The sequence below is a fragment of the Lacticaseibacillus sp. 30 genome, assembly GCF_053819265.1.
This window is the reverse complement of the sequence record NZ_JBSOQX010000003.1, coordinates 1-115,343: the sequence shown is the minus strand read 5'-3', so window position 1 is coordinate 115,343 and position 115,343 is coordinate 1. Positions and strand designations below refer to the sequence as shown.

The 115,343-nt window shown below is 46.7% G+C and carries 119 protein-coding genes, 2 tRNA genes and 1 other annotated feature; of the genes, 25 read left to right on the top strand and 96 right to left on the bottom strand.

All coding sequences use genetic code 11. The annotated features are described in order from the left end of the window. Positions 1–3: 3 nt before the first annotated feature. The 7 genes from rsmB to ACWPAB_RS03185 form a co-directional block, all read right to left on the bottom strand. On the bottom strand, positions 4–1,344 hold the full coding sequence (rsmB, locus tag ACWPAB_RS03215) for a 16S rRNA (cytosine(967)-C(5))-methyltransferase RsmB (protein ID WP_003588034.1): 1,341 nt from the start codon (positions 1,342–1,344) through the stop codon (positions 4–6). After that, a complete protein-coding gene (gene fmt, locus ACWPAB_RS03210) occupies positions 1,331–2,287 on the bottom strand; it encodes a methionyl-tRNA formyltransferase (protein ID WP_003564700.1) in 957 nt (318 codons plus the stop codon). The genes rsmB and fmt overlap by 14 nt, the downstream gene beginning before the upstream one ends. 68 nt (positions 2,288–2,355) lie before the next feature. Continuing rightward, positions 2,356–4,773: a primosomal protein N' gene (priA, locus tag ACWPAB_RS03205; RefSeq protein ID WP_076665380.1), complete on the bottom strand. Its 2,418-nt coding sequence runs from the start codon at positions 4,771–4,773 to the stop codon at positions 2,356–2,358. A 4-nt stretch (positions 4,774–4,777) separates the two neighbouring features. Then, complete coding sequence (gene coaBC / locus ACWPAB_RS03200) at positions 4,778–5,977, bottom strand: bifunctional phosphopantothenoylcysteine decarboxylase/phosphopantothenate--cysteine ligase CoaBC (RefSeq protein WP_016382157.1); 1,200 nt, start codon at positions 5,975–5,977, stop codon at positions 4,778–4,780. 146 nt (positions 5,978–6,123) lie between these two features. Continuing rightward, a complete protein-coding gene (gene rpoZ / locus ACWPAB_RS03195; protein WP_003564692.1) occupies positions 6,124–6,372 on the bottom strand; it encodes a DNA-directed RNA polymerase subunit omega in 249 nt (82 codons plus the stop codon). Positions 6,373–6,438: 66 nt separating this feature from the next. Further along, positions 6,439–7,065 (bottom strand): guanylate kinase, encoded by a 627-nt coding sequence (gene gmk / locus ACWPAB_RS03190; protein WP_003564691.1) that lies wholly within the window; start codon positions 7,063–7,065, stop codon positions 6,439–6,441. 66 nt (positions 7,066–7,131) lie between these two features. After that, positions 7,132–7,818, bottom strand: a complete 687-nt coding sequence (locus ACWPAB_RS03185) for a patatin-like phospholipase family protein (RefSeq protein WP_003564689.1) — start codon at positions 7,816–7,818, stop codon at positions 7,132–7,134. A 109-nt stretch (positions 7,819–7,927) separates the two neighbouring features. On the opposite strand from ACWPAB_RS03185, the gene ACWPAB_RS03180 reads away from it, so the two are divergent. Next, complete coding sequence (locus tag ACWPAB_RS03180; protein WP_003575333.1) at positions 7,928–8,230, top strand: hypothetical protein; 303 nt, start codon at positions 7,928–7,930, stop codon at positions 8,228–8,230. A 304-nt stretch (positions 8,231–8,534) separates the two neighbouring features. Here the strand turns inward: ACWPAB_RS03180 and recN are convergent, their stop codons facing one another. The 18 genes from recN to ACWPAB_RS03090 form a co-directional block, all read right to left on the bottom strand. Further along, positions 8,535–10,235, bottom strand: coding sequence for a DNA repair protein RecN (gene recN, locus ACWPAB_RS03175; protein ID WP_003564683.1), 1,701 nt, complete (start codon positions 10,233–10,235; stop codon positions 8,535–8,537). Positions 10,236–10,239: 4 nt separating this feature from the next. Beyond that, positions 10,240–10,692: an arginine repressor gene (locus ACWPAB_RS03170; protein WP_003570467.1), complete on the bottom strand. Its 453-nt coding sequence runs from the start codon at positions 10,690–10,692 to the stop codon at positions 10,240–10,242. A gap of 113 nt (positions 10,693–10,805) precedes the next feature. After that, a complete protein-coding gene (locus ACWPAB_RS03165; RefSeq protein ID WP_003564679.1) occupies positions 10,806–11,636 on the bottom strand; it encodes a TlyA family rRNA (cytidine-2'-O)-methyltransferase in 831 nt (276 codons plus the stop codon). After that, positions 11,633–12,484 carry a polyprenyl synthetase family protein gene (locus ACWPAB_RS03160; protein ID WP_003606834.1) on the bottom strand — a complete coding sequence of 284 codons (852 nt, stop codon included), beginning with the start codon at positions 12,482–12,484 and terminating at the stop codon, positions 11,633–11,635. The genes ACWPAB_RS03165 and ACWPAB_RS03160 overlap by 4 nt, the downstream gene beginning before the upstream one ends. After that, positions 12,481–12,708 carry an exodeoxyribonuclease VII small subunit gene (locus ACWPAB_RS03155; RefSeq protein ID WP_003564675.1) on the bottom strand — a complete coding sequence of 76 codons (228 nt, stop codon included), beginning with the start codon at positions 12,706–12,708 and terminating at the stop codon, positions 12,481–12,483. The genes ACWPAB_RS03160 and ACWPAB_RS03155 overlap by 4 nt, the downstream gene beginning before the upstream one ends. Then, positions 12,701–14,050 carry an exodeoxyribonuclease VII large subunit gene (gene xseA / locus ACWPAB_RS03150; protein WP_003584615.1) on the bottom strand — a complete coding sequence of 450 codons (1,350 nt, stop codon included), beginning with the start codon at positions 14,048–14,050 and terminating at the stop codon, positions 12,701–12,703. Before xseA ends, ACWPAB_RS03155 begins: the two co-directional genes overlap by 8 nt. Further along, on the bottom strand, positions 14,043–14,894 hold the full coding sequence (gene folD / locus ACWPAB_RS03145; RefSeq protein WP_003575343.1) for a bifunctional methylenetetrahydrofolate dehydrogenase/methenyltetrahydrofolate cyclohydrolase FolD: 852 nt from the start codon (positions 14,892–14,894) through the stop codon (positions 14,043–14,045). The genes xseA and folD overlap by 8 nt, the downstream gene beginning before the upstream one ends. A gap of 125 nt (positions 14,895–15,019) precedes the next feature. Further along, on the bottom strand, positions 15,020–15,427 hold the full coding sequence (nusB, locus tag ACWPAB_RS03140) for a transcription antitermination factor NusB (RefSeq protein ID WP_003579493.1): 408 nt from the start codon (positions 15,425–15,427) through the stop codon (positions 15,020–15,022). Position 15,428: 1 nt separating this feature from the next. Then, positions 15,429–15,890: an Asp23/Gls24 family envelope stress response protein gene (locus tag ACWPAB_RS03135; RefSeq protein ID WP_003564665.1), complete on the bottom strand. Its 462-nt coding sequence runs from the start codon at positions 15,888–15,890 to the stop codon at positions 15,429–15,431. Positions 15,891–15,909: 19 nt separating this feature from the next. Continuing rightward, positions 15,910–16,473, bottom strand: a complete 564-nt coding sequence (gene efp, locus ACWPAB_RS03130; protein WP_003564662.1) for an elongation factor P — start codon at positions 16,471–16,473, stop codon at positions 15,910–15,912. A gap of 496 nt (positions 16,474–16,969) precedes the next feature. Further along, complete coding sequence (locus ACWPAB_RS03125; protein ID WP_003588041.1) at positions 16,970–18,037, bottom strand: M24 family metallopeptidase; 1,068 nt, start codon at positions 18,035–18,037, stop codon at positions 16,970–16,972. A gap of 75 nt (positions 18,038–18,112) precedes the next feature. Further along, complete coding sequence (rpmA, locus tag ACWPAB_RS03120) at positions 18,113–18,403, bottom strand: 50S ribosomal protein L27 (protein WP_003564659.1); 291 nt, start codon at positions 18,401–18,403, stop codon at positions 18,113–18,115. 18 nt (positions 18,404–18,421) lie between these two features. Next, entirely contained in the window at positions 18,422–18,772 is a 351-nt protein-coding gene (locus tag ACWPAB_RS03115; protein ID WP_003564644.1) for a ribosomal-processing cysteine protease Prp, read from the bottom strand. Positions 18,773–18,787: 15 nt separating this feature from the next. After that, positions 18,788–19,099, bottom strand: coding sequence for a 50S ribosomal protein L21 (gene rplU / locus ACWPAB_RS03110; protein ID WP_003564642.1), 312 nt, complete (start codon positions 19,097–19,099; stop codon positions 18,788–18,790). Between the two features lie 30 nt (positions 19,100–19,129). Next, positions 19,130–19,199: a sequence feature (ribosomal protein L21 leader region), on the bottom strand. A gap of 232 nt (positions 19,200–19,431) precedes the next feature. Beyond that, complete coding sequence (locus tag ACWPAB_RS03105; protein ID WP_003564640.1) at positions 19,432–19,632, bottom strand: hypothetical protein; 201 nt, start codon at positions 19,630–19,632, stop codon at positions 19,432–19,434. 372 nt (positions 19,633–20,004) lie between these two features. Further along, entirely contained in the window at positions 20,005–20,127 is a 123-nt protein-coding gene (locus ACWPAB_RS03100; RefSeq protein WP_003564638.1) for a hypothetical protein, read from the bottom strand. 163 nt (positions 20,128–20,290) lie between these two features. Further along, on the bottom strand, positions 20,291–20,650 hold the full coding sequence (locus ACWPAB_RS03095) for a hypothetical protein (RefSeq protein ID WP_003575352.1): 360 nt from the start codon (positions 20,648–20,650) through the stop codon (positions 20,291–20,293). A 145-nt stretch (positions 20,651–20,795) separates the two neighbouring features. After that, a tRNA-Arg gene (locus ACWPAB_RS03090) sits at positions 20,796–20,869 on the bottom strand. 157 nt (positions 20,870–21,026) lie between these two features. Between ACWPAB_RS03090 and ACWPAB_RS03085 the strand changes: the two genes are divergently transcribed. Then, entirely contained in the window at positions 21,027–23,420 is a 2,394-nt protein-coding gene (locus ACWPAB_RS03085; protein ID WP_003588045.1) for a Xaa-Pro dipeptidyl-peptidase, read from the top strand. Between the two features lie 152 nt (positions 23,421–23,572). On the opposite strand, the gene glnA is transcribed toward ACWPAB_RS03085, so the two are convergent. Both glnA and ACWPAB_RS03075 read right to left on the bottom strand, forming a co-directional pair. Next, complete coding sequence (gene glnA / locus ACWPAB_RS03080; protein ID WP_003564632.1) at positions 23,573–24,913, bottom strand: type I glutamate--ammonia ligase; 1,341 nt, start codon at positions 24,911–24,913, stop codon at positions 23,573–23,575. Positions 24,914–24,931: 18 nt separating this feature from the next. Continuing rightward, positions 24,932–25,294: a MerR family transcriptional regulator gene (locus tag ACWPAB_RS03075; protein ID WP_003564630.1), complete on the bottom strand. Its 363-nt coding sequence runs from the start codon at positions 25,292–25,294 to the stop codon at positions 24,932–24,934. 350 nt (positions 25,295–25,644) lie between these two features. Here ACWPAB_RS03075 and ACWPAB_RS03070 point away from each other — a divergent pair, with 350 nt between their 5' ends. Next, positions 25,645–27,735 carry an Orn/Lys/Arg family decarboxylase gene (locus tag ACWPAB_RS03070; protein ID WP_003584633.1) on the top strand — a complete coding sequence of 697 codons (2,091 nt, stop codon included), beginning with the start codon at positions 25,645–25,647 and terminating at the stop codon, positions 27,733–27,735. A gap of 53 nt (positions 27,736–27,788) precedes the next feature. On the opposite strand, the gene ACWPAB_RS03065 is transcribed toward ACWPAB_RS03070, so the two are convergent. Together ACWPAB_RS03065 and miaA are read right to left on the bottom strand one after the other, a co-directional pair. Beyond that, entirely contained in the window at positions 27,789–29,045 is a 1,257-nt protein-coding gene (locus ACWPAB_RS03065; RefSeq protein WP_003584635.1) for a methionine gamma-lyase family protein, read from the bottom strand. Positions 29,046–29,188: 143 nt separating this feature from the next. Next, positions 29,189–30,118, bottom strand: a complete 930-nt coding sequence (miaA, locus tag ACWPAB_RS03060) for a tRNA (adenosine(37)-N6)-dimethylallyltransferase MiaA (protein ID WP_003575364.1) — start codon at positions 30,116–30,118, stop codon at positions 29,189–29,191. Positions 30,119–30,186: 68 nt separating this feature from the next. On the opposite strand from miaA, the gene ACWPAB_RS03055 reads away from it, so the two are divergent. After that, positions 30,187–30,366, top strand: coding sequence for a DUF3042 family protein (locus ACWPAB_RS03055; protein WP_003564621.1), 180 nt, complete (start codon positions 30,187–30,189; stop codon positions 30,364–30,366). A 102-nt stretch (positions 30,367–30,468) separates the two neighbouring features. On the opposite strand, the gene ACWPAB_RS03050 is transcribed toward ACWPAB_RS03055, so the two are convergent. The 5 genes from ACWPAB_RS03050 to ACWPAB_RS03030 all read right to left on the bottom strand — a co-directional run bounded on the left by ACWPAB_RS03050 (position 30,469) and on the right by ACWPAB_RS03030 (position 35,108). Beyond that, on the bottom strand, positions 30,469–30,876 hold the full coding sequence (locus ACWPAB_RS03050; RefSeq protein WP_003579508.1) for a rhodanese-like domain-containing protein: 408 nt from the start codon (positions 30,874–30,876) through the stop codon (positions 30,469–30,471). A 21-nt stretch (positions 30,877–30,897) separates the two neighbouring features. Beyond that, positions 30,898–31,860, bottom strand: a complete 963-nt coding sequence (locus ACWPAB_RS03045; protein WP_052916029.1) for an ROK family glucokinase — start codon at positions 31,858–31,860, stop codon at positions 30,898–30,900. Next, a complete protein-coding gene (locus ACWPAB_RS03040; RefSeq protein WP_003579510.1) occupies positions 31,853–32,107 on the bottom strand; it encodes a YqgQ family protein in 255 nt (84 codons plus the stop codon). Before ACWPAB_RS03040 ends, ACWPAB_RS03045 begins: the two co-directional genes overlap by 8 nt. 1 nt (position 32,108) lies before the next feature. Beyond that, the gene (locus ACWPAB_RS03035; RefSeq protein WP_003564613.1) at positions 32,109–32,792 is read right to left on the bottom strand and encodes a rhomboid family intramembrane serine protease; all 684 of its coding nucleotides are present in this window, start codon (positions 32,790–32,792) and stop codon (positions 32,109–32,111) included. A gap of 189 nt (positions 32,793–32,981) precedes the next feature. Continuing rightward, positions 32,982–35,108, bottom strand: a complete 2,127-nt coding sequence (locus ACWPAB_RS03030; protein ID WP_003564611.1) for a peptidoglycan D,D-transpeptidase FtsI family protein — start codon at positions 35,106–35,108, stop codon at positions 32,982–32,984. 151 nt (positions 35,109–35,259) lie between these two features. Here ACWPAB_RS03030 and ACWPAB_RS03025 point away from each other — a divergent pair, with 151 nt between their 5' ends. Continuing rightward, complete coding sequence (locus tag ACWPAB_RS03025; protein ID WP_003588052.1) at positions 35,260–37,866, top strand: YfhO family protein; 2,607 nt, start codon at positions 35,260–35,262, stop codon at positions 37,864–37,866. 209 nt (positions 37,867–38,075) lie between these two features. Here the strand turns inward: ACWPAB_RS03025 and ACWPAB_RS03020 are convergent, their stop codons facing one another. The 12 genes from ACWPAB_RS03020 to ACWPAB_RS02965 all read right to left on the bottom strand — a co-directional run bounded on the left by ACWPAB_RS03020 (position 38,076) and on the right by ACWPAB_RS02965 (position 49,791). Continuing rightward, positions 38,076–38,375, bottom strand: coding sequence for a HesB/YadR/YfhF family protein (locus ACWPAB_RS03020; RefSeq protein ID WP_003564606.1), 300 nt, complete (start codon positions 38,373–38,375; stop codon positions 38,076–38,078). Further along, a complete protein-coding gene (locus tag ACWPAB_RS03015; RefSeq protein WP_003564604.1) occupies positions 38,356–39,021 on the bottom strand; it encodes a response regulator in 666 nt (221 codons plus the stop codon). Before ACWPAB_RS03015 ends, ACWPAB_RS03020 begins: the two co-directional genes overlap by 20 nt. Beyond that, entirely contained in the window at positions 39,014–40,078 is a 1,065-nt protein-coding gene (locus ACWPAB_RS03010; RefSeq protein WP_003584658.1) for a sensor histidine kinase, read from the bottom strand. The genes ACWPAB_RS03015 and ACWPAB_RS03010 overlap by 8 nt, the downstream gene beginning before the upstream one ends. Further along, positions 40,075–40,779, bottom strand: a complete 705-nt coding sequence (gene liaF, locus ACWPAB_RS03005; RefSeq protein ID WP_016381004.1) for a cell wall-active antibiotics response protein LiaF — start codon at positions 40,777–40,779, stop codon at positions 40,075–40,077. The genes ACWPAB_RS03010 and liaF overlap by 4 nt, the downstream gene beginning before the upstream one ends. 249 nt (positions 40,780–41,028) lie before the next feature. Next, a complete protein-coding gene (gene greA, locus ACWPAB_RS03000) occupies positions 41,029–41,499 on the bottom strand; it encodes a transcription elongation factor GreA (RefSeq protein ID WP_003564597.1) in 471 nt (156 codons plus the stop codon). Between the two features lie 66 nt (positions 41,500–41,565). After that, positions 41,566–42,204 (bottom strand): uridine kinase, encoded by a 639-nt coding sequence (gene udk / locus ACWPAB_RS02995; RefSeq protein ID WP_003575382.1) that lies wholly within the window; start codon positions 42,202–42,204, stop codon positions 41,566–41,568. A gap of 101 nt (positions 42,205–42,305) precedes the next feature. Then, entirely contained in the window at positions 42,306–43,457 is a 1,152-nt protein-coding gene (gene mltG, locus ACWPAB_RS02990; RefSeq protein WP_003564593.1) for an endolytic transglycosylase MltG, read from the bottom strand. A gap of 214 nt (positions 43,458–43,671) precedes the next feature. Then, a complete protein-coding gene (gene pheT / locus ACWPAB_RS02985; RefSeq protein ID WP_003584660.1) occupies positions 43,672–46,083 on the bottom strand; it encodes a phenylalanine--tRNA ligase subunit beta in 2,412 nt (803 codons plus the stop codon). A 1-nt stretch (position 46,084) separates the two neighbouring features. Beyond that, on the bottom strand, positions 46,085–47,131 hold the full coding sequence (pheS, locus tag ACWPAB_RS02980; protein WP_016380546.1) for a phenylalanine--tRNA ligase subunit alpha: 1,047 nt from the start codon (positions 47,129–47,131) through the stop codon (positions 46,085–46,087). A gap of 746 nt (positions 47,132–47,877) precedes the next feature. Continuing rightward, positions 47,878–48,252 carry a winged helix-turn-helix transcriptional regulator gene (locus ACWPAB_RS02975; protein ID WP_003564585.1) on the bottom strand — a complete coding sequence of 125 codons (375 nt, stop codon included), beginning with the start codon at positions 48,250–48,252 and terminating at the stop codon, positions 47,878–47,880. A 190-nt stretch (positions 48,253–48,442) separates the two neighbouring features. Then, on the bottom strand, positions 48,443–48,946 hold the full coding sequence (locus ACWPAB_RS02970; protein ID WP_003564583.1) for an HD domain-containing protein: 504 nt from the start codon (positions 48,944–48,946) through the stop codon (positions 48,443–48,445). An 83-nt stretch (positions 48,947–49,029) separates the two neighbouring features. After that, complete coding sequence (locus tag ACWPAB_RS02965; protein WP_003564581.1) at positions 49,030–49,791, bottom strand: TrmH family RNA methyltransferase; 762 nt, start codon at positions 49,789–49,791, stop codon at positions 49,030–49,032. Between the two features lie 199 nt (positions 49,792–49,990). Between ACWPAB_RS02965 and ACWPAB_RS02960 the strand changes: the two genes are divergently transcribed. Both ACWPAB_RS02960 and yidC read left to right on the top strand, forming a co-directional pair. Further along, the gene (locus ACWPAB_RS02960; protein WP_003564577.1) at positions 49,991–50,272 is read left to right on the top strand and encodes an acylphosphatase; all 282 of its coding nucleotides are present in this window, start codon (positions 49,991–49,993) and stop codon (positions 50,270–50,272) included. A 58-nt stretch (positions 50,273–50,330) separates the two neighbouring features. Further along, positions 50,331–51,329, top strand: coding sequence for a membrane protein insertase YidC (yidC, locus tag ACWPAB_RS02955; protein WP_003588061.1), 999 nt, complete (start codon positions 50,331–50,333; stop codon positions 51,327–51,329). Between the two features lie 208 nt (positions 51,330–51,537). On the opposite strand, the gene ACWPAB_RS02950 is transcribed toward yidC, so the two are convergent. From ACWPAB_RS02950 to ACWPAB_RS02890, 13 genes are all read right to left on the bottom strand, one after another. Beyond that, positions 51,538–53,124 carry a HAMP domain-containing sensor histidine kinase gene (locus ACWPAB_RS02950; protein WP_003575392.1) on the bottom strand — a complete coding sequence of 529 codons (1,587 nt, stop codon included), beginning with the start codon at positions 53,122–53,124 and terminating at the stop codon, positions 51,538–51,540. Continuing rightward, positions 53,124–53,810 carry a response regulator transcription factor gene (locus ACWPAB_RS02945; protein ID WP_003565833.1) on the bottom strand — a complete coding sequence of 229 codons (687 nt, stop codon included), beginning with the start codon at positions 53,808–53,810 and terminating at the stop codon, positions 53,124–53,126. The genes ACWPAB_RS02950 and ACWPAB_RS02945 overlap by 1 nt, the downstream gene beginning before the upstream one ends. A 269-nt stretch (positions 53,811–54,079) precedes the next feature. Beyond that, entirely contained in the window at positions 54,080–55,498 is a 1,419-nt protein-coding gene (gene gndA / locus ACWPAB_RS02940) for an NADP-dependent phosphogluconate dehydrogenase (RefSeq protein WP_016381990.1), read from the bottom strand. A 183-nt stretch (positions 55,499–55,681) separates the two neighbouring features. Continuing rightward, a complete protein-coding gene (locus tag ACWPAB_RS02935; protein ID WP_003584668.1) occupies positions 55,682–55,930 on the bottom strand; it encodes a DUF3781 domain-containing protein in 249 nt (82 codons plus the stop codon). 201 nt (positions 55,931–56,131) lie between these two features. Beyond that, positions 56,132–56,680 carry a YceD family protein gene (locus ACWPAB_RS02930; RefSeq protein WP_003588063.1) on the bottom strand — a complete coding sequence of 183 codons (549 nt, stop codon included), beginning with the start codon at positions 56,678–56,680 and terminating at the stop codon, positions 56,132–56,134. Between the two features lie 135 nt (positions 56,681–56,815). After that, a complete protein-coding gene (locus ACWPAB_RS02925; protein ID WP_003584673.1) occupies positions 56,816–57,952 on the bottom strand; it encodes a nucleotidyltransferase in 1,137 nt (378 codons plus the stop codon). A 35-nt stretch (positions 57,953–57,987) separates the two neighbouring features. Then, positions 57,988–58,725: a class I SAM-dependent DNA methyltransferase gene (locus ACWPAB_RS02920; RefSeq protein WP_003584674.1), complete on the bottom strand. Its 738-nt coding sequence runs from the start codon at positions 58,723–58,725 to the stop codon at positions 57,988–57,990. After that, a complete protein-coding gene (gene rsfS, locus ACWPAB_RS02915) occupies positions 58,722–59,081 on the bottom strand; it encodes a ribosome silencing factor (protein WP_003565844.1) in 360 nt (119 codons plus the stop codon). Before rsfS ends, ACWPAB_RS02920 begins: the two co-directional genes overlap by 4 nt. A 3-nt stretch (positions 59,082–59,084) precedes the next feature. Next, positions 59,085–59,684, bottom strand: a complete 600-nt coding sequence (gene yqeK, locus ACWPAB_RS02910) for a bis(5'-nucleosyl)-tetraphosphatase (symmetrical) YqeK (protein WP_003565845.1) — start codon at positions 59,682–59,684, stop codon at positions 59,085–59,087. Further along, entirely contained in the window at positions 59,677–60,327 is a 651-nt protein-coding gene (locus ACWPAB_RS02905; protein ID WP_003565847.1) for a nicotinate-nucleotide adenylyltransferase, read from the bottom strand. The genes yqeK and ACWPAB_RS02905 overlap by 8 nt, the downstream gene beginning before the upstream one ends. 10 nt (positions 60,328–60,337) lie before the next feature. Then, complete coding sequence (gene yhbY / locus ACWPAB_RS02900) at positions 60,338–60,649, bottom strand: ribosome assembly RNA-binding protein YhbY (protein WP_003565850.1); 312 nt, start codon at positions 60,647–60,649, stop codon at positions 60,338–60,340. A 139-nt stretch (positions 60,650–60,788) separates the two neighbouring features. Continuing rightward, the gene (gene yqeH, locus ACWPAB_RS02895) at positions 60,789–61,913 is read right to left on the bottom strand and encodes a ribosome biogenesis GTPase YqeH (RefSeq protein ID WP_003575406.1); all 1,125 of its coding nucleotides are present in this window, start codon (positions 61,911–61,913) and stop codon (positions 60,789–60,791) included. Beyond that, positions 61,894–62,430, bottom strand: a complete 537-nt coding sequence (locus ACWPAB_RS02890) for a YqeG family HAD IIIA-type phosphatase (protein WP_003565854.1) — start codon at positions 62,428–62,430, stop codon at positions 61,894–61,896. The genes yqeH and ACWPAB_RS02890 overlap by 20 nt, the downstream gene beginning before the upstream one ends. A gap of 406 nt (positions 62,431–62,836) precedes the next feature. Between ACWPAB_RS02890 and ACWPAB_RS02885 the strand changes: the two genes are divergently transcribed. The 5 genes from ACWPAB_RS02885 (at position 62,837) to ACWPAB_RS02865 (ending at position 66,969) form a co-directional block, all read left to right on the top strand. Beyond that, on the top strand, positions 62,837–63,736 hold the full coding sequence (locus ACWPAB_RS02885) for a VOC family protein (RefSeq protein WP_003584678.1): 900 nt from the start codon (positions 62,837–62,839) through the stop codon (positions 63,734–63,736). Beyond that, positions 63,729–64,697 (top strand): ring-cleaving dioxygenase, encoded by a 969-nt coding sequence (locus ACWPAB_RS02880; protein WP_003584680.1) that lies wholly within the window; start codon positions 63,729–63,731, stop codon positions 64,695–64,697. The genes ACWPAB_RS02885 and ACWPAB_RS02880 overlap by 8 nt, the downstream gene beginning before the upstream one ends. Positions 64,698–64,712: 15 nt before the next feature. After that, the gene (locus ACWPAB_RS02875; protein ID WP_003584682.1) at positions 64,713–65,354 is read left to right on the top strand and encodes an alpha/beta hydrolase; all 642 of its coding nucleotides are present in this window, start codon (positions 64,713–64,715) and stop codon (positions 65,352–65,354) included. A gap of 6 nt (positions 65,355–65,360) precedes the next feature. After that, positions 65,361–66,329, top strand: coding sequence for an NADP-dependent oxidoreductase (locus ACWPAB_RS02870; protein ID WP_003584684.1), 969 nt, complete (start codon positions 65,361–65,363; stop codon positions 66,327–66,329). 76 nt (positions 66,330–66,405) lie between these two features. Beyond that, complete coding sequence (locus tag ACWPAB_RS02865; protein ID WP_003579557.1) at positions 66,406–66,969, top strand: LOG family protein; 564 nt, start codon at positions 66,406–66,408, stop codon at positions 66,967–66,969. A gap of 117 nt (positions 66,970–67,086) precedes the next feature. On the opposite strand, the gene rplT is transcribed toward ACWPAB_RS02865, so the two are convergent. The 5 genes from rplT to ACWPAB_RS02840 form a co-directional block, all read right to left on the bottom strand. Beyond that, on the bottom strand, positions 67,087–67,443 hold the full coding sequence (gene rplT / locus ACWPAB_RS02860) for a 50S ribosomal protein L20 (RefSeq protein WP_003565866.1): 357 nt from the start codon (positions 67,441–67,443) through the stop codon (positions 67,087–67,089). A gap of 34 nt (positions 67,444–67,477) precedes the next feature. Continuing rightward, positions 67,478–67,678: a 50S ribosomal protein L35 gene (gene rpmI / locus ACWPAB_RS02855; RefSeq protein WP_003565872.1), complete on the bottom strand. Its 201-nt coding sequence runs from the start codon at positions 67,676–67,678 to the stop codon at positions 67,478–67,480. Positions 67,679–67,757: 79 nt separating this feature from the next. Further along, positions 67,758–68,273, bottom strand: coding sequence for a translation initiation factor IF-3 (infC, locus tag ACWPAB_RS02850; protein WP_014952023.1), 516 nt, complete (start codon positions 68,271–68,273; stop codon positions 67,758–67,760). A gap of 198 nt (positions 68,274–68,471) precedes the next feature. Next, on the bottom strand, positions 68,472–69,167 hold the full coding sequence (locus tag ACWPAB_RS02845) for an enhanced serine sensitivity protein SseB C-terminal domain-containing protein (protein WP_003588068.1): 696 nt from the start codon (positions 69,165–69,167) through the stop codon (positions 68,472–68,474). Then, the gene (locus tag ACWPAB_RS02840) at positions 69,160–69,549 is read right to left on the bottom strand and encodes a hypothetical protein (protein ID WP_003588070.1); all 390 of its coding nucleotides are present in this window, start codon (positions 69,547–69,549) and stop codon (positions 69,160–69,162) included. Before ACWPAB_RS02840 ends, ACWPAB_RS02845 begins: the two co-directional genes overlap by 8 nt. 149 nt (positions 69,550–69,698) lie before the next feature. Here ACWPAB_RS02840 and ACWPAB_RS02835 point away from each other — a divergent pair, with 149 nt between their 5' ends. Then, the gene (locus ACWPAB_RS02835) at positions 69,699–70,268 is read left to right on the top strand and encodes a histidine phosphatase family protein (protein WP_003584688.1); all 570 of its coding nucleotides are present in this window, start codon (positions 69,699–69,701) and stop codon (positions 70,266–70,268) included. 120 nt (positions 70,269–70,388) lie between these two features. On the opposite strand, the gene thrS is transcribed toward ACWPAB_RS02835, so the two are convergent. From thrS to ACWPAB_RS02770, 13 genes are all read right to left on the bottom strand, one after another. Then, a complete protein-coding gene (gene thrS, locus ACWPAB_RS02830) occupies positions 70,389–72,362 on the bottom strand; it encodes a threonine--tRNA ligase (protein ID WP_003584690.1) in 1,974 nt (657 codons plus the stop codon). Positions 72,363–72,416: 54 nt separating this feature from the next. After that, the gene (locus ACWPAB_RS02825; RefSeq protein WP_014952027.1) at positions 72,417–72,848 is read right to left on the bottom strand and encodes a hypothetical protein; all 432 of its coding nucleotides are present in this window, start codon (positions 72,846–72,848) and stop codon (positions 72,417–72,419) included. 42 nt (positions 72,849–72,890) lie between these two features. Further along, positions 72,891–73,826 carry a primosomal protein DnaI gene (gene dnaI, locus ACWPAB_RS02820; RefSeq protein ID WP_003584692.1) on the bottom strand — a complete coding sequence of 312 codons (936 nt, stop codon included), beginning with the start codon at positions 73,824–73,826 and terminating at the stop codon, positions 72,891–72,893. Further along, on the bottom strand, positions 73,810–75,171 hold the full coding sequence (locus ACWPAB_RS02815; RefSeq protein WP_003584694.1) for a replication initiation and membrane attachment family protein: 1,362 nt from the start codon (positions 75,169–75,171) through the stop codon (positions 73,810–73,812). Before ACWPAB_RS02815 ends, dnaI begins: the two co-directional genes overlap by 17 nt. A 79-nt stretch (positions 75,172–75,250) precedes the next feature. Next, entirely contained in the window at positions 75,251–75,718 is a 468-nt protein-coding gene (nrdR, locus tag ACWPAB_RS02810; protein WP_003565887.1) for a transcriptional regulator NrdR, read from the bottom strand. A gap of 54 nt (positions 75,719–75,772) precedes the next feature. Beyond that, positions 75,773–76,375: a dephospho-CoA kinase gene (gene coaE / locus ACWPAB_RS02805; RefSeq protein ID WP_003588073.1), complete on the bottom strand. Its 603-nt coding sequence runs from the start codon at positions 76,373–76,375 to the stop codon at positions 75,773–75,775. Then, positions 76,372–77,220 carry a DNA-formamidopyrimidine glycosylase gene (gene mutM / locus ACWPAB_RS02800; protein WP_003565891.1) on the bottom strand — a complete coding sequence of 283 codons (849 nt, stop codon included), beginning with the start codon at positions 77,218–77,220 and terminating at the stop codon, positions 76,372–76,374. The genes coaE and mutM overlap by 4 nt, the downstream gene beginning before the upstream one ends. Positions 77,221–77,230: 10 nt before the next feature. Beyond that, entirely contained in the window at positions 77,231–79,876 is a 2,646-nt protein-coding gene (polA, locus tag ACWPAB_RS02795; protein ID WP_016382065.1) for a DNA polymerase I, read from the bottom strand. 162 nt (positions 79,877–80,038) lie between these two features. Continuing rightward, on the bottom strand, positions 80,039–80,749 hold the full coding sequence (locus tag ACWPAB_RS02790) for a Bax inhibitor-1/YccA family protein (RefSeq protein ID WP_003584703.1): 711 nt from the start codon (positions 80,747–80,749) through the stop codon (positions 80,039–80,041). Between the two features lie 160 nt (positions 80,750–80,909). After that, positions 80,910–82,220: a UDP-N-acetylmuramate--L-alanine ligase gene (gene murC / locus ACWPAB_RS02785; RefSeq protein WP_003575428.1), complete on the bottom strand. Its 1,311-nt coding sequence runs from the start codon at positions 82,218–82,220 to the stop codon at positions 80,910–80,912. After that, on the bottom strand, positions 82,217–84,727 hold the full coding sequence (locus ACWPAB_RS02780; protein WP_003588077.1) for a DNA translocase FtsK: 2,511 nt from the start codon (positions 84,725–84,727) through the stop codon (positions 82,217–82,219). The genes murC and ACWPAB_RS02780 overlap by 4 nt, the downstream gene beginning before the upstream one ends. A 234-nt stretch (positions 84,728–84,961) precedes the next feature. After that, positions 84,962–85,603: a YtpR family tRNA-binding protein gene (gene ytpR, locus ACWPAB_RS02775; RefSeq protein WP_003565901.1), complete on the bottom strand. Its 642-nt coding sequence runs from the start codon at positions 85,601–85,603 to the stop codon at positions 84,962–84,964. A gap of 15 nt (positions 85,604–85,618) precedes the next feature. Further along, positions 85,619–85,936 (bottom strand): thioredoxin family protein, encoded by a 318-nt coding sequence (locus tag ACWPAB_RS02770; protein ID WP_003565903.1) that lies wholly within the window; start codon positions 85,934–85,936, stop codon positions 85,619–85,621. A 257-nt stretch (positions 85,937–86,193) separates the two neighbouring features. On the opposite strand from ACWPAB_RS02770, the gene ACWPAB_RS02765 reads away from it, so the two are divergent. Then, positions 86,194–86,535 (top strand): hypothetical protein, encoded by a 342-nt coding sequence (locus ACWPAB_RS02765; protein ID WP_003584710.1) that lies wholly within the window; start codon positions 86,194–86,196, stop codon positions 86,533–86,535. Here ACWPAB_RS02765 and trmB read toward each other — a convergent pair. The 4 genes from trmB to ACWPAB_RS02745 form a co-directional block, all read right to left on the bottom strand. Further along, complete coding sequence (gene trmB / locus ACWPAB_RS02760) at positions 86,525–87,169, bottom strand: tRNA (guanosine(46)-N7)-methyltransferase TrmB (protein ID WP_003584712.1); 645 nt, start codon at positions 87,167–87,169, stop codon at positions 86,525–86,527. The two genes, ACWPAB_RS02765 and trmB, sit on opposite strands and share 11 nt — an antisense overlap. A gap of 128 nt (positions 87,170–87,297) precedes the next feature. Next, positions 87,298–88,071, bottom strand: a complete 774-nt coding sequence (locus ACWPAB_RS02755; protein WP_003575439.1) for a phosphotransferase family protein — start codon at positions 88,069–88,071, stop codon at positions 87,298–87,300. A gap of 264 nt (positions 88,072–88,335) precedes the next feature. Next, positions 88,336–89,550: an ABC transporter permease gene (locus ACWPAB_RS02750; protein ID WP_003584714.1), complete on the bottom strand. Its 1,215-nt coding sequence runs from the start codon at positions 89,548–89,550 to the stop codon at positions 88,336–88,338. Beyond that, positions 89,550–90,278: an ABC transporter ATP-binding protein gene (locus tag ACWPAB_RS02745; protein ID WP_003565914.1), complete on the bottom strand. Its 729-nt coding sequence runs from the start codon at positions 90,276–90,278 to the stop codon at positions 89,550–89,552. Before ACWPAB_RS02745 ends, ACWPAB_RS02750 begins: the two co-directional genes overlap by 1 nt. A 96-nt stretch (positions 90,279–90,374) precedes the next feature. Between ACWPAB_RS02745 and ACWPAB_RS02740 the strand changes: the two genes are divergently transcribed. From ACWPAB_RS02740 to ACWPAB_RS02730, 3 genes are all read left to right on the top strand, one after another. Further along, a complete protein-coding gene (locus ACWPAB_RS02740) occupies positions 90,375–90,809 on the top strand; it encodes an HIT family protein (protein WP_003575448.1) in 435 nt (144 codons plus the stop codon). Then, the gene (locus ACWPAB_RS02735; RefSeq protein WP_003565918.1) at positions 90,806–91,177 is read left to right on the top strand and encodes a YtxH domain-containing protein; all 372 of its coding nucleotides are present in this window, start codon (positions 90,806–90,808) and stop codon (positions 91,175–91,177) included. The genes ACWPAB_RS02740 and ACWPAB_RS02735 overlap by 4 nt, the downstream gene beginning before the upstream one ends. A gap of 136 nt (positions 91,178–91,313) precedes the next feature. Further along, complete coding sequence (locus ACWPAB_RS02730; protein WP_003565921.1) at positions 91,314–92,216, top strand: peptidylprolyl isomerase; 903 nt, start codon at positions 91,314–91,316, stop codon at positions 92,214–92,216. Between the two features lie 195 nt (positions 92,217–92,411). Here the strand turns inward: ACWPAB_RS02730 and ACWPAB_RS02725 are convergent, their stop codons facing one another. The 3 genes from ACWPAB_RS02725 to ACWPAB_RS02715 form a co-directional block, all read right to left on the bottom strand. Next, positions 92,412–93,380 carry a 3'-5' exoribonuclease YhaM family protein gene (locus ACWPAB_RS02725; RefSeq protein WP_003606851.1) on the bottom strand — a complete coding sequence of 323 codons (969 nt, stop codon included), beginning with the start codon at positions 93,378–93,380 and terminating at the stop codon, positions 92,412–92,414. Between the two features lie 345 nt (positions 93,381–93,725). After that, on the bottom strand, positions 93,726–94,070 hold the full coding sequence (locus ACWPAB_RS02720) for a YlbF family regulator (RefSeq protein ID WP_003565926.1): 345 nt from the start codon (positions 94,068–94,070) through the stop codon (positions 93,726–93,728). A 21-nt stretch (positions 94,071–94,091) separates the two neighbouring features. Next, a complete protein-coding gene (locus ACWPAB_RS02715) occupies positions 94,092–96,134 on the bottom strand; it encodes a PBP1A family penicillin-binding protein (RefSeq protein ID WP_003565928.1) in 2,043 nt (680 codons plus the stop codon). Positions 96,135–96,245: 111 nt separating this feature from the next. Here ACWPAB_RS02715 and ACWPAB_RS02710 point away from each other — a divergent pair, with 111 nt between their 5' ends. Next, entirely contained in the window at positions 96,246–97,079 is an 834-nt protein-coding gene (locus tag ACWPAB_RS02710) for an RluA family pseudouridine synthase (RefSeq protein ID WP_003570539.1), read from the top strand. A 133-nt stretch (positions 97,080–97,212) separates the two neighbouring features. Here the strand turns inward: ACWPAB_RS02710 and ACWPAB_RS02705 are convergent, their stop codons facing one another. From ACWPAB_RS02705 to ACWPAB_RS02695, 3 genes are all read right to left on the bottom strand, one after another. Continuing rightward, on the bottom strand, positions 97,213–97,668 hold the full coding sequence (locus ACWPAB_RS02705; protein ID WP_003565933.1) for an arginine repressor: 456 nt from the start codon (positions 97,666–97,668) through the stop codon (positions 97,213–97,215). Positions 97,669–97,838: 170 nt separating this feature from the next. After that, complete coding sequence (gene argS, locus ACWPAB_RS02700) at positions 97,839–99,521, bottom strand: arginine--tRNA ligase (protein ID WP_003565935.1); 1,683 nt, start codon at positions 99,519–99,521, stop codon at positions 97,839–97,841. Positions 99,522–99,741: 220 nt separating this feature from the next. Next, positions 99,742–99,812, bottom strand: a tRNA-Gly gene (locus ACWPAB_RS02695). A 166-nt stretch (positions 99,813–99,978) separates the two neighbouring features. On the opposite strand from ACWPAB_RS02695, the gene ACWPAB_RS02690 reads away from it, so the two are divergent. From ACWPAB_RS02690 to ACWPAB_RS02675, 4 genes are all read left to right on the top strand, one after another. Beyond that, complete coding sequence (locus tag ACWPAB_RS02690) at positions 99,979–100,365, top strand: hypothetical protein (RefSeq protein WP_003565937.1); 387 nt, start codon at positions 99,979–99,981, stop codon at positions 100,363–100,365. A 13-nt stretch (positions 100,366–100,378) separates the two neighbouring features. Then, positions 100,379–100,561, top strand: coding sequence for a hypothetical protein (locus ACWPAB_RS02685; protein ID WP_003565939.1), 183 nt, complete (start codon positions 100,379–100,381; stop codon positions 100,559–100,561). Positions 100,562–100,890: 329 nt separating this feature from the next. Continuing rightward, positions 100,891–101,829 (top strand): dihydroorotate oxidase, encoded by a 939-nt coding sequence (locus ACWPAB_RS02680; protein WP_003579616.1) that lies wholly within the window; start codon positions 100,891–100,893, stop codon positions 101,827–101,829. Next, positions 101,826–103,640 (top strand): glycerophosphoryl diester phosphodiesterase membrane domain-containing protein, encoded by a 1,815-nt coding sequence (locus ACWPAB_RS02675; RefSeq protein ID WP_003584725.1) that lies wholly within the window; start codon positions 101,826–101,828, stop codon positions 103,638–103,640. Before ACWPAB_RS02680 ends, ACWPAB_RS02675 begins: the two co-directional genes overlap by 4 nt. A 66-nt stretch (positions 103,641–103,706) precedes the next feature. Here the strand turns inward: ACWPAB_RS02675 and ACWPAB_RS02670 are convergent, their stop codons facing one another. The 4 genes from ACWPAB_RS02670 to ACWPAB_RS02655 form a co-directional block, all read right to left on the bottom strand. After that, the gene (locus ACWPAB_RS02670; protein ID WP_003579619.1) at positions 103,707–104,393 is read right to left on the bottom strand and encodes an adaptor protein MecA; all 687 of its coding nucleotides are present in this window, start codon (positions 104,391–104,393) and stop codon (positions 103,707–103,709) included. 118 nt (positions 104,394–104,511) lie between these two features. Next, positions 104,512–104,658 carry a hypothetical protein gene (locus ACWPAB_RS02665; protein ID WP_016381540.1) on the bottom strand — a complete coding sequence of 49 codons (147 nt, stop codon included), beginning with the start codon at positions 104,656–104,658 and terminating at the stop codon, positions 104,512–104,514. Positions 104,659–104,672: 14 nt separating this feature from the next. Beyond that, positions 104,673–105,071: a transcriptional regulator SpxA gene (spxA, locus tag ACWPAB_RS02660; RefSeq protein WP_003565949.1), complete on the bottom strand. Its 399-nt coding sequence runs from the start codon at positions 105,069–105,071 to the stop codon at positions 104,673–104,675. A gap of 250 nt (positions 105,072–105,321) precedes the next feature. Further along, positions 105,322–106,059, bottom strand: coding sequence for an MBL fold metallo-hydrolase (locus tag ACWPAB_RS02655; protein WP_003575467.1), 738 nt, complete (start codon positions 106,057–106,059; stop codon positions 105,322–105,324). A 67-nt stretch (positions 106,060–106,126) separates the two neighbouring features. Here ACWPAB_RS02655 and ACWPAB_RS02650 point away from each other — a divergent pair, with 67 nt between their 5' ends. Next, positions 106,127–106,633, top strand: a complete 507-nt coding sequence (locus ACWPAB_RS02650; RefSeq protein ID WP_003575469.1) for a monooxygenase — start codon at positions 106,127–106,129, stop codon at positions 106,631–106,633. 140 nt (positions 106,634–106,773) lie between these two features. Here ACWPAB_RS02650 and ACWPAB_RS02645 read toward each other — a convergent pair whose 3' ends face one another. Further along, complete coding sequence (locus ACWPAB_RS02645; RefSeq protein WP_003606853.1) at positions 106,774–108,849, bottom strand: ABC transporter permease; 2,076 nt, start codon at positions 108,847–108,849, stop codon at positions 106,774–106,776. Further along, the gene (locus ACWPAB_RS02640) at positions 108,833–109,603 is read right to left on the bottom strand and encodes an ABC transporter ATP-binding protein (protein ID WP_003565956.1); all 771 of its coding nucleotides are present in this window, start codon (positions 109,601–109,603) and stop codon (positions 108,833–108,835) included. Before ACWPAB_RS02640 ends, ACWPAB_RS02645 begins: the two co-directional genes overlap by 17 nt. Before the next feature lie 253 nt (positions 109,604–109,856). On the opposite strand from ACWPAB_RS02640, the gene ACWPAB_RS02635 reads away from it, so the two are divergent. After that, positions 109,857–110,531: a response regulator transcription factor gene (locus tag ACWPAB_RS02635; RefSeq protein ID WP_003565958.1), complete on the top strand. Its 675-nt coding sequence runs from the start codon at positions 109,857–109,859 to the stop codon at positions 110,529–110,531. Between the two features lie 11 nt (positions 110,532–110,542). Beyond that, complete coding sequence (locus ACWPAB_RS02630) at positions 110,543–111,643, top strand: sensor histidine kinase (RefSeq protein ID WP_052916034.1); 1,101 nt, start codon at positions 110,543–110,545, stop codon at positions 111,641–111,643. A 148-nt stretch (positions 111,644–111,791) separates the two neighbouring features. On the opposite strand, the gene nrdG is transcribed toward ACWPAB_RS02630, so the two are convergent. The 3 genes from nrdG to ACWPAB_RS02615 form a co-directional block, all read right to left on the bottom strand. Further along, a complete protein-coding gene (nrdG, locus tag ACWPAB_RS02625) occupies positions 111,792–112,370 on the bottom strand; it encodes an anaerobic ribonucleoside-triphosphate reductase activating protein (RefSeq protein ID WP_016382323.1) in 579 nt (192 codons plus the stop codon). 199 nt (positions 112,371–112,569) lie between these two features. Next, positions 112,570–114,816: a heavy metal translocating P-type ATPase gene (locus ACWPAB_RS02620; RefSeq protein WP_003588092.1), complete on the bottom strand. Its 2,247-nt coding sequence runs from the start codon at positions 114,814–114,816 to the stop codon at positions 112,570–112,572. Next, on the bottom strand, positions 114,809–115,249 hold the full coding sequence (locus ACWPAB_RS02615; protein WP_003565966.1) for a CopY/TcrY family copper transport repressor: 441 nt from the start codon (positions 115,247–115,249) through the stop codon (positions 114,809–114,811). The genes ACWPAB_RS02620 and ACWPAB_RS02615 overlap by 8 nt, the downstream gene beginning before the upstream one ends. Positions 115,250–115,343 lie beyond the last annotated feature (94 nt).

The window sequence follows — 115,343 nt, the reverse complement described above, 5'->3', positions numbered from 1 at the left end:
CCCTCATTTGCGACGAATCAAACTGGCAATGAAAAATCCGTCCGTATCATAATCATCTGGAAACAGTTGCAACGCTGGTGCGTTATGCGCCTTGTGCAATGGCTTCAAGGTTGGTACTGAAACTTGCTCGAACTCAGGATGAGCCGCCAAAAATTGTGCAACCACATCTTGATTCTCTTCTTTCACCATTGTACATGTACTATACGTCAGGCGGCCACCGATTTTTAAGGTTGGTGCCACACTATTTAAGATTGCTAGCTGAATTTGTTGCAAATGCGCCGGATCTTCAGGCGTTTTTGTGTACTTGATTTCCGGTTTACGTCGAATTAAACCTAATCCGGAACAAGGGGCATCCACCAAAATTTTGTCAAAAGAATTGGCAGAAAATGTTGTCGCAACCTTACGTGCATCCAGCACCTGTGCATGGATGCGATCCGTCAAGCCCAGGCGTTTAGCATTTTTATTGATCAAACGCACTTTGTTGGCGTGCAGATCAAGCGCCGTCACTTGTCCGCCTTGTTTTGGATCAAGATACTGAGCAATGTGGGTGGTTTTACCGCCAGGAGCGGCACAAGCATCCAAAACAACATCCCCAGGCTGGATGTCTAGACTTGGGGCCACCAGCATCGAACTTTCATCTTGCATCGTATACTCACCTTTGACAAATGCGGATGTCCCTGCTAAGTGGCCACTAGGTGCAATGAGGCCAATTGGGGTCAAAGGACTTTCCTTCAAATCGGGGAATTCCGGCTTTAAAGAAGCAAGCAAGGCAGCTGGGGTGATTTTCGTCGTGTTGACGCGCAGTGAAGCATGCGCTGGGACATTGATGACATTCAAAATGGCACGGGTTTTCGGTTCACCCAGTTGTGCCGTCAATTTTTCAACAAGCCACACCGGCGTACTGCTTTCGATTGACAATCGCTTCACAGGATCAGCGATTGCGGCTGGGTCAGGAAAGCCTGTTCGCTGAGCATTTCGCAAAACCCCAGTCACAAATTTGGCGATTCCTTGATGTCCAAGCTTCTTGGCAATTTCTGTACTATCAAAAAAAACCGCGCGTGCTGGTACTTTATCAAGATACTGCAGTTGATAAACGGCTGTATCAAGCAAACACCGAATCCAATTGTCGAGTTTCCGGCCTTTGATGAAAGGTGCCAGATAAAAATCCAACGTCAGCTGATGCTGGATCACACCATAGACGATGTTTGTCAGCAAGCCAGCATCACGCGGCGTCAACTTGTGACTATTAATCACGTGATCCAATGTCAGATTTGAATAGCCACCTTGCCCAGTGACTCGCGACAGGGTTTCAACAGCTAATAAACGCGGATTATTCGGGGTCATCAGTAATCACCTGCTGTCCTGAGACCAATTGTTGGCCCGGTCCATTCAAAAAGTCGGCAATTGATTGTTTAGCCTTGCCAGCCGGCTGTAGTTCATCCACTTGGAAAGTGGTTTGTTGGCCGGCAACCATCACCAAACGATGCTTATCCCGTTCAACAATACTGCCAGCAGGAAGCGTTGATCCTGCTGATAGCGGCGTAATCGCCCACAACTTCGTCCGTTGACCATTTAAATAAACATACCCGCCGACATCGGGACGCAACGCCCGAATCCATTGATCAAGGGCCTTGGCTGGCAGATGAATATTAAGATGCTCTTGCTCTTTGGTAATGGTCGGCGAAAAGGTCACTTTATCTGGATCTTGAGGGGTCCGGGTGGCCGTGCCAGCAATGATCTTCGGCAACGTTTCTAGTAACAAATCGCGACCGAGCAATGACAATTTGGCAAAAACGGTTCCCGTATCATCAGCACGCGTCAATGGCAGTTTTGCCTGCGCAAACATATCACCAGCATCCATTTTCTTCACCATTTCGATAATCGTGACGCCAGTTTCTGAATCGCCATTCATAATGCTGTACTGAATCGGCGCGCCACCGCGATATTTTGGCAGCAGCGAACCGTGCACATTCACAGCGATAATTTTGGCTGCTTCTAAAAATTTTGTTGGTAAAAATTGGCCATATGCCGCCGTGACAATCAAGTCTGGTGCCATGGCGATGGCTTGCGTCAACTCTGGGCTGCCGCTCAATTTTTCCGGTTGCAAAACCGGGATATCATGTTTCTGCGCCGCCTGTTTAACTGGGCTAGCCGCCAGCCGCTGCTTGCGGCCAACTTTGCGATCGGGCTGCGTCATCACGGCAAGAATGTCGTAATGCTGGGCAATCAGTCCTTCAAGAATCGGGACAGCAAATTCGGGTGTACCTAAAAAAATTACTGAAGTCATTTTTTCCTCCAAACAATGAGTTGCTGGTATGTTGGTGCCTAGTTTGCCATGGAACATGGTTAAGACGTTTAAACGAATGCCAACGGTTCTGGATCAATCGCGACTAAAAAGCCGTGACGACTACTTTGCTGGGTCTCTTCCAAAATATGCTGCAGGGTTGCCGCTAACGCCGGCTCGTGTTTATATTTTAGAACGATTTGGTAAATATAGCGATTTTTCAAACGAGCAATCGGTCCTGGTGTCGGGCCAAGCATGATGACCTGATCGGATAGATGCTCACGTAATTCTTTTGCCAAAGAAAAGATAGCCTTAGCCGCCTGTGTTTCATCAACATGGCTCACAGCGATTTTCGTTGAATAAAAATATGGCGGATAATTGCCGCGATGCCGAATGGCCATCTCTTGCCGGAAAAAGCCTTCGTAGTCCTGCCGTTTGGCGTATTGAATGGCATAATGATCTGGATTGAAGGTCTGAACGAAGACTTCACCGGGTTTGTCCGCCCGACCAGCCCGGCCACTCACCTGTGTGAGCAACTGAAAGGTCTTCTCACTCGCCCGAAAATCCGGCAGGCCGAGCGCTGTGTCCGCATTAATGACACCAACTAAAGTCACATCGGGAAAATCCAGTCCCTTTGCGATCATTTGCGTACCCAGTAAGATATCGGCCTGATGGTCACCAAACGCATCTAAGATCCGCGCATGGCCACCTTTGCGCCGAGTGGTATCAACATCCATTCGCAAGATTCGGGCATCTGGCAGCAGCTGCTGCAACTGCGCCTCAACCTTTTGGGTGCCAGTACCGTAATAGCGAATTTTATCAGAACCGCAGTTTGGGCAACGATGTGGAATCGGTTCCTCATGGCCGCAATAATGACATTTCAAGGTGTGTGTGTCCATGTGCAGCGTCAGACTAATGTCACAGTTCGGACATTTTGCCACATAGCCGCAATCGCGACACATCACAAAACTTGAATAACCGCGCCGATTCAAGAGCAACACACTTTGTTCCTGTCGCTGTAGTCGAATTCTCAAGGCGTCAAGCAGCGGGCCCGAAAAGTCCTCTTGCGCGCCGTGCGCAAAGGCTTCCCGCATATCAACAATATGCACTGGCGGTAATGGTTGATCGTTAATCCGATGCGGCAGCCGCAGCAGTGTATAAACGCCCTTTTCCGCTCGAGCGCGCGACTCCAATGAAGGTGTTGCTGAGCCCAACACAACCGGTGCATGGTGAATCTGTGCCCGTTTTAACAAAACGTCACGGGCGTGATAGCGTGGCGCCGAATCTTGTTTGTAGCTGGTCTCGTGCTCTTCATCCATGATGAAAACGCCGATGTTTTTTAACGGCGCAAATGCTGCTGACCGTGCGCCGACAACGACCTGAGCCTCGCCGCGCGCAATTCGGCGCCATTCATCATACTTTTCGCCATCAGACAAGCCAGAGTGCATCACGGCAACATGCGTCCCAAAACGGCCTTTTACGCGATTGACCATTTGCGGCGTCAACGCAATTTCCGGCACAAGCATCAAGGCTGTCTGTCCCGCGGCTAAAACCCGTGCAATCACCTGCAAATAGACTTCTGTTTTGCCAGAGCCGGTGACCCCTTCTAACAAAAATGTTTTAGGATCCCTTTCGGCAACGGCAGCGTTAATTTGCGTCACAATCGTCTGTTGTTCTGGCGTGAGCGGCAACGGCTTCGTCAACGGTTGATGCTGCAGTTCCGGATAAGGATCGCGGTAAGTCTCGTGGCCTTCAAGCTTCAGCCAGCCTTTTTCGACTGCCTGATTAATCACCGGCTTTGTCAGGCCATATTGATGTTCAACGGTCATCAAAGCAGGATGCTGATTGTTAGCAGCCCATTCACCAATTAAAGTTAACAGTTTAAGTTGCTTGGCGGCGTTTTTACGCACGTGTTCACGCTCGGCAGCCGCTTGCTCCGGTGATAATTGCGGGATCAAGTAAAAGATTTTTTTAACCCGAGCACGATCCTTTTTTAAATATGAAATAGCAACTTTACCTGCTTGCGCCAATTTCATCACTGCAACTTGCTGTTCAGCGTTCAGACTACCGATCGCCAGACTGTCAGCCGTCCCAAAGTATTTTTGTTGCTCACCAGCCGACAGCTTAACCGGTTCAGCAACTTTTACCGCATCGATTTTCAACATAGTTGGCAACATCGTCTGCATGCACGCAATCCAAAAAGAATACGTTGTTTGCGCCAACCACTTCGATAGCTTTAATAATTCGTGGTCAAAAACCGGGGCCGGATCAAGGACATCTAGCAATGGTTTCAATTGACCGTCATAGTCGCTTTGGTCGGAGACTGACACGACCATGCCGCTCACTTTTCGCGCGCCTTTGCCAAACTGGACCCAGACCCGCATCCCCGCCTGCAAAGCGCCTTCTAAGCGCGCAGGTACAAGATAATCAAACGGTCGATCTGTTTGCATCGTGGGCACATCCACGATCACCTTGGCAACAATTGCCAAGCGCTCACCCCTTTTGTTTTGCTAACATCGTTGCAAGTTGCTCAATCAAAGCAGCAGCGACTTTTGGCTTGGGCATTTCCGGCAAGGTCACTGGTGCCTGTTCTGGCCGCAATAACGTCACAGCATTCGTATCAGCGTTAAACCCGTGAGTCGCATCAACGTGATTGGCCACAATCATATCAGCATTTTTCTTAGTTAATTTAAGTTGCGCATTTTTCAAAAGATCATTGGTCTCAGCCGCAAACCCAATCAATATCTGATGAGTTTTTTTACGGCCAAGTGATGCCAAAATGTCCGGATTTTGAACCAAATTCAGCGTCAGTCCAGAAGTCGCATCAGTCTTCTTTAACTTGTGATCACTGACGGTTGGCAACCGATAATCAGCAACTGCCGCTGCCATGATAACCGCGTCTGCCTCGGTAAATTCGGCATCAATTGTGTCTGCCATGGATTGGGCACTTTCGACTTGTTTGACTGTCACACCGGGAACAACTGGTAACTGTCGCGTTGTGACCAGCGTCACTTCGGCACCAGCTCCGGCCGCGGCATTGGCAATCGCCGTGCCCATCTTACCTGAAGAGTCGTTTGTAAGGTAGCGGACAGGATCAAGTCGTTCTTTGGTTCCGCCGGCAGAAACGATGATACGGCGACCACGTAACCGCGGGTCATCTAAACTTTCGATGAATAAGGCAATCCGTTCTGGCTCAGGCATTCTCCCGATACCGGTATAGCCTTCCGCTAACAAGCCAGTTTCAGGTGGAAGCACGAGATAGTTTTGTTCAGTCATCAAACTAGCAATATTCTTTTGCGTCTGCGGATTTTGCCACATCTGGTCGTTCATGGCCGGGACCAACAACTTTGGTGCCTGCATTGCCAGCAGTGTCGTCGTCACAACATTATCAGCAAGGCCGTTCGCCAGTTTAGCCAACGTATTGGCCGTTGCCGGTACCACAACACCAAGATCCGCCCAATGTGCCAATGCCACATGGGCAACATGTTCAGGATGATCAAATTCATGCCCGTCTGTCAATACAGCCGCCTTGCTGACGATAGCCAACGTCTCCGGCGTGACAAATCGTTCCGCACTTTTGGTCATCGCAACCCGTACATCATGGCCTGCTTTGATTAAGGCTCGGACCAGTAATGGCACTTTATAAGCGGCAATCCCGCCAGTGACAAACAAGGCAATATGTTGCTTCTTCATGTCGACTCCTTTCGCACTTCAAGCTAGGACCATTATACCAAACGCACACTAAAAAGAGGCAGGAGCACTTTTAAGCGCCACTGCCTCCTGTATTGCCAGCCGTCTTTAAACGCCATTGTCATCAGACAGCCAGAACGATCAATCGCTCATTCCTGATCCTTGCGATCCAATTTTTCTGCATCACGCTCAAGCATTTTAGACTTAGGATCAATGATGACATCACCAGCCGCAATTTCTTCAAGCGCTTTGCCAACACTTTTATCAGACTTATAATCTGACAACATCTTCAAATCACCAGATTCTAATTCATGGGCACGTTTTGCCGCCAATACGGCTAGCGAATAACGGGACGGCACCTTTTCCAATAGTTTATCAATCGAAGGATAAATAATCATGAGATGAAACTCCTTTTTCTAATAGATGGGCATGAACCCCGCGCTATGCGAGCCAGCCACAGACAACTATCTTGCCAAATCTGCACTTGCTAACATGCCCTTGTAACGATCAATGACGCGTGGCACCCGCAAGTGCTCGCTTTCAATAATACGTTCGATGCGCTTAACTGCTAAATCAACTTTATCATTCACCACGGCATAATCATAATTTTCCATCATGGTGATTTCCGAAGCTGCTTTGCGAATCCGTTTATCAATGGTCACATCATCATCCGTGCCGCGTCCTTTCAACCGGTGGCGCAACTCGCTAAGATCTGGTGGTGTCAAGAAGATGAAGACACCGTTTGGACATTTTTTGCGAACCTGCATGGCACCGTTAACCTCGATCTCCAGTAGAACATCGCGGCCGGCATCCAAAGTTTCGTTCACATATTTTAACGGTGTGCCGTAGTAATTCTCAACATATTTCGCATACTCCAGCATACCACCTGTCGCAATTTCGTGCTCAAACTGGGCTTTCGTCCTAAAGTAATAATCGACACCATCAACCTCACCAGGCCGCATTTGCCGTGTCGTCATTGAAATTGAATATTGAAAATCTCGATAATTACCATCCAGCATTGCTTGCCGAACCGTTCCCTTACCGACACCGCTGGGCCCGGACAAAACAATTAGCATTCCCCGCTCGTGCATGTGTGAACCTCTTTCGTTAAGTATTACTGAACATTTTGCACTTTTTCGAGGCTGATTTCAACTGCATCACCGGTGAAATGGTGAAAAGTGCGCCCGTTTGAGGGCAATCTGAGCATCACGGCGCCCCAAAGCAATCATATTAGCGATGGCTTCAGGCCGAAAATTAAACAATCCAGGCAGCCGCTCACTGGGTTTAAGATAGAGATCGCCATGATCAGGGCCAATGCGGCCAATTCCTTCGCCGCTAATCGCGATGACATAATCAGCACCAATTTGCCGCGCAATGTCAACAGGCAAGTCATTAACAACCCCGCCATCAACATAACTCACCCCGGCCCGCTCAACTGGCGAAAAAACGCCTGGCATGGCGCTTGAAGCAAGCAACCACTCCCGCGCCTCAGGTGCAGTCAACACATCCAGTCGGGTCACATGTGCTTGAAAATCCGGGACACTGGTTGTCACTGCTAACACCGCCCGCGAATCGAGTTTGGGGGCTTGCAGCATTCGATCTAATACTGGCACAAAATGACGCCGCAAAAAGATCGGTCCATTCACTTTTGCTTCGGAAAAATGCTGCCACCATTGTGGTACTTGCTCGGGCAGCATACGGGCGGTTCCGGCAGCATTGATGGCGCCAATTGACGACCCAATCACAAATGTCGGACGTAATCGCGGCCCCAATACGGCCCACACGCCGGCTTGGTATGCGCCGTGAGCAGCACCGCCGCCAAAAACAACTGCTATTGTTGCCATCGCTTGTTCCCCCCCAAACGGCGTGATCCACTGATTTAAAAAAACTAGTTGCAACTTTGAACACTTGTTCGTATAATGAAATTACAAACAAATGTTCGGAGGCTTGATCATGGAAAACAAATCATCTGCACTGCAAACCGTTACCCGTCATCTCGTCGCATCTTATCGTGAATTCTTCGATTTGGCGGCACCAACTGCAAAAATGCCTTCCCATCAGCTTGATCTTTTCCTTGATCAGGCCATGCATCGCCAGTATCAAGTGGCGCTGTTCTTTGATCAAGATCGGCCACCATTTATCGGTCGCATTACTCGGCCATTGGGTGAGAAACGGTATCTGGTCAAAGCATACCATAGTAACGTCTATCGGATCATCACCGAAGCGGAGGTATCCTACATTAAACGATTTAAATGATCGGTGTTGGCCGGTTGCGCAGTGTCGCGCGCTACCATCATGCCATTCATCGCAGGCTGTTGATCATCGAATCCGAATTTTAGGGCTTGCATGAATGGCATTTAATTCAGATGGGATTCATCACCACCAACTAAAGCGACGTTAAGGTTTCTTTCTAGCTGCTATATAAAGACGCCTGATTTTCCTAAATATGGAAAATCAGGCGTCTTTCGTTTGGCATAGATCACTTATTGGAAACTAAAACTGATACCGTCAAAGCAAAGAAACCATTGACCAAATGTACTGTCGTAGACAATTCAGTCACTTAACCCATGCGTCCGTGTTTGAATTCGTCTGCCATTTTCAACAATTCTTCCGCATGTTCAACTGTTAGCTTGGTGATTTTCTCCCCAGCTAGCATTCGCGCAATCTCATCAACGCGGGCCTGATCGGTTAATTTCAGAACTTGCGTCGTAGTGCGGCCATTATGAACCGCCTTACTGATGACATATTCATGATCAGCCATCGCCGCCACCTGAGGCAAATGGGTGATGCACAACACCTGCGAAGACTTAGCAATCAAGCTAATCTTATTGGCAATCGCCTGCGCGACTCGACCGGAAACGCCGGTATCGACCTCATCAAAAATGATAGCCGTCACACCTTCTGTTTTCGCAAAAATCGTCTTCATCGCTAACATCAACCGCGACAATTCACCGCCAGAGGCAATTTTAGCTAACGGTTTAGCTGACTCACCAGGATTTGTTTGAATATAAAATTCAACCTCATCCAGTCCATCAGCCCGAAAATCCTTTGCCTTAGCAAAATGCACCGAAAAAACTGTTTTTTCCATATACAATGATGCTAACTGCTCGTGAATCGCTTTCGTCAATTGCTTAGCGGCGGCATGGCGGCGTTTTGACAAAGCCGTTCCCAGCTTCTGCAACTGATTCTGGGATGCCTTCAATGTCGTATCAAGATCTTCAACCGAAGTTTCTGCTTGTTCCATTTGGTTCAATTCAGTCGCGGCCCGCTTGCCATAGGCGATCACTTCATCAAGCGATTCCCCATATTTGCGCTTTAACTGATTAAATAAATCAAGCCGCTTTTCGACTTCATCCAGCCGACCTTCGTCAAATTCCTGATCATCCAATTCCTTCGACAAGTCATTTTGGACATCTTGCAAGCTGTAATAGGCGCTTTGCAAATTGTCAGCAATGGCAGCAAAATTCGGATCAAGATCAGCAATACTTTGCATACTCGACATGGCCTGACCGATTTGATCAAGCGCATTCACTTCTTCATCACTCAATAAAGCATAGCTCTCCTGCAATGCTGAATTAATCTTTTGAAAATTAGCAAGCCTTTCACGTTCTGCAGTAAGATCCGTATCTTCATGCGGTTGCAGATTGGCACTTTGAATCTCACCCACCTGAAATTTCAACATATCCAAGCGTTGTGCCCATTCCTGCTCGTTCGCCTGTTTTTGCTTCACGGCACGCAAGGTCCGTTGATAATCGTGATAAACATCAGCGTATTGTTGCCGCAATTTCAGCAAGTCATCGCCGGCAAACGAATCCAATAACCCTAGATGCGTTTCTGGATGCATGAGCTGTTGGTGTTCATTTTGCCCGTGAATATCAACCAGCGTTTCGCCGATCGCCTTCAAGGTCGTTGTATTGACCAGATGCCCGTTCACACGACAAACATTACGGCCAGTGCGAAAAATTTCGCGCTGCAACAGTACGGTGTCATTTTGATCTGGATCCATGACCCCATATGCTTGCAGCTTAGCCTCTGTTGCCGGATTTTCTTGCGCATCAAAGAGACCTTCTAAACTGGCCTTAGTGGTGCCGGTACGAATAAAATCGACTGAGCCGCGGCCACCTGCCAACAAGCCAACTGCATCGATAATGATCGACTTACCGGCACCTGTTTCACCTGTCAAAGCGGTCATACCGGGCTGAAAACTCAGCGCCAGATGATCAATGATGGCGAAATCATGAATCGCTAACTCTTGTAACATCGCTTCACCCCACCATTGCTTCAAGTTCAGCCAACACTGCCGTTGCATATTTTGCAGACCGGCAGATGATCAAAATAGACGCATCCCCGCTGATGGTCGCAAAAATACGCTGATCATCCAGTTGTTCAATTAAAGTCTCAACTGCTGCCGCTGTCCCAGGCAATAAGGCCAAATGAATAAAATTATCCATGGCCTCACCCCACTTCATCGCGGTGATGAGCGTTCGCCGCAATTTATCAGTGGCTGGCAATTGTTTTTCTGCCGGCATACTGTAACGATAATGGCCTTCACCAGCAGGCACTTTGATCAACTGCATGTCCTTAATATCACGCGAAATGGTTGCTTGCGTGACCGGAATATGCAGCTCATTCAATCGCGCAACCAAGTCTTCCTGACGTTCGATTGGTTCATCTTGAATCAATCGTTGAATGGTTGCCTGTCGTTCGCGCTTGCGCATGTGCTCACCTCTGTCATAGATGGCTTTGTTCGATCAAAACTAGTCAAACAAAAGCTTTACCAATAGCATAGCGCACGAACTAGACAGATACCAAGTTTTTGCATAAATATTCATTATGGCCGATGTAAATCACCATAAGCGGCAGTCAAAGTTTCTTCAATATCGACATCAGGCGCCATTTTCCCAGGCGTTTGCGCACTATTTTGCAGATGAATTAAAAATTCAATATTACCTTCGCCGCCTTTGATCGGACTGTAATCCAATCCCAAGACATCGTATCCAGCCTCAAGTGCGAAATCAACGATCATTTTCAGCACGTCTCGGTGGACCTGCGGATCGCGAACAATCCCGTGTTTGCCAACATTAGCAGGCCCCGCCTCAAATTGCGGCTTAATGAGGGCAACCGCATGACCACCGGGAATCAGAATTGCTTTTAACGGCGGCAAAATAAGCTTTAATGAAATAAAGCTGACATCCGTCATTGCAAACTCAACTGGACCATCAGTGAAGTCTTCCGGCTTACTATACCGAAAGTTAACCCGCTCCATTACTTTGACCCGAGGATCTTCACGCAGTTTCCACGCCAATTGATTATAGCCAACGTCTAATGCATAACTCATCTTGGCGCCGTTTTGTAAGGCAACGTCTGTGAAGCCGCCGGTCGAGGCCCCGATATCCAAAACGGTTTTGTCCTTCAAGTCAATATTGAAGACTTTCAAGGCTTTCGCTAACTTCAACCCACCGCGACTGACATAAGGCATTTTTTTGCCTTTCACATGCAAAATAGCATCGCCAGCAATTTTTACGCCTGGTTTGTCGAGTCGCTGATTGTTCTGATCATAGACTTCGCCAGCCATCACTGATCGCTTTGCTTGCTCACGAGATTCAAATAAACCTTGTTCAACTAGCAAAACATCAACGCGTTCTTTTTTGATTTTTGTCATGCTTTCAACACCGCCAAAATCTCAGCCAATGGCGCCGCGTCAACTGTCAATTCGTTTAACGCCGTCTCAGCTTTTGCAATTTCTACCTGCAAAGCTTGGATAGCACCGTCCAACCCCAATAACTCGGGAAAAGTGTTCTTATGCTCAATGACATCTTTATCAGCCGTTTTTCCGAGTTCAGCCGTTGTTTTGGTCACATCGTTAATATCATCTTTAATTTGAAATCCTAAGCCAAAAGCGGCCGAAAAATCAGCCAGTGCTGTTTGGTCAGTCTCCGGAATGGTCACAAACAGCCCGCCCATCGCGATTGCGGCTTGGATCAAGGCGCCAGTCTTAGCTTCATGCATGCGTTTCAAAGTTTCGAGATGGTACTGCTCGTTTTCACCGTCCATATCGAGCACTTGGCCACCAACCATACCGTTGCTGCCAGCGGCTTCGGCCAGAATCTGCACACATGCGACGCCTTTTTCAGGGTACTGGCGGCTTAAAATAGCAAACGCATCGGTCAGCAAGGCATCGCCAGCCAAAATCGCTAAGGCTTCGCCAAACTGCTTATGATTGGTCGGCTTCCCGCGGCGCAGATCATCGTCGTCCATTGCCGGCAGATCATCGTGAATCAATGAATAAGTATGCACATATTCCAAAGCAGCAGCAGCCGGCAGTGCATCAGCAATCACACCGTCATACATCGCCACGACACTCAACAACAACAATGGTCGCAGGCGCTTGCCACCTGCCTCTACGGAATAAACCATTGCCGCTCGCAAATGCGGGTTAGCAACAGCAGCTAATTGCTCGTCCAACGTCTGTTCAACGGCTGTGCGCCATCCTGCTAACATAGGGCTCATTGCTGATCATCCTTTGGCGAAAATGGTTGCGTCGTCCCATCGTCACTGACCATTTCGGTAACGGTTTTTTCTGCAGTTTTTAATGTTTTCTCAAGGTCCTGACTCAATTTAACACCGGCTTTAAATTGATCTAATGCCTTTTCCAGCGGTACATCGCCTTGCTCAAGCTGATTCACGATGTTTTCCAATTGTGCAAGTTTCTCTTCAAAAGTAGGTTCAGCCATGTGTTTTCTCCTTTGTGGTGACGTGTGCGCCGACTTGTCCATCAGCCACGTGAATATGAATATCTTGATCTAGCTCGTAGTCACTTAGACTTTTCAGCATCTGACCTTGTTCATCGGTCACGTAAGCAAATCCGCGGCCCAAGATTTTTAACGGACTTAGGTGATCAAGGCCACTCACGGCACTAGCAAATGCCTGACGCTTAGTTTTCACCAAACCGCGCATCGCTTGATCCAAGCGATGACGATCCCCAGTCACTTGCCGCTGCAAATTGACCAATCGGATAAACAGTTGCCGGCCATCCAATTGGGAAGTTGCCATTGCCAAACGATGATCAGCATCGCGCAGGCGATTATGCATACTCTGTTGTAGCCGTTGTTGAAATTGATCGACTCGCTGAACGTATTGATCATAAAGTCGATCCGGTTGCGTCAACACAACACTTTGTGCAGAACGCTGCACTCGAATCGCGGCATTTTTGAGCCGATTATGCATGGCATTGACCAGTCGCACCCGATCTTCAGAAATTCGATTAAGCGCATCAATCAATGTCACGGGCGTTACAATTTCCGCCGCAGCAGTTGGCGTTGCCGCCCGTCGATCGGCAATAAAATCGGTAATGGTTGTATCGGTTTCATGCCCCACTGAGCTGACAACCGGCATCGGCATGTCGACCAATGCGCGCGCAACTTTTTCCTCGTTAAAAGGCCAAAGATCTTCAATTGAACCACCACCGCGGCCAATAATCACAGCATCGAATCCACCTATTGTTTTAATCTGGTTTAATCGTTTCACCAGTGAATCGGCGGCTTGATCGCCTTGGACAACTGCCGGGAACAGCGTTAATTGCAAAATCGGATAGCGGCGTGCGACCGTCGTCATGATATCTTGAATGACGGCACCACTTGGGCTGGTCACAACTGCCACCCGTTTGGGAAAGAGTGGCAGTGGTCGTTGGTTGCGGTCAAATAGCCCTTCAGCCGCCAACTTTTTCTTCAGTTGCTCAAAAGCTTGATAAAGCGCACCCACACCATCTGGTTCGAGATGTTCGACAATTAAACGATATTCGCCGCTGGGTTCATATAAACTGACTCGCCCAACAACTAGGACTTTCATACCTTCCTCAAGGTCAAATTGAACCTTGCTGAAGGCATTACGAAACATCAGCGCACCGATTTTAGCGTGATCGTCTTTGAGTGAGAAATACTGATTACCTACACGTTTGCGATAATTGGAAATTTCACCCGTCAGATAGACTTTGGCAAGGTAAGGGTCCGCATCAAATTTGCGTTTGAGATATTGAGTGAGTGCCGTGACGCTTAAATATTGACTGGCATCAACCATTTGCTCGCCTCTTAGCCAAGGTCACTGTCTGGGCCATGAGCGAAGCAATTGTCATTGGCCCCACACCACCTGGTACTGGCGTGATGGCGCTGGCAATCGGCGCCACCGCGGCTTCGTCAACATCCCCAAGTAGCTTACCGTCAGCTCCACGCGAAATACCAACGTCAATGACCACTGCACCTGGTTTCACCGCATCGGCACCAATAAAATGCGGCACCCCAACAGCAACCACCAAAATATCAGCTTCTTTTGCCAGCTGTTTAAGATCACGGGTTTTACTATGCGCAATTGTGACGGTGGCATCGTGATTGACCATTAAACCAGCCAGCGGCCGACCGACAATGTTTGAACGGCCAATGATCACAACCCGTTTGCCCGCAACATCAATATCATAAGCATCCAACAACGCCATGATGCCATAAGGCGTGGACGCCACAACAGTTGGTTCATTGGCCCATAACCGCCCTACACTAACCGGACTAAACCCGTCAACATCTTTATCAGGATCGATAGCATCAATCACCGCCTGTTCATCAAGTCCTGCTGGTAACGGCAACTGAACCAAAATAGCATCAATATCGGGATCATGATTCAACTCGGCAACCTTCGCCAGCAAGTCCGCCTGCGTTGTCGCTTCAGGCATTCGAAACATTAAAGAACGCACGCCAATATCTTCTGCACGGCGCTGTTTATTACGTACATAAACCTCACTGGCCGGATTTGATCCCACCAAAACAACTGCCAATGTCGGCGTCACATCGTGTTGTGCCAATTCAGCAATGGTTTGCTTAAGGTCTGCCAGTATTTTCTTTGAAACTGCTCTGCCATCTAGTCGGGTTGCCAAGAGCTTCACTCCTCATTTTATCGGCGCTTGTTGCGCGCAATCGTCACTTATCAATATGCGAACATAGTACGACCAAAGCAAGATAAATCAAAACCGGTCAAAGCAAATGCCTTTGACCGGTTGACTTATGCTTGCGGCGTTGCTTGAATGAAGTTCGCCAAAATGCCATTCACAAACTTGGCTGATTGATCATCGCTGTAACGCTTTGCCAAATTGATGGCCTCATTAATCGCCGCAGCTTCCGGCATCGCTTCTTCATAACGAATTTCGTATAGACCTAATCGCAGGATGATTAAATCCGGCTTCGTCAAGCGACTAAGGGTCCAGCCTTTTTTTAATTGCGGCGTCAAGGCAGCATCCAAATCAGCCTGTTTACTCAAAACACCCTCAACCAGCGTGGTTAAATAAGCCGGCACCTCGGTATCTTGAGGTAAAACTTCGGCATACACCGCATCTTTATCAGCTTCCGGATTGGTTGCCAAGGCAAACAGCGCCTGAAAAGCAGCCTCACGGATCGCATGTCGTGATTCCATCTTATTCGTCATCCTTGCCGCTAGCGCTTTCTGCATCGTCAGTGTCGGTATCATCGTCGTTGAACAGATTATCAGGGTCAACTTTTTCAGCTTTTTCTGGAATGATGCCAACAACGTGGACATTAACCTCGCTGAGCGTCAAATCTGTCATGAACAAAAGCTGTTCCCGTAACCGTTCCTGCATCGTCAGTGCCACTTTAGGAACCGAGACGCCATAGTCTAGATACACATAAACGTCAGCGGCAATCTGATCATCCGTCACCGTCACACTGACGCCTTTGCCATGATTAGCCCGGCCGAACCAGGCGTTAATTGAAGCACCCAGTGAGCCGCGCATTTGATAGACACCATCTACTTGACTAGCCGCGATGCCCAAGATGACTTCCAAAACTTCAGGAACAATCTCAATAGTCCCCTGTGCATCGGTGCGATTCGCTAATATGATATTTGTTTCTTCAGCCATCGTGAGAACCTCCTAAGCCCTAGTTGTTGGCGCGTGAAATGTAGGTGCCATCATCAGTATTGATCGTTAAAACATCGTCAACATTGATGAAAAACGGTACCTGCACGACCAACCCTGTTTCCATCGTTGCTGGTTTAGAACCACCGCTACTTGTGTTACCACGAATGCCAGGTTCTGTTTCTTTAACCACTAAATCAACAGTCTTTGGCAACTCAATTCCAAGCGTTTCATTACCATGCATGATAATTTTGACATTCATATTTTCTTTCAAATAATTCAATTGATCGCGGATCTCGTCGCCGGGAAGCGTCAATTGGTCATAAGTATCGGTATCCATGAAGACATAATTGTCCCCATCGGCATACAAGTATTGCATGTTCTTGCTGTCAATTTGCGCCTTTTCAACTTTTTCAGTTGAGCGGAACGTTTTTTCTTGAACGGCACCTGTACGCAGGTTCTTAAGGGTTGAACGCACGAAAGCAGAACCCTTACCTGGCTTAACATGCTGAAACTCGACAATTCGCCAAAGGTCACCGTCGACCTCAATCGTCAAACCATTTTTAAAATCATTAACAGATATCATGAACTTCCTCCATACATTCAGTCGTAAACTAAACCTATTCTAGCAAGCACTGCGAATGCTTGCAACAGCAGAGCGTGAGTCAGCCCGGTTAGAAACCGGAATGTAAGCGGCCCTGAACGTGATGACCGGGCCTTGGTCATTGCGCACAGGGTCCTTACATGCAGGTTTCTGGGCTGACGAACGCGTTTCAATCAGAGCGTGAGCAGGCGCGTTTAGAAACCGGAGCATAAGCGGCCTGAAGCCTAAATGGTCGGGTTTTGGCCATTTAGGCTTCAGGTCCTTATGTGTAGGTTTCTGCACCTGCGAACGCGTTTCAGCAAAAATTAGCGAGCTTGCCAATGGTAATCCAGACGTAAGCGGCCCTGAACGTGATGACCGGGCCTTGGTCATTGCGCTCAGGGTCCTTACATGCAGGTTTCTGGGCTGACGAACGCGTTTTAGCCAAAAATCAATAAGCTAACCGATTTGACTCACAAGTCAGCTTCTGGCACGTAACTTACAGCACCAACAACTCACTAGGTGCTGGTTGACTCAAGCTTTGACTACCCGCAGCAGTCACTAATAAATCGTCCTCAATCCGAACGCCGCCAAGATCCGGTACATAAATACCAGGCTCATCCGTGACAACATTGCCCTTAGCAGCCGGCACGTCTAGATACGGTCCCCAAGCGCCGGGTCCTTCATGAATTGACAAACCGATGCCATGGCCTGTTCCGTGGCCAAAGTACTTCCCATAACCAGCATCATTGATTGTGTTGTGAGCTAAGTCATTGATGACTCGGCCAAGAACACCTGGTTTTAAAGCTTTTTGCACTTTTTGATTCGTTTGATAGACAATTTGATAAATGGTCTTCAACCTAGGATCTGGTTCGCCCACCGCAAACGTGCGGGTTAAATCAGACATGTATCCGTGGTAGATACACCCCCAGTCAAGCGTGACAATATCGCCTTTTTCAATTTTCTTCTCTGTTGCCGCACCATGGGGCATCGCTGAGCGCGTCCCGGAAGCGACAATCGTTTCAAAAGAAACATTGCTGGCGCCAAGTCCGCGCATGAAGAAATCTAAGTCATTGGCGACATCAATTTCACGCATGCCTGGTTTGATCGTAGCAATGACATGTTGATAGCCCTTTTCGGCAATAGCGATAGCTTGTGTGATTAACGCCAATTCATTGGCATCCTTGATCTCGCGTTGCGTTTCGACAAAGTCACGGGTTGGTACTAAAGTTCCTTGTGTGAGCAAATCAAATGCTTCATAATCGGCATAATTTAAGTGAACTGCTTCAAAACCGATTCTAGTCAGTTGCAAGCGATTGGCCAGCTTGCCAACGGCCTTAAACATGCTGTCCTGATGCAAAATCATTTCGGCATTATGTACTTGCTGCTTAAACTGTTCGGTAAATCGCGAATCAGTCATAAAATAAGCCTTTTGCGGGGTTACAAGCAAGGTGCTTTCTTCACCTGTAAAGCCGGTCAAATAAGTCACGTTCTTCGTATCGGTAACAAAAAAGCCATCCAGTTTTTTATCCTGAATTCGCGCCTGCAATGCTGTCATTCGATCCATCCAAATCGCTCCTTTACTGACTCATGCTTTGTTTTCTCTGAAAAAAAGACGCCCCGTTACCGGGACGTCTAGTCTTTATTCAGCAGCTGCTGCCGGATAAACTGAAACCTTCTTCTTGTCACGGCCGAAGCGTTCAAATTTTACAACGCCGTCAGCAGTCGCGAACAAGGTATCATCGCCGCCGCGACCAACGTTTTCGCCAGGGTGAATCTTGGTACCGCGCTGACGATACAAGATATTGCCTGCCTTAACGAATTGGCCATCGGCACGCTTGCTGCCCAAACGCCGGCCAGCAGAATTACGACCGTTGGATGTTGAGCCGCCACCTTTATGGTGAGAGAAGAATTGCAGATTCATCTTTAACATAACGTACACCTCCGAGGATTAATTTTGTTCAAGTTGTTTAGTAGTAATCGTCAAACGATCAGGATATTGGTCTTGGATGCTCTGTAATTCGAGCAATAAATTTTCCAACAGAATCTGACTGATGTGTAGCTGTTCGCCGGTAATGGCGGTTTTAATTGCCATCTGGAGATGCCCACCATGGACTTCATCCGCAATGACATCAGGTTCAAACCCTGCTAAGCCTTCAATGCCGTTAACGGCACCAATGCTCACCGCAGAAACAGCGGCACATACAATATCCTTACCGGTTTTACCGGCATCGGCATGACCCGTCAACGAGAAGCTGACGATATCACCATGTTCATCTCGATGAAAAATTGCCTTGATCATAACTATGCTGACCTCTTAAGCGTTGATCGCGTCAATAACGACCTTCGTGTATGGTTGACGGTGACCCTTCTTTTGATGAGAGTGCTTCTTAGGCTTGTACTTGTAAGTAACAACCTTTTTCTCGCGCCCTTGTTTTTCGACCTTGCCAGTTACGGTCGCGCCTTTGACGGTTGGTGTGCCAATCTTGGCGTCACCTTCGCCTGCAACCATGATGACTTCATCAAAAGTAACTTGTTTGCCTTCGTCAGCGTCGAGTTTTTCGACATAGATGGCTTCGCCAACCTCTGCCTTGTATTGCTTGCCGCCGGTTTTGATAATTGCGTACACTGTGTGCACCTCCTGTTTTGCCTTTCGGCTTTTCCCCTGAAGACTCGCCAAGTTGGGTGCTTACGCTTAAAAACCCAACATTGTGCGGTTGCATAGGAGGGGTGCCAAATACAACGGACTAATATTACCAGAGACGACGTCAAGTTGCAAGACAAACAACAAGCGCGTAGATTGGTGCGTTTAGAAACCGGTATGTCACAAGCCGTGCTGCTTTTTAAACATGCCACCTTCAAGACTCTCATATGGATGTTTCTGGCCTAGCGAACGCGTTTCAACCAAAAGTTGAAAGCCACGGCACCGCCTTCAGTAATCACGTTTTAATCTAGAAACCATCAACTGTGCCTTTTTCGAAAAAGCCAGACACCAGCAATGACTGCCAGCATGTAAAGGATGTATATCATCGTAAAGATGGTCATCCAACCACCAAGTGCGGCATTAATTAACAGTAAACTAATGACTAGAATAGCATCCACAATCCAATTGACCGGTTGAGCCAATTGTGTGGTCACAACGATCAGCAAAGCACCGGTCACGAGAAGAATTAAAAGGTTAAGTAATATAATGATAAGCTGTCACCTCCTTGAAGAATTATATACGAGCCATCTTCTTTCAACAAGAAATCGTTTAATTGAGCAGGACGGCAAAAGAAAAAGGCTCAGAAAAGATCTCCGAGCCTGCCCCTGCCAAGGACCTTTAATATACCATAGATGCGCGTAATTATTTTACTGAATTTTTGAATTTTGGAGGCCGCATTGTAGCCAACAACCCCTTACGCTATCACTTAAAACACGATTGCTGAAAAGAAATGGTTTGTTCTAGGAAAAGCTTCCAAATATTTTGACTCGTAAGTCTTTGAAACGACGGCACAAAAAAAGCCGCTGATTGTTCAGTTCAGCAGCCTTTAGTTACTTCTTCAATTGTTGTAACGCTTTTTCGATCGTGTTGCCTTTTCCAATGTGTTTGGCATTGCTTGAGTCAATAGCGATAAATTCTTGCGTCTTCATGTTGAGTTGGATTCGATATGACATCGTAATCCCTCCATTCTTTAAAAAATAGTTTGAATGGTCTCAGGTAGCGATGAAGGTTATACTACTCACTTTTTGTTAGTATGTCAAGCATTAAAAAACACAATGATTGCTAACTGACTTGCTTTTGACGGGATAAATCAAGATAGCAACGCTCAAACCGGCTTTAACTAATCTGATTTAAAAGCAATTTAGCCTTCGTTATGGCCTCGTCGTACGTGCCATCGGTCTTGGCCGGTAACTTTTTGACTTGATCAAGCAATTCGCGACCTTGAATGACTAATGCTTCAATATCAGCATTTGTATCACTCAAAAAAGAAACAGTTAAGTAGATGTTTAAGGCTTTGATGGCATCCTGATCGCCTACCATTGCCTCTGCACCTAACTTTTTAATGGCCGTTTTCAAATTTCGGACTTTTCTTTGTTCCTCTTTACGCTTGTGATAATAAGGTAAAAACAAGGCAACACAAACGGCAAGAAATTCAGATATACCCGCAACCCACTCTGAAATTGGACCCATTTCCATCAATAAACACCTTCATTGTCGTGACTCATGTCAACATTTCGAACTAACAACTCGTAGATACAAAAAAAGCCTGATGCATTGTTCTCCTGCTTAGTCACGGGTAGTCCGTCGTCACAGCAATGCTTCATGGCATTTGTAAGTTTTATGTACCAGCCGGGATTCGAACCCGGGACAAACGGTTTAGAAGACCGTTGCTCTATCCAACTGAGCTACTGGTACAAATCGTTATTAAGTATACGAGAAGCGCGACAGGCCGTCAACGGGTTCTATGAGGAAGATCATCCGATACGCAAGTTAGACGGATATAGTTGAAAGCAGTCAATGAGACCGCTACACTGAATTTATCACAATTTTCTCATAAAGGAAGACAATGCTGATGAAATTAAATCAATTTGCCCGTTTGACACCTGACTTCAAGGTGCAAGTAGCGGAGCTTAAGCAGATTGGCCTGCAAGCCGATCCTGATGACACTTTTAGTCAAAGTGCGACCGACCTTTTCAATGCTTTTTTTCCAGAGGCTTATACTTTAGCCGCAAAGAAAGATAAGCTCGCCCAAGTAGCAGTCAACATGGACCAAACACTAGCAGCATGGTTGGCGAAAAAACCATCCAAAATGACGCGCCGTGACTTTTATAATGTGGCGCTACAACTACTTGGCTTCGAAGCTTTCACTGACTTTGACCTGAATGATCCATTTAAAATGATGACTGCAACCAAGTTACCAAGCCTCGATCACGATCTAACGAGCACCGCTGATTTGCTCAAGGCTGTTTATCTATTGTTAAATACGCGAACCAAGCATTTGGTTAGTTATTTGGATGATCTAGCTAATCGCGGTTTTTTAAAGGACTTCCAGAAAAAACAGAAAAAACCGACCCACCTTCTTTTTAACGGCAAAGTCCAACAAGTTTTTGATGCGCGGCAGGCGGTTCGTGAAGTTGTTTGGATCGAATCGGATATGGATACCGATCACGATGGCCAACGGGACTTGCTCGAAGCGACTATTTACCGCCCGAAAGCCACAGATCAAGGGCTTAAAGTGCCCGTGTTATTTACTGCAAATCCTTATTTTCATGGAACCAACGATGTGACTGCAGTGACGCACGTGCCGGAAACGACCTTAGCTGTTAAAACACACGGAGCCTCGAAAGCTGAAGTTACGGCAAATCCTGAAGAGCCTGCCAACTTGCCTCATCATCCAGTTAATGGCGAGGCGACACAGGCCGAGGCTTATGCCGAAGAAAACAGTATGTATGCCTTTAACGATTATTTTCTCGCCCGTGGCTTTGCTGTGGTTTATTCGGCAGGTGTTGGCACTCGCTATTCCGACGGCTTTCGGACAACCGGTGGCCCAGAAGAAACCGATGGTGCTGTTGCTGTCATCGAGTGGCTAACCGGTAAACGCCGCGCTTTTACGAACCGAACAGATGGTATTACCATCAAAGCTTGGTGGTCAACCGGTCTTGTCGCTATGACCGGCAAATCCTACCTGGCTACCTTAGCCATGGCGGCGGCCACAACTGGGGTTGACGGTCTCAAGACAATTGTTGCCGACGCTGGCATTTCCAGCTGGTATGACTACTACCGTGAAAATGGTCTCGTAGTGGCCCCTGGTGGTTTCCAAGGTGAAGATGCGGATGTTCTGGCTGTGGATACCTTCTCCCGGCAAAAGTCTGGCGGCGACCTGATTAACATCAAACAAGCTTGGGAAAAGCATCTTGCTACGATCACTCACGATCAGGATCGAACAACTGGCGCTTACAACACATGGTGGGATGCGCGCAACTACCGGAAAAACGCTAACAAGGTCAAGGCAGATGTGGTGTTGATCCATGGTCTTAATGATTGGAACGTAAAACCTACAAACGCCATCAAGTTTTGGGAGGCCATCGCAGACCTGCCAATTCAAAAGAAACTGGTTTTGCATCAAGGCCAGCACGTTTACGTCCACAATGTTCGCTCATTAGATTTTCTAGATATGATGAATTTGTGGCTCACACATGAATTGCTTGGTGAGGCGAATGGCGCCGAAGATGTTTTACCAAATGTTGTTGTGCAAGATAATGTTGCTGTTCAGACTTGGTCGGCCTATCAGAATTTTGCCAGCCCAGCAGCAGAGCATGTGACCAACACTCGCAATCTAAAAACGGATTTCGAGGCGGCCACGGATCAATTTACCGATCACGCAACAGCAACTTTTAATGCCCAGCATGATACCAGTGCCAGTTTCGAGACTGCCATCATCACCCCTAACAGTGCTTATGCCAATAGCCGCTTGTGGCTCACGCAGCCGCCACTTGAGCGCGACCAAACACTGGAAGGCATTCCGCACTTAGAGCTAACGCTGGCCATTGATGCCCCAACAGGTATTCTCAGTGTTCGCCTCATTGATTTAGGAATGGCCAAGCGATTCGGTGAAACCGCGGCAACGGTAGCCTTAAACGGTCTTCAACTTGGTTTTGATTATAAAACAACAGACATTCTCGAATTCAAACCAACGGCTAAACCGACACCAAGCAAGTTGATCTCGCTTGGCCATATCAACCTGCAAAATCCAAAAAATGCTTACGAAGTGCAAAGTATTACGCCCGGCCAACCGTTCCATATCAGTTTGGATCTCCAACCCACCCACTATCATCTGCCAGCTGGTCGTCAACTCGCTTTGGTCATTCATGGGGCAGATATGGCCCAAACTATTCGCCCGATCAAAACAACTCATTATCAAATTGATTTGGCTAATAGCAGCATCACTCTCCCTTACCGCATTTAACTTAATAAGATGCTCACCAGTTTTTTTCATGCATAATGCATCAAAAAAGGAGATATCAAACGCCGAGTCGGCCTGACATCTCCTTTTTTCTTACTTAACTGTTCAATCAACTTGCTTCAACGGTGACAGCAACAGCTTTTGGGTTGTCTGGTTTAGTAAAGCTCCAGATATTGTTGCCGTTCCCATTCAGAAACCTGCTGACGATAAGCGGACCATTCGAGGTTCTTTGAGTCCATGAAACTTTGATACAAATGTTTACCCAGGGCAGCCTTGACCACATCATCAGCCGCTAATGCCTTCAAAGCATTGTGCAAAGTTGATGGGAGGTCTTGAATATGATTTGCTTTCCGTTCATCGTCTTGCATCCGATAAATGTTGCGATCAACGGCTTCTTCCGGCTTCAATTTCTTAGTCACACCATCTAAACCGGCTTGGAGAATCCCGGCGATGGCTAAGTATGGATTAGCGGTTGGATCAACTGACCGCAGTTCCAGTCGCGTGGACAATCCACGAGATTGTGGCACACGAATCAACGGTGACCGGTTCTTGCCTGACCAAGCAACATAAACTGGCGCTTCAAAACCAGGAACCAAACGCTTGTAGGAGTTCACAGTTGGGTTATTAATAGCGGTTAAAGCATAAGCGTGACGCAGAACCCCGGCGAGAAAATGCATGGCAGTTTCGCTCAACTGGTCATCCGTATTGGCATCGAAGAAAGCATTGCCCTTGTCATGGAAAAGACTCATGTTGATATGCATCCCACTACCGTTAATACCGTGGAGTGGTTTTGGCATGAAGGTTGCATAAAGCCCATGCTTGCGGGCAATCGTTTTAACCACAAGTTTAAAGGTTTGAATGTTGTCAGCAGCTTCTAAGGCATCAGCATACTTGAAGTCAATTTCATGCTGGCCTGGCGCAACTTCATGGTGAGAAGCTTCGACTTCAAAGCCCATTTTTTCGAGTTCAAGGACGATATCACGCCGACAGTTTTCGCCTAAATCTAATGGTGCAAAATCAAAGTAGGAGCCCTTGTCGTTCAACTGAGTCGTCGGATTGCCATTTTCATCCATCTTAAACAGGAAGAATTCTGGTTCTGGTCCAATATTAAATGAAGTAAAACCAGCCTCCTTCATTTCGTTCACGACCCGAATCAAGTTATTCCGTGGATCACCAGCAAAAGGACTGCCATCAGGACGATGAACGGAGCAGATCAAACGCGCAATCTTACCGTGATCGTTTTCCCAAGGGAACAATAACCATGTGTCGAGATCCGGAAACAGTAGCATATCACTTTCTTCGATCCGGACAAAGCCATCAATCGAGGAGCCATCAAAGGTGATCTTGTTATTGAGGACCTTCTCCAATTGAGAAATTGGGACCTCAACGTTCTTAACGATTCCGTTAATGTCAGTGAACATCAGGCGCAGGAACAAAACATTTTCATCCTTAACAGTCTGACGAATCTCATCAGCGGTAATTGTTTTTCTTGCCATATACGTGAACTCCTATCTTTAGTGTGATTGGCGGAAGCCTATGGCTGGACCGGGATCGGGACTCTGGTTCAGTCGACTCTGGTTTAACAACTCGTCTCGCAGTACTTGCCGCACTTCGGCATCGCTGTCTTCATGATGTCGGGGATGCTTGAGTCGCTTTACGTCGGCAAGCGTGAAACCGTCTGCCATTTGACTGCGAATCTCAAGCAATTCATTAACATTATTCAGCGAGTATGTCCGATGATTACCAGCGTTTCGTGCAGGTTGAACCAACCCTTGCGCTTCATAATAACGAATCTGGCGCGCGGTTAAATCAGTCAATAACATGACTGTACCAATCGGCAGAACCGATCGCGTTCTCAGATCAGCGATCTCAGCCATAGGCATCCTCCTTTACAACAATGTCAGGTTATCAAACCATATAAGGCGTGTCAACGGCAGATGTAAGCTTTTCTGACATTCAAATAAAAAGATACCCTTTTTTTGTTTTCAAAATGAAGATGCCATAGACCAATAAATAAAAAGACGGTCATCATCTCTGGTAACGCGCAACCGTTTCCAACCGCTATGTCGCTATCATCCCACCACCAATCACATCATCACACTGCCGGCTCAGACTGTTGGCACGAATAGAAGGCATCGAAGACACAGTCTTTGAAGTCACTCTAAAAATTTTCCGTTTAACATTATGTTAAAATCAACTGAATCTATTTTGAAAGGAACTCGCAGGCATGCACTTATATATCGGCTACTCAGAAAAAGTAGCAGCAAGGATACTGCCCACCAATTGGCGTTGTTTAACTGCGGCACCGTTAGCTGCCTTTGGCGCAGCAATCATCGATGCCTCTGACACTGCAACGCTCACTCAGCTTGTGGCCAGCCAATTACCCTTACCAACTTTTATCATCGGCCAGATACCAATCAGTCACACTGGTCAGCTGACAGTCACCAACATCGATACACTTAATACCGCAACGATGGCTCAGATTACTGCTGCTGCACAAGCTTATGAGCAAACCATGGTACCAGCATTCATTCGCGACTTACTGGACTATGCGAAGGCGGACCCAACCAGCTTTGCGACTCCTGGCCACCACAGCGGTCACTACGACGACTTAGCACCAGCAGGTTACTTACTTCATCAGGCTTACGGCCCAACTTTCTTCGCTAGCGATACCAGCGATGTCGTCACTTCTTTGGGCGATATGTTAACACATGGGGGCACCCCGCTAGCTGCCGAAGAAGCGACAGCGCAGTTATATCATGCCGATGAAACTTATTTTGTGACCAACGGCACGACTGGATCGAATAACATTGTGGCCAGTGCATTGCTCACGCCAGGCGATTTGGTTTTATTCGATCGGAATAACCACAAATCTTTTTATAACGCGGCACTCGTTCAAAATGATGCCCGCCCGGTTTATTTGGATACACTTCGAACGAAACGTGGTTTGATTGGTCCGATCGATTTACAGAATCTAACCCATGAAAGTCTGCGACAAATGGCCGTAGCGGTGGCTCCCGAAAAGGCACATCAATCGCGGCCATTTCGACTGACAATTCTTGAACTAGAAACCTTTGATGGCATTGTGCCAAATGTCCGTCAGTTAATCGATCTTTTTGGGCCTTTAACCGACTACATTGCTTTCGATGCAGCTTGGGGTGGTTATGAGCCGTTTATTCCAGCAATGACGACCATGGATCCCCTGCAGGTACCGCTTGCGCCGACTGACCCTGGTATCATCGTCACCCAAAGTGTCCACAAACAGCAATCCGGGTTTGGCCAGGCATCACAGATTCATAAAAAAGATGCCCATATTAAGGGACAAGCGCGATATGTCGGTCACGAACAGTTCAACCACGCGTACTTAAAACATGTTACGACCAGCTACAATTATCCGCTTTACGCGTCATTAGTCGCCAACACTGCCATTAATCAAGGTGCTCGCGGACAAAAAATCTGGCAAGATGCCATTCGAGCAGCACTCGGCTTTCGCCGCTCGCTCAACGATTCGCGACTCTTTTCTGCTTACGAACCGCCTGAGTTGACAACTTTGCCTGCTGATCAGGCCATTCAGACTGCTGAGGCTTGGTCCATGACGCCACAAGCTGCATGGCATCAACTCGCAGGCCTTCAACCTGATCAAGCATTTCTTGATCCAGGTAAAGTGACCGTGCTATTACCCGACACAGCCGCATTTGGCATCAGCGGTTGGTTAGTAGATCGTTATTTACTTGACCACGGCATTATTCCGGAAAAAGCCGACCTAAATAGCCTGCTTTTTTTAGTGACGCCGGGAACCGCTCGACCAGACTGGCAACGATTGCGCCAAGTGTTAGCGCAGTTTGAAGCCGATTATTTTGCAAATAAAACCGTTGCTGAAAGTTTGCCAAAATTAGTCGCTGAAACTGGCGAGGCGTATGCACATCAAACATTACGCGAACTAAGTCAGACCATGTCGGACTTTTTCCGAGAAGCGCACCTAACTGAGCAACAACGTGACTTGTTTACCAACACCAACGCCATCCCCACTGCCATGACCCCGCAAGCCGCCGATCGTTATTTTGTTCGCGGTCAAATTGACACCATCCCTCTGGAGCAAGCCACGGGCCGTATCGCAGTCGACGGCGCGCTGCCCTATCCGCCCGGAATCTTTGTGGTTGTCCCTGGCGAACGCTGGCGACCGGAAGCGATCAGTTACTTTCAAACACTTTTTGAAGGTATACGGCACTTCCCCGGCTTTACCCCAGAAATCCAAGGCGTTACCGCTCGTGCAGGTGGTCAGCCATATGTTCATGTTGTTCATGAACAACTTTCATAGCCGTCAAAAAACGCGATCAATTAGCTTGATCGCGTTTTTTTGCTTAGCCTATTCTAGTTATCAAAGAAAGTGGACTGCGCAGCTCCCATGGTCGCCAATTTAATATGCGCATAGGTTAACCCGCCTTGCAAGTATAACGTATACGGCGGGCGCAACGGGCCATCACCGGAAAATTCAATCGTAGAACCAGCAACGAATGTGCCGCCTGCCATAATGACTTGATCCTCATAACCGGCCATTTTTTCCGGAATCGGCGTCACAAAGCTGTCAACTGGCGAGTTTGCTTGAACAGCCTTAGCAAATTTCACCATGTCATCGGCATTGCCGAAGTTGACTGTTTGAATCAAATCGGTTCGCGGTGCATCCCAAGCAGGTGAGACGTCCAGCCCCAGTTTAGCAAACAAGGCTGCTTCGAAAATGGCGCCTTTAATGGCATTCCCTGTGGTTTGCGGCGAAATGAAGAAGCCTTGATACATGTCAGCCAACGCATCGACTGTGGCCCCTTCAGCCCCGCCAAGACCCGGTACCGTGAACCGATAACTGATGCGGTCAATCAGATCCTTTTTACCGACAATATAACCGCCAGTTTTGGCCATGCCACCGCCTGCGTTTTTAAACAACGAGCCGGCCATGACATCAGCACCGACTTCCAATGGTTCCTTGGTTTCCGAGAACTCGCCATAGGCATTATCGACAAAGATCCAGACATTCGGCAAAACACTGCGAACAACCTTGATCATCGCGGCGATTTGATCGACGGTGAAAGAATCGCGGGTTGCATAACCGCGAGATCGCTGAATAGCAACCACTTTGGTCTTATCGTTCAACCGCGCTTTGACAGCATCATCGTCAACCGCCCCGTTTGGCAGCAGGTCAACATAATCAACACCAATGCCATATTCTTGCGGCGCGCCAATCCCGTTGCCAGCTAAACCTAGTACTTCCTGCAAAGTATCGTACGGCTTACCGGTGATGTACACAATATCGTCACCTGGCCGAACCAACCCTAATAAGGCAACGCCAATTGCATGCGTACCAGAAACAAATTGCGGCCGCACCAGTGCATCCTCGCCGCCTAAAACATCGGCGTAGATGGCCTCCAAGACATCGCGGCCTTCATCATTATGACCATAACCGGTTGATCCGGTTAGATAACTTTCTGCCACATGATGGTTTTGAAAACTTGTTAAAACCTTATTCTGATTCTCCAAGATGCGCGCATCAATTTTTGCCAGTTGTGGCGCGATCTGTGCGTCAACTTCTTTAGCCATTGTCTGTAATTTTGGATCAAACTTATCCATCCAACTCATGATACTTTTCTCCTTTAAATGAGCGCGAACAGGCGCGTTTAGAAATCGGTGCATAGATGGGCGTCAACCAGATTTGTTCGAAGCCGAACCTAGCCAATCTGGTTGACGGCCTTCATATCCAAATTGATACGACTGTATTCGCGTTAACGTTGTTTAAGCCACTGTTGCACCAACGTAACAATGGCATTTTTGTCTTCCGGATGCGCAACCAGATCAAACCAATGGGTCGGCATCTGATTGCGAAAATAGGTCAGCTGCCGTTTAGCAAAATGCCGGGAATGTTGCTTAATCAGTGCAACAGAATCCGCCAATTCAGCCTGACCGTGAAGATATGGCACTAGCTCTTTGTAGCCGATAGCCTGCATGGCCTGTGCATCTGCTGGCACGGTTTTTAATAGCTGCTCAACTTCAGCGAGTAACCCGGCCTGCATCATCGCATCCACCCGTGCATTAATTCGATCATACAAAACGGCTCGGTCCGTGGTTAAGCCAATGACCAAGGTCGAGAACAACGGCGCTGGTTGTGGCTGGTCAGAAAAGCGCCGTCCAGTTAATTCACCGACTTCTAAGGCACGAATCACCCGCCGCGTATTGGCCGGCGCAATTTGTTGCGCAGCATCTGGGTCGCGCTGTGCCAATTGCTGCCACAACCATGATTGACCGTTTGTTGCTAGCGCCACCTGCCAGCGCTGCCGAATAGCTGTCGGCGGCGCCTTCCCGCCTAAAGGCAGATTTAAGCGCAAACTATTAAGATAAAAACCGGTACCGCCTACCAGAATCGGTAATTGTTGCCGATCAGCCACCGTATCAATCATGGCCGTCGCTGCCTTTTTAAACTTGGCGACCGAGTATGCGACGGTAGGGTCAGCGATATCCAATAAATGGTGTGGCACCCCTTGCATCTCTTCTGGCGTGATTTTCGCCGTTCCAATGTCCATGTGGCGATAAATCTGATAGGCGTCGCCGTTAATCACTTCACCGTGTAGCTGCTGGGCTAAATAAACGCCGAGGTCACTTTTTCCGACAGCTGTCGGTCCGACAATCATGACAATCCGTTTGGCTGGTTTATCCATTTCATTAAGCTCCGATAGTATAGTATAATAAAAACAGTATCATAGATAATTAATCAGGGGGGATTTTCATGAAACATAAATTTGCTCGTGGCTTTTTTGTTGGCACGCTGATGACCCTTGGCGCAATTGCCGGTAGCGTTTTTGCCTTTAAGAAAAACTATATCGAACCTGTGGAAACTAAGGTCGATGAAATTAACGATAACCGGCGTAAAGCTAACCGTAAGCGTTTCTCAGCCCATCAAGGTTAAGCAACACCAGCTGTTAATAGCGGTATGTTCATAATGAGCGCCGCTATCAGCAAAAAAGCAATCGACAAGTTCGATTGCTTTTTTCTTGCGTTTATGTAGCGGCTAATAGTTAGTCGGGCTCTTTTTTGTTTTGCCTGACCAGTTATCATAGCCGCCTTTTAGCCAACTGATTTTTTCGAAACCATTCTTGCGTAAACGCCGAGCAGCACGCAAGGAGAGCACGCCAGTTTTGTCATAGAGATAAACCGGCAGATCTTGACGCATTTCACCCATCCGTTCACGCAACTGCGTATAAGGAATATCGCGGGCACCGAGAATATGGCCCGCTTTGAATTCGTTACGCTCGCGTAAGTCAATAATCTGTGCTTTACGCATGGTATGTTCAAAGTCATCGGGCGTGATCTCGCCGCCGATAGCCTTAAACCGTGATTTTTGATAGTAACTCCACAACCAATTGAAACCCCAATAAATCAGAAACAATCCAACAAAAATTAACAGATAAGTTAACACGTGTATGACTCCTTCTTCCGCTTACTTAAGTGCAAGGCTGGCAGCTCCGATAACGCCAGCAGTGTTACCTAGCGTTGCCAGACGCAGACTTGTTGTTTCCCGAACATTCGGAAACGTATTTTCCTTGAAATACTTATCAACTCGCTTCAGCAAAAAGTCGCCTGCTGCTGAAACGCCGCCACCAATGACGATGAATTTCGGATTCAGCAGATTGCCGACATTTGCCAATGCCAAGCCAAGAAAGTAGCTAACCCGGTCAACAATCATCAACGCAAGTTTGTCGCCGGTTTTGGCAAGATCAAAAACAATTTTGCTAGAAATCTCATCGCCATCATCTAACGTCTGCTTCAGTTTGGAGTCGCCAGCGAATTCTTCAGCCATATCCCGGGCCACCCGGACAACGCCAGTCGCACTGGCTACAGTTTCGAGACAACCGCGTTTGCCGCAAGTACAGAGATAACCATTGACCGGATCAACAGTTACGTGTCCGAGTTCGCCTGCTGAGCCTGCAACACCATGCAATAAGTTACCATCGGCAATAATGCCGCCGCCAACGCCTGTGCCAAGCGTTACGAAAGTTACATTGGCGTCATTTTCGCCAGCGCCTTTCCAACGTTCGCCCAAGGCAGCAACATTGGCGTCGTTATCAATACTAAAGGGAATCCCAGTACCAGCCTCAATATCCTTCTTAGCCTGCTGCAATGTTTTCCAATTCAAGTTGTAAGCGCCAATTACCGTGCCTGCTTCAATATCAACTGAACCAGGTGAGCCCATACCGATACCGACAAAATCATTCGGTGTCATTTTGTAGAGTTTGAGATGTTCGTTGATCGAATCAATGATATCCGGCAAGATGTGACTGCCTTCATCCAAAATATTAGTATCGATACTCCAGCGCTGTTGAATCTCACCATCAGTGGTTAAGATCGCGAATTTAACCGTTGTGCCGCCCAAATCGACACCAATTAATTTTTTGTCATTCATCTTTGTCATTCCTCCGTTTTTCGGCGGGCAGTGGCAGCTCATGATTTAAAGGATGTGCCTCTTCTTGCGCGTGTGCATGCCGCAGCACGACTTTTGCATTCAGGTAAACCTTGTCATCAATGAGCTGCGCTTTGTGCAGCCGATCTAATTCAAGTGCAGCCAGTTCGATATCCCACTCACGCTTTCCAACATGAATGAACGTACCAAACCCCTTTAATAATTGCAGAACATCATAGTAAGTTTTCATACTAGCCTGCGTTAAATCCTAAGAAAAGCAACGCGCCCAGTCCGAAGAGCAAGGTGACAGCTGAAGCAATCCGCCGCGGTGTCCCCATGCGACCAAGTGCCGGAGCACCCAACATGCCTGCTGCAAGAAAGCCACCAAGCAAACCGCCAATGTGACCAAAAATATCAATGCCGCTGGAAAACAGATTAAACAGTAAGTTCAAGCCAACCAACAGTAAGAATTGGCGCGCCAACTGACGAATCACTGGATTTTCTTTGAAGCTGTCGCCGAGCATCAAGCAGGCACCGAGCAAACCGAAAATTGCTGTACTGGCACCTGCTGCAAGTGTGTTAGGACTAAAGGCAAAACTCGCGACATTGCCGGCAAAACCCGAAATAAAGTACAACAGAAAGAATCGCCAATGGCCAAATAGTTGTTCCGTCATTTGTCCCAAATAATACAATGAGAAACCGTTAACCAGAATGTGCATTAAGCCGATGTGGACAAATACTGGTGTCATCAATCGCCACCACTGACCATACAAAATCAAAGGATTCAGCCGCGCGCCGTAGAAAACCAACACGCTATTATTGGTACTGCCACCAGAGAAAGTCTCCAAAAGGAAGACCAAAATGGTAACCGCTAAAATAGCATTGGTCACATAAGCTGAATTTTGCAGCCGAGAGCGCCAGTTTGAATAATTCATAGTTTCCTTTCTAACCCATCTGCCAAGCAGACAGGAACTGCTTGCCGTATGCCGAGCCTGCCGCACCAATCCGCTAAAAAAACAACAGGTCCGCCTGTTGTTTTTCGCACCGTCAGAAGCGTTGGCCAAACACTTGGCGGCCATGTTCTTGTAGTAGTTTAGCATTTTTTGCACACGCTGCCAACACGATCAGCCGTTAACTGTCTTCTGATGAATCGAATAATCCTTATCTTCTTTGATGTTGTTCATCTGATAGAAGTCAGTAAACATTTCTTTGGCAATCTGCAGTTGATAAGGCGTGGTGGTTTCAGCCTTCAGATTCGGGATAATCACTGCAATCGCAATCTTTGGATCCTTCGCTGGTGCATACCCAACGAAACTTTCCGTGATGGTTTCAGTGAGCGCTGAATCTTTGGACTCACGAGCAAACCCTTGAGCAGTCCCGGTTTTCCCGGCAACGCCCGGATTCAAAGTATTCAGCGAAGTCGCTGTAGTCCAACCGTTTGTGCCATGCACAACCTGCCACATTCCTTGCTTAACTAGGTTAATCTGATCTTGCGTATTGTCGATTTTTGAAGTAACGGAAGGCTGAGTTGAGGTTAACACCGGACCGCTACTGCCATCGCTCAGTGTTTGGCTAATACTGTTCACTAGGAATGGTTTCATCCGATAACCGTTGTTGGCAATGGCGCTGATATACTGCAGCATCTGAATAAGGGTGTAGTTATCATAGTTCCCGTAAGACAAATCCAACGCCGAACCGACAAGCAAATTGCCTGATGAATCATGCGTATTGCCTTCTAACCCTGCAATCTCACCGGGCAAGTCAATCCCGGTTTTGAGACCTAATCCGAATTGGTTAAAGTAGCCGCGCATTTTGCTAAAAATATCCGAATTCAATTTCAGATAATTATTTGGCGAGTATGCATAGTGGCCTTCTTTCATGGCCAGCCACATCATGTAAATGTTACTGGAAACTTCCAGCGCAGAGGCTGCATCCAATGAACTGAAGGTACCGACCGGGTAAACAGATTTCTTGACTGGTGTACCAGGCAAGTAAATCGGTGTATCAGCTTGAGTATTAGAATTGACGGTAATCACGCCGTCTTGCAAGGCGCCTAGCACCGTGGCACCCTTAACCGCTGACCCAACAACAAATGCGCGGTTGATAACGCCAAGTGCATCATCTTCAACCTTATGTGTCTGAACATCCTGATGCTGACCCGCCATGGCGAGGATACGACCCGTATTTGGATCCATCGCAACCGCGTAAGCACCGTCTGACAAGCTGCCCGCACCAGCAGATCGAATCGAACTGAAGGTGTCACTCAAAGACTTTTCGACTTTCTTCTGATAATCCGAATCGATCGTCAGATTCAAATTGGCGCCTTGTTGCCCCTTGAACTTGGAAACAGATTGAATAATCTGGTTGTTATTCCCGATTTCAACCTGCGTTTGACTCTTGGAACCCTTCAGAACATTTTCATATGCCTTTTCAAGGTAACTGGTGCCGACCCGGTCATTCCGAGCATAGCCATTTGCCAAATATGCCTGTAGTTGGTCAGCTGGCAACCCTGACTTTTCGTTGGAAACTTGTCCAATGATTGACGTCATAGAGTCACCGTTCGGATAAGATCGCTCCCAGTCAGTCCCAAGGTTCACCCCAGGCATCTGCGTCAAGCGCTCACCGACAACCGCGACTTCATGTGCCGTCACGTCCTGATTCTTAAGGTAGACAGTCGATAGCTGAGTGGCGCCATTCATAATTTTGTAAAGGCCGGCTGCTTCTTTTTGAGTCGCCGTAAAGGTTGGCATGTGTTGACGCACGTAAGCGACCTCATACTTGTACAATTCGTCAGCTTTGTCTGTCGGCAGATCTTGAATTTTCTTTGGCAGTTTGGAAACAATCTGTTTTGAAACTTTCGTTGGTGCCAAATAGTAGTCAATATAATCGCGCTTGGTAAGATTGTCTTCAGGCTTGTCAATAAGCTTGGCAAGCTGATTAGCAATGTCATACATCTGCTGCGATTTAGCCCCAACACTCTTAGTGTAAGTGATGGCATTATTCGCCTTATTCGTCACTAGAGCACGGCCCTTGCTATCAAAAATAAGCCCACGAGGCACATTGCCGGTGACCACTGTTTTGTTGGTGCGATCGACTTCAGCAGCCAACCGCGGGCCATTTAAAATCTGCAAATAAGCCAGCTGTGCAACTAAGGCTGCCAGCAGGAGAAACGCAATGAAAAATAATAAATTTAAGCGAAACGGAATTTGACTCTTGTTCCGTTTGGGTTGCGGTGTACGAATGTACTTCACCTAAAATTGCTCCTTCAGAATTTCTATCTTATAAAGTGTAGCAAAGAACCAGTCAAAACGCCATGACACGTGTCTTATGATATGCTTGAAATACGGAAGACGACACCTAAAATGCCGGAATTAATCTTATTTTAGAAGTTGGTGGACACTTGTGCGACAACGTTGGTTGAAAAATTATCCGCTGATCCTCAGTTTTCTTTTACCGGGACTGCTCGTCGGCCTTTATTTTGCAATCCGTGGCACCTTTCCATTTGGATCAAGCAGTGTGTTGACAGTGGATCTGGGACAGCAATATATCGATTTCTTCGCTTACTTGCGGCAAACCTTGCTCGGCCATCCTGGCCAACTTTTTTATGCCTTCAATAAAGCACTTGGCGGTGACATGTACGGGGTCTTTGCCTACTATTTGCTTAGCCCATTCAACTGGCTAGTTGTGTTGTTTCCAGCAGATATGCTGGATGTCGCTGCCTTCTTAATCACGGTGTTGAAAATCAGCACCATCGGCTTCACCATGGGTTGGTACGCTAAACGTCACGCCATCCACGGCATGATGATTCCGGCGTTTGGGTTAGCCTATGCTTTGAGTGGCTGGCTGTTGGCCAACAGCTTTAATTTGATGTGGCTGGATGCTGCAATGCTGCTGCCGCTCATTATTGACAGCGTTGAAATACTATTCAAAGGCGGCCGCGTTATGGCCTATATTGGCTGGCTCGCCGCGGCTCTCATCATTAATTTTTATACTGGCTATATGATCGCCTTGTTTTTAATCTTGTATGCCATTTACTGGCTCATTGCCCACACCTCCACATGGCAGCATTTTTGGCGATCCGGACTGCGGTTTGTCGGCGCCAGCGGGTTAGCTGGGATGATCAGTGCGGTTGTGCTATTGCCCACCTGGTTTCAACTGTCCCAGTCAAAAGGCACTTACACCGTGGCGACGATACGCTGGCGCTTTGAATATGCGCCAACAAGGTTTTTGAGTAAAATGCTGCCAGGCAGTTTTAACTTTGACCAAATGCCATCCGGTTATCCCAACTATTACATTGGTGCTTTAGGATTTGTACTGGTTGTCCTCTTTTTCCTATCCAAAAGTCATCCTTGGCGCCAAAAATTGGCAGCGGCTGGCGTGACAATTGTGTTAATCCTATCGTGCATGCTAGAGCCGCTTGACTTACTGTGGCACGGCTTTCAGTTTCCGGTTTGGTATCCATACCGGTTTACATTTGTATTGTGCTTCTGGTTTTTGAGTCTGGGTATCGCTGTCCTGCCGCATTTACAAATTGGCATTCCTTTGCAATGGTTAGGCGTTCTGCTGCTTGTGTTCGGCGCTATTTACATTGATGTCGCTGCCAACCTCAAACACTTCAGCTTTCTGACCGTGGGCCACTTGCTTTTTGGCGCAGGCTGTCTGCTGCTGGCTTTTGTCTGGTTTAGTTTGGACAATCGCCGGCCAGTCTGGTTCGGTTTTGCGATCGTGTTAATTGACTTAAGTGGCAGTTTAATCCTGACGCTTAATCAACTAGCCTATTTGAATCACAGTGATTACCACGATTATACCGCCGCCTTGATTCGCGGGACACAGACCATCCAGCAACATGATCCCGGCTTGTTTCGAGTTGGAAAAACCACCATTCGTACCCGTAATGACCCCATGACGGCCAATTATCTCGGCGCAGACCAATTTAACTCCATGTTAGAGCCGGCTGTCCCCAAATTCTTCGGTCAGTTAGGACAACCTGAAGACGATGGTTCGGTGGCCTACACAAATGGCACTTTAATTACGGACAGTCTACTAGGCATGAAATATTATCTGACGCCAACCAAACGGGCGGCAAAAAAACTGCCAGATGCCGGTCAACGACCAGATCTAAAGTGGTATCGGCGGATCAAAACGACGCCTACTTGGCAAATCTTGGGATCACCTTTTGCCCAAAATCTAGGCTTTGTCGCCGATACTGATTTGCTCAAACAACCACTCTATAGTGAAACCCCGCTTGCCAATCAGTCCTTAATCCTGCAATCAGCCCTCGGCAAGTCGGGCAATCCTTATTTTACGCCAACAGCATTAGAGGCACCGCAACTCACCGGTGTGCGCCGAGTCTCAACTGGCAGCGCACCCACTTATGCTAAGGTTGGTCAGGGTCCCCACGATGTCACTTATCGATTTAAGCCAATACCAGGTAAAATCTATGTGTTAACCCTCGGCAGCCAGTTTGCTGACCATTTAGTGACACTCAATCAAAATGGGCAAACTGTCACCTTGCCAGATAGTTTTAACGATACCATTACGGTCAATGTCACCCCCCGTAGTCCTAAAGCTGAACAAGTTTTGCGGTTTCGCCTGAATAAAAAAGACGCCTGGTTTGAAAATTTTAGCTTATATCAAGCTGACGCCAAGCAAGTTATCCACGATCTTAAAAAACTGCAAACAGGATCTTGGCATGTGATACAACACACGGCTACCACCGTTGAAGCGACGATCAACATTTTGCACGACCACCAAATGCTGCAAACCACGATCCCAACCGCCTCTGGTTGGCACGTGAAAGTTGACAATCGACCTGTCACCGTCAAAAAAAGTTTAGGCATTTTCATGGCCATGCCGCTAAAACCTGGGCAACACGTGATTACCATGCGTTACGTCCCGCCATTATTAGGGTGGGGTGCTGTGATAACGGTGACTGGCCTATGCTTAACGGCTTGTTGGTATGTCGTTGATAAGCGGTGCTTCTCGCGACACCTTGTTTCGCGACGGTGAGATATCCGAAGTTATTTGACCGACCATTGCAACCCAAAAGCCAGTATCCGCACGTCTTTGATCGTAGCCAATTGATTGGCCGTTACAATCAAAAACGCAGGTATACTGGCTTTTTAAATGCGCTAATTCAGACTTGTCCACAAACTTTTTCAAGCATGCCTAATGCCCATAAAAGACGCGCTGGGCATTAAAGCTTGCCGAAAGCACGCTTATTCTTCTTTAAATTCATACTTCGGCTCATCCAAGTGCGCATCATAGTCCACTGTCATGGCAAGATTTTCAAAGAACCATGCATCGGTTGGATCAACAAAATAAGTGACGCCGTCTTTTTCTACTGCCATGATTGGCTGGTCAGGATGATCATCACGCGTCATGCCAACACTAAAGCCATCATGAACCTGAGTCTTACCATATGCCTTCCCAAAAAAACGGATACCAGCACCCTTGTCTGGCAAACTTAATTCACGGTGAAACCAACGACTTGCTTCATCAGTGATCGCGAGTTGCAACCCCATCATCTCCTTGATCATTTTTTACGAGTCCATGTTTAAGTGCATAAATAGCTGCCTGCGTTCGGTCCTCCACATCCAGTTTCGCCAAAATGTTGGACACATGCGTCTTAACGGTTTTTAGCGTGATAAAAAGTTCTGTCGCAATTTCTTGATTCGACTTACCTTGCGCGATCAATTGCAATACCTCACGTTCACGATTCGTTAACTCATCATACTGTGGTTGCGGATGATTCATGCGATTCATCATTTTAGTCGTGACTTGCGGCTCCAAAACTCGCTCACCTTTAGCTGTTTGCCGAATCGCCTTGGCAATTTCCTCGGCTGTGGCTGTCTTGAGAATGTAACTGGCCGCCCCCGCCTCCATGGCTGGATACACCTTGGCATCATCAATAAAACTCGTCAAAATAATAATTCGTGCTTGCGGCCATGCCTTCAGAATCTCCTTGGTTGCCGTGATCCCGTCTTTCACCGGCATCACGAGATCCATCAAAATAATATCAGGCCGATCTTTAAGTGCCATATCGACACCCTCTTGACCGTTTTCGGCCTGATCAACCACTTCCAAATCAGGTTGAACCCCTATGTAAGTTGCCAACCCCAACCGAACCATTTCGTGATCATCAACAATCAATACTTTAATCATGCGCAACATCCTTTGATAATGGCACCCTGACTTCAACACTGGTTCCCTGTCCGACCACGCTCACCACTTTCGCAGTTCCGCCCATGGCCGCGGCACGTTCCTTGATATTTGCAAGCCCATAATTACCATTACTGCTGGCTTGTTTCGCATCAAATCCGACACCGTCGTCGACCATCCGCAACACCACCATATCCTGCAGCTGTTTCAGATAAACTTCAAGGCTCGATGCCTTGGCGTGTCGTAACGTGTTACTTAAAAGTTCTTGAACAATTCTAAAAAGATTATCTTCGGCCGCTGGATTCAATTTAATATCATCCAACTGCCACGTGATCTCGATTGTAATCTTGGTTTGCAATTCTTTCAACAATTGAATAATCCCTTGTTTCAAAGATTTGCCTTCAAGATTAGTCGGCCGCAAATGCAGCAGCAATGCGCGCATTTCCGCCTGTGCTTCATTGATCACCTTTTGGATCGTATCCAGTTGTTTGCTCAGGTCAGCCTGCGCAGGGTCACGATTAGCCACACTACGCAGTGCAGATAACATCATCATCGCAGCAAATAACTGTTGTGAGACAGAGTCGTGCAGTTCACGAGCAAGCCGATGCCGTTCACCGGTTAAAATGGCTTCTTTTGTTTCACCGGAAAATCGAACCGGCGTGTTGCTATACCGTTCAATCTCACGTTGTAAGCGTATCATTTTTTGCCGCAACTCTTCAAGCAAGGCTGCCGGTTGTTTACCCAAAGCGCCGACTGCCTGCTGCGAGCGACTAAAAATAGGTGCCTGATATTGTCCAGCGTTTAATTGTGCCAATCGGCTGTCCAACTGACTGTGCATGACTCGCTGCCGCCACATGACAATAACCGTCGCACCGGTACTGATCAACAAAGCGCCGATTACCAGATAAACCAAAACCGGCGCGGACAGGACGGTGGTCAATAACACCTGCAAAAAATCATGTTCGGTTACTTTAGCTAGCATGAAAACCAAACAGGCCTCGACCAAAAGCGCCCAGACCAGTAATGCCATAAAAAAGCCAACCAGCATCCGTCTTCTCATACAGCCAGCACCTCCAAATCGCCGACACCCACACTCGTAATGATGTGAATGCGGCGCGGTGCATCATCATAGTCCTTTGAATATGCCGTGACACTTTGGCTATGCAGCATCGAATCTTTATTTTCAAAATGCAAGGTACCATAAAAGGCAGCGTGTTCAACCGCAACACCAACGCCAATCGGCACCAGAATTCGCGTTTTGCCAAAACCTTTGCGAATCATGATCATACTATCGCCTTTAGGTAGAAACGTATCCCCTAAATCAATAATGGTATCGCCAGCTGGCACAACCATATTGATGTCATCCCAATCATAGGTTGGCGAAATCGTATGCCGATCAGTCCACGAGTTAATCGTGCGCTTACCGGCTTTTTCACTGGGCTCCTGAGTCACTGGCGCTACATACTGTTTGCGATCCCAAGCCGAAAACCCCATACCTGGTTTCGTAACGACCATGATTATGAACACACCCGCGATCATTAGAATGAGCCAAATGGCCGGATTGATAAAAATTCCCAAGACTAACAAAATCCCGCCAAAAGCCACATTGAACGAGCGCAACCGATGCCATCGCGCACCGAGGAAAAGAAAAAACACGCCCACTAGGATCGTTGTCAGTGCCATAGGATTCGTGATGATCTGGAAAAACAGCCACAGGGTTAAAGCTAACTCGATGCCTAAAAATAATTGCCAGCGGCGCACGACGATCCCTCCTTGTCTACTTTTTAGCGTATACATTGACTCGATGTCGATTCATTTCAATTAATTATAACGAATTTCGTTGCCTTTGACTTAGGGCGTAAGGCTGAATTTGCAACCCAAGATGTGGCTCAGTCGCCGTTTCACTTTTTTAAAGCCACAAAAAACGACAAACGTCTTCTCCTTGATGACCGGAAAAGACATTTGCCGTTGATTGCTTTTGGCGCAAGTTGACAAAGCGTTATGTGCTGATCAGCCTTCAACTTTGGTGATCTTGATCTTCATCTCACCACCAGGGGTACTGATCGTGACCTTATCGCCCACTTTACGGCCAATCAGACCTTGAGCGATCGGGCTTTCGTTGCTAATTTTACCGTTGAAGGCGTCTGCCTCAGCAGCGCCGACGATTTCATATGTTTCTTCATCACCGTCTTCTTCAAACGTGACTTTCTTACCAAGTGATACTTCGTTCTTAGCAACCGCTTTTGAATCAATAATTTCAGCGTAACGAAGCATTGTTTGAATGGTCACGATCCGATTTTCCAAGGTGGATTGTTCATCCTTAGCTGCTTCATATTCAGAGTTCTCTGAAAGATCACCAAAACCGCGAGCAACCTTGATCCGGTCGATAACTTCTGGACGCTTCTTTGTCTTCAGTTCCTCCAACTCGTCTTCGAGTTTCTTTTTGCCTTCCGCTGTCATTGGATAGCTTTTGTCTGCCATAAAATTCTTACCTCACTTCTTATTTTCCTTAGTCACTGTATTAAGACCAGCCGCATTTGTCAATGATTACTCTTGCAAACCGCGTTCGGCCAGAATGGCTTTGATCTTAGTAACCAGTAAATCAATGGCGACTTGATTTTGGCCACCTTCAGGCACAATCAAGTCAGCATAACGCTTCGATGGTTCGACAAACTGATGATACATCGGTTTTACCGTTTTTAAATATTGATTAATAATCGAATCCAGTGAACGCCCACGCGATACCATGTCCCGCTTGATGCGGCGGATGACCCGAATATCATCATCAGTATCGACAAACACCTTAATATCCATCATGTCGCGTAATTCTGCGTCATCAAGAATCAGAATACCTTCAAGAATAATCACATCTTTTGGCGCCAGATGAACGGTTCGGTCAGAGCGATTATGAATCGTGTAATCATACACCGGTTGATCGACAGCTTGCCGATGGATCAACCGATTTAAGTGATCCTTTAACAATGGTGTATCAAATGCCAGAGGATGGTCATAGTTAATCTTTTTTCGTTCTGAAAACGGCATGTCACTTTTCTTGTAATAAGCATCTTGCGCTAATAAAAGCAATGAGTGCCCCGAAAAATGATCAAAAATCGCTCGACTCACACTCGTCTTGCCGCTGGCAGAACCACCTGTCACGCCAATCACAATCGGTTTTTTCTGCTGCACCTTGAAGCCCTCCTCAAAACTCATCCTTCAGCCCAGAAACAACCGCATAAGGACCCTGGTCACAATGACCAAGGTCCTTATGCGGCCAAAGTCCAATTAGGTTACTTATCTGCCGCTGCATTATCGCTGGCAAACTTAGCCGTATTGGCATCATGTTGTTCCCGTGTTGTCGCGTAAAGTACTTCACCAGTTTTAAGGTTAGCAACAAAGTACAAGTAGTCCTTGTCACGTGCATCAGGGCTGAGAACCGCTGTGATACTTTGCTCACTTGGCGAGTCAAACGGTCCCGGTCCATAGCCGGTGTGGACGTATAAGTTGTACGGTGAATCAACGCTAGTATCCTTGTTAGTCAGATGCGTTTTATGCGTGTTCAATGCATACATAACAGAGATATCCGATTGTAGTGGCATCCCCGCATCAATTCGGTTCAAGAAGACACCAGCTATTTTGCGACGATCATCTTGGGTGACCCCTTCACGCTCAACTAACGATGCAAGCGTCATGACTTCTTGAACGGTGTATTGCTGCTTCTTAATGCTCTTGTAGTAACTTTGCATCACACTGTCTGTCTTGGCAACCATCGCATCCACAAGGTCCTTGACTGTTTCACCAGCGCCAACGTTATAAGTCGCAGGGAAAAGATAGCCTTCCAATCGATAGCGAACTCCTTTTGCATTGGCCGCTGAACTCAGCAATTGCGGATATTTCTTAGCCAATTGATTAAAGAAGGTTTGATCTTTCATCAATGCCAGAAATTTCTTTCCGGTCAGATTTTTGTTGCTTTTCGTTAACTTATCCATCGACGTCGCGATTTGTTCGATCGTTGTGCCTTCTTTAACTAGCAATTGGCCCGCAGCAGTGGTGGCACTGCCACCCGCGCGCAAGGCTTGAATCACCGTGCTCATATTGGCGCGTTGTGTCAACTTGTACTGGCCCGCCTGAAAGTCGGCGATATTGTGGAATTTCACATAGTAACTAAAAACAGTGGCGCTCTTAATGACATGTTTGGCTTCCAGCTGCGCGGCAATCTGTTTCGTTGACGAACCCGCTGGCACCGTCACACTAATCGACGTCTTGCCATTTGGATCAACCGGCTCAAGCGCTGAACGGACATAGCGGTAGCCCATCAAACCAACGATCACTAGGACCGCCAATACAATCCCAATAACCCAAGCAACGATCTTGTTGGCTACTTTCTTTTCACTAGAACGCTGGCGCCGCTTGTCTTGTCGATCTGATGACCGTCTATCCAAAAATGTTGCCTCCTCTAAGGTTAACACGGTCACTGGCACAGAAATCTGCACTTAAGGACCTCGTCCACAATGGCCAAAGTACCGGCCATCGTGCCCAAGGCTGCCTATGTGACGGTTTCCAAACGTACCTAGTCCCGCTCTACTTAACTATTCTGAACAATAAATCTGAATCAGCAAATATTATACCCAACCAGCGACAAAAATGCGACTGCATCTAGCGAATGGCAGCCCCGATTCCTGTCTGTAACGCCGCCTTCACTTTATCAAACGCCTGCGTCACTTCGTCTTCAGTCAACGTCTGATCGTCTCGACGATAAGTTAGCGTATACGCCAAACTCTTCTGACCCGCGGCAATGTGATCGCCTGCATAAACATCAAACAACGTCACATCCTGCAAGAAGGCACCGCCGTGTTCATGGAAAATAGCCATGACTTGATCGTTCGTTACTTGCTCGTCAACTTGCAAAGCAATATCACGGGTTACTGCCGGGAACTTCGGTGCGGGTTGCGCGATTTTTTCCTGTCGCGGTGCGGCAAATAGCGCATCCAAATCTAATTCAAAAACAAAGGTGGCTGGCAGGTGCTCTGCATGTTCAAAGGCAGGATGCAAGCGCCCCAAAATGCCAACAAGTTGATCGCCGACAAAAATGTTTGCGGCCTGACCAGGATGGAGTTCAGCAACAGCTTGCGTTGCTTCAAAGCGAATCGGATTGGCCAGCGAATAATCATCCAGCAAATGTGTCACAATGCCCTTAGCGTAAAAGAAATCAACGGCTTTCGCAGATTGATGCCAATCTTTTGCGACAACATTGCCAGTGATGGCACCACCCAAATATTCAATTTCGGTTGGCCGCACCTGATCGCCTGTTTTGGTAAAGATCCGACCTTGTTCATAAATCGCAACATCGGTTTCCTTCCGCGCTTGATTATACTTGATGACATTTAGCAAACCACTAATCATGTTCATCCGCAAAACAGCATGATCGGTCGTCATCGGTGAATCGACTTTGGTTGGGACCCCAGGTTGCAGCTTGAATTGCTCGGCAGCCTCGGCAGTTGTCAACGCATAGGTGATGACTTGGGTCAGGCCCAATCCTTCTAATAGATGACGTGTACGTCGGATCCGTTTTTGTTGCGAGGTGTACTCGCCAATAGTCATGGTTGTCGTTGGTAACGTACTTGGCAAATTGTCAAACCCATAGATTCGCGCAACTTCTTCCACCAAATCCGCTTTGATATGAATATCCCACCGGCGCGGCGGTACAGCGACGGCAAACAAGCCATCAGATTCGGTCACATCAAAACCGAGTTGTTCAAAAATCTGCGTCACTTGTTGCTCCGTCAAATCGGTACCTAAAACATGGTTGATATGATCAAGCGAAATATCGACGACAACATCTTCTGCAGAAACTGAAGTCGGGCTAACCGTTCCCTTTGCAACCTGGCCCTCGCTTAATTCAGCCATCCAAGCAACTGCAGCATCTAAAGCACGATTGATATCAGCCAAGTTCGTCCCTTTTTCAAATCGGGAAGAGGCTTCAGACCGTAAATTGTACTTAAGGGCTGTTTTACGGACATTGACTGGATTAAAACTAGCAGACTCAATCACAACGGTAGTCGTTTCTGGCGTAATTTCAGAGTTCAGGCCGCCCATGACGCCAGCCAAAGCAACTGGTACCTGCCCATTCGTAATCACAATATCTTGATCATCTAATTCATGTTCATTGCCATCCAGCGTGGTCAAAGGTTCGCCATTTTTAGCGCGCCGCACCACAATCTGCTGGCTGCCTAACTTGGCATAGTCAAAAGCGTGCAGCGGTTGCCCATAAGCCAGCATAATAAGATTGGTCACATCAACAATATTATTAATTGGACGGATACCTGCTAACCACAGGCGTTTTTGCAACCACAAAGGACTTTCTTGAACCTTCACATGATCAATGACCCGCAGTTGATAACTCGGAGCGTCTTTGGCATCCTTGACCTCGGCACTCAAAAAGTCGCCGACCGGACGATCACCTTCAGTTAATAGCTTTTCTTCAAAATGGGGCTTTTCTGCATAAGTAGCGCCAACTTCCCAAGCTACGCCCCGCATGCCAAGTGCATCAGCGCGATTAGGCGTGATCTCAAAGTCCAAAATGGCGTCATGCATGCCTAACGCAGCTAAGGCATCACTGCCGGGCTCTAATGGCTCGTTAAAGACATAGATACCATTCAAATATGGTTTCGGCACGACGTTTTCACTAAAACCAATTTCCTGTAAGGCACAAATCATGCCAAGGCTTTCTTCACCGCGCATTTTGCCTTTTTTAATTTTAACGTTATCCGCAATGCGCGCGCCTGGCAGCGCCACAATGACAGTTTGACCGGCAGCAACATTTGGCGCGCCGCAGACAATTTGGCGCGGCGTTTCTTCACCGACGTCAACTTGACAAAGATGTAAATGATCAGCGTTCGGATGTGGCGTAGCACTTACCACTTTACCGACGACAATCTTTTTCAAGCCGGCGTCTGGATGCTTCACGCCATCAACTTCAATCCCTGTTCGTGACACTTTATCGGCCAGTTCTTCTGGTGAAACCGGCACGTCAACTAATTCTTTTAACCATTCATATGAGACGTCCATCTTAACCCTCCTGGCTGAATTGCGTTAAGAAGCGCAAGTCGTCTGTGTAGAAACTGCGAATGTCGTCAATCCCGTATTTCAGCATCGCGAACCGATCAGGACCAAGGCCAAAAGCAAAACCGCCGTATACGTCAGCATCAATGTTCGCTGCCCGTAGCACATTGGGATGCACCATGCCGGCACCTAACACTTCAATCCAACCGGTATATTTGCAAACCGGGCAACCTTTACCGCCGCAACGAAAACAGGAAACATCAACTTCAACGGATGGCTCCGTAAATGGAAAATAACTTGGCCGCAAGCGAATTGTCCGATCTTTACCAAAAACGTGTTGGCACATGGCCAACAAGGTTCCCTTTAGATCAGCCATGGTTATATGCTTGTCAATGACGAGTCCTTCCATCTGGTGAAACTGATGGCTATGAGTAGCATCGTCGTCATCACGTCGATAAACCACCCCAGGGCTAATCATTTTCAGCGGTCCTTTGGTAAAGTCGTGCTTTTCCATTGTCCGCGCCTGCATTGGACTTGTCTGCGAGCGCATGAGTAACTCATTGGTAATGTAAAAAGTCTCTTGCATATCACGAGCAGGATGATCCTTAGGGATGTTCATCATCTCAAAGTTATAGTGATCTTCTTCAACTTCTGGACCGGTCAAAACTTGGTAACCCATGCCCATAAAAAAGCCTTCAAGATCGTCCATAATCTGCGTGATAATATGTGGTGTGCCAGCCTCAACCGGATCACCAGGCAAGGTCACATCAACGGTCTCTGATGCTAATTTCGCATTGATCACCGCCTGTTCGAGCTGGGCTTTGCGGGCTTCAATCACTGCACTGAGATCGTCGCGAATTTTGTTGGCGAACGCGCCGACTTTTGGCCGTTCTTCAGCGGACAAATCTTTCATGCCGCGCAAAACACCGGTAAACGGGCCCTTCTTGCCCAATAATTGGACGCGAATCTGATTTAATTCATCTAACGACTTAACCTTTTTAATGGTGTCGTTGTTTTGTTGGAACAATTGTTCAAGTTTGGTTTGAAGATCCATGTTCTTCCTCCTTGGTTGCTGACGTGAGGGTTGATACAACTTTCTGATGCATTTGAAGGCATAAAAAAAGTCCCTCTCGAAAAAGGGACGAAGCATCGCGGTACCACCCTTGTTCATGGTCACGAAATAACCATGCACTCAACAAGGTAACGGCTAGGCCGGAGCTTTCTAAGTGTTGCCACTTCAAAAGTCAACTCAGAAAGTGAAGACAAACATTTTGGCGATAGACGTCTTGCAGTCGTATGAACGTCATTCCCTATCTCGTCAGCCTGTTTGGGCTTTCGTCATCGTTTTTACGTCTTTTTAGATAAACTAAGCTTAGCAAATTCAGCGCCAACGTCAAGTGGCGATTCGCGCTAGTTAATAAAAAATGTGGTGTCATCACGCTCCCTATGACTTGTCGTTTGCTAGACTCCGAGTAAGCTTTGAAAGGAACTAGACGATGCAGTCCCTAACCTCGGCCGTGCCAAACTCCGCAATCTCCGGCCAGACGGGGCTGGAACGCTGTGACGGCGCTTCGAGCCCGCAAAGCCCGCGGTCTCGAAGTCGCCTAACAACATCAGCGACAAGACCGGTCGCTGTGTTGTTTGCACGGCTGAGCCCCATCTGGCCTACGATTGCTCCGCCTTAGCACTGGAATTTTGAAATCCTGTATCAAATTGTCTATGAGAAACGAAAGACGAATAATTTTCCGCATTTGGAAAACCATTCGTCTGCATTTGATACGTTTGGATTATGCTGAATCCCTACTTCTCGTTAGCGTGGCATTCAGCATCTGTGACCCATGCATCGCCCCATGCGTGTGCAGCGGCCATAACTGAATTGAGGCCGCGGCCTTTGTCAGTTAACGCGTATTCAATCAAAGCTGAGTCTTTGTGGGTCAAGCGATCCACAAGGCCTTCGCCTTCGAGTTCCTTTAAGCGTTCGACCAAGACCCGATCGGAACACCGCGGGATTAATTGCGCAATGTCCTTAAAACGGGAATTGCCGTTGTTTAATAAAACTTCCAAAATCAGTCCGTTCCATTTCTTTCCTAAGATCTCAAACGTATGTTGAAATTTTGGACAAAGAGCGACCTGCTGGCTTTGACAATCGGCTGTACTGGTTACTGTTGCATCCACTCTACTCACCTCATAATTCCCATTCACTTACATTTATATAGTGCTAGAATACCACAATGTGAAAATATTACAAGCCAGTCCTCGAGAAACGTTGAAAAATATGGCAAAACTTTCCAGAAAAAGAACCACGGCATTCATCCGTGGTTCCAATCGTCCTTCACAGCCAAATAGCTGCTAAAACTTTGCGATCCTAATTTAAAGCCTTTAAGTGAGTGTGGATCGGATGCCGGAGCTTGTGCATCCATGGTACAACGACTTCATCCATGGCGGCATAATCATCGACAAGTGAAACAACGAAACTTTCCTTATACTTTGGTAAGCCAACCGTTGCGCCCCACATGTGTTTGACGATAATGTCTTTTTCCATCGGTGACAATTCAGTCAGCTTTTCAGCATTCCGCAAAGCAATCCGTGGATGGATGAAGGCATGAGTCCCCAAGTCAAACTTGGTTTTACGCCAATCGTAGTAAAACAGGTCGTGCAACAAGCCTGCCCGGGCGATCGCACGAACATTCAAGTGCAGCCGTTTCCCAATCAGATAACTCTGGTAAGAAACACTGATCGAGTGTTCCAATCGGTTAGAATAATGATGTTGCGGGTGTTCTGCCAGTCGCTGGACTTCGGGTTTGGCTAAAAGATCCGCCACATACCCAACGTACTCAGCATCCGATTGCCAATCGCGTTTTTTGCTCAAGACATCTGCTCCTTTTGTGGTTTGATGAACACACTTATAGTATAACAGGTTCTAACCAGAAAGGTCACGTTTGTAAGGGATTCTTAATCCCCGACTAAATGAAACATCATGACTGCTGCAGCAACCGCCACATTCAATGATTCAGCTTTGCCCCGGATCGGAATGTAAAGGTTCGTATCGGTATTTTGTAACAAAACTGGATCCATGCCATTGCCTTCATTGCCCACAATTAAGGCAAATCGTTCGCTCGGTTGAATGCTATGATAACTTTTAGCTTTTTCATTTAATTCTGAGCCATAAACTGGGATGCCGCCACGGTGTAAGGCTTTGATAATTGGCATTAATTTAGCGGAGACAATGCGCACATGGAATTGACTGCCTTGCATCGCACGTAATACTTTTGGACCGAACGCATCCGCTGTCCCGTTACCGAAGACCACCGTTTGAATCCCAGCTGCATCTGCAGTTCGCACCAAGGTCCCAACGTTACCCGGGTCCTGAATCGCATCCAACAATAAGAACTGACCACTCAATGGCTCTGGCAATTGTTCTGCGCGGCGCGGCATCACAGCAAAAATGCCTTGCGGGGTCTGAGTGTCGCTTAAATGCTCAGAAACGGATTCAGAAATCTGTGTGATTTTGTCATAAAATGGCTTGAGCGCACGATCTTCAACATACTTTTCGGTCGCATAAATATCATAAGGGGTCTGGCCACTGGCAAGTGCCTCTTGGACCAAGTGACGGCCTTCTAATAAGTAGCGGCCAGCATCCTTTTGATGTTTTTTAACCGTGAGTTTCTTGGCTGTTTTGATTCTGTCATTCTTAGGTGATGAAATATATTCCATGAAGTTCTCCTTATTTTTAAATGGTACTTTGTTTGCTTGATGCCGTTTGGCGGGTTTTCTTCTTGCAAGACAAAATCCAACTTAAGTCTGTTGTCGTTTCTACTATAAGCCTTATGCTACACTAGTATGGACTGTGGAGAAAGTTAAGATGAGCAAATGCTGCTTGACAGCATCTCCAATTAAGAAAGGAAGTGTCTTTTTGGTCAAACTTGCTAAACAAATCGTCGTCCGCGGACGGGTGCAAGGCGTCGGTTTCCGCTGGGCCACGAAGATGATCGCCGACAATCTTGATATTAGCGGCACGATTGAGAATCGGTCTGATGGCTCTGTCTTTATTCAGGCTGCAGGTGAACCGTTAAACCTTGCCAAATTTGTGGCGAAGGTTAAGGCCGGTCCAAACCCATACGCAAACGTGTCGACCTACGAAGAACAGCCGCTTGAAGACGTGCCAAACTTCCGCGGTTTTCAAGTTACCGGTTGAATCCAACCAGTCCATACAGTATAGTTAAACCCGATTACATTTTGAAGGGAAAACATTCATGCACAAGTCAAAAAAATTTGTCACACTTGGGTTGGTGAGCTTGCTGCCGTTGATTTTAGCAGCATGCGCGCAAACCACTAAAAAAGGCACAACCATGAAGCCGCCGACGGATCCGTTTTTTGGCACTTTTTATAAAGTGATCGGGCTGCCACTGCAACATTTGATGGAGTGGATCGCCAGTCTGGTTGGCACTGCCAGCAGTTATGGGATCGCCATCATCGTGATCACCCTGCTAGTTCGTCTGATTGTCCTGCCACTGATGCTGCGGCAACAACGAACGATGACGGCTTATCAAGAGAAGCAGAAGATCATCCAGCCACAACTAAAGATCGTTCAAGAGGCTACTAAGCGCGCCAAGACACCTGAACAGCAGATGGCAATGAACGGTTACATGCGGAAAATATACTCAGCCAATGGCACAAGCATGATTCCTTCCATGGGCTGCCTACCAATGCTGATTCAACTGCCAATTTTCTCTGGTTTGTATCAAGCCATCGCTTACTCCCCAGAAATTTCTGAAGCCACTTTTTTTGGCATTCAGTTGGGGCATTCCAATTTTATTGTCACGATTTTAGCAACTTTGCCATACATTGTCGTCAGCTTGATCATGCTGCAAGGCGTACCGCCAGAACAGCGTAAAGCCATGCAGACAACTGCCTTTCTGAATCCGATCATGACATTTGTCTTTTGTATGATGTACAACGCCGGATTAGGCCTCTACTTCGGTGCTGGCGGGATCATTCTAATTATCCAACAAGCGATCGTAACCTATGTTGTTACGCCGAACATCCGGAAGCGAATGGATGCTGAAATGGAAGAAAATCCACCGGTTATCGTTGTTGACGAACATACTTTTGATAACTGGGATACGGCAACTGCTGGTGCCACTGGTGCAGCTGGTACAACAGGTAGCAGCAAACCTGCTGATCCCGACGCCATTGATCATAGCAAATTACGTCGGCGTAACGCTGGTAAACAACAGCGTCCCCGGAAATAATCGTCAAGTTATGAATAGCCCTGATCGCAAAGCTTGCGATTAGGGCTATTTGTGTGCGCGACAGGATCTGAAGCCAAAAGTATTTGATGTCCCCCTGTTTGTTCGCCTCATACAGTGTGGGTTGCTTGATGACACGCTCATATGAACTCACCCTGCGCTTGAAATCAAAAAAACCTCAGACAAATAGCTCGTCTGAGGTATAAAACGATTAAAGATTACTCTTGATATGTGTATCAGTTTTGCCTGCTTCTGCGCGCTTAGTGGTTTCCTGTGCAGCCAGTGCTTGGGCTTTAGCTTCCGTGATGGTTGGTAAATCAATTCGGAAAATGGATCCATGACCTAAAGCGGAGTCAACTTCAATTTGACCGTGATAACTCTCAACTAACTGTTGCGCGATTGATAAACCTAGTCCGTTGCCGCCTTTTTCACGACTACGAGCCTTATCAACTCGATAAAAACGATTAAAGACGCGTCGACGATCCGCTTCGGCAATACCTTCACCAAAGTCTTGCACCGCAACGGCGACACCGGAAACGCTGTTTTCAGCCATTGATACGTGAATCTCCTTGCGATCAGTGGAATACTTGACCGCATTGTCCAATAAAATAATCATGACCTGTTCCAAATGATTGCGATACATGCGCACAAACGTTTTCTGTTCCAAGTCGTCATCTAATGTAAACGTGAATTCCGGATGAATCATCCGAAAATCACCAACGACTTGTTGCACAGTCTGGTGCACATCAACAACCGCATTTGGAAATTGGATATCCACTTGATCAGCGCGAGTAAGATCTAGCATTTCTTGAATCAGACTCTTCATGCGAGTCACTTCTTGCAATGAGGCCGTTAAAGATTCCGCCAAAACTTCCGGATCATCTTTTCCCCAGCGATTTAAAAGCTGCAAATGCCCTTCGAGAATCGCCACAGGGGTGCGTAATTCGTGGGAAACATCCTGAACAAACTCACCTTGCTGATCAATGTAGCGTTGAATCCGATCCAACATACCATTAAATTCCAGCACTAAATCGCCAAGCTCGTCGTTGCGCTTCAAGGCTGGTATTCGAACCGTACTCTGCGGTTCCTCATTGACAACATCAATAGCATTCGTAATAAGCTTAATCGGCTTGAGAAAGCGCGTCGCCAAAGCATAGCCAATGAGAATAGAAATAAGAATAGCCGCAAATGACAGTCCCATAATGAGTAACGTAATCTCATGCATGGTCGCATGAAATGCCGTCAGTTTATCCGTTACCTGCACATAGCCGATCAAATCCGAACTAGTTGCAGAATAAATCGGTGCCGTACCGACCAAGCCATGAAAATCATCAATGTTGGCTTCTTGAACTTCCACGCCATGAACCTTGCCTAATGTAATCGGCGTATCGCGCGATTGAAAAATGTTTGTCCGATCAGGTGAAAAAACAGAGACGCTCACATCCGCTTGCGCTAGTTTTTGAATCACGGAGTCGGAGAAAATACGATTTTGCGATTCACTTGGCGCTGGAATAGAGGCTTGCCCACTCGGCATTGCACCTTCCAATCGCGGCACGACCTGCGCCATCGTTAAGTCACCACTGACTGGGGAAAGTCGTTGGACGACGGTGTTAAGGGTGTCCGTCACGGTTCGGCGTTCCTGATTCACTAAAATCTGCCGCATCGCGCCATAAAGGATCATTGAAAAGGTCACAAAGGTCACAAAAATCCCGACACCTACTGTTAAGGCCCATTTAACCTTTAACGAGATGCGGGGACTTTTTCTAGTTTGCTCAAGCGTTTGTTTCTTCGGAATCATTACGAACGCATAACATAGCCGGTTCCCCGAACCGTTTGAATATAACTCGGTTCACCCGGTCGATCGATTTTATTACGAATATAACGGACATAGACGTCAACAACATTCGTTTCCACGTCAGAGTTGTAACCCCAAACCTTTGAGAGCAAAACGTCACGAGCCAAAACAACATTGACATTTTCCATAAGCGTCAGCAATAATTCGTACTCACGTTTGGTTAATTCAATAATGTCGTCGCCGCGCCGAACAACGCGATTTTCTTTTTCAATCACTAAATCACGATATTTGATGGTTGTCTGCTTAGCAGTGTTGTTTTCGCCTTCAATGCTGATTCGGCGCAACAAAGCACGCAAGCGAGCGAGTAATTCTTCAATGGCAAATGGCTTCACAATGTAGTCATCAGCGCCATGATCCAAGCCACTGACGCGATCAATGACAGAATCCCGCGCGGTCATCATAATGATCGGTGTATTCTTCACCTGACGAACGCGCCGGCAAACTTCAAGGCCGTTTAATTCTGGCAACATCAAGTCAAGCAAGATGGCATCCCAGTCCTCAGCCAAAGCCGCTTCCAACCCGGTTCGACCGTTAAAATGCACTTCGGTCTCATAGCCCTCGTGTTTTAATTCCAGTTCGACAAACCGCGCTAAATTTTTTTCATCTTCAATAATTAATATTTTACTCATCAATGGTCTCCTTATACTTATTCGTCTCTGACGCACTCACAGACTGAATCCATTTGTTTTTTCTCATAAAAACATATGCTACGACAGTTTAGCACAGTTTTCTCATTTTGACTATCAGCCGCGCAACGATGGGGCTCGACAAACACAAGAAATCTTTGTTCGGAGACTTTCTCATTTTTCAAAACTGGTAAATTCTCATAAAAAGACCAATCCTTCAAACAATAAATATGTTTGTGAGATTGGTCTTCATTTTTATAAATATGAAGTTATTAAGCTTCGGTATACCATGAATAGTGGTAGATGCCGTCGCGATCGGTTCGTTCGTAAGTGTGCGCACCGAAGTAATCACGTTGTGCCTGCGTGAGGTTAGCAGGCAAGACGGCTGAACGGTAGGAATCGTAATAACTGATAGCGGCTGAGAAGCCTGGAACTGGTACACCAGCCTTGACAGCAACACCAACTAAGTCGCGGACACTTTCCTGATAATTCTTGGCGATATTCAAGAAGTAGTCATCCAGCAATAAGTTCTGCAAATCGAGCTTCTTGTTATATGCGTCAGTGATGTTTTGCAAGAAACGAGCGCGGATGATGCAGCCAGCGCGCCAGATCTTGGCCAAGTCCCCATATTGCAGTTTCCAATCGTACTTCTCTGAAGCAAAGCGCAATTGTTCGAACCCTTGGGCATATGACATGAGCTTACTGAAGTACAGAGCCTTGCGGATCATTTCAATGGCTTCTTTTTTGTCAACAGAAACATTGGCAACCGGCTTCGGCAATACCTTGCTGGCCTCAACCCGTTCTTGTTTCATGGCACTGATATAACGAGCGTAGACTGATTCAGTAATGACACTCTGCGGTACCCCTAATTCAAGTGCTGACTGGGAGGACCACTTGCCTGTGCCTTTATTGCCGGCACGATCAAGGATCATGTCAACAATCGGTTTGTCACTGCCGAGATCATCCTTGCGAGTCAAAATGTCAGCAGTGATGTCAATCAGGTAAGAATCCAGTTCGCCTTTGTTCCATTCACTGAAAATATCAGCCATTTCTTTGACATCAAGGCCAAGAAGATTGCGCATTAAGTTGTAGCTTTCAGCGATCAGTTCCATATCGCCGTATTCAATGCCATTATGCACCATCTTGACATAGTGTCCTGCTCCGTTTGGTCCGATATACGTGACACAAGGTGCGCCGTCTTCAGCCTTAGCGGCGATGGCTTCCAGAATTGGTGCGACCAGGTCATAGGCTTCTTTTTGGCCGCCTGGCATCAATGAAGGGCCATGCAAAGCGCCTAACTCGCCACCGGAAACACCCATGCCGATAAAGTTAATGCCTGACTTGTCGAGCTCAGCACTGCGGCGCATGGTATCTTCAAAGAAAGTATTACCGCCATCAATCAGCACATCGCCTTTATCCAATAACGGGAGTAGTTCCTTAATAACAGCATCTGTACCAGCGCCAGCCTTAACCATCATGATAATTCGGCGTGGTTTCTCAAGTGATGCGACAAAATCTTCAATTTTGTAACTTGGTACCAACTTTTTATCCGGATGCTCTTCAACAACCGCCTTTGTTTTGCTGCCAGTGCGATTGAAGATAGCAACGGTATTGCCGCGGCTTTCAATATTCAGGGCAAGATTCTTGCCCATAACTGCCATGCCGACAACACCAATTTGTGGTTTATCCATTAACATGGACCTCCTCATTCATTTCGTCATTTACTCCTTTTATGTTAGCAGAAACGGCTTGGGTTTAACAGTCAACAGCTAGGTTAGAAACGGTCAATTTTTCTTCGCTTATTTTCTTTGAAAAAGAAGACGCCGCCTCAGGCAAACAGACAAAATTTGCTTTGTTTCAACTATTTTAAAATGCTATCCCTCTGTGTGAGCTGTTATCACGGTGAAACTGTTAGCATTAATTGTCACGATGATGTGATCAATCTTGACGTACCAATTTTTACCCTTTCGATTCATGATTGCTTCAGGATTCAGAATTTTCTCTTTGCAAAATGCAATGACGTCCCGATTAGTAAGTGAAAGATTGTGTTCAATCCGGATGCGCCCTAGTTTTGTAGTGTGCAATTTGTCTAAGTTTCTCAGTAACGGATTATCAGAAATCATTTTTATATTCACCGCAGCGAGGCTTTACTTTTTGAGCCCGCTCCCTCATCAACTGTTTTTGAGTCATGAACCCAACAAGACTTTCTCATAAAAATCGTTTTCGCTACTACAAAAGAAAATGGCATCCTCGCAATACAATTACGAAGGTGCCATTTTTCAATAGATCAAATCGCCTTACCGTGAGCCAGAAGACCTTACTGATCACGCTTGATCGTCATCAGGGAACATTCCCTTTAATTTCGTAAAGGGATTGTCCGCCTGTTTTTCTTTTTTAACAGCTTTATCAAAATCCTCTTCTGCTAAAACTTCCCAATCATCGCCTGAGGGCATATCACCGCTTGCGACTTCTTCTGGTGTCAGGACCTGCATTGGAATGCTCAACAACAGATGGTCCTCAATCGCTGGCAACAGATCCAGTTCAGCATCTTCGAGCGGCATAAGAATTTCGCCGTCCTCATATTGGTCAGCATGACCAGCGTCCGTTAAATAAATTTCGCTGAACGTAAAATCTTGCGGCAGTGTGACCGGCGTCAAACTGCGCGTTGACGGCACAACCAAATTACCCTTTAGATTAACACTGACCAAAAAGTCACCACGATCATAGACAATATCGCCGCTTACCTGAATGGGACTCACGTCGAGAACCTCGGGATCGCGATCCTGTAAATCCGTTTTAACATCTAACGTAGTGCTAAAATGCAACGGCTCCTGATCGTGTTTTATTAACTCCTGAACGGTCCATTTCAACATGTGGTTTACCTCCTTTAAACGCGTTCCTAGGCGCAGAAACCTGCACATAAGGACCTCAGGCGCTATGGCCAAAGTTCGGTCATCACACCTGAGGCCGCTTATGCTCCGGTTACTAAGCGCGCCAGTTCGCGCTCTTCACATCAGTGGTCGTCGGCCATAGTTCTGCTCAACGCCACCAATCGTTGTGATTAATCGATCCGCGCGATGGGTCATCGCGAGGACGCCATCCGGTGCAAGCATATCAGCACTGACCTTTGTGAGCAAGGGCCAGTCAAGATCATGCTTGACACTATTGAGATACTGCCGCCCAGTTGGCGTGAACCCTAAAACATGCAACTGCGGGTGTTGCCGTGCCTGATTAACCGCCGTAGCCGTCATATTCAAAGTAATGGCCAACGCTAGCCGTCGCAACCGCGCATAGGTATAGCGTTTCGATTTTACCTGCTTCAAAAAAGCAGTCATGTCTTGCGCGTCATCAATTTTTTGGGTGAAGCGATACTCTAACCCTTCTGCCATGGTTGCGACCAGCCGCAGTTCATTGAGCTCGGCTGTTTGCAGGCGATATTTCAACCACGGGAAAAATTGTGCCCAGCTATACTGTTGTTGCTTAGCATAAAAATCGACAAGCTCAGTAGGCACAATGGCTTCAACCGATTGATCAGCACGTAAATACTCACGCACTGTCGAGGCGCTGGCGATGTTGGCTTGAATGCCCACTTCATCATGACCAATCCCACGACGCGCAAATGGTAACAATGTCATCGGCCACTTCAACGCCAAATTAGCCTTGGCATAACTCAAGCCCAGCATAAAATTAGGATCAGTTTGGGTGATCCCAGCCGCTTTTGCATAAACAGCGTTGAGTTGCGTGGCGTATGTCTGCGTATAATCGCGAAATCCATCCCCAGTTAACGCTGCTGTCGCCAGTTTTTCAGCTAAATCTGCATAAGCAACTTCAGGATGCTCAGTACCAAAGGCTAAAGTGTTGACACCCATGGCGGCCAACGCGGTCACACCGGCTTCAGCAAACTGGTCAGCGGCCTGAACGGCTCCGGTCACCGGCAACTCAACGACAAGGTCTGCACCATGCTGCAAAGCCGCCTGTGCCCGAACCCATTTATCAAAAATAGCCGGCTCCCCGCGTTGTACATAGTTACCAGACATCACGACAACGACAACATCTGCTTGTGCCAGCTTTCGCGCTTGTGCCAAGGCATATGCATGACCCGTATGAAATGGATTAAATTCAGCAATCATCCCAACTGTCTGCATGGCCGCCTCCTAAACTGCAAAATCATCATGGTCATTCATTTTTTCTTCGCATGGAAAAACCAGCGTGTGCTGTCCGCCTGAATTGGCTGACGGCCAAAATCAGCTGTCACTTCAATTTTTTCAAACCCACTTGCGGTTAAGGCATCGAGATAGTCGTTAATCGGATAAGTTCGTTCTTTATGGGTTTCCGTAAGCGGCTTATAGGCATCTAGGCCCTCATCATAAAGAAAGAACGTTAAATCATGCTCAACACTATGCGGCACCTCACCTACGAAACTGTGCCATAAAAAGGCAAAATCATCGGTCTGATAATTGTACATATAACCGGGAAAAATCTGATCCATTTGATATAACGAGTGCGCATCGAAAAGAAAGTCCCCGCCCGACGGCAACAAAGACGCTACCTGAGTGAAGACTTGCTGAACTTCTTCAAGATTCGCCATATAACAAATGGAGTCGTCAAAACATGTCACGACCGGAACCGGTGGTAAATCACTCAAATCACGCATGTCGCCTTGAATAAGAGTCAGTTGGGCATCGGCTTCCTCAGCCTTTTCTGCCGCCAGCGACAACATTTCGTCCGATAAATCAAAGTCGGTCACCTGATAGCCGGCTTGCGCCAAAAGAACAGCCAAGAAACCCGAACCGCCTGCCAACTCCAAGATAGGCTGACCAGCTGGTGCAACCCGCTTCGTGACATAATCCCGCCACTGCGAATAGAGTGATTGATCCATCAGTTTGTCGTAAACTTCGGCAAACGTTTGATAAATCATGCTTCAACCCACTGATCTACTTCAACCAGCGGCGCTTCCTGCCATAACTTTTCAAGGTTGTAGAATTGGCGTTCTTCTGGCATGAAGACGTGCACGACAACATCGTTCATGTCAATCAGCATCCATTTCGATCCTTTTTGGCCTTCAATACGACGAATCGTAACGCCGGCTTCTTCTTCTTTATCCTCAATTTCATCGACAATCGCTTGCACTTGTCGATCTGAAGTACCGCTCATAATGACAAAGTAGTCAGCTAATAAACTGACACCGCGCATATCTAGCGCCACAATGTCTTCAGCACGCTTAGAATCACCTGCTTTGACAGCAACTTCCAACATCGTTTTTGAATCAATCATAAATTACTCCTTTGTTAAGAATGCGTTATAAGTTAATAGTGTCTTTGGAAAAACGAGTTTGCGCGCACCAATGAGATAAGTCAAGGTATTCTCCAATTCAATTCGACTAGCTTCTTCCAAGTTCGTTTCCGCTGCCTTACGCGCCTTTGCTTCAACCGGCAAAGATCGCGCCGGTTCGATAAAATCACCAACAAAAATGATTTCATCAAGCTTGGTCATTTCCGGATCACCTGTCGTGTGCCGCGCAATGGCAGTCAATACTTGCTTATCAGTAATGCCGACCTCTGTTTGAATGAAATGAACGCCGACAACACCATGCCAAACGCCGCGGCCATATTGCAACAAATCCGGATCGAAACCATCTTCAATAATCACGCGTTTATAGGTTTCAACTGGAATCTCTTTACCATAATCGTGCAGTAAACCTGCTAAGCCTGCGCGATCAACGTCTTGATCAAAACGCTTGGCCAATTCAATGGCAGTCGCTTCGACCCGCAAACAATGCTCATAACGCGGTTCATCGAGCCGATTGTGCAGCCGATTTAAAATTTCCTCACGACTTAAGCCATGTGTCAGACTTGCCGGATATTGATGTTCACTCACGATATAATCCCTCTTTTTGAATATAATCAATTACTGAATCAGGTACCAGATACTTCAAACTTCGGCCATTTTCGACCCGATCACGCACATCAGTTGAGCTGATATCAATCAAAGGCGCATCCACCCACAGAATTGGATAACGACTAGCTGGCGTATACCCACGCCGTTTAACACCGACAAATGTCACCAATTTGACAAGTTCGTCAATGTGCGACCACTTTGGCAGATAATCCACCATATCGGCTCCAATAATGAAATAATAATCGGTGTCTGGATGTAACCGGTGCAGCTCCAACATCGTCTCATAAGTGTAGCTGACACCGCCTCGTCGGATTTCAATCCCTTCCAATCCAAAAAGCGGATTGTCCGCGATAGCTAGTTGCACCATATTCACACGATGCCGCGCTGAAATGGCAGTTTTAGTGTCGACATGCGGTGGTTGATTATCGGGCATAAAATAAACTTTTTCTAATCCCAACTCCGTGCCAGCTGCTTCGGCCATGATTAAATGACCGTTGTGAATCGGATTAAAAGTCCCACCAAATAGGCCAATCTGTTTTCGCCGATGCTGGCCAAGAATCTGCTCGCGCATTTCAACGGAGATCACGGGCTGGGTCAATGTGACACTCTGCGTCTTCTCCATAGTGATCCTCTTAGCGTGCGTTAACTTCCAGGCTAATTTTTCGATGATCTTTCTTTTCAGCCTGCTTATAGACAACAACCGTGTGACCAATGATTTGGGCGATCTCCACACCTTGAATGGCCGCCTGTAAGGTATCGGCCACCTCTTGCGGTGTATCATCGGCAGCCGGCAGTAAACTGATTTTAACTAGTTCCCGCGCTTCGAGGGCATCTTTCACCCCAGCCACAAACGTGTCACCTAAACCGTTCTTACCAACATTGATTAACGGCTTCGTGGTCATCGCCAAACTGCGTAAATACCGTTTCTGTTTCCCTGTTAACATCAATAACGCTCCTCTAACCGTGTCGGCAGGCATAGCTCTTTAAACACAACTGGCTGAGTGCCTCGTTGTGGTCATGGATACTTACCGCCGTACACGTTTTACTTCGACATGATTAATTTTGATACCAAAGATAGTTTTTCTAAATGAACGCACGCCGTAACAAAACATCCACACCTTTTGGCGCATAGCCGGCAACCGTAACACCAGCAGGCACAGTGATCCAGCCTAACCCGGCGAAAACTAAGTCGGCTTTTTCCTTTGGGGTGAATTCAAACCGAACCAATGGCGGAAAGTCTGGCACTTCATCCGGCTGTGGTGGTGACAGTAAACCGCCCACATGCTTCTGATAGAAATCATCCGCATTTTCTAACTTGGTGCGATGCAACGTCAACTGATTATCAGTGTAAATAACGAAACTGTTGCGACCTCCGCGAAGGTAATCAAATCGCGCTAAACCGCCAAGAAAAATAGTTTGGCCTTCATTCAATTGATAGGTTGCTGGCTTGATGACGGAAGTCGGTGAGACTAATTTTAAGTCTTTAGGGCCGACAAAGTGTGCCATCTGATGCCGATGAATGATCCCTGGTGTATCAATCAATGATTGGCCATCATCCAGCGGGATCATAATGCGATCCAACGTCGTTCCCGGAAAACGCGACGTGGTAATCAAATCCTCAACGCCAGTCAATTCTTTTATAATTCGATTGATCAAAGTAGATTTACCAGTGTTCGTCACGCCGACCACATAAACGTCTCGATGATCACGATATTTTTCAATGGCATCCAACAGCTCATCAACGCCAAAACCTTTTTTAGCGCTGGCCAGCATCGTGGCTACCGGACGCAACCCTTGTGCCTTTGCCTGCTGCTGTAACCAATTCTTCAATCGATTCGGGTTAAGCGACTTCGGCAACACATCGGCTTTGTTCCCGACAAGAATGACTGGGTTGTCACCCACAAAACGATGCAATCCAGGGATGACACTGCCATTGAAATCAAAAATATCGATGACGTTGACAATCAACGCATTACTTTCACCGATGGCATTCAATAAGCGTAAAAAATCATCGTCCGTCAACGTCACCGGCGCAATTTCGTTGTAGTGCCGCAACCGAAAACAGCGCTGGCAATAAATCTCGTCATCAGGATCGGCCTTGCTTAAAGTGGCTTTTGGCAAGTATCCCGGCTTTTTGGGATCAGTCGTTTGCAAAATAGCGCCGCAGCCTATGCAACGGCGCTCTGTTTCAGTGTTCGTGGTATCCATGAATATCCTCCTGATAATCCAAATGCCGTTTCTTGGCGAGTGCTTTAAAAACGTAACCTTCAAAGTAACGATTAATTCTGGTGTTCCACGCATCACTTTGAACAAGTGGCTGGGTTAAAACGGTTCGCACACCAGCAAGATTGCCTGCCCAAATATCGGTCAGCAATTGGTCGCCAACCATCACCACTTCAGATCGCTTAAGCCCTAATTGTTTGCGGGCTTTCGTGATACCCACAGGAAGCGGCTTCAAAGCACGAGCAACATATGCCACACCCAGCTTGGCCATTGCCTTGTGGATTCGATTTGCATTGTTATTCGAGACGACCACCACTTTAATCCCGCTATTGCGCAAGTCCGTCAGCCAGCGAGTCAGTGTTTCAGTGCCTTCGGGATGATCCCACGCCATCAACGTATTATCTAGATCCGTCAAGACCGCCTTAATCCCTTGTTGTTTCAAGCTGGCAGGTGTCAAACTGAAAATATTCGTTACCAGCCAAGTCGGCTCAAAAACTGCCACAAATCTTGTCCCCTCTCCGGTTTTCATATCCTTATATTATAGCCGAAAAGCGTGCCGAGCGCGAGTCAGCTTCATTGACAGGCGTGGCGAGCTCCAATCCTATTGATCCAAAGGTGTACGCCTTTGTCCGGGATGGTTCCACGAGCTCTCTGCTTGCCATTAAAATTAAAGAAGCTAGTTAAGCTATTCTGTTTTCTTCCAACAGCAAAATACTTCAGCAATTATAAAAATTGCTATTTTTCCAAACAAGCGTCAAGCTTGAATGAAACCGTTATCTTTTTAAAGACGAAATCATCGCCTTATATGTCAAAACAAGGTACGATTAGGTTGATAGCAGCGACTCGCATTCAGCGAATAAGACTGTTATACTTATTTTTAGTAAGTGTATCAAGGAGGAGGCAATGTCATGACCCGTTTGCATCATGTGTCGCTGTTGACCGGTGATGCACCAGCGACAATTCAGTTTTATACAAAGGTTTTAGGTTTACGTCTGGTCAAAAATACCGTCAATCAGGAGAACGTTCATGTTCGACATCTGTTTTTCGGTGATTACCAAGGAACTCCTGGCAGTGTGGTTACCTTTTTTGCGATTGATCGATTGGGGCATCGCTACGATGGGCAAAATCAATTGGGTGGGATTGATCTTGCCATTCCAACTGGGTCATTGGCATTTTGGGAACAGCGTCTGCGGATGGCAGGTTGTGTGGTGACAGCCACGCTGACCAGTTTAACTTTGGTTGATCCGGCTGATACGCCGGTTCGACTGTTGGTGACCGATCAAACGTTACCAACGCAACTTGTCGTGCCAAACGATGTTCCGGGCGAAAACCAGATTACCGGATTAATTAATGTCGATCTCCCAGTGGCCGATCATGAAGCTGAAAAGACCTTCTTTCAAACCATGCTGGGTGTGACCCCCGAAAATAATCAATTCAAGCTTGAGGCCGGTAACACCTTGACCCTTAAGCCTAGCCTCACTGATAGCATCAAACGATTTGGCCGCGGAAGCATGGATCATTTTGCGTTAACCGTTGACCATGAAGAAACACTGCCGCGACTGGGGACAATTGCCGCACAACATGGCTATGAAGTTGAGGAGTTTGCTGATCGCGGCTGGTTTAAGAGCCTATATGTTCGCGATCCTGCCGATAACCGGATTGAATTTGCCACTAAGGAACCCGGCTTTGCGTTAGATGAGCCGCTTGCCCACCTCGGCGAAGGTCTCGGACTGCCGCCGAAGTTCGAGGCACAACGTCAAGCCATTGAAACGTATTTTAAAACCAAAGGAGTGGATTTCCATGATTGAACACACATTATTAGGTATGAACCACGTCACAGCCATGGCCAGCGATCCTCAAGCGATTTTTGACTTCATGAGCAAAACGTTGGGATTGCATCTCATTAAGAAGACAGTTAACCAAGATGCGTTGGATACGTACCATTTTTATTTCACTGATGATCAAGGTACTGCCGGAACTGACATGACATTCTTCACCTTCCCTAACCAGCCTAAAGGTAAAAAAGGCACGAACATGATCTCCCGCGCAAGTTTTCGTGTGCCTAGTGATGCAGCGTTAGATTATTGGCTCAAGCGGTTTGCTGAAAAAGGAGTTGCTAATGAAGGTATTAGCAATCAATTCGGTACCAAGATTATTAACTTCCATGATCAAGATGATCAACAGTATCAGCTTATATCCGATGAAAACGATCATGGGGTTGCCGGTGGGACGCCATGGAAACACAATGACGTACCTGAGGAATTCGCGATTACTGGCCTTGGACCAGTGACCGTTACCATTTTCAACTTAGGTCATATGCAATATGTACTGACCGAGATTATGGGTTATAAGCAAATTGCTGAAGATGGCAACTGGTCACTTTACGAGGTTGGCGAAGGCGGTCATGGCGCCCAAGTGATTCTTGAGCATCGAGAAGATCTGCCGATTGCCGAGGAGGGCTTTGGCAACATTCACCACGCGGCCTTCTCGACTGAGAATCGAGAAACCTTAGGTACGTGGATTGATCGCATCAAGCAGTATCGTTTGCCGCAATCAGGTTACGTTGACCGCTTCTACTTCAAATCCGAGTATTTCCGCGCGGCACCGCAAATTTTGTTTGAACTTGCAACCACCGGTCCAGGCTTCTTACAGGATGAAACTTATGATGAAGCCGGCATTCACTTAGAGTTGCCACCATTCTTGGAAAGCAAACGCGAAGAAATTGAAAAGCAATTAACCCCAGTCAAAACCGACTGGCGTGGACGTTAATGATTGGAGGTTGCGATGGCAGAAGATAAAGTAAACTACGCATTTGTTAAAGGTGATCCAACTGTCTCACCATTACTATTACTGCATGGCCAAGGCGGCGATGAAAATGACTTACTGCCAATTGGCAAGTACCTCTCGCCAAATAGTCCCATGTTGTCGATTCGCGGTCGCGTGCAAGAACAAGGCATGAACCGCTACTTCAAGCACACGGAAAATGGCGGCTTTGATTTAAACGATCTTGAACAGGAGACCACTTGGCTATTTTCAGTGTTAAATGACCTTTGCCGGAAATTTGACATCGACTATGAGCGATTTATCGTGATCGGCTATTCTAACGGCGCTAACGTTGCTGCACGGGCGTTATTGACGCGAAGTGATACATTCCACACAGGCATTTTCTTTCACCCGATGGCACTTTCGACAGTCAATTCAAAACAAGATCTTAGCGATGTCAAAGTCTGGATGTCACATGGCGACCAAGATCCGATTGTGCCAGCACAAAACTTCAAAGTGCTCGATACGTACCTTGAAGAGCAAGGTGCCGATGTCACGATTTTCCGTCATGGGCAAAGTCACAATTTGAATGAAGAAGAATTGACAAACGCCAAAAGCTGGCTGGCAAAAAGTGGTCGGTTAGCTGATTGGCGACGGAGGTGAAAGACTATGCAACGTTTTGGTTTTGAACAGTATGGTGATCCGAGCGTTTTTGAAACCATTGAGGCGCCGATTCCCGAACCAAAAACTGGGCAAGTACAATTGCAGGTTCTTGGCTTTGGCTTGAATCCCTACGATGCTTCACTGCGTCGTGGTGAACAAGCGGCTTTTCGAAAAGTTAAGTTCCCAGTTGTCCCCGGCACAGATGTTCTTGGGCGAATTACCAAACTCGGCGAAGGGGTGACTGACTTTGCTATTGGTGATCTTGTCTTGAATTATCGACCAATTGGCGGTTACAGCGAGTATGTCACCGCCTCAACTTCAAAAATTTACAAAAAACCGACTGCCTTAAGCTTTTTGGACGCTGCTGCACTACCGCAAGTTGGCTTAGCTGCTTTTAACATTTTGCACTATATGCTGTCACTTAAGTCTGGCCAAACTTTGGCAGTCATTGGCGCAAGCGGCGGTGTTGGTGCTATCTTGGTGCAGCTCGCCAAGTTTGAAAAATTAAATGTCATTGCCGTTGCAGGTGCCCAACACCACGACTATTTGCAGCAACTCGGGGCCGATCAGATTTACAGCTATACAGATGATTTACCTGACAGCCGTGCTGATGCTGTGGTCAACGCCGTTTTTGGCGTTGCAGACCACGGTGCCTCGCTAAAGCTGGTCAAAGCTGGCGGTCAATATGTGACGACCGCTTATGCTGACGTTGATGTTAGCAGCAAGCCTGGCACAACCCACCTGCAATTGAACCCATCGAAGGACTATTCTGTTCATGATGGCTTTGCCTATTTAGTTGATGTCGCCCAAAAATGGGGTCTGCAAGTTCGTGTAGCGCAATCATTTGCTTTTAACGTGGATGGCGTCATTGCTGCGCATGAAATGTTGGAAACACACCACGCCCCGGGCAAGTTGATTGTGATGCAAGATCGTCATGTCACCCATCCGGTTCGTAAAGACATCAATCAACTTTAAACAAAAATTGGGTTAACGCCTTGTCCCGCTTGTTTTCACGCCGTATGATAAACGGGTGAACGAAAGGCGGGACAACATGAAAATTGCAGTTTATTGTGGCGCCAATAGTGGCGCGGATCCAGCATTTCTACAGGCAGCAAGCAAAGTTGGCGCATGGATTGCGGCACGTGGCGATACGCTGATTTATGGCGGCGGTAAACTCGGGCTGATGGGCGCAGTTGCGCAAAGTGCCCTTGACCATGGCGGTGACGTCATCGGCATCATGCCGCAAGTACTCGCCGATCGCGGCTTAGCCATGCCAGCCTTGACGCATTTAGAAGTCGTTGCTGACATGGGAACGCGAAAAGCCAAAATGATCGAGATGGCAGATGCCGACCTTGCCCTTCCCGGCGGTCCTGGCACTTTGGAAGAAATCACCGAAGCAATTTCCTTCTCCCGAATTGGCCTTAACGCAAGCCCAACGATCCTGTTTGATCAAAATGGGTATTACCAACCTTTGAAACAGATGTATCAAACCGCAGTTGACCAAGGTTTCTTTGATCAGGATGCATTCGATAACGTGTTATTCTCGGATGATCTAACCGCCATCAGTACGTTCATTGCCAACTATCAGCCGTTGGGGGTTCGGCAATATCATTAAAAAACCAGCTCACGTGAGCTGGTTTTCTTAATGTGAACCCATGTTTTTCACTTATATACGCAAAAAGAGCATGTCCACTCGCCAAAGCGAGTTGTGACATGCTCTTTTAAATTGGCATTAAGCCAAAGCTTTTTTAGCTGTATCAGCCACAGCCTTGAAGCCATCTGGATCGCTAACAGCAAGGTCAGCAAGCATTTTACGGTTCATGTCGACATTTGCAACCTTCAAGCCATGCATTAGCTTGCTGTAGGAAATATCGTTCATGCGTGCCGCGGCGTTGATCCGTGCAATCCAAAGACGACGGAAATCACGCTTCTTAGCGCGACGATCGCGGAAAGCATAACGGTATGACACCATGACTTGGGCATTAGCTGCCTTAAACAGCAAATGCTTGGCACCACGATAGCCCTTAGCGAGCTTCAGTACCTTCTTACGACGCTTACGAGTAACTGTTCCACCTTTAACACGTGGCATTAGAATTCCTCCTCAAATCAAATCCGATAGATTATTATTTCATCTGGCTGAGCATCTGGCGGATCCGCTTCATATCTGAGTGGGATACCAATGCTGACTTACGCAATTGACGGCGTTGTTTCTTGGTCTTGCCGTGGAAACGGTGAGACGTATAAGCATGACCGCGCTTCAGTGCACCTGATGCGGTTTTCTTAAAACGCTTTGCGGAAGCACGGTGGGTCTTGAATTTTGGCATGACTTTTTCCTCCTGTAAACATCAGCGTGTTGCTGGTGAAGTTCACCAGTTTGCGCTTTTTATACGATCTTGCCGAAAACTACTTCTCGGCACGCGGTGCAAGCATCAAGAACATGCTGCGGCCGTCCATCTTAGGATGCGTTTCAACAGCAGCAATTTCCTTAACGGCATCCGCCATCTGCTCAAGGACTTTGCGACCAAGGTCCTTATGCGTGATTGCCCGACCACGGAACCGAACGCTGACTTTAACCTTGTCACCTTTTTCAAGGAACTTGGTGGCGTTCTTGAGTCGAGTATTGAAATCTGCTTCACCGATGGTTGGGCTTAGGCGGATCTCCTTGATGGTGACAGTCTTTTGTTTCTTCCGAGCATCGCGCTCTTTCTTTTGAAGCTCAAACCGGAATTTCCCGTAATCCATAATACGGGCAACCGGTGGCTTGGCATTAGGCGATACTAGGACAACATCTAAATTTGCATCCTCGGCAATGGCCAAGGCGTCACGCGTACTCTTAACGCCGAGCTGTTCACCGGTCTGGGAGATCAATCGAACTTCACGTGCGCGAATACTGTCATTGACTATCAGATCTCTTGCTATGGTTGTTCACCTCCGTGTGAATTTCAGAGAAAAAACAAAAACAGCGTGGCCACAAAGACCCCGCTGTTCATTAAATACCGAACTAATGAGCCTAGCGGTCCAAGGACTTAGGCGAGAAGCGGGAACTTCTGCTTTTTCTCAACGGATATAACTATACAGGAACATTCAGGCGACGTCAAGTTTCAGCTTTTAGCGATTTTACCGCTGATAAAATGGCGCAAACTCACCACTCACATAGCGTCCTAATTCATTGTCGTTAGGACTCACGTGGAATTGGGTCGTTTCTGGTAAATAAGCTTCTGCAAAGGCAACAACGGCGTGTAGGTCTGTTCCCTTATCTGCATCTACGACCAGCAACAGGCTTTGGGTATCATCAGCGCGGATCATGGTGGTCAAATAGGCTGCATGAACAGTTCTCAGCTTCGCCAAGTAGTCGCGCAAGTGCTTAACTAATGTGGCGGTTTCCCGCGGCGGTTCACCGATCCGCACAGCCTCACCATTTTTAGCACTATCAGGTTTAGCCACGTAAAACAAGTTGGCGCGTGATAGCAGCATATTTTCGCCGTATGGATTGATGGCAACACCTTGTATATCGTGATCTTCGTATAAAAAGTTGGCACAGTCATTGATGGTGGCAACAGCGTATTGATCATGATCTGGGCTTTTACCGAAATTAGCCTGGTCGGTAAAAATTGGTAAGAAGTCCTGTCCTTGATCATCCGTAATCATGACGATTGTCGGATCACCATCTCTCGTTGTCCCAACAGGCAACATGAATTTTGCAGTCTTTAAAGCAGCGTAAAAAGCGGCTTGGGTCTCATCATTCTGATCAGCCCGTAATAACTGAATCAAATGAATAAGTTGTGGATTTTGAACAATTGGTTCATCAGTCATCATCGTTTTCCCCTTTATCTCGTTTCTGATCGGCACTCACTTTGCCACGAAACCTGCGTAATTTTTTTGGTAGGCCAACCAGCCATGAGAGTAACACAATGCCAACACTGCCGAAAACAGCCACACCTTGAGGTTGAAATTCAATTTTAGCAAACCACCAAGTTGCGATGCCATAAGCACCAACAACAGTTAGCAACATCACAATGCCCATGATCACTAACAGGCCACGGCCACGATGGGCAATTAACCAGTAACCGCGCTGATTCGGGGTCCGCCATGGCAGCTTCATGTAAGCGAACAAAACCACCAAATACAAAACGGCAGCGAGGATCTTTGTGACCACGAATAAGACGAGCCATGAAGCCCATAATGCGATAAACACCGAGTCACCCTTTCTTTTTACGTGTGTCGTAAATGTGTCCAGTTTATCATACATGCTGAAAACAAATGGCGGATGTGCTAAATTTGGCGAGAACAAACCTGTTCCTAAAGATACTAACAACAAAATTATGAATGAATGGAGAAATCACCATGGCAACAATTGACTTAGTGAGGCATGCTGAACCAGACATCACGATTCATGATGATTTTTTGCGGCCACTGACCAGCGCTGGTCGGCGGCAAACTCAGCAGTTGGTTGCCAGTTTGCATCAATATCCGTACACAGGCTTTTTTTCAAGCCCACTCAAACGTGCTGTTGATACGATCACACCGATTGCAGATGATCACGGCTTACCCGTTCAAAAAAACGAACTATTGGTGGAGCGAAAAATGCCTGCATGGCTGCCAAATTTTTCTGAATATGTTAATCAGCAGTGGCAAGATTTAACATTCTTTGAAAAACCTGGTGAATCTATTCATCAAGTTCAAGAACGTTACCTTTCATTTTTATATGGACTGCCAAGTTCGGCATTCGTCGCTGTCGGTAGTCATGGCACGGCGATAAGCAGTCTTGTCGAAGCGGCCATCCCCGGTATCGGCTATCATTTTTTCTCGAAACTTGGTTACGCCGCTGTCACCCGTATCGAAATGCATGCAGGCAATGTGGTTCACCTAGCTGTCTGGGAACCAAAATCAAAGACATTTAAAGTTCTAAAATAGTGTTTCCAAACCTCAAAATAATCCAAAACTGATGGCGCGTTTCGGGATTTTGATCAAAAGAAAAAGGAGCTTTGAGAACAATGTCTCAAAAGTTCCTTCCCCATTTGATTGAAAATGACACTAATCACCTAAAACCTTGGTCGCTTCGCCTGGCTTGGTTTTGCCGTCACGGCTGTAATTCTTCACTTCAGCAACTAAAGCATCAATGAACATGTTGCCTGCTTCTTCTTCGGTGTGTTCATCCCCATAGCGGCGAACTGAAACCGCAGCATCATTCAATTCCTTATCGCCGACAACAACGGTGTATGGAATCTTCTTGGTTTGCGCTTCACGAATCTTGTAGCCCATCTTTTCGTTCCGATCGTCAACTTTAACGCGGAGACCGGCGGCTAACATTTGTTTCTTAATGCGATTGACGTAATCCAGATGCAGATCATTGTTGACTGGAATCAAAACAGCTTGTGTCGGTGCTAGCCAAGTTGGGAAGGCACCCTTGTAGATTTCGGTCAGATAGGCAATGAACCGTTCCATCGTGCCGACAATCCCGCGGTGAATCATGACTGGCCGATGCTCTTCACCGTCTTTACCGACGTAGGTTAGATTAAACCGTTCCGGAAGCATAAAGTCCAGTTGAATGGTTGACATGGTTTCGTCATTGCCAAGTGCGGTCTTCGTTTGGATATCCAACTTTGGACCATAGAAGGCAGCTTCACCTTCGGCTTCGTAATAATCCAGTTTCAAGTCGTCCATGGCACCTTTTAACATGCTTTGGCTACGTGTCCACATTTCGTCATCATCGAAGTATTTTTCGGTGTTCTTAGGGTCACGATATGAAAGCCGGAAACTGTAATCGGTGATATTGAAGTCTTCGTAAACATCCATGATCAAGCGCAGAATCTTTTTGAATTCTTCTTGAACTTGGTCTAAAGCAACAAAAGTATGACCATCGTTCAGCGTCATTTCACGGACACGTTGCAGGCCGGACAGGGCACCTGACTTTTCATAACGGTGCATCATGCCGAGTTCTGCGATCCGCAACGGTAATTCACGATAAGAGCGAATGTGATGGTTATAAATCTGAATATGGCTTGGGCAGTTCATTGGCCGCAATTCCAACATTTCGCCGTCACCCATGTCCATTGGCGGAAACATGTCTTCGCGATAGTGATCCCAATGACCAGATGTCTTATAGAGATCCAAGTTAGCTAAAACAGGTGTGTAGACGTGTTCATACCCATCGGCAATTTCCTTGTCAATGATATAGCGTTCGATAACACGACGAATCGTGGCACCATTTGGCATCCAGTACGGCAAGCCTGCACCAACCTTAGGATCAACGAAGAATAGATCCAAATCACGGCCGATCACCCGATGGTCATGTTCAGCAGCTTCTTGGCGTCGTTTGGCATCATCTTCCAGACCCTTTTCGCTCCAATATGCCGTGCCGTAGATCCGTTGCAACATCGGGTTGCTGCTCTTGCCTTGCCAGTATGCACCAGCCACTGACAGCAGCTTCAGATGCTTCAAGTCCTTGAGACTTGGTAGCAACACTTTTTCTTCAAAATCAACGAAGTCGCCTAACTTATAGCCTTTGATCGGATCGCCAGCAGCTTCAACCAACTGCTTCTTGAATGGATCATTTTTGAAGGCTTGGAAAGCTTCGGCGCGACTCAACACAACTGGTTCAAGTGCCGCGTTTTCCTTGATAATCGCTTCCATTTTCTTTTGAACGGTTGGCAAATCATCAACACTCACCTGACCGTCAGCACGATCGGTATCGTAGTAAAAACCGTCTTCCGTTGCTTGACCCTGACCAAAATGAATATCCGGGTATAAGTCTTTCAAAGCAGCGGCCAGTACGAACGCTGCTGTCTGCCGCAAAACGGTCAAACCTTCTGCATCATCCTTGGTCATAATTTGCAATTTACCAGAATGCGCAATCGGTTCGTCATAAGCGATCAAATCGCCATCTAACTTGCCGGCGACAGCCTTCTTTGCCAAGCTATTACTAATACCCTCGGTGATTGCCTTAACTGTGGTGCCATCAGGAAACTGTTTGACGTTACCATCAGGAAATGTAATATCTAATGCCATGAGTAAGACTCCTTTATTGTTTTTTCGAAGAAACCAAAAAATCCCTGACATCTCCTAAGAGACATCAGGGACGATCAGTGATCGCGGTTCCACCCAGTTTGCCAACAGCACCGGCTGTTGGCCACTTAATTGACGCGTAACCTGCGTAACAGGGCCTTGCGGCAATCTCGAGAAGTGGTTCGGATCAGATCTTGCAAGACTTTCAGCCATGGTCTCGCTCTCTATTGAATGATCCTTTGTTGCTTCCGTCTTCGATAGCTTCATTGAAACACATTGCGCAGTCAGGTGCAAGAGGTTTTCTGAAAAAGAGCGCTCTCTGGCGCGTTTAGAAACCGGAACATAAGTGGCCTCAAGCCTAAATGGCCGGGCTTTGGTCATTTTAGGCTTGAGGTCCTTATGTGCAGGTTTCTGCACCAGAGAGCGCGTTTCAGCCACAGCGTGAACTAGCTCCGTCCGCACGGCTACAAGTAATTCTGGAAATAACATCATCCGCCAACGGTTTACAACTGAATAGCGCTACTTTGAGCGTCAATCTGCCAATGGATTGCGCCGATTTTCACCGCCGACCTGCACTTCTTTAGCTAAAAAACGAATACGTTCCATAATACGTTCAGCCTTAAGCATCTCCGAATTGCCTCGATCAGTACCTGCTAACGACTCAGTCAAATCAGCCATACTTTTATTTGAACTGAATAGTGTCGGCAACTTTTCTTGCATTCGATATTGCAAAATAATACCTAGCACATCATCGCGCACCCAAGGGCTAATACTCTCAGCACCAATATCGTCCATCATCAGGATTTGGGCCCGCTTGACACTATCAATTTTCTTCAAAACACTGTTATTGCCGATAGCACTTTTCATCTCGACTACAAAAGTTGGAACATGAATCAAGGTACTTGCAATTCCACCTTCTCGAGCTAAATCATTTGCAATAGCACCCAGAAGGTAAGTTTTTCCTACCCCAAAAGGCCCACTGAGATAAAGACCTTGGTGAAAATCTTTAGGTTTCGCCACAACTTCAAACGAAAATCTATTTGCTGCGATAAGAGCCTTCGTTCGCTCGGGCGTTTGATCGTATTCTTGTAAACTTGCGTGGCGAATATCTTTCGGCATATTGATAGGAGTAACTAAAGATTCTTGTTTTGCTCTCTTATCAGATACCATTTTTTCATTAGTCGGTTGGTAAACTACATCAATTAAACGATTAGCGACAACTAACATGGGCCTATAGCCTGGTGCGAGTGGTAATTCTCCGCGATTTATCTTGTTACGCTCACTAACAAATTCATAAATCTTGGCAGTACCACGATCAATAGCATCATCAGCCAAATCAGACTGATGTGCCTTCAAGAAGGCCTGAACCTCAGAGTCTTGCAAAGCCTTCTTGACCATTTTGAAATAGCGATCACGCCATTGTCGTGAATCCATCAGCAATGCAATCTGCTTACGCATGTCCTCCATCAGTTTTCCCTCCTTGTTCGTTAAGCTCTTTCCATTTCTTCATTTGTTCGGCGAGTATCTTCTTATCAGTTTCACTGATCGTTTCCTTTTTTGGCTTATACCCCGCTTGTGCCCAATCTGGCAACTTCTCCTGCCGCGGACCTTTGGCGCTGCCTTGACGCCGTTTTTGACCACTGGCCTTCTGTTTTTCAAAGTCACTTATCTGTTTCAAAGCAGCCTCGGGACTGTTCACATTAGCTTTCAGCCAACTGTTAGCAATTGCATCAAGCAATGCCTGATTGATACTGTCATTGGTTCGTAAAATATAATCAATCAAAATATTGATCGTCGGCGCATCGAACACATTTCGCTCACTAAGCTGCTGAACGGCACGTAACTCGTTGTTAGCCGGGTACATTCGGACATTTTTTGCCTGCTTGGCGGCGGTTAAGAATTGGCGCGGTGGCATACTTTTGGCTTTTTGCAACAAAGCTTCGTCGGCTGATGCCACTTTTGGCGGTGCCGTCGTGGTCGTCGGCTGCGCATGTGGTTGTGCTCGGGTGTAGCCTTGTTCAGCTAAGCGCCGCAATTGACTCAAATTAATTTTGCCAGTCATGACATCTGTGGCGCGACTAATCAAGCGAGCAAAATCCGGCGGTTGAATCCCGTAAAAACCGGCGATTTGATACAACGCTTCCTGATGCGTGGCGAGTTGCCCCGCTTGAATATTACTATTCGCCAGCATCGCTTTGACTAATGCCCAATCATAGCCGCCGCCTGTGCCAAGCCGTGGCCGCGTGGCTTCTTTTTGCGTCATATCTGATTTAGCTGCCACCACTGCTGGTGGCTCCTTGCTCAAATCATGATCAAACCGAAACACATCGAGAAAACTGGCTGTAATCTCCTGCCATTCAGGTCTGCGCACTGGTTTGAGGCTAAATTGGCCAACCAGCTCATCGTATCTTTTTTCCCCGACTTTGTCGTATAGGAGCAACCCGAGAAGATCGTCCTTGAAAAAGGCATCAGGTGCCACCGGTGCATACAACTCATAAGCGTAGTAACGCCCTAATGAGTCGACTTGCGTATAAGTGCGCAATAACCCGACCGCCTCCAGTTTGACACGCGCATTGAATAATTGATCAATATCAATATCTAACAAATCCAGCAGCCATAATTGCAGACGTCGATCAGTCACTAGTGCGCGATCTTTAACTTCCTGCCACAGGCTCAGATACAATGCCATCGCAATCGGCCCGATGAGCGGCTGATAGAGTGAAATTGCCACTTTTTCGTCAAAATCACTCAAATGACCGGCTTTTGTTAACACAAACCCTGCCTGTGGACTAAATGTATCAGGACGTTGCATGCACTTTCACCTCTTTTCAGACAACGGACCTGAGACATTTGCCTCAGGTCCGGTTTACCATTTTCAGCTGCGATGATCTTTACTTCTTGGTCTTTTCTTTCTTCATCATGTCCTGCAATTCCTGCATGAAGACGGACATATCTTTAAACTGTCGATAAACGCTGGCAAAACGGATATAGGCAACATCATCGACATCGGCTAGTTTAGACATGACAAACTCACCGATCGCCTGACTGGAGACTTCGTTTTCACCAATCGCACGCAACTGATTTTCGACCGAATCGACAATACTTTGCATTTGTTCCATGGTAACCGGCCGTTTTTCAGCGGCCCGAATAAGTCCTTTTAGGATCTTCTCACGATTAAATTCTTCACGTGTACCATTCTTTTTGATCACTAACAGCGGGGTTTGTTCAACCCGTTCAAAGGTTGTAAACCGAAACCCGCAATTTTCGCATTCGCGACGGCGGCGAATCGCACGGCCACCGTCTGTTGGTCGGGAATCGACAACTCGCGAACTATTATGATGGCAATGGGGACATTGCACGACTCCACCCTCTTAATCAAAGTTTGATAGCTTATTATAGCACGCGTAAGCCGCTTATGATAGCCGTTGCAGCCGGTGGATCAAGGCATTGGCTTGGGCAATGGTTGCCTCTTGAGTCCCATTATTATCAATCACAAAATCTGCCAATGCTGCCTTTTGCGCTAACGGCATTTGCGATTGAATTCGGGCCTCCGCGTCAGCCTGTGAGAGCCCGTCTCGTGCCATTAAACGCGATAGTTGGATATTGGGATCAACGCTCACAACCGCAACACCGTCAAAGTCATCGGCATAATCGGCCTCATACAACAAAGGAATGTCGCCGACAACGATGGCGGCCCCACCGGCTTTTGCCTGTGCAAGTGCCTGACTGATGGCCTCGCGCAAATAAGGCCGATTGATCTGATTCAAGGCTGCCATTCTGCCTGGCTGGGAAAAAACAATCTTGGCCAGCTTGGCGCGATCTAGGCTGCCATCCGCGCGCAGCACTTCAGGACCGAAAGCTTGAGCAATGCGCGCAAGAACAGGCTGCCCAGGCTCGACGATCTGGCGGGCAATGACATCAGCATCCACCACCGGAAACCCAGCGGCTTTGAAAGTGCGGCTTACCGTCGATTTCCCCGATGCAATGCCACCGGTTAACCCCAAGAGATAAGTCACGCTGGCCGCCTCCTTTGATGTAATGGCTGACAGTGTGGGCAGTAATGGGTTCCGCGCTGACCAACCTTAATTTTGACAATCGTCGTGCCGCAGCGATCGCACGGGGTACCTTCCCGATCATAGACGTGCAAGGCATTTTGAAAAGAACCGCGATTGCCTTCTGCATCAACATACGTATGCGCGCTGGTGCCGCCTGCCGCAATGGCTGCGTTTAATTCTTGGATAATCGCGTCATGCAGTGTTTTGATTTCTTTAGATTTCAAGGTATCAGCTGGCTGCAGCGGATTGAGCCGACTTAACCAAAGTACCTCATCAGCGTAAATATTGCCCACACCAGCGACCACGGTTTGATCGAGTAAAACCGACTTAATCGGTTTATGATGACGTTTCAAGCGCTGGGCAAAGTCCGCTTCGTCAAAGGTGCTTGGGGTTGGTTCCGGCCCAAGTTTAGCAAGTGCTGTGACCTGATCCTCCTGCCCGGTTTTGATCAGCCGCATCCGCCCAAACTTTCGCAGATCCCGATAGCGCAACTGACTGCCATCCTGAAAAGTGAACGTAACGTGATCGTGCTTATCAAAAGGTGTGTTTGCATCTTTGACAACATAGTAACGCCCTTCCATACGCAGATGGCTGATGATCGTTTCACCATTGCTGAGGCGCATCAAAAGATACTTGCCGCGCCGATCAATGGTCGTGATCTCACTGCCGACAATTTCCTTTTGAAAAGTCGCCAACCCATTGATCAGGATTTTCTCCCAGTTAGTGTTGATGGCGGTAATGACTTTATTTTTGACTAACGGCAGAAGCGAGCGGCGAACTGTTTCCACTTCAGGTAATTCAGGCATTGAAATCTCCTTATTTAGCGTCGAACCAAGTTGGTCCATAATGACTTTCAACCTTTAATGGCACATCAAGGTGAACTGCTGAGTCCATGACTTTGGGCACGAGCTCGCTAAGCTGGGCAATTTCTTCTTCAGGTGCCTCGAAGATGAGTTCATCGTGAACCTGTAGAAGCATTTTAGCTTGCAAACCAGCCTCATCCAAGGCCTTTTGCATGCGAATCATGGCTACCTTGATAATATCCGCAGCGCTACCCTGAATCGGCGTATTCATAGCGGTCCGCTCGGCAAACTTACGCAGATTGAAGTTGCGTGAGTGAATTTGTGGCAGATAGCGCCGCCGATGGAACAGGGTTTCGACATAGCCTTCTTCACGCGCCTTCTTGACCATCGCATCCATATAATCATGAACCTTAGGATATTGATCAAAATAACCATCAATAAACGCTTTTGCCTGTGTACGGGAAATGCCAATGTTTTGGGATAGACCATAGTCACTAATGCCATACACAATACCGAAGTTAGTTGCCTTGGCTTGCCGCCGCATATCTGGTGTGACTTGATCTGGCGAACTCAGGCCAAAAATCTTCATCGCAGTGTTGGCGTGAATGTCGACGCCATGTTTAAACGCCTCCTGCATATTCTCATCCCCGGAAATATGTGACAATACCCGCAACTCGATTTGGGAATAGTCAGAACTAAAAATTTGCCAACCTTCATGTGACGGTACAAAGGCCTTGCGAATAATTTTACCTTCATCACGAGCAGGAATATTCTGCATGTTAGGATCAACTGAGCTCAATCGGCCAGTTTGCGTCAAAGTCTGCAAATAGCGGGTATGAATCTTATGATCAGGCAATTGCGCCTTCAACAAGCCGACAACATAAGTCGAATTCAATTTTGCCCAGCCGCGATAATCCAAAATGTCCTGCACAATCGGACTTGCCGATTTCAATTCGTTCAACACGTCAACGCTTGTCGAGTAACCGGTCTTCGTTTTCTTGATCACAGGCAGATTCAATTTTTCAAAAAGAATTTCGCCGAGCTGCTTCGGTGAGTTCAAATTGAACTTCAAACCAGCTTCTGCATAGATTTTTTCTTCCAAAATCTTGATGCTTTGTGAGAATTCAGTGCCCATAGCCTTCAGTGTTTTAGCATTTAAGGTAATCCCTTGAATTTCCATTTCTGCCAAAACCCGAGAAAGCGGCATTTCCATATCAGTGAATAAGTCCGTTTGTTCCTGTTTTTCCAAATCACCGGTCAAATCAGGCCGCAATGCGAACAAAGCATCAGACTTGCGAGCAAACTGGCCAAACAGCTTATCGTCTTCTGGCACTTGCCGTTTGGCGCCTTTGCCATAAATATCCTCATCACGCGGCAAGTCATGATAATCGTGATCTTCAGCGATTTTACCCAAATCATTGCTGTTTTCGTCAGGATTAATCAAATAGGACGCCAATAACACGTCAAAAGCGATATCCGGTAATTTAACGCCGAGTCGATTAGCGGCAACGATGTTTCGTTTGCCATCAAAAACTGTCAGATCGCGTTTGGCATCTTCCAGCCACCGTTTAACCGCTGGCAGCGTCAGCAAGGTGACATCGGTACTCACGTAAGTTTCTTCCTTAGTGCCAATAAAGAAACCGATTTGTTCGGCCACGTGATAATTATCCTCGAGCATTTCAATCTCAAAAGTCAGAGGTTCGGTCAGCTTGGTGAGTGCAAGAATCGATTGCTCATCCAGTACGGAAAAATGAACCGCCTGAACAGGTTTAGCGACACTGCCACCGATTTTTTTGAGCAACGAATTCATATTCATTTTTGTATAGAAGTCCCGGAGTTTGTCTAAATCCGGTCCAGCATATGTCACATCCGCTAAGTCCACAGTAAGCGGTGCATCGCGATCGATCGTTGCCAACTGTTTGCTTAAGAAAGCGTTATCTTTATCGTTGATCAAATTCTCTTTAAGCTTGCTCTTTTTCATGTCATCCACATTAGCATAGAGGTTTTCCATGCTTCCGTATTGATTGAGCAATTTCAGAGCTGTTTTTTCACCGACCTTGGTCACCCCAGGATAGTTGTCCGAGGTATCACCCATCAAACCTTTGAGATCAATAATTTGAGCCGGTGTGATGCCAAGCTTTTCTTTGACATGTGCTGGGGTGTAGGCTTCAAGCTCATTGACACCCTTCACTGTCACTTGAACTGTGGTCCGATCGGTCGTCAGCTGCGTCAAATCGCGATCACCAGTGACAATCGTCGTTTCCCAGCCGGCCTCATCCGCACGCTTAGCCATTGTGCCGATAATGTCATCGGCTTCGTAATCCTTTAATTCATAATGCGCGATGCCCATGTCATCCAACAATTCCTTGATATAAGGCAATTGTTCCAGCAATTCGCTCGGTGTCTTGGCGCGACCACTTTTGTAATCAGCATATTTGGCTGTGCGAAAAGTCGTCTTGCCTGCATCAAATGCTACTAAAGCGGCATCTGGTTGGACTGCCTTTAAAACAATCTCGAGCATGTTGTTAAACGCATAAATGGCGTTGGTGTGCAAGCCATCTTGGTTCGTAAAACGGTCTAATTGATTATATAAAGCAAAAAATGCACGAAATGCGACTGAGTTACCATCGACTAATAATAATTTTGTTTTGCTCGCCATAAGTGGGCTTCCTTTTCTACGGCCGCTACTGTCACCGCGACCTGAGTTAGTTGTCATAGTCATTGTACCAAATTCTGCTAACCGGTGACTTGCTGGTCAGGGGAAAACTGGCAGAAAACAAAAAGAGAACTGGCAAATACCAGTTCTCTTGAACATTTTTAGTTAATTATTGTTATTCCCAACACCCAGAATCTGTAGGATTGCGGTGAACAGGTTCAAGAAGTCGAGATAGAGCATTAACGCACCAAGAACCGCTAGCGAGCCTTCCGAAACGGCAGCTTGTCCATCATTGCCAGTGGTGAGATACAGGTTCTTCAGCCGCTGCGTATCCCACGCCGTTAATACAATGAAGATAATCAGGACGCCGTATGAAATCAGCAGTTGCATGCCTGAAGAACCGATGAATGCATTCACAATCGACATGATGATAATCCCAAACAAGGCAACCATCGCGATATTACCGGCTTTGCTCAAGTCACGCTTGCCAAAATGGCCAACCATCGACATGACCAGAAAGACAACCGCTGTCGTAGCTAAAGCAACGGCAAGGTTAGTACCGTTCGCAACCATGGCAACTGAAGCGAACGTGAAGCCAAAACTAGCGGACATGAGGTAAAACATCACTGTTGCATACCCCGGACTTGCCTGTGCGCGACGCCCTGTCACAAAAAATGACAAAATGATCGGCATAAAAGCCATGATCCAAAAAACAATCGGATGCCCACTCACAAAACTGGTGTACTCAGCTCTGAATGGAAATCCTAACAAATAACTGACGAGCGCCGTCACGACCAGCCCGCTCCCCATCAAGGTATAGATGCGGGAGAAGAACTGTGTCAAGCCGGCCTCGTTTACAACACGGCGTTCTTGCATAGCGTTCATTCCTTTCAAGTAACTCTTTCGAGTATCTGAAGACCATTATAACCGGAATGATGATATTTGTCAGTCAGGCGAAAGACCGATCTTTATTATGAGCAGTTTTCGATCATTTTAGACACAGTTTTCGATGTCCAACAAATCATGATCACACGGTCTATTCTTCAGCCAATAAGGTTTCGTAAGCTTTTTCATACTTTTGAATATCACCGGCCCCCATAAAGACAACCACTGCATTATGATACTGCAGCAAAGGCTTCATGTCTTCCTGATGAATCACTGCAGCGCCTTTGATCTGCGCGGTGATATCTTCGGATCGGATTTTACCAGTTTTCTCACGAGCAGAACTGAAAATCGGGGTTAAGAATGTTTGATCAGCTTGGCTTAGGACCTGAACATATTGTGGTTCGTAGGCCTGCGTGCGGCTGAAGGTATGCGGCTGAAAGACAGCAATAATCGCCTTGTCAGGATACTTTTGACGAGCAGCATCTAAGGTTGCTTTGATTTCATTCGGATGATGAGCATAGTCGTCGACGATGATCATGTCCTTGAGATCCTTTTCGGCAAACCGACGCTTAACGCCACTGAAGTTGCCGAGCTCGCGGGCAATCAACTTTGCATCCAGCTTTTCCATGTGAGCGACCGCGACCACAGCCAGTGCATTTAGGACGCTGTGTTCACCAAACAGCGGCACAAAGAAATGACCGATCAGTTGATCGTGGAAGTAAGCATCAAAGCTGCTGCCTTTCGTATCGCGATCAACGTTGCGAGCCTGAAAATCATCACGGTCACTAATCCCATAATAATAAACCGGCACCTTTGCCTTTAGCTTCCGCAGCCAAGGATCATCCCCCCAAGCTACAATTGCTTTTTTAACTTGATTGGCCTCAGTTTCGAAAGCATCGTATACATCTTCAAAACCAGTGTAGTAATCAGGGTGATCAAAATCGATATTGGTCATAATCATGTAGTCAGGATGATAGGCCAGAAAATGCCGGCGATATTCATCAGCTTCAAATACAAAGAATTTGGAATCGGGAATGCCCTTGCCTGTGCCATCACCGATCAAATAGCTGGTTTTAGCAACGCCGCTTAAGGTATGGGCCAACAAACCGGTTGTACTGGTCTTTCCGTGCGCACCAGCAACCCCAATACTGGTATAACCTTCAATCAGCTTGCCCAAGAATTCGTGATAACGATAAATCGTGAGTCCCAATTCCTTGGCCCGTTTGATTTCAGGATGATCGTCCGTAAAACTATTGCCAGCAATGACAGTGTAACCCGGTTTCAGGTTAGCCGGATCAAACGGCAGCATCTTAATGCCGGCAGCAGCAAGTCCTTTTTGGGTAAACGTATATTGGGTAATATCACTGCCCAAAACCTGATGCCCTAAATCATGGAGCACCAATGCCAATGCGCTCATACCTGATCCTTTGATACCAATAAAATAATAGGTTGCCTCTGTCATGACGTTTGTTCCTCTTTCTTTGCTTGACTGTAATAAACTTCCCGCGGCTTTGCGCCTTTAGCTGGCGAAACGAGATGCTTCGCTTCAAGCGCATCAATCAAATTAGCCGCGCGGTTGTAACCGATAGAAAAAACCCGTTGAAGCTTTGAAGTCGAGATATGCCGTTCACCAGACAGATAGTCTAGAACTTCAGGCATCAACTCGTCTTCATGTGACACGCTGGCTTCAGCCGATTTGACCAAGCCAGCCGGATCAAAAAGATAACGTGGTCCGCGCCGAGCTTTGACATAATCAACAATCGCATCAATTTCGCGATCCACGAAGGTTCCTTGCAGGCGGATCGGCTGACTAGCGCCATTGCCCAGATACAGCATATCACCACGACCAAGCAGCCGTTCTGCGCCTGCCGTGTCAATAATCGTTCGTGAATCAATTTGGCTGGCGGTCATGAAGGCGATGCGCGTCGGAATATTATTCTTGATGGTACCAGTAATCACATCCACACTTGGCCGTTGAGTGGCGACCAACAAATGAATCCCAGCCGCCCGGGCCTTCGCCGTGATTCGCGCAATGTCATCTTGAATCTCACTGCCCGCAGCTAGCATCAGATCGGCCAACTCGTCAATGATAATCACTAAGTATGGCAGGACTTGCGCGTATTCGTGAAAACGCTCGGCCTTTGCATTGAACTGTTCCAAATTACGGACACCAGCCGCCGCCAACTTCTTATAGCGATCATTCATTGTTGACACGACCCACTTCAAAGCGGCACTGGCAGCTTTGGGATCGGAAATAACTGGCGATACCAGATGTGGCAAGCCATTATAACCGGCAAGCTCCACTGCTTTTGGATCAATCAGTAATAACCGCACTTGTTCCGGTGTAGCCTTATAGAGCAAGGATACTAACAGACTGTTGATGAAGACAGACTTCCCCGAACCAGTTGCTCCGGCGATCAAGCCATGTGGCATCCTAGCCAAATTGGTGACCACAGGCTGGCCAAAAAGATCCACACCTAAAGCAATCGTCAATGGCGATTTAGCCTGCTGAAAAGCTGGGGTATCTAGGACTTCGCGTAGCATCACTGGTCGCGGTTTCAGATTTGGTATTTCAATGCCAACCGTATTTTTGCCAGGAATCGGTGCCTCAATCCGAATGTCTTTTGCTGCTAACGCCAATTTCAAGTCATCATTGAGGTTCGTGATTTTATTGACTTTAACACCACTGGCCAGGCGGACTTGAAATTGGGTGACAGTCGGGCCAACAGTGTGAGCGACCACGTGTGCATCCACGTTAAAGGCTTGCAACGTTTTATCCAACCGATCGCTTTGTGCCACAACCCAATCTTCTTGGGCAGCCTGATCAACTTTGACCGGCGAAGCAAGTAGCTTGAGCGGTGGCAGTGTGCTAACGCCCGGTGTTGGCCCTGTAGGTGCGGAACCTGTGTCCTCAGCCGCAGCCATTGATGAAGGTAAAATACCAGTTGACGGTGATTGCGTTAGTGCTGACGTTGAATGGTCGGCATCATTGGCTAATGGTGTTTCAGCCGTCGTTGAAGGTGGCCTTGATGTTTTTGGTGATGTTTGCACCTCTGCCTGAGCTTGCTTTGCCTTTGCCTTCTGGGCAGCTAATTCACGCCGTAACTTTTTGGCCGCATGTTTGCGCCGCAACGCCTCAATTCTCGCTGCCTTGCGACTGTTAGGCGCATGTGGCTTATTGATGACAGACTGTGAGGACGAATCAACAAACGGCTTGTTAACCGATGCTGGAGCCTCCTCTGCCTCATCAGCGGTCACAGCGGTCAGTAATGTCTTTTTTTCGGTCTCCGCTGACTTAGCCTGTGGTTCAACAGCAGATGTTGCCGGTGTCGAAGACGATAATTGGTGCGTGTCGGTTGGTGTTACCGGTTTGGCGGCAACTGACGGTACGGTTGCTTCTGGCAAAGTCTCATCAAGCGGCTTTTGGTTCTGCGTCCCGGCTTCATCCGATTTTCCTGCTAATAAGGTATCTTCCTGCGGTGCTTTAGAAGCGTTTGCTCGTCTGTCAGCCTCATTTTCATCTTGTTTTTCTATAAATGACGTCGTCGATTTGGCTGTATTCGTATCAGACGGTGTCAGCGAAATATCATGATTGGCGGCCATCTTATTTTCGATGCCATGGCCCGCAAAAAGATAAACCGTTTGCGAATCTGGTCGCAAAATCTCAGCAATTTGTGCGTAATCGGTACGATCAACGGGACGCCGATGAGCTGTACTGTTTGGCGTTGATAGGCGCGACAACTCATCGCGGCCCCGCGGTCGTTGCGGGTGATCAAGCGCACGCAAATCAGCCTGAGCCTCCGTGACCTTACGCGGGTCCAGATCAGGCTTTGGTTCATGCGCCAATTGCGGCGGCAACTGATATTGTTCCTCGTGTTGCGCCTGTGTCCAGTCCGAAGTATTCAACTCAGATTGGGGTTCCGGCACTTTATTTTGATGTAGAAATGCCGGGCCATCATAATGCGCCATGATTGAATCCCCTTCTATTCATGTTTCTAGCAGTGCCTCTATTTTAGCATAAGCACCGCAACCAATAATCCTTGATCCCTAAAAATATCACCAGCAATTGGAAAAAGATTCATGTTAAGACCAGTGATTTTGCAATTGGAGGCAAAAGAAAAGACGTAAGCACGAGGCTTACGTCAAATTTTTTCGTTATTCGCGATCAAAACAATTACAACCGGCTGTTCAGATGGGCACAAATTATGATGCTTGAACAGCAACAACGGCCTCGGCTTTTTTAGCATCAAATGGTGTGCCTGCAGGTAAACTATCAGGCATCACCAAGATACCGCGACGTTGTGGCGCGCCAGGAATGCCTAACTCACGGGCACTGCTGATCATGCCGTAAGAGTCAACACCGCGCAACGAGCCCGGCCAGATAATTTTGCCATCTGGCATCATGGCACCTGGCAAAGCAACAACAACCGTTTGGCCGAGTGCTGCATTCGGTGCACCGCAAACGATTTGAACCTGTTCATTACCAATATCAACTTGCGTCACATGAAGATGATCAGCATCAGGATGATCCTTAAAATCAACAATTTTGCCAATCACAAACTTAGGGGTTTCATCAACCGCTAGTTTACCCGGCAGCCCTGCCGTCTGAATAGCCTGATTAAGCTCGGCAATTTGTGTTGCGGTCAACACAAGGCGACCTTGGCCAGTTAACTGACCAAGCCACTGTGTCACGTTGAAAAAGTTGTAGCCAATCACGTTGCCTTTATCATTGAGAATCGCAACAATGTCACCACGTCGCTGAATTGTTTGTGTTGCCGTATCCTGACCTGTGATGGCAAGCAAGGTGTCGCCAAACGCTGGTTGATTATAACTGGTAATGAGCATATAAACCTCCAAAAATTAATGCAAGCCGTTAATGAAATCTTCGACTTGTTGTTTCGTCTTACGATCTTTATTCACAAAACGACCGGTTTCCTTGCCATCGTTAAAGGCAATAAAGCTCGGAATGCCAAACACACCCATATCTTGAGCAACTTCTAAATTCTTATCGCGATCAACCGCGATGAATTCATAATCTGAAAAGTCCTTCTCAATTTCAGGCATAGCTGGTTTGATAAAACGGCAATCCGAGCACCAATCTGCAGAAAAGAACAACATTTTTTTACCTGGTTGCTTGACCTCATTTAAAATTGCTGCATTAGAGCCTAATTCTTTCATAGCCAACATCCTTTCGCTTACTATTTATAAGTAACTATAACAGGAAATCGTCTTAAGATCAATGATGCTCGTGCTGTGTTACATTATACTCAAGGTGATAAAGCTTGAACAGGTCAACAAAAGCCAAGTCACACATCGTCAGATCAGTTAGAGATTAGCAGAAGACGTCAGCAATGTCTCGCCTTTATATCAGTTTTAAAAGAACGTCCGGAATAGGTTGGACAGGTCCGTCTTCATCACAAAAGGGGGTCACAAATTTGGCAATTTTCAAAAAGAAGTCGAATTGGCGTGTCTGGATAGCCGCTGCTGCGGTGACGGCCGGCATGGCTTCGATTGTTTATCGGCGCCTGTATTATCGAACCATTCCTAATCGCATTTTGTCCATCGTCAAGGCCAACTTTACAAATCGCGGCACCATCGAAAATAGCTGGATCAACATGCAGCCAACCGAACGCGGGACTGGCCGTGATCGCTATCGCGTGTATACTGGCGGGTTGACCCTGCGTGAAGGCGACCGCCTCAATCAGTTTGCTTTTGCTGTTGAGCCCGATGGTACCTTAAGACAATTAAAACAACTTCACGAACCGATTAATGCTTAAAATGCGCGACAAGTTCGTAGATTCGACCGCCATCAGCGCTGAACTTCTCTTCGTATTCAGTGGGCACGTTATCCGTGACGCGTTTGTCGTGATGTAGGTTCAAGGAAACCAAATCGAACGTCATCCCAAAATGATTCATGCTGACCAAGGAATATTCAAACAACCCTTGATTATCCGTTTTAAACTGCAGCAAAGCATCTGGCTTCATAATGGCTTGATACTGTCGCAAAAAGTCACGATAAGTGAGCCGCCTTTTTTCGTGACGGGTTTTTGGCCACGGATCGGAGAAGTTTAAAAACAAGCCATCAATCTCACCTTCACTAAAATAATCGGTTAAGTCCGCACCATCGCCCAGCACAAGCTGCAAGTTTGGCAATTTTAAGGCAACCTGTTTTTTCAGAATCATCGCTACAGCGGCTTCCTGTAACTCTAAAGCAATAAAGTTTCGGTCTGGATGGGTCTTGGCCATTTCGACAATAAATTGGCCCTTCCCAGAGCCGACCTCAAGATACAATGGCTGTACTTGGTCAAATCGCGATTGCCAATGACCTTGCATCTTTTCTGGGCGAACCAGAATCATCTCAGGATGAGCCAAGATTAGCGGTTTCGCCCACTGTTTGTTACGTAATCGCATAAAATTTCTCCTTAACTTGAACATTGGCTAGGTCAAAGTACACCGTGACCGCTCAAAAGGCCTGGGACAAAATCACTTTTTGCCTCAGGCCTTTTTTGATGAATGACCTTGCTTGTTTGCAGCACAGCTTACCGACTCGCTTGTAAACATTCGAATTGATGCAAAACTTGCGCAACTTCTTCGAATCGTTGATGCGTGGCTGCTACCTTAATATCATGAAGCAAATGCAGATCACCGTACCAGTACAGTCGGCGTTTCAAATCCTCATCAAGTCGTGCGCCGTAAGCATCCAAAAACTGGTGGCTTGTGGCTGGACTGCCATAGTGGGCAAGTACATCCGCGAGATCATAAGCCGGATCGCCCAGCGCCACCTGCTCCCAGTCTACTAAATACAACCGACCGCCTGCCTGTAACCAATTCTTGTGGTTCAAATCGCCATGACAAACCGTTTGCACATCCGTGTGCGGTAACCACTGCTTTAAATCGTGCAGAGCCGTTTTGATCTTAGGCTGCGCAGCCACATCGACTGGGAAATCCTGAAGTAGTGCGATTCGTAATTGCTCAGGATCAAGGACTTGACCACCCACTTGACGTAATAACCGTTTTAACAGACTTGAGTGGTGCACCTGTGCCAACATTTTGGCCACGACTGGCAACATCATTTGTTGCCGCGTTAACGTTTCACCGTCCAGCCACTCTTGAGCGGTTAGCACGTCTCCCGTACTCACCCGCCGCGTCCACAACAGCCGCGGGGTAATGTGTTCAACTGATAGTGCCGCAAGAAACGGCGAGGCATTGCGCTTAAGGAAATATTTTTGATTGGCATAAACCCCAAGAAACGCACTTCCGGTGGATCCACCTGCAGGCTGCAGGGACCACCCGGAATCTAATTCAAACTCCATAGGCACTACTCCTTACTTCTGGCCGCAGGAATGATTCACAACATCAAAAAGACACTCCCAGGCGCTCGTGCGTCCACGCTCAATATTACTAACTTGCGAAATTCACGTCAAGAGCAGAGCGCAAACTGGCCCGCTTAGAAACCGGAACATAAGCGGCCACAAGTGCGATGGCCGCACTTTGGCCATTGTGCTTGTGGTCCTTATGTGAAGGTTTCTGCGCCTGTGAACACGTTTAGGCAGAGTGTGAACTGGCGCATCTGTCATTCAACGCATCGCATCATGTACCTTCAACCGAACGCGTGCATACCATCGCGTGAAGCCCCAGACAAATGCAGTCCCACCAACAAATATCGTCAACGCGGCGAGCCACTGCAGTCGGATCAACGCAACCAGTGTGAAAACAACCACTTCAAGCAGCAACAACGTCATCAAAAGCCGTTCAAAGGCCGCCAGTTTTTGATTTGGTGCTACTGGATACAAGTGCGTGAAGACAATTTCATCATATTGGAAGAAGAATGGCAACAGCTGAAAGCCAACCATATACAAGAATAGAATCGCAAAACCAAGCAACAGCCACCACTGAGACAAAACCGCCACGATAATCGCGCCGATCACCAGTAGCCGCAAGTACAACCCAAGATACTCACCGCCACGCAAAAAGCCGCGCAGATACAAGTATGCCCACGTCTCTGACTTGCTTGGCTTAACCAACTTCAAAAGTGGATCGAGGTACCGGCGACGATGGACGCTATTGGCCAAACCTGGCACATCCGTGAATAGATTATAAAATCGATACAGTCGACCCATGCGATCTGCTTCGAGGTCAATTAAAGCTTCGAAATTCAATAACCCCTCTGCCAACAAGGAACTTCGCAGCCATCTGAAGACCAAATTCAGCGTCAGCGCCACTAACAAGGCCACAGCCGGATGCAAGTAAAAACCTAAAAAAAGAGCTGCGAATGTGATGACAAGCAGTACAAGTCGTGGATGTCGCCAATTGATCGGCAGATGATAGCGCTGAAGCAATTGCAGCCACAAGTCGAGATCTTTGAATAACCACACAGCTAGTAGCAGCGTCACCGTCGCACTGATTGGATCTTGACCCAATTGTGCAAATAATGGCCACATCGCCAAAGCCGCAAAACCTAATAAAGTTGCCGGTAAAATCATGCTGTATCGCCGTGCCTTCAACAAATAGTCACTGAAGGCCTCTGCTTTTGGCAGTAAGAAGACTTGATCGGGCGCCTGCGCCAACGTGGCTAACTGGCCAAGCGCGATTAAAGCCGTAAAAATGACAGCCAGACACAAAGCTAACCACCAAGATGGCTGCAATGTTTTCACTAACAGACTGTAGGCATATAAGGCACCGCCAAAAAGTATTAGCAAGACCAGTACAAAATGGTCATTGAACACCAATCGCAAATATTTTTGCTGTTCTTGAACATGTTGTCGAAGTCGAGTTCGCCATAACGCGACCATTACTGTTCCTCCGTCATTTTCATATAGATGTCATCCAAGCTGCCATCCTGAAGATCAAATTGCTGCTTCAAAGAAGGTAAATCACCAGTTGCTCTGACTTTACCTGCTTTGATCAAAACGAATTCGTCAGCATATTGTTGAGCGGTTGCCAAAATATGGGTTGACATCAAAATAGACGCTCCTTGCTCCTTTTTTGCTGTCACCAAGTCCAACAGATCATGGACGGCCAGTGGATCAAGTCCAGTAAAAGGTTCGTCGATGATAAAAAGCTGTGCATGCGTCATAAACGCCGCCACAATCATGACCTTTTGCTGCATCCCTTTTGAGAATTTTGCTGGAAACCAGTCCAACTTATTGTCGAGTCGGAACATTTTCAGCATATTATCGGCATCTTGCCATGCAACCGTCGCATCAAGATCGTAAGCCATGATGGTCATTTCAAGATGTTCCCGCAACGTCAATTCCGGATAAAGCACCGGTGTCTCAGGCACATACGCGAGGTCAGCTCGAAAACCAGTGGGATCATCGTGCAATGTTTTGCCATCAAGTGAAATCGTCCCGCTTTGTGGGGTCAACAATCCTATAATATGTTTGATGGTCGTTGACTTGCCCGCACCATTCAAACCAATTAACCCGACAATTTTGCCTGCCGGTACGGTAAAGTTGATATCTTTCAAGACCGTTAAATTGCCGTAACCACCGGTCAATCCTTCAATTGTTAAAGTCATCTTACCAGTCCCAATCTGTATAATTTCAGTTAGTGATATGATAGCATGAAATCAAGGTTTCTATTAAAAAAGCGCAAGCAGAAATGAGGCAGCAACATGAATGATTGCATTTTTTGCAAAATTGTCCGTAACGAAATCCCCAATGTTACCGTATATGAAGATGACGTTGTCAAAGCCTTTCTGGATATCACGCAGGTTACACCGGGACATACTTTATTAGTCCCCAAAGTTCACATTCCAGATATTTTCGCTTATGACACTGAACTTGCCGCAGCTGTTTTTGAACGTCTGCCAAAAATTGCCCGCGCCATCAAGGCCAGTGACCCGGCAATTAAAGGTATGAATATTTTGAATAACAACGGCAAGGTCGCCTATCAAAGCGTTTTTCACTCACATATCCATTTGATTCCTCGCTATAGCGATCAAGATGATTTTGGCATGCACTTTGGCGATCACAGTGCACAGTATGACACAGAGAAACTTGAAGCGGTCGCTGACAAAATTCGTACCCAGCTGGAGGCCCAAGCATGAAATTTAAACACGGCTTTTTACTCGGAGCACTGACCGGAACAGTTTATGCGCTGTTGACTGCAAAAAAAACCGGTCCACAACTTCAACAAGAGATCGCGGCCTACTTTGAAGGTTTATCAGACGGGGTTGGTCAGGTGCGTGAGAGTGTTGCTCAGTTCAGTCAATCCCTCACCCATTTATCTGACGAACTCAACAATACTTTGAAACCTGCCATGAAAGATATCACAGATCGGGTCGAGACTTTTGAATTTGAAACGGCCCCGCGCGTTGATGCGATCCAAAAGCATGTTGAAAATATCAATGATGCTGTCAGCAATCTTGATGCTATGCCGACTGCCGATCAGCGTGAACCTTTACCAAAACATTGAAAATTGCTGGCGATGCCCATCAATTAAGTCGTGACGGTTTCGTGAAACTTATGTGAAGATCCGCGTGCGGCAGTAAGTTATGGTATAGTAGACGGCAGTGTTAACCGAAACTTTTAAGATTAGGATGTGTGATTGCATGAAAAAATGGATTCTCGGCGTTGTTGGTTTGTTTGTAGCAGTGACGTTAGCTGGTTGTTCAAGCAGCACGGTTGCAAACATGAAAGGTGCCAAGGTCACCAAAGACGAGTACTATGACGCCATGAAGAAGACCACCACTGGCCAAGCAACATTGCGTAACATGATTGTTTTGAAGGCATTGGAACAACAATACCCGAATAAGGTGTCTGATAAGAAGGTCAACAGTCAGTTCAATACACTGAAGAAACAATATGGTTCTTCATTCGATACAACCCTTGAACAAAATGGGTATACCGAATCAAGTTTTAAGGATCAAATTCGGACAACCTTGTACTCAGAAGTTGCCTTGAAGGCCCTCAAAAAGCCAACAGAAAAACAAATTGCTGCTCAGTGGAAGAAGTATCAACCGAAGATCACCGTGCAACATATCTTGGTCAAGACCGAAGATGAAGCTAAACAAATCATTTCCGACTACCAAAAAGACCCAACCGAAAAGAACTTTGAGGCCCTTGCCAAGAAGAACTCAATCGATACTGGAACAAAAGATAAGGGCGGTAAGTTGACGGCGTTTGACAACACCGATACTAGCTTGGATTCAACCTTCAAGAAAGCAGCCTTTAAGTTAACCAAGGCCGGCGATATCACCACAACACCGGTTAAGACGCAGTATGGCTATCATGTTATCCGCGTTATCTCCGTTGGTAAAAAAGGCACGATGAAGGAACACAAGAAAGATTTGGAAAACCAGCTCTATACAACATGGCAGAGCGACCAAACGGTGATGAACGGTATCATCACCAAAGTGCTTAAGAAGGAAAATGTTTCCATTAAGGATAACGACTTGAAGGATGTTCTTTCAAGCTATCTGAGCACCAGCTCAAGTACCAGTACTTCAAACTAAAAATTAAATCAGTGTTAGCACTTGAAAGCCTCGCAATTAATTTTGCGAGGCTTTTATTTGTGTTGCAAACATGACGCAATGAATGGCAAGTGATTGTTTGTAGGACTCAAAAAAAGGCTGATAAAGATAGGCGCTATCCCATCTTTATCAGCCTTTTGACAACCACATGACTACAACTAAACTGACTGAATTCGCCTAGTGCGGATCCGGAAAAGTTTGACCATTTTTAGGTCGATAGAAGCGACGATTGTCCATACCGAAAAGTCGTTCTGTGAAGGTACCAGGATCAACATGTTGGTAGGCGGTTGTCATCATATTGATTGATGCGTCCAATTCGTCTAAATCATGCAACACTTGCGCTTCAAGAAGCTCTGGCCGCACCGGCGAGCCGTATTCAAGCAATCCGTGATGTGCAAGCACGACATGACGTAGTAAGAGCATATCTTCAGCGTTGATATCAATTTTAAGTTGTTGTGCTGCTAAGACAATCTGCTCGTCAATGAGAACGATGTGACCAATCAAGTTGCCTTCAACCGTGTAATCAGTTGAGATTGGCCCGCTTAACTCAATGGTCTTACCGAGATCATGTAAAATTGCGCCTGCATATAGCAAACTTTTGTTCAAGCTCGAATACTGTTGAACGACACTTTTAGCAAGTCGCAAGATGCTTAGCGTATGAAAAGCGAGACCACCAGCAAAAGCATGGTGATTTGACTTGGCCGCCGGATAACTGAAAAATGCCTTCTTGTGATCATTGATCAGTTTACGGACAATTCGATTCCAGTTAGCATTGGTGATTTCGAAGATGTAACTGTTCAGTTCCTCTTCCATATCACTGGGTGCTTCTGGCGCCCGCTCAACAAAGGCTTTAGGATCATTGCCTTCCTCTTGGGTTGCCAACCGCAATGAAAAAATCTTAATTTGCGGATTGCCTTGATATAATTCACGCTTACCCGACAATTGGACGACTTCGCCAGCCTTAAACTGAGCAATGTCATTGTCGCTAGCATCCCAGAACTTACCTGAAATATGTCCTGAATTGTCTTGAAAAATCATCGCAATAAATTTTTTGCCATTCTTTGCGACACGCACTTCAGCTGATTTAATCAGCACAGGAAGCCGAACATCTTCTTCATTATGATAATCGAAAAGCCGTTTTACCAAGGTCGTCACCTTTTCCTTGAATTTTCACACTACTTAAATCATACAGATATCAATGATAAAGTACAAGGAAGGTTGGTGCTTGAGTGTATGAGAAACCATGCTTCATTGTCATACAAATGTTAAGCACATCCAAGGACGAGTCAGCGCTCGAGTAAGAGCTGGCACCTAACCCTTTTTAAAAATAATGGTTGGATACTGCAAAAGAAAATGCACCACCTATGAATTGCCTTTTGCCAGCAAGTTTAGTTCAAACATTGTCGCGACACGCTCAGCCTTCTCTATGCGCATGAATTTCCAAAGAAAAAGGATCTCCGCAATCAACGGAAATCCTTCAATCACCAGTCATTACTTGCCTTGATAGACATCAATAATTGGTTGGGAAATAATTTTGTTCAATTCGTCCATCATCTGAGATAGGCCTTGTTCTTTTGCCATCAAATTTTGGATCGGCTGGATGTCGCGCATCTTGTCGCCAAGTTCTTGCAATGACTTCACTTCATCATCCGTGAAATCTTGTCCCTGCATTGACTTTTGCTGCATCTCATATTGCTTTTGTTGGAATTGTTGGAACAAACCGTAAGCAACGGTGTCCAGCTTCAAGAGATCAAACGCCTTCTTGAGATCCTGAAATTCCTGTGTTGTCTTGATATCTGCCGCCATCTGATTAGCGGTGTCGTAAACATTTGCCATACTTTACCTCACTTTTTGAGCCTATTTAAACCAGCCCTTGATATTATCATACCATTGTCCCACAGTTTGCTTGGCACTGTCTATGCCTTTCTCGATACTATCCTGAATTCCTTGCCATGTTTTGTCGCCACTGGATGGTGTTTGGATGCTAGCCATTTGTGCGGCATCTTTCGTGTCAAACGCGGTTTGTGGCGTATTCGGCATTAGGTTCGTCATTTCGAGTTTAAATAACGGTGCTACCCCAGACGTGCTGGTGCCTTGAAGGAAATGCTGACTGTCGGTTGTCGGGTAACCAATCCAGGTCGCATTTACAATGTCTGGCGTATAACCAATGACCCACTGATCCTTAGTGCCGTAGCCCCAACTACTTGGGACCTCAGTACTGCCAGTTTTCCCGGCGATTGTGTAGCCAGCTGGTTTAGCAGTTTGACCGGTCCCTTCGTTAAACGTTCCGATCATCATGCTCGTCATTTCCTGAGCCACTTTTTTTGATATGATTTGACGCATCGTTGGATGTGAGTTGTCGACCACCGTTTGACCTGACGCATCGACAATTTTGCGAATGAAGTGAGTCGTTGGCAATTTACCGCCATTCGCAAACACCGCATAGGCCCGTGCCATCATCAGCGGTGAAACCCCATTTTTAAGGCCACCAAGTGCAGCAGCAAGATTCTGATCGCTTTCTTTTAGTTGGATGCCAAACCGATCTAAGCTAGTGACCCCTTTTTGTACACCAATCTTATTAAGCAGCCAAACAGCCGGCGCATTGATCGAATCGGCCAACGCTTTATACATCGGGACAGTACCTAAATAGGTGCCGGTTGCATTGGTCGGCGTATAATTATTTTTACCGTAACTAAGTTTCTCGTCCTTCAAGACAGAATCATAATGATAACCATTTTCAAGTGCTGGTGTATAAACCATCAACGGCTTGATCGTGGAACCCGGCGAATTGCGAAGTTGTGTTGCGTAGTTAAACCCTAAGAAGGTATGCTCACCGCGATTACCAACGACCGCCCTGACACCGCCTGTTTTCGGATCAAGCACGATGGAAGCCCCTTGAACCTGCTTACCATCTGCGGCATTTGCCGGAAACGCCCAGTCTTGAGCAAAGCTGTTTTGAAGGTTGCGTTGATAAGTTTGATCCAAATTGGTATAAATTTTATAACCTTTGTTCAAAATATCATCGACACTAATACCTTCACTGCGCGCCTCTTCAATGACGGAGTCAAAATAAGACGGATATTTTTGACTGTTGGCCGTTGAAAAAGTATCGACAACCTGCACTGACTGCGCTTTTGCCGCATTGGCCTGCGCCTGCGTGAGCTTCTTATTGTCCACCATCAATTGCAAAACGACATTGCGGCGCGACAAAGCATTGTCCATGTGATCAGCGGGGTTATAGTAGCTAGGATTCCGTAACATCCCCGCCAGAATTGCCCCTTCACTCGCATCAAGCTGGCTGGCATCTTTGCCAAAATACCGCTTAGCAGCATCTTGAACCCCCCAGACCCCATTGCCAAAATAAGCATTATTGAGGTACATCGCAAGAATGTCTTGTTTGGAGTAAACTTTATTCAACTGGATGGCCATAAATAGTTCTTGGGCCTTGCGCATCACCGTCTGCTTTTGCGTCAGCAAGGTATTCTTCGCCAATTGTTGGGTAATCGTACTACCACCACCCATGATTTGGCCATGGTGGATGACATAATTCAAAGCAGAGCGAAGAATCCCTTTGATTGAAAAACCGCCATTGGTATAAAACGTACGGTCTTCCGTCGAGATAACGGCATTTTGTACTTGCGGACTAATCGCCTTTAACTCGACGTAGGTCCCTTTTTGGCCGTACAGTGTACCGGCTTCTTCGTTGTTAGCGTCATAAATGACGGTTTTTGTTTGTAAGGTACTCTTGATGTTTTCAACATCGGCGGTTTTGGCTTTATAAGTAAACCAAGCAGAGAACCCGAGCATGACTGTCAGACCAATTAAAATCAGCCAACGAATCACCTGAAACCGGCGGAAAAACCACCGTGTTCCCTGCCAAATTCGTGATAAGAACTGCATTTCCGTCCTCCTAATGTGAATCTTGTTTATTGTAGCATAGGCGACAGCCGCCAAAATTTCATCGACATCTTTTTAAGCAAACTTTATGGTCAAATGAATTGAGGAAATCACTTGTTGTTTCAAACTTCTGCACGTGCCACGCTGCCCGCCAGCCTTCGCGATCAACTTCAAGCATGGTTGATACCACGTAAACGGCAACACCAATTGCGCGTTGCCAAAACAATTTTAGTTAATGGTCATTATCGTAATTTTAATGAAAAAGTACAGCCTAGTGATGTTATCACGATGACTTATGATGAACCCACGCCACTTGCCTACGTTCCGGAAACGCCGGCCCTCACAATTCATTATGAAGATGATGATCTACTCATTGTCGATAAGCCGGCTGGTATGAAAACTCACCCAAACTTACCAGGCGAAACCGGTACCTTAATGAACCAAGCAGCCGCTTATCTGGCCCCTTTCCCGGCGTTAATTACCCATCGGCTAGATATGGCGACCAGTGGTTTATTGGTCATCGCGAAGAACCCTTTAACGCAAGCCATCATTAACCGACAGTTGGCTCTTAAAACCATGCATCGGGATTATATAGCGTTAGTACCGCAGGGAATTGCGGCCAGTGGCACCATAACGGCTCCGATTGGGCATGATCCTGATGATCAGCGTAAACGCATGATTAGACCGGACGGGGCATCGGCCATTACTCATTTTCGCCGGATCGCAGAAACGTCAACAACTGCGACGGTTGCGCTCAGACTCGAAACCGGCCGCACCCATCAAATTCGGGTACATTTAGCTAGCATTGGCTATCCAATCCTAGGTGATCCGCTTTATGCCCCTGATCAGACAACCTATCAGCGCATGTATCTGCACGCCTTTCAGGTTCGCTTCACAAAGCCGCTATCAGACACAACGTTGACGGTGACCAGTCCCCTGCCTTTTTGAACAATTTTGAGCCAAAGTAATGGCACATACCATGGCAAGCAGCGGGCCACTAATTGTGTGACAACGAAAAGAGCTGGGTTTGACAAGGTTGACCTTGTTGCCCAGCTCTTTTGCTTGTGATGTTGCCAGATGGTTACGAATTGAAGGCTTGCCGATAAGCCGCTTCAAACCATTTTGCCTGCTTCTCATCCGGGCTAATCACGACAATCGTGTCATGACCAGCGATGGTGCCGACAACTTGCTCAAAACCGATGTCATCAATAATCGCTGCCAATAAATTGCCATTGCTCGGTAACGTTTTGATCACGTTCATGAAATGTACCCGGGTAATTGACAGCCCGACTTCGCGAATTGAGCGGCCCAACCGTTCTAACTGGGACTCTGAAGAACCGCGAAAAATGGTATAACGTAACGTCCCGGTTGCGTCTTGCGATTTGACGATCTTCATCTCGCGAATGTCGCGCGAAATCGTGGCTTGCGTCGCATCAATACCAGCCGCTTTTAATGCTGCCAATAACTCTTCCTGCGTGGCGATTGGCTTTTGATTAATGATTCGTGTTAAGGCCGCTTGGCGTTCACTTTTATTCATCACATGGCCTCCACCATTATTGTTGCGCGGGAGTCAGTCCAGGAGACATCGGCGTGTAAGTGCCCTTAGACGCGATGGCCGAACTTTGACCATTGTGACCAAAGTCCTTATGCGTAGGTGTCTGGACTAACGAGCGCGTTATCGTCACTGCCGGTTGCTGACGCGCAAGGTTACATTTCTTCTGGCGCACCGACACCCAACAGTTGTAGCGCATTTGTTAGCACTTGTGTCGTCGCCTTAACCATCGCCAATCGAGCTGGCAGCTCACTGTCCTCAACCAGCACTTTGACATTGGCATAATACTTATTGAAAGCTTTTGCCAAGCGTAGTGCATACTTAGCAATCACAGAAGGTTCATATTCCTTGGCTGCACGCAAGACCATGCTTGGATAATCGCCAAGGGCGCGCAAAACGTCCCAAGCCGCTGGATCACTTAAAGCCACTTCAGGCGCCGGGTCAATCGCAGCCTTCCGCAAAATGCTATTAGCCCGCGCGTTCGTGTACTGTACATATGGACCAGTTTCACCTTCAAAACGCACGACTTCTTCTAAGTTGAAGTCGAAGTTGTCTAAGCGTTCGTTCTTCAAGTCATGGAAAATGACGGCGCCGACACCGACTTCATGCGCAACTTTATCCGCATTTGGTAAATCGGGATGCTTTTCAGCAATTTGTTGTTTCGCCAGACCGACAGCATCACGCAAAACATTTTCCAGTAAGATAATGTTGCCTTTACGCGTTGACAACTTCTTGCCATTCGCCGTAATCAGCCCAAATGGAATGTGGTGAATATCATTCGCCCAGTCGTAACCCATTTCTAACAAGACGGCTTTTAACTGCTGGAAGTGTTCGCGTTGTTCATTACCAACAACGTACAGGCTTTGAACAAAATGATAATGTTCTTTCCGGAAAATCGCAGCAGCGAGATCACGCGTCATATACAGCGTTGCGCCATCTGACTTCTTGATCAGCGCTGGATTCAAGTTATACGCACTCAAATCCACAATTTCGGCACCTTGACTAGTTTTCAGCAAATGCTTGTCTTCAAGTCGCTTCACCACATCAGCCATTTTGTCATTATAAAAGGCTTCGCCATTGTAAGAATCAAAGTCAACACCGAGAATTTTGTAAATTCGATTGAACTCTGCCAGTGAAACTGTACGGAACCAGCGCCAAAGCGCAATGGCTTCTTCATCGCCATCTTCCAGCCGCTTAAACCAAGCACGGGCCTCATCGTCCAACTCGGGATTTGCCTCGGCCTTCTCATGAAATTCCACATAGTAATGCAATAGATTTTTGATCGGATCGGCTTTGACAGCGTCCTCGGATCCCCACTTCTTGTACGCCACAATCAGTTTACCAAATTGTGTGCCCCAGTCGCCAAGGTGATTAATTTTAATCGGTGTATACCCGATTTTGCTGAGAATGTTGGCTAAGGCATTGCCAATCACGGTTGAGCGTAAGTGCCCCATGGACATTGGTTTAGCAATGTTCGGACTGCTCATGTCGATCGGTACATTCCCGCTGCCGATATTAGCATCACCATAATGCTCGCCAGCTTGCGCGATCACTTTCAACACATCGTGGGCAAAACTGATTTTATCCAGATAAAAGTTAACATAGCCACCAACAGCCTTCACTTGTTCAAACGGGGTCACATCAATTTGACCGACCAAATCGCTCGCAATCATCTTTGGTGCGCGATGCATGATCTTCGCCAAGGAAAAGGTTGGAAAAGCATAATCTCCTAAGTCTGATGACTTGGGTGTTTCAATCAAGGACTTGATCGCAGCCGCGTCTAATTGACCGGCAAGTGCTGGTTCAAGTGCCTTAACAACAAGTTCTTTAAAATCCATAACTTCCTCCTAAAATGATGATGCCACGAAAAAAGGACCCATCTCTCCTGTTCGAAGAGACGAGCCCTAGCCCGCGGTACCACTCTGCTTGACAATATGTCCACTCAAAGCACTGATTCTCAAAAGCGCGCCATCAGGTCCGACGTGATCGTTTGCACTATCCGATCTCACTAAGAACCGCCAACTGACCTTATTTCCTCTTTCTCACAGAACCTTATACAGCGGTCGACGAGAATCGAACTCGCGACACCAGCTTGGGAAGCTGGAGTTTTACCACTAAACTACGACCGCAAATCAACGGATATAAGTATATCACGAGGGCTACATTTTGCAAAGGTCATCAAAGGCGACTTTTTCTATGAATTTGATGAGAAAAAATCTTAAAAATGAGTACCGGCAATTTTCTTGTTAATGTTTCTCACCGTGCTATAATATTAGTAAAGAAGGAGTGGTCGAGATGGCAAAAACGGGACGTCACTATTATTTCGTGGCGCGCAACGAGAAAACCAAAACAGGTTATCACATTAGTTTTCCAAATATTCCTAACGCTGAGGCAGTCGGGACAACATACGAAGAGACCGTTTATTATTCATATCGGGTCTTGGCTGACTTCCTGAGCCATCTGCCAAAACAAGAAGCGGAAATTCGTGCCTACACGCTTTCCGATATTCCGGATACGGTTTCCAGCAATGTTTTCTATTCATTGGTGAGCGTCACGCCTGACTTTGATCCGCACAAAATGGAAACACATTTTACCTTGCCACAAACACCGCCTGCCGATATTCGACAAAAGGCAGCTAAACTGGCTGGATTAGTGACACCAAATGATAACTTGGCTTTGTAACTAGGTATTCAACATGCAAACTTTTCGAATGTTGTTGTTAGTTATTTTTCTTGTTGGCGTTGGGTTAGCTTTGATCGGCCTAGTAAGTTGGTTGATTGCTCTATTGCGACACCGCGAAACAAAACCGATGCGGCGACTGACTTGGCTGAGCGGCGGAGTGGCGCTTGCGGCGCTGATTGTCAACGCGTTTACGTAAACAACTTTGATTTAAACGATAATTCTTAAGTCATCGTTTCAAAAAGAGCACTGCCAGTGATGGGAGTGTTTTTTGTTTGGATTTGAGCGGAATTGTCGTGCAATCAAATCGAGAATGACAATTGAACGTTGTTGCTTCAAAAACGCGTTCGCTGCCGCAGAAACTGGTGTGTAAGGACCTTGGAAGCAATGACCAAAGCCCGGTCATCACGTCCAAGGCCGCTTACACGCCGGTTTCTAAACGCCTCAGCTCACGCTCTGAGGCGTTGACTGGTTTCTATTGTGTTTCTATGCTTAAATAGGAACAGCAAATAGTGAAGGAGTGGGCTTATGACTGACCTGCAAACAAGTATTGGCGACTTTCAATTTGATAATGTGTTCATGAACGCAAGCGGTGTACGCTGCTACACCGAGGAAGACTTAGATGCGTTGGCACAAAGTGATGCTGGGACCTTTGTCACTAAAAGTGCTACCCAAGCAAAACGCCTCGGCAATCCCAGCCCGCGCTATGCTCGACTAGAACTCGGCTCTATCAATTCGATGGGCTTACCTAATGAGGGCCTCGATTACTATCTCAACTACGCCTTGAAGTTTCAGGAAAAGCATCCAGGTCAATGGATTTTTCTGTCAGTTGCCGGCTTGACAATGGAAGAAAATCTCGCCATGGCACACACTATCGAAGACTCCGATTTTAATGGCTTGGTCGAGTTTAACCTGAGCTGCCCAAATGTTCCGGGTAAACCCCAAACCGGTTACGATTTTGACCGAACCAAGGAAGTGCTTACCAACCTCTTCACGTTCTTTACCAAACCAGCAGGCGTTAAATTGCCACCTTATTTTGATCTCGCGCAATTCGACCAAATGGCTGCCATCTTAAATCAGTTCCCGTTGCAATTTGTGAATTCTATTAACAGTCTCGGCAACGGCCTCATGATCGATCCCGAAACTGACACAGCGTTAATTAAGCCAAAAGGCGGCTTTGGCGGTATTGGCGGCGCCTATGCGAAACCAATCGCACTAGCCAATGTCCGTGCCTTTTCACAACGGCTGGACCCGAAGATTCAGCTTATCGGCACTGGTGGTGTGACCAATGGCCGTGATGCCTATGATCTCATCCTCGCCGGTGCGAGTTTGGTTCAAGTTGGCACCTTGCTTCAAGAAGAAGGACCGGCCGTATTCACCCGCCTGAGCCGTGAACTTCAGGCTGTCATGCAGACCAAGGGATATACCAACCTTAGCGACTTTAAAGGACAATTGAAAACCCAATGACGAACGAAAAAATGAAGGTTTGGGCATACTTTAAACACAACGCTGGCGACTTTAGCCGACATTGGGGCGCGTATATCATGCTCATCAGCGTCACCAATCTATTTATTGGGTTAGCTGTGATCCCGTTTTTTAATTTTGCTGCTCAGCAAACGTTGCGAATTGGTCACGTGCCTTACATTACCTTGACGAACCTCGGGCAAATCCTGACTCATGATCCCGGGGTCGCTGCAGTTCTCACCTTGTTGGGGCTGCTACTACTGTTATTCGTTTACTGGCAGTTCACCTTCTTGATTCTAGGCATTCAAAACATTCATCGGCAAACTCGCTTAAGCTTCTTTCAATTAGCAATCGCGACTTTGAAAAAAACCCGCCGCCTAACACCGACAACCATCGCTGTCTTAATCGCTTACTTTGTTTTAATCTTTCCATTTTCAAGCGTTGTTTTCAAAACAAGCTTGCTGGCCAAATTAACCATTCCCGATTTCATCGTCGATTTTATTTTTGCCCGATGGTATCTCGGCCTACTGGTCATAGCGCTTTACATGATGGGTACCTGGCTCGCCGTCCGCTTGTTGCCATTATTACCTGCTTTAATTTTGAGCGAAACCCCTCCTCGAAAAGCGGTTGCCAAAACTTGGCGGATGACGCGCGGCCAAACTTGGCGCACATTGTTAGCAGTCTTGTTAATCTTCATACCGGTAGCTGTTCTGACCACTTTGCTGACCATTGGCCTATATTTACTTCAGTCATACTTAGACAGTCACTGGGAACATTGGGCCTTACTTGGAGCCACCATCAACCTTGGTGTGTTGCAAGTGGTTATGTTGCTATTAACAGTGTTCTTTACCGTTATGCTTTATCAATTGGGAACCTCGCAGGCAGAGACATTTCAGCTCATTCCCAACCAAGACTTGATTGCCCGAGTCCCAAAACGTCGGCGCAATCTTCTTTTCCGAATTGGCGCCGTTGGCTTAATTGCGTTAGTCATCGGTGGCAGCAGTCTTTTCTACTACGCTTATCTGACTGGTGCACTGGCAAGTCAGCCGTTAACTATCTCACACCGCGGGGTTGATGATGGTAACGGAGTCCAAAATACAATCCCAGCGTTACAAGCCACCGCTAAAGAAAAACCGGATTATGTTGAGATGGATTTGCACGAAACCAAAGACCATCAATTTGTCGTCATGCATGACGAGAACCTGAAAGATCTAACCGGTGTCGATGCCAAACCACATCAGCTGACTTTATCAGAGATGACCAAACTGACAGCTCGCGAGAATGGGCACACCGCCAAAGTCGCTAGTTTTGACCAGTATTTGGCGGCTGCGGAACGACTGCATCAAAAGTTATTGATCGAAATTAAGACCACACCTGAAGACAGTCCGCAAATGATGAATCATTTTATTCAACTATACGGGCAACGACTTCTAGCCGATCATGATCAGTTGCATTCGCTCGATTATCAAGTTGTCACAACCATGCGCAAACGAGTGCCAAAGTTGAAAACTTTTTTCATTTTGCCGTATACGCTCGTCTTTCCTGAAACACCAGCTAGTGGTTACACACTTGAAACAACCACGTTAGCCATGCGGGTGATTGACGAAGCGCATAATCGTGATCAAAAAGTCTATGCTTGGACTGTCAATGACAGCGATGATATGGAAAAAGTAGCTTTCATGGATGCGGATGGGATTATCACAGATCAATTGGGTGAATTAAAAGCAACACTATATCAAATGAACCATCATCCAAGTTATGCCGATCAGATTTTGCAATATCTGACGAGCTTTTCTGATGATGCTGAAAACTAGCTATCTACAAATAAAGGCATCAAAAAAGGCCATCAACTTTTATTCGTTGATGGTCTTTTTAGTCATTTACTTGAAGTAATACCTAGCTGTTTCTAATGCGCTGGTTTCCATCAAGCGTTTGCCATACTCAGACAGCACCGCTGATGACAACGGTGACCGATCGCCAAATTCCATCGCGACGGCCATTTGATCGTGCGCCTCGTCAGACGAAATCTCATTTGGATAAAAGGTTAGTACCAGATAATAAGCGTTCTTATAACGATAAAGATCACTCTTTCCGCCTTCGAGCCGCAATGTATCTGCTAAACTGATAAAATCTTCAAAGTCCTTTAATTTCAAAACAAGCTCAGTCTGTGGTGCTTTGTCGGCATCAATATAGCCGCCTTCATCAACTGCCTGATGATCTTGTTGATCACTGGCATCAAGCCCTTGCAGTTGCTGACGAATATAATCAGGCACCTGGGTATCCGTACCTTCGTCATCAGTCTGATCGGCTGCGCTATCATCGTTTTTTTGACCACTTTTACTGATCAGCAATTCGAGTCCGGACTGACTCGGCATGACCTGAAACGTCACGGCTTCATTTGTAGCAAACGTATGATCTTTATCGACCTCATCGAGGATACTATAGAAGAAGCTCTCAATCTGTTTATGATTGCCTAACAGATCCAAAACCGTGATCCCACGCTGCGCTAGATCATCGTTGCCTAACATGACCCGGATCGTATTTGCGTTAATCCGTTCCATTTCCATGATTGCTGCACCTCACTTTAGTCACGGAACCCTGGCTTCTGTGAATATCACATTACCACTTACTACATTATAGCAGATTTCGTACGTCAAGGCATTCTACCGCACGTTAGCGTGAGTATCAAGTAAAGCGCGCGGTCTTCAAACTTGGTTCAACCTTCACTCTAGTAACACTTGTTTTATCAACCTGCAGTAACATCGCGTTTGCGCCTTTCATACGCAAAAACCGCACCAAATTAGGTACGGTTTTTGTAAATGATTGGCTCATTAATAATTAGTTTTTTAAAAACCTGCAAGTAGTTGTGCTTGTTGTAGCTCCATTGTTCGGACAGAACGCGGCAAGAAGCGCCGAATTTCATCCTCGTTATAACCAACCTGCAGACGTTTATCGTCCATCATAATCGGGCGACGTAGCAAGCCAGGATACTTGGCAACCAGCTTAATTAACGTACCAGTTGACAAGTCATCAATATTAATACCCAGCTCCTGGAAGATTTTCGAACGTGTTGAAATAATTTCTTCAGTGCCATCTTCGGTCATTCTCAGTAACCGTTTGATTTCATCTACGTTCAATGGATCAGAAAAAATATTACGTTCCTCGAATGGAATTTTATTTTCCTTCAACCAGGCGCGCGCCTTCCGACAAGATGTGCAACTTGGGGATGTATATAAAATAACCATTAGCGCTCGCTCCTTTTCGTGACGAGGTACTTTTCATCTCTACAGGTATAGTATAAGAGATTGGACCGGCGCTAAGCAATCACATTTAGAAAAATAATTTTTTGAAAGCTGAAATTCCATATTAACGAATATTGACTATTGTCCATTTTATCAACAATTATGCTTATTCATTTGCAATAAATAATACACGTTATAATAACCTCGATTTACACATCTTGTTATCATTTTAAAGTAAGGCTTATCAAGAGTATCAGATTGAGATTGTCAAGTCATCCTCTGCCAATTGAATTGGTATACCCCCAGCAGCAGTCTGTGCTTGCTGTTTCAAGGTGACAAGATCAAGCTGTTGCGGCAAATGTGTCAATAATAAGCGCTTTACTTGAGCGTCTTTGGCTAGTTTTCCCGCTTCTGGTGCTGTGAGATGCCAACGCGGTTGTGGCTGATCTGCTAGAAAATTGGTATCTGCCATCAAAAGATCCGCATCTTTAGAAAACGGTGCCAATGCCGGGAAATAACGCGTATCACTTGTATTGACAAGTGTTTTACCAGTGACGTCTTCAACGATTCGAACAGCAAACGCTGGCACCGGATGTTGGGTTTCAAGGAAAGTTAACGTTAAAGGGCCGAGATGCAAAGTGCTGTCTGCCGTATAGCCTTTAGCCGTTGTATAAGGGCCAAACGTTAAACTGGCAAAGTTCAACGGGTCTTTTGTATGCCCATATATCGGCAACGGTGACACCTTTTTGTCCCCTTTTCGCAATTGATAATAGTACTGCAAAACACCGACATCCGCGATGTGATCATGATGGTAGTGAGTCAATAAAACTGCATCTAATTTTAATGGATCAAACTGCTGCTCTAGTGAAAGCAAGCCGCCGCTACCTAAATCCATCAATAAATGATAGTCACCACTTTCAATAAGGTAAGTGCTGGTCGCGTGACCCGCATCTGGGTAGCCGCCAAGATAACCTAAAACTGTCAATTTCATCTTGTTTTTCCTTCCTTTCAATGTGAAACCATTCAAAAAGCTTATAATGGATTTGGAGGTGGTCAGAATGTCCACAATACAAACAGTCTTCGGCAGCAAGTCGTTCCTTGTCAAACTGCTAGACGAACGTCATGACCCGCAATTGAAACTGTTGAAACCAGCTGAAGAGGGTTTGGATTACATGATCTATGACCCCAGCGGAAAAGCACACTTTTCCGCGCCCTTGCAATATGAAACCCTTGCGGATTTAGGTACGCCCGCCGACAATGGTTATATTCACTTCATGTACTTTAATTTGAGTAGCGATGACGTGAAAGTTTTCCTTGCCAAAATTAAGGATCTCATTGATAAGCATGATATTTTTCTTGGTCAGACTCAAGTCTTAGTCGCCCAGAAAGTCAAACACCCAGACGACTTTGTGGTCGTATCAGGTTGGCAATCCAGTAACGACTACTACGAGTTTAAGAATACGCCGGCCTTGTCAGCAGTCAAGGAGTTCATTCGTCGCGCGGCCTCCGCAAACGGCTTCCATCAGGCTGGCTATGCGGTGATTGATCCGCATCAGAAAAACTAAATAAGTTACATAGACGGCTTGTTAACGCCTATGAAAAATCCGAAGTCAATCACTTCGGATTTTTTATTGGCGCCTAATGCGCTTTTTAAGAATGCACTCGCTTGTGTAATTATTCAGATAGCCCACGGATAGCGCCATAGCTAATCAATCGCCCAACGGGAAACAGGTTCATCTACCATGCGGGCAGTAATGTGCACAGTTGCCTCATAAAAAAGCCAATCGATAATTGCATAGATCAAAATCATCAAACCCAAATAACGCGAAGGCGGATTATCAAGATAAGTTGTCAAAACACTAATCATACAAAGCCCAATTGTTGTCCCGAAAAGAAACGGTACCGCAAAGACAACCGCAGCTTGCCGATAAATCGTTATACGGAGTTGCCTTGGATCCATACCAAGATGTTTTAAAATTTGAAAATGTCGGGCCTCTTGGCGAGCTGCAATCACCTGTTTTAAAAGTAAAATGCTACCCGTAGCCACAACAAAAACGCCGCCGAGCAATAAAATCAGAAAGAACAAAAAGCCATACAAAGTGTTCACAATTCCCTGCTGGAAGGACTGAATTCCCAACGGATTGCGCCAAAAGTTCAAGGTAGTGCTGGCTCGATCTGTCACTCTCAAATCATTGCCATCCCGCTCAGAACTGCCAATATTGACATACTCTTGAAGATTTTGACTATTCTCCAAGTGCTGTAATTGTCGCAACGCAGCGGCGGTTGCTTTGGACTTAGGTAAGCGAGCCATATACAATCGATCAGTCGTTCCTTCAAGCATGTCAAACGTCCGATCACTGACAAGCAACCCCCGGTCAAAAAAATTGTTTCTGCCGGTCGGGAAAAGATTGGTTGTTCGTGTTAACAATAATGACGCATCGCTACCCGGCAATATGATGGCTCGATCAGGATTGCGGCGGGCACCGACTGGTCGGAAACTGGTTCGCGTTGGCAGCATTAGAAGTGCTTCGTTCCCACGAAGTCTAACAGGAGCTAAATAGTGCTGTAAGTGGGCAGCGCGTTGATAATCCCGCATCGCAATCACATTATAAACACCAGGTTGTTTTCGGACCTGATCGGCCTGATCTCTTAGTCGAATTTCGGCATACACAAGTTTCGAAGATAGGATAATTGCTTGAGTTGGTTTGACCTTAGCTTTTGCTAAAATTTTCGTGACATTATCCACGCCTGCCCCTGCTGCAACCACAGTCGTCGGAATCTCGCGCTGAACCAGATCCTGATTATATTGAAACAACATAGCAGAACTGCCAAGCATCGTAATCGTAATCGCACACAGCAATGTTGTTAGCCACAATGAATGCGCGTTCCCTTGAAGTCGTTTAATGATCAAATGTCTTGAGATGGCATGCGCATTGCGCGTCTTCATTTGACTTCGTTGCTGGAACCAAGCCACTATGCCAGGCAGAAACTCCTCAAAAACGAGGAAAAGTCCCAGCAACAAAGCCACTAGCATGAATCCCATTAACAATGGTGGAATCAAACGCCCCTGAGTTCGCGGCAGTATATGCATCAACACGCCACTAACTGGTAACAAATGGACCATCGTAAACAGACTGCCAGCCAACAAAACGACGCCAGCAATGCCAAGGGAAAACCGCCACCATGTTTGCGGTTTGGGAGCGGCCGAGACATCCTGCTGGCGAATAAAATTACGCAATGGGTTTTGAACATAAATGGCATTGATGCTGCCCACTAATAGGTAGACAACGCCCATTAAAATCACGACATCAACCATAGCTGGGAAAGAGAGCATCAAACTAATCGGTGTGTGCAAGGCCATCAATCGAATCAGCACCATGCCCAATAAAGGTGAGATAATCAATCCGAGTATGAGACCCAGAGCCATTCCGAATATACCGATCATTAAACTCTCAATACAGACTAACAATCCTAATTTGGCCCCAGACAAACCAAGCAAACGATATAGCCCAATCTCTCGATCACGACGAGCAATGAGTAAAGTGTTGAAATAAAGCAAAAAACTGATCGCAAAAAGTGCTAAGACCATCATCACAATCATCAATAGAATCGGAACAATATCCAGATCCCCAAGCCGCTTGCTGGCATCGCTCAAAATCGGTTCATTATTCGCAACCGCCCCAATGGCATACATAACGGCACTGATCAATGCTGCCACCAGTACCTGCAAGCCATCCTCGTGACGATGGCGCCGTAAATTTGTCTTAATCAGATGCCACACGGGTATGGCCTCCTCCACTGACAGTTGCTTCCATATCAATAATTCGGTCAAAAAACTGCTGGCGGGACTTACCACGCGTTACTTCAGCAAAAAATGCCCCATCTTTGATGAAGATGATGCGACTTGCGAAGCTCGCGGTGAAGGGATCATGCGTCACCATCAATATCGTGGTTTTTTCTTTTTCGTTTAATTGACGCAGATAGTTTAAAAAATCAGTTGCTGCTAATGAATCGAGGCTGCCAGTCGGTTCATCTGCCAACAAAAGATCGGGTTGGGTGATCACAGCGCGAGCAGCCGCGACGCGTTGTCGTTGTCCCATACTTAACTCCCCCGGAAAAGCCTGCAGAATGGGAGTTAAGTTAAGGTGATTCGCGACTGTCTGTAATCGTTCAGCACGATCAGGCTGAAGATCTTGCTGCAAGGTTAGCGGCAACAAAACATTTTGCGTCACTGTCATATCATCTAATAAGTTGAAGTCTTGAAACACAAAGCCAAGATGATCTCGACGAAAAGCCGCTTGTTGTCGTTCATTAAGGGCCTCAAGATCGTTCCCTGCAATATTGACTTTTCCGGTACTTGGCGTCTCAATCGTTGCTAAAATATTGAGCAATGTTGACTTTCCGGCGCCACTTGGTCCCATAATGCCGACGAACTCACCCGCGTTGACCTGAAAGCTAAGGTCGTTCAAAGCGCGAACTCGATCATGCCGTTGTCCAAAAATCTTGCTCAAGTTAGATACTTCAAGAATTGCCATCGCGCACCTCCGCCATTATCATACCAAAAACGTGTTATGCATGTGCTGCCAACTCCCGTTAGACAAAGAATCTCGGGTTTGTTGCTCTTAGTTTACATTTTAAAGTAAATCCTGAAAACTTATTTATTAGAAGATTGCGGCTTCCTAAAAGCCGGACAAACCCAGCTCATAAAAACTGGTCTCATTGACCTTGTTCGCGCTTGTGCTTCCTTCCCAAAACTTATACCATTAGAGCAGAAATGGAGTTGGTCACGTGTTTAAAATCATGATCGTAGAGGACGATCAGACGATTAGTGGGCTGATCGCTGATAACTTAAAAAAATGGCAATTTGATCCAGTTGTGGTAACCGATTTTAATGCTGTATTTGATGACTTTTTGCAAGAAAAACCCCATTTAGTCTTATTGGATATTAATCTACCAGTTTTTGACGGCTATTATTGGGTTCAAAAAATCCGTGAAGTATCAAAGGTCCCTGTGATTTTCATTTCCAGTCGTAACACAAATATGGATATGGTCATGGCAATGAATATGGGCGCTGACGACTTTTTGAATAAGCCGTTTGCCATGGAAGTGTTGATCGCCAAAATCAACGCCTTGCTTCGACGAACCTACAATTATGCTGATCAAGGAACCGATGTTTTGGAACACAACGGCTTGATGTTGAACCTCAAAAACGGTATGGCACAAATTGGCGAAAACGAAATTAACCTGTCAAAAAATGAATATAAACTGTTACAAATCTTGATCCGGCAACACGGTCAAATCGTCAGCCGTTCCCGGTTATTAAAGGACTTATGGCAAGACGAGCGATTTGTTGATGACAATACACTTACCGTCAACATTAATCGCTTGCGCAAAAAAATCGAGGAAGCCGGGTTGAAAGATTATATTCAAACCAAGGTTGGACAAGGTTACATCGTTCCTTAGGAGGCTGGCAGATGCGGTTTCGTGATTATTTAAAGGATCATTTAAGCCCGATTGGTGGCTATATTCTTTGTGTTGGTCTGGCGGCCTTGATCATCTGGCTTGACCCGCAGCATCGCGTTAAGGCCATGACGCTTTGGTACGCTGTGTTGTTAGTGACACTATTGGCCAGCGCTTTTTTGATCGCACGGTATTGGCGCGTACGGCGGTTCGCAGCTCGGCTTCAGGAACGGATCGATGCTCAGGAGGCTGCGTTAGACTGGCCCTTGCCTGGCGGTGAATCCGCAACCGAACAACTTGTGACGAAAACGTACAATCAAATTTTGACCCAGCATCGCCAACAAGTAACTGCCCTGCTAGCACAACAGCAAGATCAAAAAGACTTCATTGATTCTTGGGTGCACGAAATCAAAGTACCGCTCGCGGCAGTGACGTTGCTGGCCGAAAGTTTTGAGGGGCAAGTACCTGATGACAAACTGGATAATTTGAATCTGCAATTGGATCAAATCGAATTTTATGTCGAGCAAGTCTTGTATTACTCGCGTCTCGACAGCTTTTCAAAGGATTATTTGCTGCATGAGACATCATTGCGCCCGCTCATCAATGACGTAGTCGCCAACCAGCGGAACGGCTTTATCAATAAACGACTATCTTTCAGACTGAATGGCACCGATCAAATCGTATTGACAGACAACAAGTGGCTTCGCTTTATTCTTGCTCAGCTCATCTCCAATGCGGTCAAATATACGCCAGAAGGAGGCCGTATCACGGCTCTCATTCGTAACACTGGGAAGGAAACGCAACTACAGATTACTGATACCGGTATCGGCATCCCCAAAGATGAGCAACATCGTGTTTTTGAGAAGGGATTCACGGGTAGTAATGGGCGCCTTTCGAATCATAAGTCAACGGGATTAGGATTGTTCTTGGCTGAAAAGTTAGCTGAAAAACTTGGCCATCACTTGTCGTTAACCTCGGTAATCAATCAAGGTACCACGGTCACAATCCATTTTCCTTACTTGAGCTATTATGGTGAGGCCGATCAAACTGTGCACCATCCTGAATCCCACGCGATTGCTTTGCAAACCCAGACTAGGTCACATCCAGACAGCTGACGAATAAGATAGCATCAAGTCGTTGAATCAACCCTAGATCTCAAAATTGAGAGCCACCTATTCAACAAAATCGGCACCAAAGGCAAGCAGCCTCTGATGCCGATTTTTTAATAGATTATCTTAATGTCTTTCGAATTGCCTGAACGAACTAACGAATCAGATTTTTCCACAACTTGACTTCGCCAGCCGCCATTGTTGCTGGTACGTCAATGATGCGCTGGTTAGCACTGCCACGAAACTGTAAGGTCAGATCCTTTTGCGCCAACAAAAAGCGACCGTCAACCAAAATATCGATCAATTTTAGCAACTCAAGTTTATCGTCTGAATCCTGAATCAATTCATCATACGTATAGCCGCTCCAGCTCCAAATGTCTTTCTCATGCCCGAATTCTTGACGAATTCGTTTGCACAAGCGAATGCAGACTTGCGTGTTGAGGAAAGGCTCGCCGCCTAGCAGCGTCAGACCCTGTACGTAACTTTGACTAAGATCGGTCATGATTTGATCCTCAAGTTCTTGTGTATAAGGTTTACCATAACGAAAATTTTGTGCAACCCGATTGTAGCAACCAGGGCAAGAGAAACGGCAACCGGAGACATATAAACTACACCGAACCCCTTCGCCGTCAACAAAGTTAAACGGTTTGTAATCGGCGATGCGTTGCTGTGAAAGCTCACTGGCAAGCCATTCTTTAGGTTTGGGATTTTGGGGTAATTTATTTTCGATCATATGTCTGCCTTCCTTGAGGGTGCGCCAACCCACGTGGTGTCACGCACCCTGCTGTTTAGTCTTATGAATCCACTTTTTTCATCGTATCACGTTTCACCCCCAAGATGTAGTATCAGTTGTACACAAAATGCCGGCCTGTCATCTATATCTTGACGACAGGTCGGCATTCTCTGATGCTATGCTTCATACACGTGACTTATTAAGCGCGCTTTAAGTGCAGTGTCATTGCATTCAAAGCCACAACAATCGTTGACAACGACATGATCGCAGCACCGACCGCAGGACTGAGAATGAAGCCAACGGGGGCAAGAATCCCTGCAGCAAGCGGAATCGCCAGAATATTGTAACCAGCACCCCACCAAAGGTTTTGAACCATTTTCCGGTTAGTTGCTTTTGCCAATGACAAGAAGTTGAGAATATCAGCCGGGTCACTATGAACTAAGACAACATCAGCGGTATCAATCGCGACATCCGTCCCAGCTCCAATTGCAACACCGATGTCTGCTTGAGCCAAACTAGGCGCATCGTTGACCCCGTCACCAACCATCATGACAACGCCCTGCTGTTGATAAGCCTTCACTTGCGCAACTTTGTCTTCAGGTTTTAACTCTGCCTGAAATTCTGTCAGACCAAGCTGACTGGCCACTTTCTTAGCAGTTTCATGATTATCACCAGTCAGCATCACAGGCGTAATCCCCTGCTGTTTCAACTCGGCAACAAATGCCTTACTGGAAGACTTCAACTGATCGCCTTCAGCCACCATGCCCAAAACGTGCTGACCTTTCAGCAAAAAGGCTAACGAATTTCCGGCAGCAGCCCACTGATCAGCCTGGGTTTTATCGTAGGTCAACTGATGATCCTGTAAATATCGGGCATTCACAATCTCATACTGAATGTCGTCGACTGTGCCTGACAGCCCGACACCCTTCATGACCTGAACATTTTCAGCAGCTGGCACTGTTAGCTTTTGCTCAATTGCTGCCGCTTTAATCCCAGTTGCAAGCGGATGCTCGGAATGACTTTCCAAGGCGGCCATGGTTGCTAGAATTTCTTCCTGACTCTGATCAGCAAAATGCAACGTTGTGGCAACCGTAAACTTGCCTTCAGTCAGCGTCCCTGTCTTATCCATTAGCATGTACTTGGCTCGCTTGGCTGTTTCAAGCGCTTGGCGATTGCGAATCAACAACCCATTCGTGGCGCCAATACTGGTACTCCGAGCAATGACAAGCGGAATCGCCAACCCTAATGCATGTGGACAAGCAATAATGAAGACGGTGACCATCCGTTCAAAAGCGGTGGCCAGGCCGCTTGGCATCCAGAGAATAAATGCCAGAATACCAACAGCTAACGCAGCATAGAACAACCAGCCAGCAACTTTGTCGGCCATGCCCTCGGCCTTACTTTTATTTGCTTGCGCACTTTGTACAAGCTTCATTACTTGGGCTAAATAGCCGCTTTCACCAGTACCTGTCACTTGGATTTCAATGACCCCATCTCCGTTGATGGAACCACCAATAACTTTATCACCACCTGCCTTACGAACAGCCTTGGCTTCGCCTGTGACAAGCGATTCATTGACACTACTGCTGCCGCTTACGATTTCGCCATCAGCTGGCATTTGTTCACCGGCCAAAACCCGTAATCGCGTGCCAACCTGAACCTCTGACAATGGCATATCCATCACACTGTCGCCATGAACCACATGCGCCTGATTTGGCAATAATGCAGCCAATTTTTCAACCGCATTACCAGCCGCCATCACAGCATTCATTTCAATCCAGTGACCCAGCAACATGATCACAATTAAAGTGGCCAGTTCCCAGAAGAAGTCCATCACCATACCATGTGGGGCGATAAAGTGATTCATGACGAAAGCATAAAGCGAGTAACCGTACGCAACGGTGATCCCCATTGCGATCAAAGTCATCATTGCGGGCTGGCGACTTTGCAACTCTGATTTAGCGCCGGTCAAAAATGGCCAACCGCCATAGAAGAAAAGAAATGACGAAAGAATCAGGACAAGCCAATCAGACCCAGGAAAAACAATTGGCAATTGCAAAACGCCGAGGTGGATATCCATCCCCATGAACTGCGAAAGCAACAACACGGGTATCATGACGATCAAACTCACCCAAAACTTTTGCTTGAGATTTCCCATATGCATCATGTGACCCCCGCCATGATCCATCGCGCCGTGATCCATATGCATGTGATCCATCGCGCCGTGATTCATGTGCATCTGATCCATTGCTGCATGATCCACTGAACCCGGTTCCATCTGCATCTTCGCCATGCCAGCATGCTCTTCTTCAGAGTCGTGATCCATGTGCATGTGGTCCATATCGCCATGGTGACCCATCGCCATATGATCGTGATTCATTTGATCTTTTTTGTCAGTCTGTGATCTTTTCGTATCGTTCATCGCTTTCATTTCATCGTCATTCATGTGCAGCCTCCTTACAACCTTCTGGTAAACAATTACAACTAACTGTTTCCGGCGCATCGTGCTGCTTCGCTAAAAGCGTTTGTTGCAACATCTCAATATCATGTTTCGAAAGAGTGACGTTCGTCATCAAGTGATTGATGGCCGTGCCGATTTTCATTTGACAAAGGTGGCTAAATAATTCCGCCACGGCGGCATCCATAGACTCTTGTTCACCCACTGCAGTGTGATAAAGAAATTCACGTCCATTTTTTTCAGTGGTTAAGGCGCCTTTTTTGACTAACCGTCCTAAAAAGGTTTTGGTCGTTGCCACTTTCCAGCCCATTTTTTCAGCAAGAATTGTTGCAAGCGTGCTACTTGTCAGTGGACCAAGTGTCCAGATAATTCGCATAACCTCCCATTCAGACTGGGAAATTTCAACTTTCGGTGTTTCCATCGCTTGCCTCCGTTTACATCTGTAATCTATCAACATCTTTAATTTACAACTGTAAACCATAAAAGTCAACCACAGTTTCTTGAGCGCACAAAAA

Excerpts from the sequence above, each read along its gene's own strand:
- rsmB (WP_003588034.1), bottom strand. The coding sequence starts at position 1,344 with ATGACCCCGAATAATCCGCGTTTATTAGCTGTTGAAACCCTGTCGCGA.
- fmt (WP_003564700.1), bottom strand. The coding sequence starts at position 2,287 with ATGACTTCAGTAATTTTTTTAGGTACACCCGAATTTGCTGTCCCGATT.
- coaBC (WP_016382157.1), bottom strand. The coding sequence starts at position 5,977 with ATGAAGAAGCAACATATTGCCTTGTTTGTCACTGGCGGGATTGCCGCT.
- rpoZ (WP_003564692.1), bottom strand. The coding sequence starts at position 6,372 with ATGATTATTTATCCTTCGATTGATAAACTATTGGAAAAGGTGCCGTCC.
- gmk (WP_003564691.1), bottom strand. The coding sequence starts at position 7,065 with ATGCACGAGCGGGGAATGCTAATTGTTTTGTCCGGGCCCAGCGGTGTC.
- ACWPAB_RS03185 (WP_003564689.1), bottom strand. The coding sequence starts at position 7,818 with ATGGCAACAATAGCAGTTGTTTTTGGCGGCGGTGCTGCTCACGGCGCA.
- ACWPAB_RS03180 (WP_003575333.1), top strand. The coding sequence starts at position 7,928 with ATGGAAAACAAATCATCTGCACTGCAAACCGTTACCCGTCATCTCGTC.
- recN (WP_003564683.1), bottom strand. The coding sequence starts at position 10,235 with ATGTTACAAGAGTTAGCGATTCATGATTTCGCCATCATTGATCATCTG.
- ACWPAB_RS03170 (WP_003570467.1), bottom strand. The coding sequence starts at position 10,692 with ATGCGCAAGCGCGAACGACAGGCAACCATTCAACGATTGATTCAAGAT.
- ACWPAB_RS03165 (WP_003564679.1), bottom strand. The coding sequence starts at position 11,636 with ATGACAAAAATCAAAAAAGAACGCGTTGATGTTTTGCTAGTTGAACAA.
- ACWPAB_RS03160 (WP_003606834.1), bottom strand. The coding sequence starts at position 12,484 with ATGAGCCCTATGTTAGCAGGATGGCGCACAGCCGTTGAACAGACGTTG.
- ACWPAB_RS03155 (WP_003564675.1), bottom strand. The coding sequence starts at position 12,708 with ATGGCTGAACCTACTTTTGAAGAGAAACTTGCACAATTGGAAAACATC.
- xseA (WP_003584615.1), bottom strand. The coding sequence starts at position 14,050 with ATGGTTGATGCCAGTCAATATTTAAGCGTCACGGCACTCACTCAATAT.
- nusB (WP_003579493.1), bottom strand. The coding sequence starts at position 15,427 with ATGGAATCACGACATGCGATCCGTGAGGCTGCTTTTCAGGCGCTGTTT.
- ACWPAB_RS03135 (WP_003564665.1), bottom strand. The coding sequence starts at position 15,890 with ATGGCTGAAGAAACAAATATCATATTAGCGAATCGCACCGATGCACAG.
- efp (WP_003564662.1), bottom strand. The coding sequence starts at position 16,473 with ATGATATCTGTTAATGATTTTAAAAATGGTTTGACGATTGAGGTCGAC.
- ACWPAB_RS03125 (WP_003588041.1), bottom strand. The coding sequence starts at position 18,037 with ATGGATCGAATGACAGCATTGCAGGCGCGAATTCAGGATAAAAAACTG.
- rpmA (WP_003564659.1), bottom strand. The coding sequence starts at position 18,403 with ATGTTAAAGATGAATCTGCAATTCTTCTCTCACCATAAAGGTGGCGGC.
- ACWPAB_RS03115 (WP_003564644.1), bottom strand. The coding sequence starts at position 18,772 with ATGATCAAGGCAATTTTTCATCGAGATGAACATGGTGATATCGTCAGC.
- ACWPAB_RS03100 (WP_003564638.1), bottom strand. The coding sequence starts at position 20,127 with ATGTCATATCGAATCCAACTCAACATGAAGACGCAAGAATTTATCGCT.
- ACWPAB_RS03095 (WP_003575352.1), bottom strand. The coding sequence starts at position 20,650 with ATGGAAATGGGTCCAATTTCAGAGTGGGTTGCGGGTATATCTGAATTT.
- ACWPAB_RS03085 (WP_003588045.1), top strand. The coding sequence starts at position 21,027 with ATGAAATTAAATCAATTTGCCCGTTTGACACCTGACTTCAAGGTGCAA.
- glnA (WP_003564632.1), bottom strand. The coding sequence starts at position 24,913 with ATGGCAAGAAAAACAATTACCGCTGATGAGATTCGTCAGACTGTTAAG.
- ACWPAB_RS03075 (WP_003564630.1), bottom strand. The coding sequence starts at position 25,294 with ATGGCTGAGATCGCTGATCTGAGAACGCGATCGGTTCTGCCGATTGGT.
- ACWPAB_RS03070 (WP_003584633.1), top strand. The coding sequence starts at position 25,645 with ATGCACTTATATATCGGCTACTCAGAAAAAGTAGCAGCAAGGATACTG.
- ACWPAB_RS03065 (WP_003584635.1), bottom strand. The coding sequence starts at position 29,045 with ATGAGTTGGATGGATAAGTTTGATCCAAAATTACAGACAATGGCTAAA.
- miaA (WP_003575364.1), bottom strand. The coding sequence starts at position 30,118 with ATGGATAAACCAGCCAAACGGATTGTCATGATTGTCGGACCGACAGCT.
- ACWPAB_RS03055 (WP_003564621.1), top strand. The coding sequence starts at position 30,187 with ATGAAACATAAATTTGCTCGTGGCTTTTTTGTTGGCACGCTGATGACC.
- ACWPAB_RS03045 (WP_052916029.1), bottom strand. The coding sequence starts at position 31,860 with ATGAATGACAAAAAATTAATTGGTGTCGATTTGGGCGGCACAACGGTT.
- ACWPAB_RS03040 (WP_003579510.1), bottom strand. The coding sequence starts at position 32,107 with ATGAAAACTTACTATGATGTTCTGCAATTATTAAAGGGGTTTGGTACG.
- ACWPAB_RS03035 (WP_003564613.1), bottom strand. The coding sequence starts at position 32,792 with ATGAATTATTCAAACTGGCGCTCTCGGCTGCAAAATTCAGCTTATGTG.
- ACWPAB_RS03015 (WP_003564604.1), bottom strand. The coding sequence starts at position 39,021 with ATGATTAAAGTATTGATTGTTGATGATCACGAAATGGTTCGGTTGGGG.
- ACWPAB_RS03010 (WP_003584658.1), bottom strand. The coding sequence starts at position 40,078 with ATGAGAAGACGGATGCTGGTTGGCTTTTTTATGGCATTACTGGTCTGG.
- greA (WP_003564597.1), bottom strand. The coding sequence starts at position 41,499 with ATGGCAGACAAAAGCTATCCAATGACAGCGGAAGGCAAAAAGAAACTC.
- pheT (WP_003584660.1), bottom strand. The coding sequence starts at position 46,083 with ATGGACGTCTCATATGAATGGTTAAAAGAATTAGTTGACGTGCCGGTT.
- pheS (WP_016380546.1), bottom strand. The coding sequence starts at position 47,131 with ATGGATCTTCAAACCAAACTTGAACAATTGTTCCAACAAAACAACGAC.
- ACWPAB_RS02965 (WP_003564581.1), bottom strand. The coding sequence starts at position 49,791 with ATGGAATATATTTCATCACCTAAGAATGACAGAATCAAAACAGCCAAG.
- yidC (WP_003588061.1), top strand. The coding sequence starts at position 50,331 with ATGCACAAGTCAAAAAAATTTGTCACACTTGGGTTGGTGAGCTTGCTG.
- ACWPAB_RS02950 (WP_003575392.1), bottom strand. The coding sequence starts at position 53,124 with ATGATTCCGAAGAAACAAACGCTTGAGCAAACTAGAAAAAGTCCCCGC.
- ACWPAB_RS02945 (WP_003565833.1), bottom strand. The coding sequence starts at position 53,810 with ATGAGTAAAATATTAATTATTGAAGATGAAAAAAATTTAGCGCGGTTT.
- gndA (WP_016381990.1), bottom strand. The coding sequence starts at position 55,498 with ATGGATAAACCACAAATTGGTGTTGTCGGCATGGCAGTTATGGGCAAG.
- ACWPAB_RS02935 (WP_003584668.1), bottom strand. The coding sequence starts at position 55,930 with ATGATTTCTGATAATCCGTTACTGAGAAACTTAGACAAATTGCACACT.
- ACWPAB_RS02930 (WP_003588063.1), bottom strand. The coding sequence starts at position 56,680 with ATGTTGAAATGGACCGTTCAGGAGTTAATAAAACACGATCAGGAGCCG.
- ACWPAB_RS02925 (WP_003584673.1), bottom strand. The coding sequence starts at position 57,952 with ATGCAGACAGTTGGGATGATTGCTGAATTTAATCCATTTCATACGGGT.
- ACWPAB_RS02920 (WP_003584674.1), bottom strand. The coding sequence starts at position 58,725 with ATGATTTATCAAACGTTTGCCGAAGTTTACGACAAACTGATGGATCAA.
- rsfS (WP_003565844.1), bottom strand. The coding sequence starts at position 59,081 with ATGATTGATTCAAAAACGATGTTGGAAGTTGCTGTCAAAGCAGGTGAT.
- ACWPAB_RS02905 (WP_003565847.1), bottom strand. The coding sequence starts at position 60,327 with ATGGAGAAGACGCAGAGTGTCACATTGACCCAGCCCGTGATCTCCGTT.
- yhbY (WP_003565850.1), bottom strand. The coding sequence starts at position 60,649 with ATGTTAACAGGGAAACAGAAACGGTATTTACGCAGTTTGGCGATGACC.
- yqeH (WP_003575406.1), bottom strand. The coding sequence starts at position 61,913 with ATGGATACCACGAACACTGAAACAGAGCGCCGTTGCATAGGCTGCGGC.
- ACWPAB_RS02885 (WP_003584678.1), top strand. The coding sequence starts at position 62,837 with ATGACCCGTTTGCATCATGTGTCGCTGTTGACCGGTGATGCACCAGCG.
- ACWPAB_RS02880 (WP_003584680.1), top strand. The coding sequence starts at position 63,729 with ATGATTGAACACACATTATTAGGTATGAACCACGTCACAGCCATGGCC.
- ACWPAB_RS02875 (WP_003584682.1), top strand. The coding sequence starts at position 64,713 with ATGGCAGAAGATAAAGTAAACTACGCATTTGTTAAAGGTGATCCAACT.
- ACWPAB_RS02870 (WP_003584684.1), top strand. The coding sequence starts at position 65,361 with ATGCAACGTTTTGGTTTTGAACAGTATGGTGATCCGAGCGTTTTTGAA.
- ACWPAB_RS02865 (WP_003579557.1), top strand. The coding sequence starts at position 66,406 with ATGAAAATTGCAGTTTATTGTGGCGCCAATAGTGGCGCGGATCCAGCA.
- rplT (WP_003565866.1), bottom strand. The coding sequence starts at position 67,443 with ATGCCACGTGTTAAAGGTGGAACAGTTACTCGTAAGCGTCGTAAGAAG.
- rpmI (WP_003565872.1), bottom strand. The coding sequence starts at position 67,678 with ATGCCAAAATTCAAGACCCACCGTGCTTCCGCAAAGCGTTTTAAGAAA.
- ACWPAB_RS02845 (WP_003588068.1), bottom strand. The coding sequence starts at position 69,167 with ATGACTGATGAACCAATTGTTCAAAATCCACAACTTATTCATTTGATT.
- ACWPAB_RS02835 (WP_003584688.1), top strand. The coding sequence starts at position 69,699 with ATGGCAACAATTGACTTAGTGAGGCATGCTGAACCAGACATCACGATT.
- thrS (WP_003584690.1), bottom strand. The coding sequence starts at position 72,362 with ATGGCATTAGATATTACATTTCCTGATGGTAACGTCAAACAGTTTCCT.
- ACWPAB_RS02825 (WP_014952027.1), bottom strand. The coding sequence starts at position 72,848 with ATGTTATTTCCAGAATTACTTGTAGCCGTGCGGACGGAGCTAGTTCAC.
- dnaI (WP_003584692.1), bottom strand. The coding sequence starts at position 73,826 with ATGGAGGACATGCGTAAGCAGATTGCATTGCTGATGGATTCACGACAA.
- ACWPAB_RS02815 (WP_003584694.1), bottom strand. The coding sequence starts at position 75,171 with ATGCAACGTCCTGATACATTTAGTCCACAGGCAGGGTTTGTGTTAACA.
- mutM (WP_003565891.1), bottom strand. The coding sequence starts at position 77,220 with ATGCCTGAATTACCTGAAGTGGAAACAGTTCGCCGCTCGCTTCTGCCG.
- polA (WP_016382065.1), bottom strand. The coding sequence starts at position 79,876 with ATGGCGAGCAAAACAAAATTATTATTAGTCGATGGTAACTCAGTCGCA.
- ACWPAB_RS02790 (WP_003584703.1), bottom strand. The coding sequence starts at position 80,749 with ATGCAAGAACGCCGTGTTGTAAACGAGGCCGGCTTGACACAGTTCTTC.
- murC (WP_003575428.1), bottom strand. The coding sequence starts at position 82,220 with ATGACAGAGGCAACCTATTATTTTATTGGTATCAAAGGATCAGGTATG.
- ACWPAB_RS02780 (WP_003588077.1), bottom strand. The coding sequence starts at position 84,727 with ATGGCGCATTATGATGGCCCGGCATTTCTACATCAAAATAAAGTGCCG.
- ytpR (WP_003565901.1), bottom strand. The coding sequence starts at position 85,603 with ATGCTCATTACCAGTTATAATCAACCAGCGTTTGGCGACACCTTGCTT.
- ACWPAB_RS02770 (WP_003565903.1), bottom strand. The coding sequence starts at position 85,936 with ATGAAAGAATTAGGCTCTAATGCAGCAATTTTAAATGAGGTCAAGCAA.
- trmB (WP_003584712.1), bottom strand. The coding sequence starts at position 87,169 with ATGCGATTACGTAACAAACAGTGGGCGAAACCGCTAATCTTGGCTCAT.
- ACWPAB_RS02755 (WP_003575439.1), bottom strand. The coding sequence starts at position 88,071 with ATGGAGTTTGAATTAGATTCCGGGTGGTCCCTGCAGCCTGCAGGTGGA.
- ACWPAB_RS02750 (WP_003584714.1), bottom strand. The coding sequence starts at position 89,550 with ATGGTCGCGTTATGGCGAACTCGACTTCGACAACATGTTCAAGAACAG.
- ACWPAB_RS02745 (WP_003565914.1), bottom strand. The coding sequence starts at position 90,278 with ATGACTTTAACAATTGAAGGATTGACCGGTGGTTACGGCAATTTAACG.
- ACWPAB_RS02740 (WP_003575448.1), top strand. The coding sequence starts at position 90,375 with ATGAATGATTGCATTTTTTGCAAAATTGTCCGTAACGAAATCCCCAAT.
- ACWPAB_RS02735 (WP_003565918.1), top strand. The coding sequence starts at position 90,806 with ATGAAATTTAAACACGGCTTTTTACTCGGAGCACTGACCGGAACAGTT.
- ACWPAB_RS02730 (WP_003565921.1), top strand. The coding sequence starts at position 91,314 with ATGAAAAAATGGATTCTCGGCGTTGTTGGTTTGTTTGTAGCAGTGACG.
- ACWPAB_RS02720 (WP_003565926.1), bottom strand. The coding sequence starts at position 94,070 with ATGGCAAATGTTTACGACACCGCTAATCAGATGGCGGCAGATATCAAG.
- ACWPAB_RS02715 (WP_003565928.1), bottom strand. The coding sequence starts at position 96,134 with ATGCAGTTCTTATCACGAATTTGGCAGGGAACACGGTGGTTTTTCCGC.
- ACWPAB_RS02705 (WP_003565933.1), bottom strand. The coding sequence starts at position 97,668 with ATGAATAAAAGTGAACGCCAAGCGGCCTTAACACGAATCATTAATCAA.
- argS (WP_003565935.1), bottom strand. The coding sequence starts at position 99,521 with ATGGATTTTAAAGAACTTGTTGTTAAGGCACTTGAACCAGCACTTGCC.
- ACWPAB_RS02690 (WP_003565937.1), top strand. The coding sequence starts at position 99,979 with ATGGCAAAAACGGGACGTCACTATTATTTCGTGGCGCGCAACGAGAAA.
- ACWPAB_RS02685 (WP_003565939.1), top strand. The coding sequence starts at position 100,379 with ATGCAAACTTTTCGAATGTTGTTGTTAGTTATTTTTCTTGTTGGCGTT.
- ACWPAB_RS02680 (WP_003579616.1), top strand. The coding sequence starts at position 100,891 with ATGACTGACCTGCAAACAAGTATTGGCGACTTTCAATTTGATAATGTG.
- ACWPAB_RS02675 (WP_003584725.1), top strand. The coding sequence starts at position 101,826 with ATGACGAACGAAAAAATGAAGGTTTGGGCATACTTTAAACACAACGCT.
- ACWPAB_RS02670 (WP_003579619.1), bottom strand. The coding sequence starts at position 104,393 with ATGGAAATGGAACGGATTAACGCAAATACGATCCGGGTCATGTTAGGC.
- ACWPAB_RS02665 (WP_016381540.1), bottom strand. The coding sequence starts at position 104,658 with ATGAGCCAATCATTTACAAAAACCGTACCTAATTTGGTGCGGTTTTTG.
- spxA (WP_003565949.1), bottom strand. The coding sequence starts at position 105,071 with ATGGTTATTTTATATACATCCCCAAGTTGCACATCTTGTCGGAAGGCG.
- ACWPAB_RS02655 (WP_003575467.1), bottom strand. The coding sequence starts at position 106,059 with ATGAAATTGACAGTTTTAGGTTATCTTGGCGGCTACCCAGATGCGGGT.
- ACWPAB_RS02650 (WP_003575469.1), top strand. The coding sequence starts at position 106,127 with ATGTCCACAATACAAACAGTCTTCGGCAGCAAGTCGTTCCTTGTCAAA.
- ACWPAB_RS02640 (WP_003565956.1), bottom strand. The coding sequence starts at position 109,603 with ATGGCAATTCTTGAAGTATCTAACTTGAGCAAGATTTTTGGACAACGG.
- ACWPAB_RS02630 (WP_052916034.1), top strand. The coding sequence starts at position 110,543 with ATGCGGTTTCGTGATTATTTAAAGGATCATTTAAGCCCGATTGGTGGC.
- nrdG (WP_016382323.1), bottom strand. The coding sequence starts at position 112,370 with ATGATCGAAAATAAATTACCCCAAAATCCCAAACCTAAAGAATGGCTT.
- ACWPAB_RS02620 (WP_003588092.1), bottom strand. The coding sequence starts at position 114,816 with ATGAATGACGATGAAATGAAAGCGATGAACGATACGAAAAGATCACAG.
- ACWPAB_RS02615 (WP_003565966.1), bottom strand. The coding sequence starts at position 115,249 with ATGGAAACACCGAAAGTTGAAATTTCCCAGTCTGAATGGGAGGTTATG.